General features: G+C 68.6%; 104 protein-coding genes and 2 tRNA genes (2 of these 106 only partly in view). 40 read left to right on the top strand and 66 right to left on the bottom strand.

Annotated features, from left to right (window positions below; translation table 11 throughout):
• On the bottom strand, positions 1-112 hold the 5' portion of the coding sequence (locus GV015_RS13770; RefSeq protein ID WP_064296985.1) for a DUF3043 domain-containing protein. Its footprint begins 488 nt before the window's first position; 112 of the gene's 600 nt are visible here — the first part of the coding sequence; it begins with the start codon at positions 110-112; its stop codon lies beyond the left edge, outside the window.
• Between the two features lie 43 nt (positions 113-155).
• Here GV015_RS13770 and GV015_RS13765 point away from each other — a divergent pair, with 43 nt between their 5' ends.
• From GV015_RS13765 to GV015_RS13740, 6 genes are all read left to right on the top strand, one after another.
• A complete protein-coding gene (locus GV015_RS13765) occupies positions 156-1601 on the top strand; it encodes a dipeptidase (protein WP_079706004.1) in 1446 nt (481 codons plus the stop codon).
• A 105-nt stretch (positions 1602-1706) separates the two neighbouring features.
• On the top strand, positions 1707-2072 hold the full coding sequence (gene erpA / locus GV015_RS13760; protein ID WP_064296983.1) for an iron-sulfur cluster insertion protein ErpA: 366 nt from the start codon (positions 1707-1709) through the stop codon (positions 2070-2072).
• A gap of 162 nt (positions 2073-2234) precedes the next feature.
• The gene (coxB, locus tag GV015_RS13755; RefSeq protein WP_079706003.1) at positions 2235-3137 is read left to right on the top strand and encodes a cytochrome c oxidase subunit II; all 903 of its coding nucleotides are present in this window, start codon (positions 2235-2237) and stop codon (positions 3135-3137) included.
• Positions 3134-4861 (top strand): cytochrome c oxidase subunit I, encoded by a 1728-nt coding sequence (ctaD, locus tag GV015_RS13750; protein ID WP_064296981.1) that lies wholly within the window; start codon positions 3134-3136, stop codon positions 4859-4861. Before coxB ends, ctaD begins: the two co-directional genes overlap by 4 nt.
• Positions 4862-4866: 5 nt before the next feature.
• Positions 4867-5289, top strand: a complete 423-nt coding sequence (locus GV015_RS13745; protein ID WP_064296980.1) for a cytochrome c oxidase subunit 4 — start codon at positions 4867-4869, stop codon at positions 5287-5289.
• Positions 5289-5741, top strand: coding sequence for a GNAT family N-acetyltransferase (locus GV015_RS13740; protein ID WP_137241631.1), 453 nt, complete (start codon positions 5289-5291; stop codon positions 5739-5741). The genes GV015_RS13745 and GV015_RS13740 overlap by 1 nt, the downstream gene beginning before the upstream one ends.
• A 723-nt stretch (positions 5742-6464) precedes the next feature.
• On the opposite strand, the gene GV015_RS13735 is transcribed toward GV015_RS13740, so the two are convergent.
• From GV015_RS13735 to GV015_RS13720, 4 genes are read right to left on the bottom strand one after another with little or no spacing between them, the layout of a single operon-like run.
• Complete coding sequence (locus GV015_RS13735) at positions 6465-8099, bottom strand: ubiquinol-cytochrome c reductase cytochrome b subunit (RefSeq protein WP_064296978.1); 1635 nt, start codon at positions 8097-8099, stop codon at positions 6465-6467.
• Positions 8096-9181, bottom strand: coding sequence for a ubiquinol-cytochrome c reductase iron-sulfur subunit (locus tag GV015_RS13730; protein WP_085510950.1), 1086 nt, complete (start codon positions 9179-9181; stop codon positions 8096-8098). Before GV015_RS13730 ends, GV015_RS13735 begins: the two co-directional genes overlap by 4 nt.
• 35 nt (positions 9182-9216) lie before the next feature.
• Positions 9217-10062, bottom strand: coding sequence for a cytochrome c (locus GV015_RS13725; protein ID WP_064296976.1), 846 nt, complete (start codon positions 10060-10062; stop codon positions 9217-9219).
• A gap of 18 nt (positions 10063-10080) precedes the next feature.
• Positions 10081-10749 carry a heme-copper oxidase subunit III gene (locus tag GV015_RS13720; protein ID WP_085510949.1) on the bottom strand — a complete coding sequence of 223 codons (669 nt, stop codon included), beginning with the start codon at positions 10747-10749 and terminating at the stop codon, positions 10081-10083.
• Positions 10750-10893: 144 nt separating this feature from the next.
• Here GV015_RS13720 and trpD point away from each other — a divergent pair, with 144 nt between their 5' ends.
• The 5 genes from trpD to GV015_RS13695 all read left to right on the top strand — a co-directional run bounded on the left by trpD (position 10894) and on the right by GV015_RS13695 (position 14741).
• Complete coding sequence (trpD, locus tag GV015_RS13715; RefSeq protein ID WP_124769392.1) at positions 10894-11955, top strand: anthranilate phosphoribosyltransferase; 1062 nt, start codon at positions 10894-10896, stop codon at positions 11953-11955.
• A 116-nt stretch (positions 11956-12071) separates the two neighbouring features.
• Positions 12072-13073, top strand: coding sequence for a dihydroxyacetone kinase subunit DhaK (dhaK, locus tag GV015_RS13710; RefSeq protein ID WP_159878863.1), 1002 nt, complete (start codon positions 12072-12074; stop codon positions 13071-13073).
• A 4-nt stretch (positions 13074-13077) separates the two neighbouring features.
• The gene (gene dhaL / locus GV015_RS13705; RefSeq protein WP_159878862.1) at positions 13078-13725 is read left to right on the top strand and encodes a dihydroxyacetone kinase subunit DhaL; all 648 of its coding nucleotides are present in this window, start codon (positions 13078-13080) and stop codon (positions 13723-13725) included.
• A complete protein-coding gene (gene dhaM, locus GV015_RS13700) occupies positions 13722-14432 on the top strand; it encodes a dihydroxyacetone kinase phosphoryl donor subunit DhaM (protein WP_159878861.1) in 711 nt (236 codons plus the stop codon). The genes dhaL and dhaM overlap by 4 nt, the downstream gene beginning before the upstream one ends.
• 84 nt (positions 14433-14516) lie before the next feature.
• Positions 14517-14741: a hypothetical protein gene (locus tag GV015_RS13695; protein WP_124769389.1), complete on the top strand. Its 225-nt coding sequence runs from the start codon at positions 14517-14519 to the stop codon at positions 14739-14741.
• A 21-nt stretch (positions 14742-14762) separates the two neighbouring features.
• Here GV015_RS13695 and GV015_RS13690 read toward each other — a convergent pair whose 3' ends face one another.
• Positions 14763-15341: a TetR/AcrR family transcriptional regulator gene (locus GV015_RS13690; protein WP_159878860.1), complete on the bottom strand. Its 579-nt coding sequence runs from the start codon at positions 15339-15341 to the stop codon at positions 14763-14765.
• Between the two features lie 263 nt (positions 15342-15604).
• Here GV015_RS13690 and GV015_RS13685 point away from each other — a divergent pair, with 263 nt between their 5' ends.
• The 4 genes from GV015_RS13685 to GV015_RS13670 all read left to right on the top strand — a co-directional run bounded on the left by GV015_RS13685 (position 15605) and on the right by GV015_RS13670 (position 19334).
• Positions 15605-16507 carry an ABC transporter ATP-binding protein gene (locus GV015_RS13685; protein ID WP_159878859.1) on the top strand — a complete coding sequence of 301 codons (903 nt, stop codon included), beginning with the start codon at positions 15605-15607 and terminating at the stop codon, positions 16505-16507.
• 29 nt (positions 16508-16536) lie between these two features.
• Complete coding sequence (locus GV015_RS13680) at positions 16537-17358, top strand: ABC transporter permease (RefSeq protein ID WP_159878858.1); 822 nt, start codon at positions 16537-16539, stop codon at positions 17356-17358.
• Between the two features lie 63 nt (positions 17359-17421).
• Positions 17422-18633, top strand: coding sequence for a sensor histidine kinase (locus GV015_RS13675; protein ID WP_159878857.1), 1212 nt, complete (start codon positions 17422-17424; stop codon positions 18631-18633).
• Entirely contained in the window at positions 18630-19334 is a 705-nt protein-coding gene (locus GV015_RS13670; protein WP_236555465.1) for a response regulator transcription factor, read from the top strand. The genes GV015_RS13675 and GV015_RS13670 overlap by 4 nt, the downstream gene beginning before the upstream one ends.
• Before the next feature lie 111 nt (positions 19335-19445).
• Here GV015_RS13670 and GV015_RS13665 read toward each other — a convergent pair whose 3' ends face one another.
• The gene (locus GV015_RS13665; RefSeq protein WP_201299393.1) at positions 19446-21818 is read right to left on the bottom strand and encodes an excinuclease ABC subunit UvrA; all 2373 of its coding nucleotides are present in this window, start codon (positions 21816-21818) and stop codon (positions 19446-19448) included.
• A 166-nt stretch (positions 21819-21984) separates the two neighbouring features.
• Between GV015_RS13665 and GV015_RS13660 the strand changes: the two genes are divergently transcribed.
• Entirely contained in the window at positions 21985-22578 is a 594-nt protein-coding gene (locus GV015_RS13660) for an HdeD family acid-resistance protein (protein ID WP_159878856.1), read from the top strand.
• A 73-nt stretch (positions 22579-22651) separates the two neighbouring features.
• Here GV015_RS13660 and GV015_RS13655 read toward each other — a convergent pair whose 3' ends face one another.
• Positions 22652-23416 (bottom strand): SDR family oxidoreductase, encoded by a 765-nt coding sequence (locus GV015_RS13655; RefSeq protein WP_079705991.1) that lies wholly within the window; start codon positions 23414-23416, stop codon positions 22652-22654.
• Between the two features lie 194 nt (positions 23417-23610).
• Here GV015_RS13655 and GV015_RS13650 point away from each other — a divergent pair, with 194 nt between their 5' ends.
• The 4 genes from GV015_RS13650 to GV015_RS13635 all read left to right on the top strand — a co-directional run bounded on the left by GV015_RS13650 (position 23611) and on the right by GV015_RS13635 (position 26401).
• Complete coding sequence (locus GV015_RS13650; RefSeq protein WP_064296968.1) at positions 23611-24102, top strand: NfeD family protein; 492 nt, start codon at positions 23611-23613, stop codon at positions 24100-24102.
• A gap of 2 nt (positions 24103-24104) precedes the next feature.
• Complete coding sequence (locus GV015_RS13645; RefSeq protein ID WP_086473235.1) at positions 24105-25124, top strand: SPFH domain-containing protein; 1020 nt, start codon at positions 24105-24107, stop codon at positions 25122-25124.
• A gap of 7 nt (positions 25125-25131) precedes the next feature.
• Positions 25132-25911, top strand: coding sequence for a glycerophosphodiester phosphodiesterase family protein (locus GV015_RS13640; protein ID WP_159878855.1), 780 nt, complete (start codon positions 25132-25134; stop codon positions 25909-25911).
• A gap of 127 nt (positions 25912-26038) precedes the next feature.
• Positions 26039-26401 (top strand): RNA polymerase-binding protein RbpA, encoded by a 363-nt coding sequence (locus GV015_RS13635; RefSeq protein WP_064296965.1) that lies wholly within the window; start codon positions 26039-26041, stop codon positions 26399-26401.
• Between the two features lie 60 nt (positions 26402-26461).
• On the opposite strand, the gene lnt is transcribed toward GV015_RS13635, so the two are convergent.
• From lnt to GV015_RS13590, 9 genes are all read right to left on the bottom strand, one after another.
• Complete coding sequence (gene lnt, locus GV015_RS13630) at positions 26462-28045, bottom strand: apolipoprotein N-acyltransferase (protein ID WP_236555463.1); 1584 nt, start codon at positions 28043-28045, stop codon at positions 26462-26464.
• Positions 28042-30462, bottom strand: coding sequence for an RNA helicase (locus GV015_RS13625; protein ID WP_159878853.1), 2421 nt, complete (start codon positions 30460-30462; stop codon positions 28042-28044). Before GV015_RS13625 ends, lnt begins: the two co-directional genes overlap by 4 nt.
• Entirely contained in the window at positions 30459-31220 is a 762-nt protein-coding gene (gene tatC, locus GV015_RS13620) for a twin-arginine translocase subunit TatC (RefSeq protein WP_071260381.1), read from the bottom strand. The genes GV015_RS13625 and tatC overlap by 4 nt, the downstream gene beginning before the upstream one ends.
• Positions 31221-31358: 138 nt before the next feature.
• Entirely contained in the window at positions 31359-31628 is a 270-nt protein-coding gene (gene tatA / locus GV015_RS13615) for a Sec-independent protein translocase subunit TatA (RefSeq protein WP_079705987.1), read from the bottom strand.
• A gap of 81 nt (positions 31629-31709) precedes the next feature.
• Positions 31710-32720, bottom strand: a complete 1011-nt coding sequence (locus GV015_RS13610) for a YafY family protein (RefSeq protein ID WP_159878851.1) — start codon at positions 32718-32720, stop codon at positions 31710-31712.
• Complete coding sequence (locus tag GV015_RS13605; protein ID WP_079705985.1) at positions 32713-33753, bottom strand: YafY family protein; 1041 nt, start codon at positions 33751-33753, stop codon at positions 32713-32715. Before GV015_RS13605 ends, GV015_RS13610 begins: the two co-directional genes overlap by 8 nt.
• 78 nt (positions 33754-33831) lie before the next feature.
• Positions 33832-34788: an FKBP-type peptidyl-prolyl cis-trans isomerase gene (locus tag GV015_RS13600; RefSeq protein ID WP_124769380.1), complete on the bottom strand. Its 957-nt coding sequence runs from the start codon at positions 34786-34788 to the stop codon at positions 33832-33834.
• A 71-nt stretch (positions 34789-34859) separates the two neighbouring features.
• Complete coding sequence (locus tag GV015_RS13595; RefSeq protein ID WP_079705983.1) at positions 34860-35924, bottom strand: tRNA (adenine-N1)-methyltransferase; 1065 nt, start codon at positions 35922-35924, stop codon at positions 34860-34862.
• Positions 35921-36625: an HAD family phosphatase gene (locus GV015_RS13590; protein WP_236555462.1), complete on the bottom strand. Its 705-nt coding sequence runs from the start codon at positions 36623-36625 to the stop codon at positions 35921-35923. Before GV015_RS13590 ends, GV015_RS13595 begins: the two co-directional genes overlap by 4 nt.
• Positions 36626-36706: 81 nt before the next feature.
• Here GV015_RS13590 and GV015_RS13585 point away from each other — a divergent pair, with 81 nt between their 5' ends.
• Positions 36707-37633 carry a proteasome assembly chaperone family protein gene (locus GV015_RS13585; protein ID WP_201299392.1) on the top strand — a complete coding sequence of 309 codons (927 nt, stop codon included), beginning with the start codon at positions 36707-36709 and terminating at the stop codon, positions 37631-37633.
• A 46-nt stretch (positions 37634-37679) separates the two neighbouring features.
• On the opposite strand, the gene mshC is transcribed toward GV015_RS13585, so the two are convergent.
• The 3 genes from mshC to GV015_RS13570 all read right to left on the bottom strand — a co-directional run bounded on the left by mshC (position 37680) and on the right by GV015_RS13570 (position 41173).
• On the bottom strand, positions 37680-38918 hold the full coding sequence (gene mshC / locus GV015_RS13580; RefSeq protein WP_159878849.1) for a cysteine--1-D-myo-inosityl 2-amino-2-deoxy-alpha-D-glucopyranoside ligase: 1239 nt from the start codon (positions 38916-38918) through the stop codon (positions 37680-37682).
• Positions 38915-39739: an undecaprenyl-diphosphate phosphatase gene (locus GV015_RS13575; protein WP_079705981.1), complete on the bottom strand. Its 825-nt coding sequence runs from the start codon at positions 39737-39739 to the stop codon at positions 38915-38917. Before GV015_RS13575 ends, mshC begins: the two co-directional genes overlap by 4 nt.
• 114 nt (positions 39740-39853) lie before the next feature.
• Positions 39854-41173, bottom strand: a complete 1320-nt coding sequence (locus GV015_RS13570) for a M20/M25/M40 family metallo-hydrolase (RefSeq protein WP_085510930.1) — start codon at positions 41171-41173, stop codon at positions 39854-39856.
• Positions 41174-41349: 176 nt separating this feature from the next.
• Between GV015_RS13570 and GV015_RS13565 the strand changes: the two genes are divergently transcribed.
• Positions 41350-41433: transfer RNA gene (locus GV015_RS13565), tRNA-Leu, on the top strand.
• A gap of 245 nt (positions 41434-41678) precedes the next feature.
• Here GV015_RS13565 and GV015_RS13560 read toward each other — a convergent pair.
• Positions 41679-43496 carry a DEAD/DEAH box helicase gene (locus tag GV015_RS13560; RefSeq protein ID WP_236555461.1) on the bottom strand — a complete coding sequence of 606 codons (1818 nt, stop codon included), beginning with the start codon at positions 43494-43496 and terminating at the stop codon, positions 41679-41681.
• A gap of 148 nt (positions 43497-43644) precedes the next feature.
• Here GV015_RS13560 and GV015_RS13555 point away from each other — a divergent pair, with 148 nt between their 5' ends.
• On the top strand, positions 43645-44454 hold the full coding sequence (locus GV015_RS13555; RefSeq protein ID WP_079705978.1) for an SGNH/GDSL hydrolase family protein: 810 nt from the start codon (positions 43645-43647) through the stop codon (positions 44452-44454).
• A gap of 39 nt (positions 44455-44493) precedes the next feature.
• Here GV015_RS13555 and GV015_RS13550 read toward each other — a convergent pair whose 3' ends face one another.
• Both GV015_RS13550 and GV015_RS13545 read right to left on the bottom strand, forming a co-directional pair.
• Positions 44494-45738 carry a D-alanyl-D-alanine carboxypeptidase family protein gene (locus GV015_RS13550; protein WP_137241648.1) on the bottom strand — a complete coding sequence of 415 codons (1245 nt, stop codon included), beginning with the start codon at positions 45736-45738 and terminating at the stop codon, positions 44494-44496.
• Between the two features lie 85 nt (positions 45739-45823).
• Positions 45824-46627, bottom strand: a complete 804-nt coding sequence (locus GV015_RS13545) for an RNA methyltransferase (RefSeq protein ID WP_138947103.1) — start codon at positions 46625-46627, stop codon at positions 45824-45826.
• Between the two features lie 138 nt (positions 46628-46765).
• On the opposite strand from GV015_RS13545, the gene GV015_RS13540 reads away from it, so the two are divergent.
• On the top strand, positions 46766-47668 hold the full coding sequence (locus GV015_RS13540; RefSeq protein ID WP_079705976.1) for a Sir2 family NAD-dependent protein deacetylase: 903 nt from the start codon (positions 46766-46768) through the stop codon (positions 47666-47668).
• Positions 47669-47672: 4 nt separating this feature from the next.
• Here the strand turns inward: GV015_RS13540 and GV015_RS13535 are convergent, their stop codons facing one another.
• Positions 47673-48575, bottom strand: a complete 903-nt coding sequence (locus GV015_RS13535) for an alpha/beta fold hydrolase (protein ID WP_137241650.1) — start codon at positions 48573-48575, stop codon at positions 47673-47675.
• 104 nt (positions 48576-48679) lie between these two features.
• Between GV015_RS13535 and GV015_RS13530 the strand changes: the two genes are divergently transcribed.
• A complete protein-coding gene (locus tag GV015_RS13530) occupies positions 48680-49453 on the top strand; it encodes a 3'-5' exonuclease (RefSeq protein ID WP_137241651.1) in 774 nt (257 codons plus the stop codon).
• Positions 49454-49525: 72 nt separating this feature from the next.
• Here the strand turns inward: GV015_RS13530 and GV015_RS13525 are convergent, their stop codons facing one another.
• From GV015_RS13525 to glgA, 3 genes are all read right to left on the bottom strand, one after another.
• The gene (locus GV015_RS13525; protein WP_056005588.1) at positions 49526-49774 is read right to left on the bottom strand and encodes a type B 50S ribosomal protein L31; all 249 of its coding nucleotides are present in this window, start codon (positions 49772-49774) and stop codon (positions 49526-49528) included.
• A gap of 156 nt (positions 49775-49930) precedes the next feature.
• The gene (locus GV015_RS13520; protein WP_159878845.1) at positions 49931-50743 is read right to left on the bottom strand and encodes an ABC transporter ATP-binding protein; all 813 of its coding nucleotides are present in this window, start codon (positions 50741-50743) and stop codon (positions 49931-49933) included.
• Between the two features lie 63 nt (positions 50744-50806).
• Positions 50807-51988 carry a glycogen synthase gene (gene glgA / locus GV015_RS13515; RefSeq protein WP_159878843.1) on the bottom strand — a complete coding sequence of 394 codons (1182 nt, stop codon included), beginning with the start codon at positions 51986-51988 and terminating at the stop codon, positions 50807-50809.
• A 45-nt stretch (positions 51989-52033) separates the two neighbouring features.
• Between glgA and GV015_RS13510 the strand changes: the two genes are divergently transcribed.
• Both GV015_RS13510 and serB read left to right on the top strand, forming a co-directional pair.
• Positions 52034-53278: a glucose-1-phosphate adenylyltransferase gene (locus GV015_RS13510; protein WP_064296946.1), complete on the top strand. Its 1245-nt coding sequence runs from the start codon at positions 52034-52036 to the stop codon at positions 53276-53278.
• Complete coding sequence (gene serB / locus GV015_RS13505) at positions 53275-53970, top strand: phosphoserine phosphatase SerB (RefSeq protein WP_159878841.1); 696 nt, start codon at positions 53275-53277, stop codon at positions 53968-53970. Before GV015_RS13510 ends, serB begins: the two co-directional genes overlap by 4 nt.
• Positions 53971-54028: 58 nt before the next feature.
• On the opposite strand, the gene fabG is transcribed toward serB, so the two are convergent.
• Entirely contained in the window at positions 54029-54739 is a 711-nt protein-coding gene (gene fabG, locus GV015_RS13500) for a 3-oxoacyl-ACP reductase FabG (protein WP_079705970.1), read from the bottom strand.
• A 161-nt stretch (positions 54740-54900) separates the two neighbouring features.
• On the opposite strand from fabG, the gene GV015_RS13495 reads away from it, so the two are divergent.
• The 3 genes from GV015_RS13495 to GV015_RS13485 are packed head-to-tail and all read left to right on the top strand — an operon-like array spanning position 54901 to position 56275.
• Positions 54901-55209 carry a DUF3099 domain-containing protein gene (locus GV015_RS13495; RefSeq protein WP_086473255.1) on the top strand — a complete coding sequence of 103 codons (309 nt, stop codon included), beginning with the start codon at positions 54901-54903 and terminating at the stop codon, positions 55207-55209.
• Positions 55206-55430, top strand: a complete 225-nt coding sequence (locus tag GV015_RS13490) for a hypothetical protein (RefSeq protein WP_159878839.1) — start codon at positions 55206-55208, stop codon at positions 55428-55430. Before GV015_RS13495 ends, GV015_RS13490 begins: the two co-directional genes overlap by 4 nt.
• Positions 55427-56275, top strand: a complete 849-nt coding sequence (locus GV015_RS13485; RefSeq protein ID WP_085510918.1) for an SURF1 family protein — start codon at positions 55427-55429, stop codon at positions 56273-56275. The genes GV015_RS13490 and GV015_RS13485 overlap by 4 nt, the downstream gene beginning before the upstream one ends.
• 79 nt (positions 56276-56354) lie before the next feature.
• Here GV015_RS13485 and abc-f read toward each other — a convergent pair whose 3' ends face one another.
• The 7 genes from abc-f to sufB form a co-directional block, all read right to left on the bottom strand.
• On the bottom strand, positions 56355-57953 hold the full coding sequence (gene abc-f / locus GV015_RS13480; protein ID WP_056005615.1) for a ribosomal protection-like ABC-F family protein: 1599 nt from the start codon (positions 57951-57953) through the stop codon (positions 56355-56357).
• Positions 57954-58073: 120 nt separating this feature from the next.
• Positions 58074-59240, bottom strand: a complete 1167-nt coding sequence (locus GV015_RS13475) for a MalY/PatB family protein (RefSeq protein WP_159878837.1) — start codon at positions 59238-59240, stop codon at positions 58074-58076.
• A gap of 93 nt (positions 59241-59333) precedes the next feature.
• On the bottom strand, positions 59334-59663 hold the full coding sequence (locus tag GV015_RS13470; RefSeq protein WP_056005622.1) for a metal-sulfur cluster assembly factor: 330 nt from the start codon (positions 59661-59663) through the stop codon (positions 59334-59336).
• Between the two features lie 28 nt (positions 59664-59691).
• Positions 59692-60468, bottom strand: coding sequence for a Fe-S cluster assembly ATPase SufC (sufC, locus tag GV015_RS13465; protein WP_064296938.1), 777 nt, complete (start codon positions 60466-60468; stop codon positions 59692-59694).
• Between the two features lie 4 nt (positions 60469-60472).
• The gene (locus GV015_RS13460; protein WP_064296937.1) at positions 60473-60796 is read right to left on the bottom strand and encodes a non-heme iron oxygenase ferredoxin subunit; all 324 of its coding nucleotides are present in this window, start codon (positions 60794-60796) and stop codon (positions 60473-60475) included.
• Positions 60796-62004 (bottom strand): Fe-S cluster assembly protein SufD, encoded by a 1209-nt coding sequence (sufD, locus tag GV015_RS13455; RefSeq protein WP_159878835.1) that lies wholly within the window; start codon positions 62002-62004, stop codon positions 60796-60798. Before sufD ends, GV015_RS13460 begins: the two co-directional genes overlap by 1 nt.
• On the bottom strand, positions 62004-63422 hold the full coding sequence (gene sufB, locus GV015_RS13450) for a Fe-S cluster assembly protein SufB (protein WP_079705963.1): 1419 nt from the start codon (positions 63420-63422) through the stop codon (positions 62004-62006). The genes sufD and sufB overlap by 1 nt, the downstream gene beginning before the upstream one ends.
• Before the next feature lie 308 nt (positions 63423-63730).
• Here sufB and GV015_RS13445 point away from each other — a divergent pair, with 308 nt between their 5' ends.
• Entirely contained in the window at positions 63731-64702 is a 972-nt protein-coding gene (locus GV015_RS13445; protein WP_371416584.1) for a COX15/CtaA family protein, read from the top strand.
• Positions 64703-64769: 67 nt separating this feature from the next.
• On the opposite strand, the gene GV015_RS13440 is transcribed toward GV015_RS13445, so the two are convergent.
• A complete protein-coding gene (locus GV015_RS13440; RefSeq protein WP_159878831.1) occupies positions 64770-67319 on the bottom strand; it encodes an RNA helicase in 2550 nt (849 codons plus the stop codon).
• Between the two features lie 4 nt (positions 67320-67323).
• Positions 67324-68244, bottom strand: a complete 921-nt coding sequence (locus tag GV015_RS13435; protein ID WP_064296933.1) for a heme o synthase — start codon at positions 68242-68244, stop codon at positions 67324-67326.
• Between the two features lie 377 nt (positions 68245-68621).
• Between GV015_RS13435 and tkt the strand changes: the two genes are divergently transcribed.
• Genes tkt through pgl form a run of 6 tightly spaced genes read left to right on the top strand, consistent with a single transcriptional unit; the run spans position 68622 to position 76771 of the window.
• Complete coding sequence (gene tkt, locus GV015_RS13430; protein WP_159878829.1) at positions 68622-70712, top strand: transketolase; 2091 nt, start codon at positions 68622-68624, stop codon at positions 70710-70712.
• A gap of 24 nt (positions 70713-70736) precedes the next feature.
• Positions 70737-71846 carry a transaldolase gene (gene tal / locus GV015_RS13425; protein ID WP_159878827.1) on the top strand — a complete coding sequence of 370 codons (1110 nt, stop codon included), beginning with the start codon at positions 70737-70739 and terminating at the stop codon, positions 71844-71846.
• Positions 71843-73456 (top strand): glucose-6-phosphate isomerase, encoded by a 1614-nt coding sequence (locus GV015_RS13420; RefSeq protein WP_159878825.1) that lies wholly within the window; start codon positions 71843-71845, stop codon positions 73454-73456. Before tal ends, GV015_RS13420 begins: the two co-directional genes overlap by 4 nt.
• A 23-nt stretch (positions 73457-73479) precedes the next feature.
• Positions 73480-75024, top strand: a complete 1545-nt coding sequence (gene zwf, locus GV015_RS13415) for a glucose-6-phosphate dehydrogenase (RefSeq protein WP_064296929.1) — start codon at positions 73480-73482, stop codon at positions 75022-75024.
• Entirely contained in the window at positions 75021-75983 is a 963-nt protein-coding gene (locus tag GV015_RS13410; RefSeq protein ID WP_079705959.1) for a glucose-6-phosphate dehydrogenase assembly protein OpcA, read from the top strand. Before zwf ends, GV015_RS13410 begins: the two co-directional genes overlap by 4 nt.
• The gene (pgl, locus tag GV015_RS13405) at positions 75983-76771 is read left to right on the top strand and encodes a 6-phosphogluconolactonase (RefSeq protein WP_079705958.1); all 789 of its coding nucleotides are present in this window, start codon (positions 75983-75985) and stop codon (positions 76769-76771) included. The genes GV015_RS13410 and pgl overlap by 1 nt, the downstream gene beginning before the upstream one ends.
• A gap of 90 nt (positions 76772-76861) precedes the next feature.
• On the opposite strand, the gene GV015_RS13400 is transcribed toward pgl, so the two are convergent.
• The 16 genes from GV015_RS13400 to polA form a co-directional block, all read right to left on the bottom strand.
• The gene (locus GV015_RS13400; protein ID WP_064296926.1) at positions 76862-77224 is read right to left on the bottom strand and encodes an RNA polymerase-binding protein RbpA; all 363 of its coding nucleotides are present in this window, start codon (positions 77222-77224) and stop codon (positions 76862-76864) included.
• Positions 77225-77310: 86 nt separating this feature from the next.
• On the bottom strand, positions 77311-77559 hold the full coding sequence (secG, locus tag GV015_RS13395; RefSeq protein ID WP_056005661.1) for a preprotein translocase subunit SecG: 249 nt from the start codon (positions 77557-77559) through the stop codon (positions 77311-77313).
• Between the two features lie 135 nt (positions 77560-77694).
• Positions 77695-78498, bottom strand: coding sequence for a triose-phosphate isomerase (gene tpiA / locus GV015_RS13390; protein ID WP_159878823.1), 804 nt, complete (start codon positions 78496-78498; stop codon positions 77695-77697).
• On the bottom strand, positions 78486-79703 hold the full coding sequence (gene pgk / locus GV015_RS13385; protein WP_079705956.1) for a phosphoglycerate kinase: 1218 nt from the start codon (positions 79701-79703) through the stop codon (positions 78486-78488). Before pgk ends, tpiA begins: the two co-directional genes overlap by 13 nt.
• A 136-nt stretch (positions 79704-79839) precedes the next feature.
• Positions 79840-80847, bottom strand: coding sequence for a type I glyceraldehyde-3-phosphate dehydrogenase (gene gap, locus GV015_RS13380; protein ID WP_064296923.1), 1008 nt, complete (start codon positions 80845-80847; stop codon positions 79840-79842).
• Positions 80848-80971: 124 nt separating this feature from the next.
• Positions 80972-81598: a superoxide dismutase gene (locus GV015_RS13375; RefSeq protein ID WP_064296922.1), complete on the bottom strand. Its 627-nt coding sequence runs from the start codon at positions 81596-81598 to the stop codon at positions 80972-80974.
• 155 nt (positions 81599-81753) lie between these two features.
• Positions 81754-82731 carry a DNA-binding protein WhiA gene (gene whiA / locus GV015_RS13370; protein WP_159878821.1) on the bottom strand — a complete coding sequence of 326 codons (978 nt, stop codon included), beginning with the start codon at positions 82729-82731 and terminating at the stop codon, positions 81754-81756.
• 124 nt (positions 82732-82855) lie between these two features.
• The gene (gene rapZ, locus GV015_RS13365; protein WP_064296920.1) at positions 82856-83737 is read right to left on the bottom strand and encodes an RNase adapter RapZ; all 882 of its coding nucleotides are present in this window, start codon (positions 83735-83737) and stop codon (positions 82856-82858) included.
• Positions 83738-83771: 34 nt separating this feature from the next.
• Positions 83772-85697 carry an excinuclease ABC subunit UvrC gene (gene uvrC, locus GV015_RS13360; RefSeq protein ID WP_256377214.1) on the bottom strand — a complete coding sequence of 642 codons (1926 nt, stop codon included), beginning with the start codon at positions 85695-85697 and terminating at the stop codon, positions 83772-83774.
• Between the two features lies 1 nt (position 85698).
• Positions 85699-88590 carry an excinuclease ABC subunit UvrA gene (gene uvrA / locus GV015_RS13355; RefSeq protein ID WP_159878819.1) on the bottom strand — a complete coding sequence of 964 codons (2892 nt, stop codon included), beginning with the start codon at positions 88588-88590 and terminating at the stop codon, positions 85699-85701.
• A gap of 79 nt (positions 88591-88669) precedes the next feature.
• A complete protein-coding gene (uvrB, locus tag GV015_RS13350; protein ID WP_056777426.1) occupies positions 88670-90736 on the bottom strand; it encodes an excinuclease ABC subunit UvrB in 2067 nt (688 codons plus the stop codon).
• Between the two features lie 68 nt (positions 90737-90804).
• A complete protein-coding gene (gene coaE, locus GV015_RS13345; RefSeq protein WP_159878817.1) occupies positions 90805-91434 on the bottom strand; it encodes a dephospho-CoA kinase in 630 nt (209 codons plus the stop codon).
• A gap of 121 nt (positions 91435-91555) precedes the next feature.
• Complete coding sequence (gene rpsA / locus GV015_RS13340; RefSeq protein ID WP_056005690.1) at positions 91556-93013, bottom strand: 30S ribosomal protein S1; 1458 nt, start codon at positions 93011-93013, stop codon at positions 91556-91558.
• A 174-nt stretch (positions 93014-93187) separates the two neighbouring features.
• Positions 93188-94174 carry an epimerase gene (locus GV015_RS13335; protein WP_159878815.1) on the bottom strand — a complete coding sequence of 329 codons (987 nt, stop codon included), beginning with the start codon at positions 94172-94174 and terminating at the stop codon, positions 93188-93190.
• Complete coding sequence (locus tag GV015_RS13330; protein ID WP_159878813.1) at positions 94171-95847, bottom strand: DUF885 domain-containing protein; 1677 nt, start codon at positions 95845-95847, stop codon at positions 94171-94173. The genes GV015_RS13335 and GV015_RS13330 overlap by 4 nt, the downstream gene beginning before the upstream one ends.
• Positions 95848-95902: 55 nt before the next feature.
• The gene (polA, locus tag GV015_RS13325) at positions 95903-98563 is read right to left on the bottom strand and encodes a DNA polymerase I (RefSeq protein ID WP_159878811.1); all 2661 of its coding nucleotides are present in this window, start codon (positions 98561-98563) and stop codon (positions 95903-95905) included.
• A 55-nt stretch (positions 98564-98618) separates the two neighbouring features.
• Between polA and GV015_RS13320 the strand changes: the two genes are divergently transcribed.
• Entirely contained in the window at positions 98619-99041 is a 423-nt protein-coding gene (locus GV015_RS13320; protein ID WP_137241667.1) for a hotdog fold thioesterase, read from the top strand.
• Positions 99042-99115: 74 nt separating this feature from the next.
• Here GV015_RS13320 and GV015_RS13315 read toward each other — a convergent pair whose 3' ends face one another.
• The gene (locus GV015_RS13315) at positions 99116-99721 is read right to left on the bottom strand and encodes an ANTAR domain-containing response regulator (protein ID WP_064296913.1); all 606 of its coding nucleotides are present in this window, start codon (positions 99719-99721) and stop codon (positions 99116-99118) included.
• A gap of 54 nt (positions 99722-99775) precedes the next feature.
• Between GV015_RS13315 and GV015_RS13310 the strand changes: the two genes are divergently transcribed.
• Both GV015_RS13310 and GV015_RS13305 read left to right on the top strand, forming a co-directional pair.
• A tRNA-Leu gene (locus tag GV015_RS13310) sits at positions 99776-99856 on the top strand.
• A 246-nt stretch (positions 99857-100102) separates the two neighbouring features.
• Entirely contained in the window at positions 100103-100375 is a 273-nt protein-coding gene (locus tag GV015_RS13305; RefSeq protein WP_124769355.1) for a hypothetical protein, read from the top strand.
• Here the strand turns inward: GV015_RS13305 and GV015_RS13300 are convergent, their stop codons facing one another.
• The 12 genes from GV015_RS13300 to hisI all read right to left on the bottom strand — a co-directional run.
• Positions 100376-101038 carry a histidine phosphatase family protein gene (locus tag GV015_RS13300; RefSeq protein ID WP_079705948.1) on the bottom strand — a complete coding sequence of 221 codons (663 nt, stop codon included), beginning with the start codon at positions 101036-101038 and terminating at the stop codon, positions 100376-100378.
• 60 nt (positions 101039-101098) lie between these two features.
• Complete coding sequence (locus GV015_RS13295; protein ID WP_159878809.1) at positions 101099-102439, bottom strand: CoA transferase; 1341 nt, start codon at positions 102437-102439, stop codon at positions 101099-101101.
• A 114-nt stretch (positions 102440-102553) separates the two neighbouring features.
• The gene (gene pyk / locus GV015_RS13290; protein WP_079705946.1) at positions 102554-103969 is read right to left on the bottom strand and encodes a pyruvate kinase; all 1416 of its coding nucleotides are present in this window, start codon (positions 103967-103969) and stop codon (positions 102554-102556) included.
• 92 nt (positions 103970-104061) lie between these two features.
• Positions 104062-105519, bottom strand: coding sequence for a glutamate synthase subunit beta (locus GV015_RS13285; protein WP_079705945.1), 1458 nt, complete (start codon positions 105517-105519; stop codon positions 104062-104064).
• Positions 105512-110074: a glutamate synthase large subunit gene (gene gltB, locus GV015_RS13280; RefSeq protein ID WP_159878807.1), complete on the bottom strand. Its 4563-nt coding sequence runs from the start codon at positions 110072-110074 to the stop codon at positions 105512-105514. Before gltB ends, GV015_RS13285 begins: the two co-directional genes overlap by 8 nt.
• A 118-nt stretch (positions 110075-110192) precedes the next feature.
• Positions 110193-111206 carry a prolipoprotein diacylglyceryl transferase gene (lgt, locus tag GV015_RS13275; RefSeq protein ID WP_079002517.1) on the bottom strand — a complete coding sequence of 338 codons (1014 nt, stop codon included), beginning with the start codon at positions 111204-111206 and terminating at the stop codon, positions 110193-110195.
• Between the two features lie 75 nt (positions 111207-111281).
• Entirely contained in the window at positions 111282-112094 is an 813-nt protein-coding gene (gene trpA, locus GV015_RS13270; protein WP_137241674.1) for a tryptophan synthase subunit alpha, read from the bottom strand.
• Positions 112091-113341: a tryptophan synthase subunit beta gene (gene trpB, locus GV015_RS13265; RefSeq protein ID WP_370281926.1), complete on the bottom strand. Its 1251-nt coding sequence runs from the start codon at positions 113339-113341 to the stop codon at positions 112091-112093. Before trpB ends, trpA begins: the two co-directional genes overlap by 4 nt.
• Positions 113338-114114, bottom strand: a complete 777-nt coding sequence (gene trpC / locus GV015_RS13260) for an indole-3-glycerol phosphate synthase TrpC (RefSeq protein WP_159878805.1) — start codon at positions 114112-114114, stop codon at positions 113338-113340. Before trpC ends, trpB begins: the two co-directional genes overlap by 4 nt.
• A 2-nt stretch (positions 114115-114116) precedes the next feature.
• Positions 114117-114347 (bottom strand): DUF6704 family protein, encoded by a 231-nt coding sequence (locus tag GV015_RS13255; protein WP_079705940.1) that lies wholly within the window; start codon positions 114345-114347, stop codon positions 114117-114119.
• Positions 114348-114462: 115 nt separating this feature from the next.
• The gene (locus GV015_RS13250) at positions 114463-115155 is read right to left on the bottom strand and encodes a Trp biosynthesis-associated membrane protein (RefSeq protein WP_159878803.1); all 693 of its coding nucleotides are present in this window, start codon (positions 115153-115155) and stop codon (positions 114463-114465) included.
• 13 nt (positions 115156-115168) lie between these two features.
• A protein-coding gene (gene hisI, locus GV015_RS13245) for a phosphoribosyl-AMP cyclohydrolase (RefSeq protein ID WP_079705938.1) crosses the window boundary here: on the bottom strand, positions 115169-115343 show its end. The gene runs 215 nt beyond the window's last position; the window shows 175 of its 390 coding nt (coding positions 216-390); the start codon falls outside the window, past its right edge; its stop codon occupies positions 115169-115171.

Raw genomic sequence — 115343 nt, 5'->3', positions numbered from 1 at the left:
ACGGGGTCGGTCGACCCTTCGCCTCCTTGGCGCCGCGGGCGAGGCGCTCAGCCGTCTGCGCTGCGGTCTCGACGATCGGCTCTGATGCCGGGGTGCTCTGCTGTTTGGCCACGATGGAACGTCCTTGATTCGGGGATTCCCTTAAGATTACTCGCATGACGACAGGTACCACGACGGAATCGACCCAAGACCCACGCAACGACCAGGAAGTCCTCGATCGGCTGCGCGAATCCGTCGCCGGTGCGTTGCCGTCGTCGATCGCCGATCTGTCGGCGCTCGTCCGCATTCCCTCGGTGTCGTGGTCGGCGTTCGACGCGGCCGAGGTGGCGCGGAGTGCCGAGGCGGTCGCGGAGCTCGCCCGCGGTCTCGGCGTCTTCGACGAGGTCTCGGTGCGTCGGTCCGCCATCGACGGCGGAGCGGAGCTCGGACAGCCCGCCGTGCTGGCCCGCCGCGAACCACGGAACGGCCGACCGACCGTGCTGCTCTACGCGCACCACGACGTCCAGCCCCCCGGAAGCGACGACAAGTGGGACTCGCCGCCGTTCGAACCGACCGTCCGAGACGGCCGCATCTACGGACGGGGCGCGGCTGACGACAAGGCCGGCGTCATGTCCCACATCGCCGCGATCCGGGCCGTCACCGAGGTCCTCGGCTCCGACCTCGACCTCGGGATCGTGCTGTTCATCGAGGGGGAGGAGGAGTTCGGCTCGCGGTCCTTCGGCTCCTTCCTGGAGGAGCACCGCGACACCCTCGCGGCGGACGTGATCGTCGTCGCCGACAGCGACAACTGGGACGAGCGGACGCCGGCGCTGACGATCGGTCTGCGCGGCAACGTCACCTTCCGGCTGCGTGTGAAGACCCTCGACCACGCCTCCCACTCCGGGATGCTCGGTGGAGCGGTGCCGGACGCGATGCTGGCCACGGTCACCCTGCTCGCGACCCTGTGGGACGCCGACGGTTCGGTGGCGGTCGACGGACTCACCTCGCACGACGCCGTCACCCCGGAGTTCGACGAGGCGCAGCTCCGCGCCGAGTCAGGTCTGTCCGAGGGGGTCTCGCCCATCGGACGCGGCTCCATCCTCAGCCGGATCTGGTCGCAGCCCGCGATCACCGTCACGGGCATCGACGCACCGTCGGTGGCCAACGCCTCGAACACGCTCATCCCGGAGGTGTCGGTGCGCATCAGTGCGCGGATCGCCCCCGGGCAGGATCCGGCCGAGGCCTACCGTGCACTCGAGGCCCACCTCCTTGCCAACAGCCCGTTCGGCGCACAGCTGACGATCGACGAGGTCGACCAGGGGAGCCCGTTCCTCGTTGACACGAGCGGTTGGGCCGTCGCCGAGGCGAAGCGCGCCATGGCCGACGCCTGGGAGGTCGAGCCGGTCGAGACGGGTGTTGGCGGATCGATCCCGTTCATCGCCGACCTCGTCCGGGTCTTCCCGGACGCCCAGATCCTCGTCACCGGTGTCGAAGATCCGCACTCGCGTGCCCACAGCCCGAACGAGTCGCTGCACCTCGGGGTCTTCCAGAAGGCGATCCTCACGGAGGCGGTGCTGCTCGCCCGCCTGGCGGCCGCACCCCGTCCGTCCTCCGACGCGTAGACACGACGGACGCACCGCCGGAACCACGGGGTGCGTCCGGCGCGTCAGGCGGTAGAATCTCACACAGGCGTCGACCCGGCGCCGCCAGACCTCGCGAGGAGCATCATGAGCGACACCATCCTGACCGAGACCAAGATCGACGCGGCTCACGGCGTCGGCCTGTCCGACACGGCGGCGCAGAAGGTCAAGAGCCTCCTCGAGCAGGAGGGTCGCGACGACCTCCGTCTCCGCGTGGCCGTCCAGCCGGGTGGATGCTCGGGCCTCATCTACCAGCTGTACTTCGACGAGCGCATGCTCGACGGCGACGCCACGGTCGACTTCGACGGCGTCGAGGTCATCGTCGACAAGATGAGCGTCCCCTACCTCGACGGCGCCAAGATCGACTTCGAGGACACCATTCAGAAGCAGGGGTTCACCATCGACAACCCCAACGCCGAGGGCAGCTGTGCCTGCGGCGACAGCTTCCACTGAGCCAGATTCTTCCTGAAGGGGAAATTACCCGGTCCCGGGTGGTTTCCCCTTCGTCATTCCGGTCACGATCCCGCACCGCGGACGCGAATGGTCCGGCGTTCACCGCCCATCCCCACTAGACTGGGGGGCGATCCACAGGTGTGTATTCGAAAGGTTTCAGAGGTGCGCTCGACTCGTCGTCTCAGATGGGCTGCCATTCCGGTCGCAGCCACACTCGCCATAGTCCTGGCGGGTTGTACGCAGGCGGAACTGCATGGTTACCTGCCGGGATTCGTCGAGGGCGAATCTCCCGTCACGAACCACACGGACCGCATCGCGGGCCTGTGGGTGACGGCATGGCTGGTGCTGCTCGCAGTCGGTGTCATCACGTGGGGGCTCATCATCTGGGCCGTCATCGTGTACCGACGCCGCAAGGGGCAGACCGGTCTCCCGGTCCAGCTGCGGTACAACATGCCGATCGAGATCTTCTACACGATCGTCCCGCTCATCCTGGTCCTCGGCTTCTTCGCCTTCACGGCACGCGACCAGAACGCGATCGAGACCCAGTACGAGGATCCCGACGTGGCCATCGAGGTCTTCGCGAAGCAGTGGGCGTGGGACTTCGTGTACGACGAGGCCGTCAACGGCCAGGACGTCTGGACCGCGGGCGTGCAGGCCGATGAGAAGCCCGGTGGCGTCATCGACCAGGACGCACTCCCCACGCTCTACCTGCCCGTCGGCAAGACGGTGAAGATCGCGCTGCAGTCGCGCGACGTCATCCACTCCTTCTGGGTCATCGACTTCCTCTACAAGAAGGACATGATCCCGGGCAAGACGAACTACATGTCCTTCACCCCTGAGCGCGAGGGCACGTACGCCGGCAAGTGCGCCGAGCTCTGTGGCGAGTACCACTCGCTCATGCTCTTCAACGTGAAGGTCGTCTCGCAGGCCGAGTACGACAAGCACCTCGAAGACCTGGCCGAGTCGGGCAACATCGGCGACTACGGCACGGAATACGATCGCAACAGCAACCTCCCCGGCACCAAGGCGCCGGCAGGTCTCGAAGAGCACGGAGACGGGGAATGACCTCCACCACGCTTCCCGCAGGCCAGGCGAGCGTCGTCGGACGCACCTCGGTCGAGCGCAAGGGCAACATCCTGGTCAAGTGGATCACCTCCACCGACCACAAGACCATCGGGTACATGTACCTGATCGCCTCGTTCATCTTCTTCTGCCTCGGCGGCGTGATGGCGCTCATCATCCGAGCCCAGCTCTTCGAGCCCGGCGGCACGATCGTGGAGACGAAGGAGCAGTACAACCAGCTCTTCACGATGCACGGCACGATCATGCTCCTCATGTTCGCGACGCCGCTCTTCGCCGGGTTCGCGAACGCGCTCATGCCGCTGCAGATCGGCGCACCGGACGTCGCCTTCCCGCGTCTGAACGCCTTCGCGTTCTGGCTCTACGCCTTCGGTAGCCTCATCGCCGTCGGTGGCTTCCTCACCCCGCAGGGCGCCGCCGCCTTCGGCTGGTTCGCCTATGCGCCACTGTCGAGCACGACGTTCTCGCCAGGGCTCGGAGGCAATCTCTGGGTCCTCGGCCTGGCGCTCAGTGGCTTCGGCACCATCCTCGGTGGCGTCAACTTCATCACCACGATCATCACGATGCGCGCCCCCGGCATGACGATGTTCCGCATGCCGATCTTCACGTGGAACGTCCTCGTGACGTCCATCCTCGTCCTGATGGCGTTCCCGGTGCTCGCGGCGGCCCTCTTCGGTCTCGCAGCTGACCGCGTGTTCGACGCCCACATCTACGACGCGGCCAACGGCGGTGTCATCCTCTGGCAGCACCTGTTCTGGTTCTTCGGGCACCCCGAGGTCTACATCATCGCGCTGCCGTTCTTCGGCATCGTGTCCGAGATCTTCCCGGTGTTCAGCCGCAAGCCGATCTTCGGGTACAAGACCCTGATCTACGCGACGATCGCGATCGCGGCCCTCTCCGTGACGGTGTGGGCACACCACATGTACGTCACCGGATCGGTGCTCCTGCCGTTCTTCGCCCTCATGACGATGCTCATCGCGGTTCCGACCGGCGTGAAGATCTTCAACTGGCTGGGCACGATGTGGCGCGGCTCGGTCACCTTCGAGACCCCGATGCTCTGGTCCATCGGCTTCCTGATCACCTTCGTCTTCGGTGGACTCACCGGTGTCATCCTCGCTTCGCCGCCGCTCGACTTCCACGTCTCCGACTCCTACTTCGTCGTGGCGCACTTCCACTACGTCGTGTTCGGCACGGTCGTGTTCGCCATGTTCGCCGGCTTCTACTTCTGGTGGCCGAAGTGGACGGGCAAGATGCTCAATGAGAAGCTCGGCTACTGGCACTTCTGGCTGCTTTTCATCGGCTTCCACACGACGTTCCTCATCCAGCACTGGTTGGGCGTCATCGGGTTCCCGCGCCGCTACGCGACCTACTCGCCCGAGGACGGCTTCACCTGGATGAACCAGCTGTCGACCGTGGGCTCGTTCATCCTCGCCATCTCGCTGCTGCCCTTCTTCCTGAACGTGTACATCACGATCCGGAAGGCTCCTCGCGTCACCGAGGACGACCCGTGGGGTTACGGGGGATCGCTCGAGTGGGCGACCAGCTCGCCCCCGCCGCGTCACAACTTCGTCTCCATCCCGCGCATCCGCTCGGAGCGACCGGCCTTCGACCTCCACCACCCCGAGGTCGGTATCCCGGTCGGCGTCGGTCCCGCGAAGGACGCACCTGACGCACCCACGCTCGACATCGACGCCGGAAAGGTGAAGTAGCCGCCATGCGCGCCAATATCATCCTCTTCACGATCCTGACGGTGTTCTGCGCCCTCCTCTGCGCGGTCTACACCGTGTGGTCGCTCGTCGACCCGCTGCACGGCCGGGTCGAATGGGTCGGCACGGTCACGCTGGCTCTTGCCGCGATCCTGAGCGCGTTCCTCGGCTTCTACCTCAGCCGGGTGCACAAGAGCCAGGGTGCAGAGCTCCCCGAGGACACGCTGACAGCCAACATCGACGACGGCGACCCGGAGATCGGGCACTTCAGCCCGTGGAGCTGGTGGCCCATCATCCTCGCCGGTGCGTGCGGTCTGCTCGTGCTCGGTCTGGCGGTCGGGTTCTGGATCGCGATCATCGGTATCCCGCTGGTCGTCATCGCGGTCGTCGGTTGGAACTACGAGTACTACCGCGGATACTTCGCACGCTGATGGTTGCCTCGTTCAGCATCCGTCGCGGTCAGCCCGACGACCGTTCAGCCGTCTTCGCGCTGGCCGGCCAGTTGATCACGGGGTCCATCCCGCCTGCTGCGGACGACTTCATGGCTGCGTACAACAACGTCATGCGCCCTCGTGAAGACGAGACCAACGTGCTGTACGTCGCGGTCGACGAATCGGATCGTGTCGTCGGATACACTCTGATGACGGTGTCGCGGCTGCTGCACGCGGCCGGCCTGACCGCCCACCTGCAGGAGCTCGTCGTCGACGAGACGGCCCGCGGCGCCGGCATCGGATCGGCCCTGGTCGAGGCGAACGAGCACTATGCCGTCGAACGCGGTGCGCGCCAGCTGACGATGTCCACCTCTCGAGCCGGCGACTTCTACCGTCGTCTCGGCTACAACGTGACGGCGGAGTTCTACAAGAAGATCCTCCCGCTGGGCTGATCCCCGAAGAGTCATCGAAGAGCCCCCGAGCCACGCTCGGGGGCTCTTTCGTGTTCTGGTGCTCGCCTGGACGTGGAGAACGAGCAGCCGGCATTGGTGCGCGCACCCGCCCTCGAAGGTCGTGATCGTCACCCTTCCGTCCGGCGAGGCTGCTCCCGGTGGGCAGCCGTACTGGTGACGCCTCCTCATGCCTGATAGACCGGGGGAGCGCCCGCCGGTCCTTGAGGCTGTCGAGGGGCACACGCCGCCCGCAGAGGATTCAGGGTGCGTATCACAGAGACCTGGCGCAGAGGGGGAACCTGGCCCCGAGCCTGTCCGGGGCACACGCCCCTGCAAAGGACTCAGGGCGCGTACGAGGAGACCTGGCGCAGGCATTCCGGTCCCTGAGCCCCGTCGAAGGGCAGCAGTAGTCCGGTGTCTCCTCAGTACGGCCCGATCACCCTGGGTCGTGAACGTCGCCCCCCGGGGCAGGTCGATCGGCTCACATCGTCTGCTGTCGCGCAGGAATGCCGGTAACCACGGTGAGCGGACGCGGGTCCCTGAGCCTGTCGAAGGGCTCACCTCATCCGCACCGGCCTTCGGCGCCCGGAGAACGGGGGAGAGGGGCTGCACGGACGTCCGCTATCGCACGCGTCTTGTCGCGGCGCAATTCGGCGATCCCCGCCCTCAACGTCGAAAGCCCCGCAGTCCGTGAGGACTGCGGGGCCTTCCAAGAGGATCCGCCTAGTGGTGGTCGCCGTGGGAACGTTCGATCTCCGTGTTCGTGACCGGAGCGATCCGATCCTCGAAGAACCAGCGGGACATCGCGGCGCGAGCCTTCTGGACACCGGTGATCTTGCCCTTGGCGTTCGGACGGATCATCAACGGCTTGTGGTCGTCGTAGCTCGCGAGGCGCCAGCGCTCGTACTCGTCGACGGGCTCGTGGACCTCGATGAACTCGCCACCGGGGAGGCGGACGATGCGCCCGGTCTCGTAGCCGTGGAGGAGGATCTCGCGGTCCTTCTTCTGCAGCGCCAGGCAGGTGCGCTTGGCGATGAAGTAGGCGATGAACGGTCCGAGGATGAGGATCGCCTGCAGCGTGTGGATCACGCCCTCCATCGTCACCTTGAAGTGGGTGGCGATGATGTCCGAGCTCGCAGCAGCCCAGAGGGCGGCGTAGAAGGTGACACCGGCAGCACCGATGGCGGTGCGGGTCGGCGCGTTGCGCGGACGGTCGAGGATGTGGTGCTCGCGCTTGTCACCCGTGATCCACGCCTCGACGAACGGGTAGATGAACACCGTGACGATGAACAGACCCAGGACGAGGACGGGAAGGATGATGTTGAACGAGAACGTGTGATCCCAGAGGACGAACTCGAGGTGCGGCGGAACCAGTCGGAGCGCGCCGTCGGCGAATCCGATGTACCAGTCAGGCTGCGTACCCGCCGAGACCGGGGAGGGGTCGTACGGTCCGTAGTTCCAGATCGGGTTGATCGTGAACAGCGAGGCGATGAGCATCACGACACCGAAGACGATGAAGAAGAAGCCACCGGCCTTCGCCGCGTAGACGGGGAGGACGGGGAATCCGACCACGTTCTGCTCGGTGCGACCGGCGCCCGGGAACTGCGTGTGCTTGTGCACGACGACGAACACCAGGTGCAGGGCGATGAAGAGCAGCACCAGCGCCGGCAGGAGCAGGATGTGGAGCGTGTAGAGGCGGCCGACGATGTCGGTGCCCGGGAACTCCCCGCCGAAGAGCAGGAAGGTCGTCCACGTGCCGATGATGGGCAGACCCTTGACCATGCCGTCGATGATCCGCAGACCGTTACCGGAGAGCAGGTCGTCGGGCAGCGAGTACCCGGTGAAGCCCTCGGCCATGGCCAGGATGAACAGGACGAAACCGATCACCCAGTTCAGCTCACGCGGCTTGCGGAACGCACCGGTGAAGAAGATGCGCAGCATGTGGAGGCCGATGGACGCCACGAACAGCAGGGCCGCCCAGTGGTGCACCTGACGCATCAGGAGGCCGCCGCGGATGTCGAAGGAGATGTCGAGCGTCGACGCCATGGCGACGGACATCTCGATGTTCTTCAGCGGGACGAAGGACCCGTCGTAGTGGACCTCCGCCATCGATGCCTGGAAGAAGAAGGTGAGGAAGGAGCCCGACAGCAGGATGATGACGAAGCTGTAGAGCGCCACCTCGCCGAGGAGGAACGACCAGTGGTCGGGGAAGATCTTGCGGCCGAACTCCTTGACGGCGACCGAGATGGACGTCCGCTCTTCGAGGTAGTTCGCTGCGGCGCCGGTGAATCCACCGGAGCTCTTCGCCGGAGCGGCCTTGGCCTGCTCAGGCGCGCGTGTTGCGGTCGAGGTGCTCAATGACGCTCCCAGAAGCTCGGGCCGACAGGTTCGTGGAAGTCGCTCCGCGCGACGAGGTAGCCCTCGTCGTCGACGGTGATCGGCAGCTGCGGAAGCGGCCGGGCGGCCGGTCCGAAGATGACCGCGCAGTGGTTCGTGACATCGAACTGCGACTGGTGGCAGGGGCAGAGGAGGTGGTGCGTCTGCTGCTCGTAGAGCGCGACCGGGCAACCGACGTGCGTGCACACCTTGGAGTAGGCGACGATGCCGTCGTAGGACCAGTCCTTCTTGGACTCCTCCTCGACGAGGTCTTCGGGCTTCAGTCGCATGAGCAGCACGATCGCCTTCGCCTTCTCGTTGAGGACGTGATCGGCCTCGTGGAGGTTCTCGGGGATCACGTGGAACGCACTGCCGAGGGTCACGTCGGACGCTTTGATGGGCGTACCGGAAGGGTCACGGGCGAGGCGCGTGCCTTCCTTCCACATCGTGTGCTGCATGAGCTCGACGGGGTCTTCGTCGTACGGCGCGAGACCGCGGAACAGCGCGATGCCCGGGAGCGGGAAGACGATGAGGGAGCCGATGAGGCTGTTGCGGATGAGCGCGCGTCGTCCGATGCCGGACTCGACGTTCGCCTGGTGCATGATCTCCACCGCGCGATCGCGGCTGGCCTGGTTGCCGCCGACCTTGTGACGGTAGTCGATGCCCTCTTCGTCGTGCATGAGGGCCTTGCCCCAGTGCACGGCGCCGATACCGATCGCGAGCAGGGCCAACGCCATGCCGAGACCGATGAACAGGTTGTTCAGGCGGACCGAGGCGATGTCCTCGGGCTCGATCGGGAACGCCATGTAGGCGGCGACCGCCCAGACGCTGCCCGCGATCGACAGGTAGAAGAGGGTGTAGACGGCGCGCTCGGCCCGCTTGTCCTTCTTGGGGTCGAGGTCCGTGACGCGCTTCCGGTGCGGAGGCAGGCCGGGGTCGACGACGGCGTCGCGGGAGATGACCCCGGTACCGGTCGCGACCTGCAGCTCCTGCCCGTGGGCGGACGGATCGGCAGACGAGTCGGCGGCTGGGTGACCCGAGCCGCTCGAGTTGTCGTGAGCCATGGTGCTCCTTCTTACGTGTTGTCGATCCGCGTCGGTCAGTTCGACTTCGCGGTGATCCAGACGGTGAGGGCCACGATCGAGCCGAGGCCGAAGATCCAGAGGAACAGGCCCTCGGAGACGGGGCCGAGCGAGCCGAGGTCGTTGCCGCCCGGTGACGGGTTCTTCTCCATGAACTTGAGCGCGGTGATGATGTCGCGCTTGTCCTCGGGGGAGAGGTTCATGTCGTTGAAGACGGGCATGTTCTGCGGGCCGGTGATCATGGCCTCGTAGATGTGGGCGGCGCTGACGCCGACGAGCGAGGGAGCGTACTTGCCCTCGGTCAAGGCGCCACCGGCGGCTGCGACGTTGTGGCACATCGCGCAGTTGATGCGGAAGAGCTGTGCGCCGTTGGAGGCGTCGCCCTCACCGTCGAGGTACTGCTCCTCGGGGATCTCCGGGCCGGGTGCGACCGAGGCGACGTAGGCCGCGAGGGAGGAGATCTGCTCCTCGGTGAACTGCACGGGCTTCTCCGGGGCCTGCGGGCCCTGGTTCTGCAGCGGCATCCGGCCGGTGCCGACCTGGAAGTCGACGGCGGCGGCACCGACGCCGAGGAGGCTCGGTCCGGCGGTCGTGCCCTGCATGTCGAGGCCGTGGCAGGTGGCGCAGTTCGCGGAGAAGAGCTTCTCGCCCTCGTCGACGGAGGCCTGCGACTTGGCGGCGGCTACGGGCTCTGCGCTGGCCGTGCTGACGCTGACGGCTGCGTAGGCGCCACCGGTCACGAGGAGGCCGATCGCGAGCAGCGCCGCCGAGGCGAACGGGCTGCGGCGGCCGCTCTTGCGCGTGGCGCGGGCGGCTTTCTTGGACGCCTTGGTGGTCGTCGTCTGGGTGGGGTCAGTCTTCATGGAGTCAGTCATTCCGGGTCAGCGCAGGATGTAGATGACGAAGTAGAGGCCGATCCACACGACGTCGACGAAGTGCCAGTAGTACGAGACGACGATGGCGCTCGTCGCCTCCTTGTGGCCGAATCGTTTGACGGCATAGGCACGGCCGATCACGAGGAGGAAGGCGATGAGGCCGCCGGTCACGTGCAGGCCGTGGAAGCCGGTCGTGAGGTAGAACGCCGAGCCGTACGCGTTCGAGCTGAGGGAGATACCCTCGCTGACGAGCGTCGCGTACTCGAGGATCTGGCCGGAGACGAACACGGCGCCCAGGGCGTAGGTGAGGAAGAACCACTCGACCATGCCCCACTTGCGCGGGCTCCAGCCCGTCATGCGGGGCTGCATGCGCTCCGCTGCGAAGACGCCGAACTGGCACGTGAACGACGAGGACACGAGGATGATCGTGTTGATCGTCGAGTACGGGACGTTCAGGCGACCGGCCTCGGCCGCCCACAGCTCGGGAGCCATCGATCGCAGCGTGAAGTAGATCGCGAAGAGGCCGGCGAAGAACATGACCTCGCTGCCCAGCCAGACGATCGTTCCAACCGCGACCGTGTTCGGTCGGTTGATCCGGGGCGCGCTCGGCGCAAGGTTGATTGAGGTGCTCGTCACCCCTCCATTATGGCCGAAAGCCGGAGCGGTTTTTCGCATTTCGGGGGCGGCGAGCACGCTCGGTTCAGTAAGGCTAGCCTTATTTCCTGACCGGAATCTTCGGTTCTGCTGCGGGATTCATGTGATCTTCGGCTCCACAGGCCGCTCGAGGCGTCGGCGAGTCGCGCTTGTAAGATCGTCGACATGCCTCTCACGACCTGGCCGACGCTCATCGGCGACCTGCTCGCCGGAACCGATCTCAGTGTGTCGGAGTCGACGTGGGCCATGGAGCGGATCATGACCGGCCAGGTGACGGACGCCCAGCTCGCCGGCTTCCTGATCGCGTTGCGCCGTAAGGGGGAGACGGTCGACGAGATCGTCGGGTTCCGCGACGCGATCCTCGACCACGCGAAGCCGCTCGTCGCACCGTCCCGGGCCCTCGACATCGTCGGCACCGGCGGCGACCGCTTCGGCACGGTCAACATCTCGACGACCGCCTCCATCGTCGCCGCGGCGACGGGCATCCCCGTCATCAAGCACGGCAACCGTGCGGCGAGTTCCGCCTCGGGATCGAGCGACGTGCTCTCGGCGCTGGGCGTCGACCTCGCCCTGCCGACGGACCTGGTGGGGGAGGTGCTGGCGTCGACGGGCATCACCTTCGCGTACGCGGCGGCGTTCCACCCCGGTTTCGGCCACGCTGGACCGGTCCGTGCGGAGCTCGGCGTGCCGACGGTCTTCAACTTCCTGGGCCCGCTCGTCAACCCGGCCCGGCCGGAGGCGTCGGCGGTCGGCGTCGCGCACGCCGACCGCATCCCGCTGTTCGTGGGCGTCTTCCAGACGCGCGGAGCGACCGCCCTCGTCTTCCGGGGCGACGACGGACTCGACGAACTGACGACGACAGGGCACAGCCACCTCTGGGAGGTCACCCGCGGAGCCGTCACCGAGCACGACCTGGATCCCCGGGAGCTCGGCATCCGCCGTGCGTCGATCGACGATCTCATCGGCGGTGACGCCCAGCACAACGCCGGTGTCGTGCGCGCCACGCTCGCCGGCGAGGAGGGTCCGGTCCGCGACATCGTCCTGCTGAACGCCGCGGCCGGGATCGTGGCGTTCGAACTGTCGGAGGATCCGACGCAGGCCCAGCGGCCGATCCTCGAGCGGTTCGCCGCCGCACTCGTGTCCGCCGCGGCCGTCATCGACTCGGGTGCGGCGACCGCGACCCTCGACGCCTGGGTGGACGCCACCCGCACGCTCGGCTCGCGCTGATCCGCGCCGTGGCCGGGTCTTCCGGCCCTACCGGCGGTGGGCCGCAGCGCGTAGGTTGAGACCCGATGCCGGCATACCCGGTCGGCGGACCCGAACCGATCTTGCAGGAGGATTCAATGAAGAAGCTCATCAATGATCCCAAAGACGTCGTCGTCGAGGCGGTGGCCGGATTCGGCGCCGCGCACTCCGACCTCGTCACCGTGTCGCTCGACCCGGTGTGCATCGCCCGAGCCGATGCCCCGGTCGCCGGGAAGGTGGGGATCGTGAGCGGCGGCGGCAGCGGGCACGAGCCCCTCCACGGCGGGTTCGTCGGATTCGGGATGCTCGACGCCGCCGTACCCGGCCCGGTGTTCACCTCGCCCACTCCGGACCCCATCCTCGCCGCCACGAAGGCGGTGGACGGTGGTGCCGGCGTCCTGCACATCGTCAAGAACTACACGGGCGACGTCCTCAACTTCGAGACCGCGGCCGACCTCGCGCTGGCCGAGGGCATCGAGGTGCGCTCGGTCATCGTCGACGACGACGTCGCGGTGAAGGACTCGCTCTACACGGCGGGGCGACGGGGTGTCGCCGGCACCGTCCTCGTGGAGAAGCTCGCCGGCGCACGTGCCGAGGCCGGGGGAGGACTCGACGAGGTCGCCGACCTCGCGACGAAGGTCAACGAGCGCACCCGCACGATGGGCGTGGCACTCACCCCGTGCGTCGTCCCGCACGCGGGCGAGCCGAGTTTCACCCTGGCCGACGACGAGATCGAGATCGGCATCGGGATCCACGGTGAGCCCGGCCGCGAACGCATCCCACTGGAGCCCGCCGACCGGATCGTCGACCGGCTGCTCGCCGCCATCCTCGAAGACCTTCCGTACGCCCCGGGCGAGCGGGCCCTCGTCCTGGTGAACGGGATGGGCGGGACGCCGCAGGTCGAGCTCTTCATCGTCTTCCGCCGCGTGGCCGAGGCGCTCGCGGAGCGCGGGATCGAGGTGGCACGGTCGCTCGTGGGGAACTACACGACCAGCCTCGAGATGCAGGGTGTGTCGATCACCCTCCTGAAACTCGACGACGAACTGATCGAATTGTGGGACGCCCCGGTGCAGACCGCGGCGCTCCGGTGGGGACGGTAGACGGATGGGATTGGACGGAGCCTGGGCGATCGCCTGGATGCGGGGGAGTGCGGCGGTCGTCGCAGAGCATCGGGTGGAGCTGATCACGCTCGACCGCGACATCGGGGACGGCGACCATGGCGAGAACCTCGACCGCGGGTTCTCCGCGATCCTGCCGAAGCTCGACGAGCAGCCTGCTGATGCGACGCCCGCCGACATCCTCAAGCTCGCCGCGACGACGCTCATCTCGACCGTCGGAGGCGCGAGCGGCCCGTTGTACGGCACCGCGCTGCTCAAGGCGTCGATCGCCGTGGCCGGCCAGGAGGACCTCGACGCCGATGCCGTCGTCGCCCTGTTGACGGCGGCACGCGACGGGATCGTGCTCCGTGGCAAGGCCGAGGTCGGCGACAAGACCATGGTCGACGCGTGGACACCCGCCGTGGACGCTGCATCCGCGGCGGCGGCGGCGGGGGAGTCGCCGGCACGGGTGCTGGCCGCAGCCGCGGACGCCGCGTGGGGTGGCGCCGCCGCGACCGAACCGCTCGTCGCCCGCAAGGGGCGCGCCAGCTACCTCGGAGAACGGGCCATCGGGCACCGCGACCCTGGGGCGCAGTCCACCTCCTATCTCCTGCAAGCGGCGGCCGCCGCCGCCGCTGGGGAGGGTGCTGCATGAGCGGGGGAGCCGTCGGCCTCGTCTTCGTCTCGCACAGCGCGCTGATCGCGGAGGGGCTCATCGCCCTGGCGCGGCAGATGGCGCCCGACGCGGCCCTCGCCGCAGCCGGCGGTACCGATGAGGGAGGGATCGGCACGAGCTTCGAGCTGGTCTCCGCCGGGATCGCCGCCGTGGACTCCGGGGCCGGGGTGGTGGTGCTGTGCGATCTGGGATCGGCGATCCTGACCGCTGAGACGGCACTCGACTTCCTCGACGACGACGTCCGAGGCCGGGTACGCATCGTCGACGCCCCGCTCGTCGAAGGCGGGGTCGCCGCAGCGGTGGCCGCGCAGACCGGCGCGTCGCTCGACGAGGTCGTGGACGCCGCGCGGTCCGCAGCCGGCGGTGACCCTGCCCAGCACGGCGCCGACGAGGCGACTCGGGCGGGTGGGTCCGACGACCCGACAGCGTCCCACGCCGCAGCCTCCGTGACCCTGCGGAACAAGGACGGGCTCCACGCTCGACCCGCTGCGGAGTTCGTGAAGCTGGCGAGCACGTTCGCGGCCAAGGTGGTCGTGAACGGGAAGGACGCCAAAAGCCTGCTCGGGATCATGTCACTTGGCCTCGTCAAGGGGGCGGTCGTGGAGCTGCAGGCGGACGGTCCGGACGCGGAGGATGCCATCGGGGCACTGGCGTCGCTCATCGAATCAGGCTTCGGAGAGGTCTGACGGGTCGCGCTCGGGGCGGAAGCAGGTCGGCGACCCGGGCGCAACGGGGTGGTCGACGTCGACGGTCGGCGTAGCATGACCCGCATGAACGAGCAGACGAAGACGTCGGACACCGAAGACCGCCAGTGCACGGTCTGTGGCCATCCGCTCGCCGAGCACACCTTCGACCGTTCCTCCGGGCACGATCACTTCATGACCTGCCCGACGGGGGAGCGGCTTCCGGACCCGGCGCAGTCCGCCATCCCGGTCAACGAGTTCGGGATGCCGCTCTGGGACCAGGACCCCGATCGACCTGCTCCGTCGGCCTGACGACCGCGGTGGTCTGCGCCGTCAACCGAGGAGGAGCAGCGACCGGACGGCGACGCTGATGCCCGACGTGCTCGACGCCGGCGTCTCGTGCAGTGCGCTGCCGTCGACGAGCCAGCGCACCCATCGGACGAGCTGCTCCGGCGTGGCGTCGGAGCGGGCTGCGCTGGTGCGAACCGCCTCGGTGATGTGGTCGAGGAGGAAGCGGTCGACCATGTCCCGCTCGACGTCGAGGACGGCCGCCACGTCGTGGAGATGCGCCATGCCTTGGACCGCGCGAGCGAAACCGACCGTCTGATCGGCAGCCCGTTGGCGGTCGAGTGCGCCGAGATAGGTGGTCAACGCCGGGCGCCCAGGCCCGGCGCGCGTGGCGAGGTGCAGTTGCTCCTCGGTCCAGGCGGCGCTCACGCGCAGCAGCGTGACCAGGATGTCGAGCTTGGTGGGGAAGTAGTGGAACAGGGTCCCAGAGGAGATGTCCGCCGCTCGGCAGATATCAGCCGTCGACGTGGTCTCATACCCCTCGGCGGCGAAGCAGCGGTAGGCCGCAGCGAGGATCGTGGTCTGGCGCGCGGTGAACCGCTGTGGGTCGACGATTCTCGGCATGACTGCTCCCGTATTCCTAGTGCACCTACTCTAGAGCATGCACTCTATGAATTCGGTCCCGGTCAGAGCTGACTTCCCCGCCGATGCGATCATGGCGCGCAGCTCGGAGCGCAAGTCGGTGCTCCCTCGCGGCCGGACGCTCGGCGAGCAGGTCGCCGCGGAGTGCGACGACGATGATCAACCCCTGGTTGGCAGTCGCCGACGCACACGCGTCCGTAGCGTCGATGGCACGAGGTGACCGCTACGAGCAGGAGGAAGACGCCATGACGATCGACGTGGAGGGGCTGACCAAGACCTACCGAGGCACGTACGCGGTGCGCGATGTGAGTTTCAGTGTCCAATCGGGCAAGGTCACCGGGTTCCTGGGGCCGAACGGCGCCGGCAAGTCCACGACGATGCGTTCGATCGTCGGGCTCGACCGTCCCACCGCTGGTCGTGCACGTATCGACGGCTCTGAGTACCGAGCGTTCGCCGCGCCGCTGCGCGAGGTCGGTGCTCTGCTGGACGCGAGGGCGGCGCACCGCTCGCGGTCGGCGCTGAACCACCTCACCTCGATCGCGGCGACGCACCGCATCCCGCGCTCGCGCGTCGACGAGGTCCTCGAGGCGACGGGTCTCAGCGCGGTCGCCAGGAAGAAGGTCGGCGGGTTCTCCCTCGGGATGGGTCAGCGCTTGGGGATCGCCGCGGCACTGCTGGGCGATCCGGGCACGCTCATCCTCGACGAGCCGGTCAACGGCCTGGACCCCGAGGGCGTGACCTGGGTCCGGGAGCTCCTGGCCCGGCTGGCGGCCGAGGGGCGGACGGTGTTCCTGTCCTCGCACCTCCTGAACGAGCTCGCGCTCATCGCGGACCACGTGATCATCATCGGTCGCGGCGAGATCATCGCGGACGCGCCCATCGGTTCGCTCACCGAGCAGGGAGACGGTCGTGTCCGCGTTCGCACCCTCGATGTGCCTGCATTCACTCGCCGGATCACCTCAGCGGGGGCGACCGTCGCGTCGAGCGAGCCGGGCGTACTGGACGTGGAGGGCCTCTCCGCGGAGCAGATCGCCCGTGCCGCAAACGAGGCGGGAGTGCTGATCACCGAGCTGACGCCCCTGCGCCAGACCCTCGAAGCGGCCTACAACCGACTCACCCGCGACGCGCAGGAATTCGTCTCCGCCTGACGTCGCGCCCCCTCGAAAGGACCATCCTCATGAGCACCACCACCGACATGGCCGCGGCACCCGTCGTGCGGCGCTTCCCAGCAGGCGAGGTCAGCCTCGGCGGCACGATCGTCTCCGAATGGATCAAGTTCCGTGGACTCGCCTCGAACCACGTCCTCGCAGGATTCGCGTTCCTGCTGCTGACCGCGAACGGGATCGCGATGCCCTGGGCGTACGTCTTCCGCGACCGCGGGTCACCGAAGGCGAACTACGACGCCTACCCCGAGATGATCGTCGACAAGACCGGTTACGTCGGGATCGTCCTCGCGGTGCTCGCCGTCCTGATGATCACGAACGAGTACCGGTCCGCGCAGATCGGCACGACACTGCTCGCGGTTCCGCGTCGGACGGCGGTGCTCGTCGCGAAGGCCTCGATCATCGCGGGTGTCTCGTTCCTCATCGGTGTCGTCAGCTCAGCCGTCGGGTTCGCCCTCGCGCCCATCATCCTGGCCGGGGGCGGATACGGCTATGTGCTGGAGACACCCGAGCTGGCGCGGTTGGTGCTCGGATCCGGGCTCTACCTGGCGGCCCTCAGCATCCTCGGAATCGCACTCGGCACCATCATCCGCAACGTCGTCGCCGCGGTGCTCGCGACGATCGTGCTCCTCCTCATCGTGCCGGTGATCCCGCAGATGTTCTCCGAATACGGCACGGAGATCACCCGCTTCTTCCCGATCCAGGCCGGCTCCCTGCTCCTCGCCCCGACTGGTACGGACCCGATGGGACCGTGGACCGGGTATGCCGTTCTGCTGATCTGGACGCTGGCGTCGTTCGTCGTCGCAGCGATCACGTTCTTGCGCCGCGACGCCTGAACGGTGCTCACGAGGGGCGCGAGGGAGAATGGGAGCCGAGCTCAGCGTGGAGGTGGCAAGGGTATGAGTGCGATCCAGCCGGTCGTGGACGCCGCGGAGGTCGACCGTGTCCTCGGCACACGCGTGCTGCGCTGGTTCAGCGCCCACCAGCGTGTGGTCGACGCACTGGTCGCTGTGACCTGTCTCCTGGTCCAGGCGCTCGGGCTGGTCCTGCCGGGTGCGCAACCGCTCTGGCCGGGGTTGCCGTTGGTGATCCTCTCGAGCGCGCTCCTGTTGTGGCGGCGTCGGTATCCGCGGGCGATCCTCGTCGCCGTCGCGCTCGCGAACACGGCGGGTGTGGTCCTGCCCGCCCCCGTCGCACCGGTGACGCTGCCCGCCGCCGTCGCACTGTATACGGTAGCCGCCATGCTGCCCACCAGAACCGTGCTGTCGGGCTATGCGGTCCTCGTCGGGCTCCCTGCGGCGGGACTGCTCGTCCGTCTGCTCATGACGGGTTCGTCCCAGGCCCCGTCGTTGCTGGAACCGCTGGCGCTGCTCGCTCTCGCCGCAGGTGTCGCCGCCCGCGGTGTGACGCAGCGACGAGCGGCCCTCACACAACTCGTGAACCAACGACTCACCACGGCGCGGGTGGTGGAGCGGCAGCGGATCGCCGCGGAGATGCACGATGTCGTCGCCCACTCGCTGTCGACGATGATCTCCCTCGCGGACGGGGCGTCCAGCGGCTGGGAACGGCACCCCGAGCGGTCGGCCCGAGCGCTCGCGCAGCTGGGTGGCGTCGGGCGCAGCGCGCTGGGCGAGATGAACCGCGTCCTGCAGATACTCCGAGAGGGGGATGCGGTGCTGGATCAGCGCCTGCACCGGTCGGGACACAACGTCTCCGACGTGGAGGAGGTCGTCGAGGTCTTCCGCAGCACCGGCATGCCCGTCACGCTCACCCGCTCCGGCGGGGCCATGCCGGAGCAGCCCGCTCTGGTGACGACGGTGTACCGGATCGTCCAGGAGTCGCTCACCAACGTGTTGCGGTACGCCGTCGACCCCACGCGGGTCGAGGTCGGCATCGACGTGGCGCCCGGCACCGTCGCGGTTCGGGTCACCGACGACGGCCGCATCGACACCCACCGAACTCGAGCTCCGAGCCAGGGGAGTGGGCAGGGCCTTCCGGGTATCGCCGCTCGAGCCGCGGCGTACGGCGGCACGAGCGAAGCAGGGCCCTGCGCGGGCGGGGGCTGGTCGACGAGCGCGACGCTGCACATCGACCGAGGAGCAGCGACGTGAGCACGACCAGTCCCTCGATCATCAGCGTGCTGGTGGTGGACGACCAGGAACTCGTCCGGGTGGGCAGCGCGCTGACCCTGGATTCCGCGCCCGACATCGAGGTCGTGGGGGAGGCGGCGACGGGTGAGGAGGCGATTCGGCGTGCACGGGAACTGCGACCGGACGTCGTCCTCATGGATGTGCGGATGCCCGGGATGGGCGGCGTCGAAGCGACCAGGATCATCACCACGGTCCACCCGGCCACACGCGTCCTCATCCTCACCACCTTCGACATCGACGAGTACGCGTTCGGAGGCCTCGACGCGGGCGCCAGCGCCTTCCTGCTGAAGAGCACCCCTCCAGACCGGTTGCAGGAGGCTGTTCGGACGATCCATGCCGGCGAAGCCGTCGTCGAACCCAGGATCACGAAGCGACTCATCGAGCACTATGCCTCCGGTGGACGGTCGCGCGAGCACGGGGGAGCAAGTGGGACAGCCCACCCGCTGGACCCGCTCAGCCCGCGCGAGCTCGACGTGTTCGGATGCATCGTCGCCGGGCTCTCGAATCGTGAGATCTCCGACGCACTCCACTTGTCGCCGTCCACGGTCAAGACGCACGTCAACCGCATCTTCGCCAAGTTGCACCTCCGCGACCGGGTCCACGCGGTGATCCTGGGACAGGAGCTTCGAACCCGCGCCGTGGGGCGGGTCAGATTCGACTGAGTTGACATAATGTGCATTATCAGCTCTTTCCAGCCCGCCGCGAGCGGGGTCCGATCGGGTCACGTCCGCCTGCATCACCGACCTGAGGATCGCGGCGACGACCGGGGCGCGTCAGGAGCCGATGTACCGAGCGAGATGTTCTCCGGTCAGCGTCGAGCGATCGGCGACGAGCGCTGCGGGCGTCCCGGTGAACACCAGACGTCCGCCGTCGTGACCTGCGCCGGGTCCGAGGTCGACGATCCAGTCCGCATGCGCCATGACCGCCTGATGATGCTCGATGACGATGACCGACTTGCCGGAGTCCACCAACCGGTCCAGCAGCCCGAGCAGGTTCTCCACGTCGGCGAGGTGCAGGCCCGTCGTCGGCTCGTCCAGGATGTAGACGTCGCCCGAATCGGCCATCTGTGTCGCCAGTTTGAGTCGCTGTCGTTCGCCTCCTGACAGGGTCGTCAACGGCTGTCCGAGGCTGACGTAGCCGAGCCCGACGTCGACGAGTCTCGCCAGGATGAGGTGCGCGGCGGGCGTCCGGGCCGGCCCGTCGGCGAAGAAGGCCTCGGCCTCCGTCACCGACATCGCGAGCACCTCGCTGATGTCCCGCTCCCCCAACTGATATTCCAGAACGGAAGCATCGAACCGGCGACCCTCGCACACCTCGCAGACGGTCGAGACGCTCGCCATGACGCCGAGATCGGTGAAGACGACGCCGGCACCGTTGCAGTTCGGGCAGGCTCCGGCCGAGTTCGAGCTGAACAGCGCCGGCTTGACACCGTTCGCCTTCGCGAACGCCTTGCGGATGGGCTCGAGCAGGCCCGTGTACGTCGCCGGGTTGCTGCGACGCGAGCCGCGGATCGGGCTCTGGTCGACCGTCACCACGCCAGGACGCCCGGCGACCGAGCCGTGGATGAGCGAGCTCTTGCCCGAGCCGGCGACACCCGTGACGACCACGAGGACGCCGAGCGGCACGTCGACGTCGACACCCTGCAGGTTGTGCCGGTCGGCGCCGCGGATCTCGATGACACCGGTCGGTCGACGCAGCGCCGGCTTGAGCGCTGCGCGGTCGTCGAAGTGACGTCCGGTGAGCGTGTCGCTCGCCCGGAGGCCGTCCACGCTCCCCTGGAACGTCACCTGTCCCCCGCCGGTCCCGGCACCGGGGCCGAGGTCGACGACATGGTCGGCGATCGTGATCGTCTCCGGCTTGTGTTCCACGACGAGGACGGTGTTCCCCTTGTCACGGAGCCGGAGGAGCAGTTCATTCATCCGCTGGATGTCATGCGGGTGCAGTCCGACGGTCGGCTCGTCGAACACGTAGGTCACGTCGGTGAGCGACGACCCCAGATGGCGGATCATCTTCGTCCGCTGCGCCTCCCCACCAGAGAGGGTGCCAGTCGTGCGGTCGAGCGACAGGTACCCCAGCCCGATGGCGACGAAGGAGTCCAGCGTCTCCTGGAGGACCGTCAGGAGTGGGCGCACCGACGGCTCGTCGAGCGCCCGGGTCCACGCCGCGAGGTCGCTGATCTGCATCGCGCACAGTTCGGCGATGTTCCGACCGGCGATGCGCGAACTCCGTGCGCCCTCGCTCAAGCGGGTCCCCTCACACGCCGGACACGTGGTGAAGGTGACGGCGCGGTCGACGAATGCGCGGATGTGCGGCTGCATCGCCTCGCGGTCCTTCGAGAGGAACGACTTCTGCACCTTCGGGATCAGGCCCTCGTAGGTCATGTTAATGTCACCGACCTTGACCTTCACCGGCTCCTTGTGGAGGAAGTCGTGGAGCTCCCGCTCCGTGTAGTCCTGGATGGGCTTGTCCGCGTCGAGGAATCCGGATCCGGTGAAGATCCGCACGCCCCAGCCGTCGGGTGTGTAGCCGGGGATCGTGAGTGCACCCTGGTTGAGCGACTTCGTGGCGTCGTAGAGCTGGGAACGGTCGATGTCGTTCACGGTCCCCATCCCCTCGCAACGAGGGCACATGCCGCCGGTGATCGAGAAGCTCCGCCGTTCCTTCGTGCTCTGTCCCCCGCGCTCGATGGTCACCGCTCCGGCGCCGCTGATCGAGGCGACGTTGAAGGAGAAAGCCTGCGGAGACCCGATGGACGGGTCTCCGATACGACTGAAGAGGATGCGCAGCATGGTGTTCGCGTCCGTCGCCGTGCCCACCGTCGAACGTGAGTTCGCGCCCATCCGCTCCTGGTCGACGATGATCGCCGTGGTGAGTCCCTCGAGCACGTCGACGTCGGGCCGCGCCTGCGACGGCATGAAGCCTTGGACGAACGCGCTGTAGGTCTCGTTGATCATCCGCTGCGACTCGGCGGCGATCGTCCCGAAGACGAGTGAGCTCTTCCCCGAGCCGGACACACCGGTGAACACGGTGAGGCGGCGCTTCGGGAGGTCGACGTCGACGTCGCGCAGATTGTGCTCGCGGGCACCCCTGACCCGGATGACGTCGTGGCTGTCGGCGGCCCTGGTGTGCATCGGCGTCTCGCTCATGGCGATCAGCGTATCCGTCGTCATCGTTGGCGTCTCGCCTCGATCGGCAGTGGACCCGCGCGACATGAAAGGTCATGCTGTGAAACACCTGTGTGAATGCGTCACACTGGTGGAACGCACCCGGTCTGCTCGGGAGCGCCGCACTGCCCACCGTCAGGAGCCCACCATGTCCGAATCATCCACCACCACCTACACGCTGAACTCCGCCAAGCTGACCGCGAGCCAGATCTCCGGTGTCCGATGGGCCTTCGCCGTCGGTGGGATCCTCACGATCCTCTTGGGTGTCTTCCTGCTGGTCGCGCCGAAGGCCTCGCTGGTCGCCGTCGCGTGGATCTTCGCCGTCTACTTCCTGGTCGCCGGGATCGCCCGCATCACGCGTGGCGTCGTCGCTCGGGAGCACGGCGGACTCTGGCGGGTCCTCACGATCGTGTTCGGTGTGCTGCTGCTGGCCGCCGGCTTCTACATCTTCATCGATCCGCTGCTGGGCATCGGCGCACTCGTCTTCGTGATCGGTGTCTCCTGGATCGTCGAGGGCGTGGCCTCGCTGTTCGACTCGGCACCGGACGTGTCGCGGTGGATCACCATCCTCTACGGCGTCATCAGCGTCGTCGCCGGCGTGTTCGTCCTCGCGAACCCGCTGCTCGCCGCCGTGACCCTCCTGCTTGTCACCGCGTTCTTCCTCATCGCGGCCGGCGTCGTCGAGATCATCCAGGCGATCACCTTCGGCAAGCAGGTGAAGCGGGCCGGTCTCGCCGGCTGACATCTGGTGGCAGGACGACGAACGCCCGGTCCCTCGAAGGACCGGGCGTTCGTCGTCGTGTCAGGATCGTCGATTACTCGGCGATGAAGTCGCTCGTGTCCCCCACGTAGCGGGTGTGGTCCTCGGGGATCGGGTCCACGGCGGCCGAGGCGACCTCGGCCGCGAACTCACCCACGTTGTAGAGACGACCGGCCGACTCCTTGCGCGAGCTGATCGCACCGGGGTTGGCGCGTTCGAGGAGGGTCGCGGTGATGGTCCCCTCGATCATGTCGCCTGAGACGACCACGAACTCGACACCGGCCGCGTCGAACTGGTCCTGCTTGGCGCGGAGCGCGTCCTCGCCCGCACGCTTGGACGTCGCGACCGGGACGTACTCGGGCATCGTCGGCGTGGTCCGGATGAAGTGCGCCTGGTGGCTCGTGACGAACACGATCCGCGAGCCGGGGCGGAGCAGCGGGAGGGCGTGTTCGACGACGCTCACCTGTGCGTCCCGGTTGAGCTGCATGGCGTAGTCCTCGGCCATGCCGCTCTCCATCCCTCCGGAGGCGTTCAGCACCAGGACGTCGAGGTCGCCGAGTTCGGCCTTCGTCGTCGCGAACATGGCGGCGACCGAGGTGGGGTCGGTGAGGTCGGCTCCGACCACCAGGGCTTGCACACCGAGGGCTCGCACTTCGTCGGCGAGCTTGACGGCGCGAGCCTCCTTGTTCCGGTAGTTGATCACGACGTTGGCGCCGGCACCGGCGAAGTACCGGATGGTGTCGGCACCGATGCCGCGGGACGAGCCCGTCACGAGGACGTTCTTCCCGGAGAGTGATCCGGCGGCCAGGGGGTTCGTCACGTGAGGGCTCCTTCAGATCTGGGGCCGCTCATCGGCGGCTGGTTCCAGCCAACGACCTTACCAACAACCGGCAGACGGATCCGGTTCGGCGGTCCACCCAGCTGATAGCGTTGAACCCGACCGGCGCACCGTCTCGCGCTCCCCCGGACTGCGAGGCGGCAGACGCGAGAGCCGATCCGGGAGGAATCCGCACCATGGACGTCATCACCGAGTACGCCTGGATCGCCTGGTTGGTCCTGATCCTCGTGTTCGTCATCATCGAGATCCTGTCGCTCGAGTTCACCTTCCTCATGCTCGCGCTCGGCGGCACCGTCGGGCTGCTCTCCGGCCTCCTCGGCGCTCCGTGGTGGCTCCAGCTGCTCATCGCAGCCGCTGCCGCCCTCCTGCTCCTGTTGGCCGTCAGGCCGCCGCTGCTCCGAGCGCTGCAACGCGGCGCGGACCCGGCGAAGAGCAACGTCGACGCGCTCCTCGGCATGCCGGGGCTCGTGCTCTCGACGGTGACCCCGCACGGTGGCCAGGTGAAGCTCGGCAACGGCGAGGTCTGGACCGCCAGGACCCCGCACGACTCCCCCGCGTCGTCCCTCGAGCCCGGCACGCGCATCGTCCTGTCCGTCGTCGACGGTGCCACCGCCGTCGTCGTCCCCGTCCCAACCCACCCGGCACCGCTGGGCGAGCAGAAGGAGTAGTCGTGAACGACATCTCATCAGGAGCGATCATCGGCTGGGTGATCGCGGCCATCGTCGTCATCTTCGTGCTGGTGGTGCTGTTCCGATCCATCCGCATCATCCCGCAGGCGAGTGCCGGCGTGGTCGAGCGGCTCGGCAAGTACCACAAGACCCTCTTGCCGGGTCTGAACCTGCTCATCCCGTTCATCGACCGGTTGCGGCCGCTCATCGATCTGCGCGAGACCGTCGTCTCCTTCCCGCCGCAGCCGGTGATCACCGAGGACAACCTCGTCGTCTCGATCGACACGGTCGTCTACTTCCAGGTGACCGACGCGCGAGCCGCGACGTACGAGATCGCGAACTACCTGGGAGCCGTCGAGCAGCTGACCACGACGACGCTCCGAAACGTCGTCGGCGGGCTGAACCTCGAGGAGGCGCTGACGAGCCGCGACGAGATCAACAGCAAGCTCCGCATCGTGCTCGACGAGGCGACCGGTAAATGGGGTATCCGCGTCGGACGCGTCGAGCTCAAGGCGATCGACCCGCCGCTCTCCATCCAGGACTCCATGGAGAAGCAGATGCGGGCCGAGCGCGACCGTCGAGCCCTCATCCTCACCGCTGAGGGAACCAAGCAGTCGGCGATCCTGACGGCCGAGGGTGCGCGGCAGGCTGAGATCCTCCGCGCCGAGGGTGATGCCCAGGCAGCCGTGCTCCGTGCTCAGGGTGAGGCGTCCGCCATCCAGACGGTGTTCAAGGCCATCCACGACGGCGACCCCGACGAGAAGCTCCTGGGCTACCAGTACCTGCAGATGCTCCCGAAGCTCGCGGAAGGCCAGGCGAACAAGCTCTGGGTCATCCCGAGCGAACTGACCGAGGCGCTCAAGGGCATCGGCTCCGCCTTCGGGCCGGGGAACACCCGCGACCCTGCGGCCACGGCACGGGCGGCGGCCGCAGCTGCGCAGGCGCCCTCCTTCACCGCAGCGCCGGCCTCGTCGCCCCAGACGCCACCGGCGCCGACGACCCCCGTCCAGCCCGAGGGCTGAGCACGCGGTGACGACAGCGGTCCTCCCCTACTTCCGTCCGGCCCGTCCTCGGGTCCTCGCCCATCGAGGGCTGGCCGGGCCGGGGGTCCCCGAGAACACGCTGTCGTCCTTCCGCCGAGCCCTGGCTGCCGGCGCCGAGTACGTCGAGACCGATGCGCACTGCACGCGCGACGGACACGCCGTCCTCTTCCACGACCCGTCCCTGCGCCGCATCACGGGCGATCCGAGACCGATCGCCGACCTCGAACTCGCGGAACTCCAGCGGATCGACCTCGGCGGCGATCGCATCCCGACGTTGTCCCAGGCGCTGGCCGAGTTCCCCGGGGCACGCTTCAACCTTGACATCAAGGCCGCGGCAGCGGCTGCACCGGCGGCCGCCGCGATCATCGGTGCCGGCGCGGCCGATCGGGTGCTCGTCACCTCCTTCGACGAGGGCAGACGTTCCGCGATCGTGCGGGCCGTGGGGCTGGAGGCCGGTGCCGGCTCCGTGGCCTCATCAGCGTCGGCCCGGATCCTGCTCCGCGTCCTCCCCGCGGCCACCCTCGGTCTCCGCGGAGCACTCCGTCGGTCGCTCGACGGTGTCCAGGCGCTCCAGGTGCCCGAACGGTTCCGCGGCGTGCCCGTCGTGACGAAGCGTCTCCTCACACAGATGCACGCTCTCGGCGTCGAGGTGCACGTGTGGACGGTCAACGAGCCCGCCGACATGCGACGCCTGCTGGATCTCGGCGTCGACGGCCTCGTCACCGACCGTTGTGATCTCGCGCTCGAGCTGGTCCGCTCGCGCTGACGGGTCGGCTCGCCTCCGCTGGCGCGTCTGCAGCTGGGCAGGAGCTGAGAGCCGGATGGGTGAACGGAACAGTTTACCCAGCTTGTGGGTTTATAACTGTGGATGCCGAGCGAGAGGAGACCACACAATGGCAGATCGCAGTTTGCGCGGAATGCGCCTGGGCGCCCAGAGTCTACAAACGGAAGAGGGCGTCATATTCTCGGCGCGGAGCAACCACATCTACCGGTGTCAGAGTTGCGAGCGCGAGACCACCATGACCTTCGCCGCCGATGCGGAAGTCCCCGAACTGTGGGAGTGCCGCCATTGCGGTGCGGAGGCCGTCCTCCTCGTCGACTCGAAGCCCGTCGTCGTCGACCGCGGTGACGTGAAGACGCCCCGCAGCCACTGGGACATGCTGCTCGAGCGCCGCTCGCGCGATGAGCTCGAGGAGCTGCTCGAAGAGCGGCTCTCGTATCTCCGCGCCCGTCGCGGCCAGCAGAAGAGCGCGTGACACCGAGCGCTTGACAGGCCTCCCCTCGATCGGCTGATCCGGTATCGGATCAGCCGATCGTCATGTCCGGGGACGGTTCGAGACGCGCCGGGGCCTGGCGGCGAACCCGGCGAGGACCAGCGAGGCGAGTCCCATGCCACCGATGAACATCTCGAGCTGGTGACCGAATGCCATCGACGGCGTGACCGTGTCCGTCAGCGGTACCTCGGAGACCATCGACCCGGGACGGAAAGCCGGGATGCTGTCGATCGTCGAGCCGTCGGGCCCGATGATCTGGCTGGTCCCCACCGTCGAGATGTTCACCACGGACCGAGCCGATTCGATCGCCCGGAGCCGTGCGATCGCCAGCTGTTGCTGGTTCTCGTCCGTCTGCCCGAAGTCCGCGTTGTTGGTCTGGGCGAACACGATCCGCGCGCCGCCCGACACAGCGTCGCGGGTGAGCTGGTCGTCTGCGATGTCGAAGCAGATGCTGATCCCTGCGAGCACGCCGTCGATGTCGAAGACGTTGTCCTTCGTACCCGGGGTGTACTCGCGCTGGATGAGGCCGATGAGGTCGGGTGCGAACGGCTCCCAGAACTTCCGGTCCGGGACGTATTCGCCGAACGGGACCGGGTGCTTCTTGTCGTAGACGTCGCGGACGCCGTCCGAGGCGTCCCAGAGGAGTGACGAGTTGTAGTAGCGGTCGCCGCGTTGGGAGATCGCACCGACGACGAACGGTGCGTCCATGCGACGGCTCAACGCGTCGAGGGCCGCAGCCGACTGGGGAACCCGCTGCGGGTCGAGGTCTGCGCTGCCCTCGGGCCAGACCACGACGTCGACGTCCGCGTCGAGCACCTGCAGCGTCTCGTCGATCTGCGTCTGCATGACGGTGCCGGGTGCTGCGGCATCGAAGTAGCCGGCGGGGCCGTTGCCCTGGATGGCAGCCACCCGCATGCTCCCGGTCGTCGCCGTCGGCCATGCCGGCACGACGAGCACCGCGATGACCGCGAGGACCGCGGTCCCGACCCTGCTGACCGTCGGGAGCTCCGCGGTCGCCGCGAGCTGCAGGGCGAGTGCCACGAGCAGCACCATGAGGAACGACAGCCCCGAGAACCCGACCCAGGCGACGAGCGGTGCGAACGGGCTCTCGGACTGGCTGAGCGCCATCCTCGCCCACGGGAATCCGCCGTAGGGCCAGGTGCTCACGAGCGTCTCGCGGGCGGTCCACAGGGCGGCGACGACCGCGGCGGTCAACCAGACGCGTCCCCCGATCCCGGGGAAGGCGCGCGGCACCCAGCGGTACGACAGGGTGATGAGCACGGCTCCGAGCGCGAAGAAGATGGCCTCGAGCGTCGACAGTGCCGCCCACGGGACGGGACCCAGGTAGGCGGTCGCCCACTCGATGTGGATCAGGTAGAACGACTCCCCCGCCAGGAAGCCGACGAGGAGCGCACCGCCGATGCTGCGCCCCATGAGGGTGAGGAGGACGAGGGCGATGCCGACGAACGTCAGGGGCCAGACCCCGCGGTCCGGGAAGCCGGCGTCGAGGACCGGGCCGGCGGCGATGGCCACGACGGCCGCGAGCCAGAGCGGGAGCGGCGGACGACGGTCGACCAGCGCGTCGATCGGTCGGAGCCGGTCGCTCCGACGATGCAGGGACCTCACAGCGAGCTGTACGCGACGATGCCGCGTCGGATCGAGTCCAGCGCCTCACGCGAATGACGACCCACCGGTCCGTCGACGACGCGGAGCTGATCGAGCAGGTCGATGGTCTGCTTGCACCACCGTACGAAGTCGCCGGCGGCGAGTTCCGCCTCGATGAGCACGGTGTCGAGGTTCGCACCCTTGGCCCACTGATGCATCGCGAGGGAGAGGCCGGTCGAGATCGGGTTGCTCCCCGGGAGGCGGTGCTCCCGTTCGCTGTCGTCGAGCCGGCTCCAGAGGTCCTGCGTCCGTTCGAGCGCGGAGCGGAACGGGCCGCGGGGCAGGAAACGCTCCGGGGTGTTCTGCTCCTCACGCCGTGGTTCGTACACGATCGCGGCGGCTATCGCCGCGAGGGATGCGGCATCGAGGTCGTTCCAGGCACCGGTTCGCAGGCATTCCGCCACGAGGAGGTCCCGTTCTCCGTAGATGCGCTTCAAGGTGCGTCCGGGAGCCGCGACGACGACCGCGCCGTGCTCGTCGCGTGCCAGGTACTCGTACTCGAGCAGGACGTCGACGACCCGGTCGAACACGCGCGCGACCGCGCCCGTCCGCGTCTGGATCTGCTGCCGCAGCTGGTCGGTCTGCTTCTTGAGCTTGAACCATCGTTCCGCCCAGCGAGCGTGGTCCTCGCGGTGCGGGCAGACGTGGCAGGCATGAGCCCGCATCCGCTTGCGGAGTTCGGCGAGCTTGCGTTGGCGACGGTCCTTCGACGCGCGCGAGCCGTTCGGTTCGCCCTTGCGTTCGAGGTCCGTGAGCTCACGGCGAATGCCCGCGTACTCGACGAAGTTCCCGAGGTGGCAGGCCATGGACTTCTCGTAGCCGGCGAGCGACGACTCCTGCTCGCGCACCTTCCGGGCGATCCCGACGACGGCTCGGTCCGCCTGGAACTGTGCGAAGGACGACTCGAGGATCTGACGGGTGCGTTGACGGCCGAACTGGTCGATCAGGTTGACCGCCATGTTGTAGGTCGGGCGGAAGCTGGAGTTGAGCGGGTAGGTGCGTCGGGAGGCCAGCGAGGCGACGGACTGCGGGTGCAGCCCCTCGGTCCACTGGATCACGGCGTGGCCCTCGACGTCGATGCCGCGGCGTCCGGCACGCCCGGTGATCTGGGTGTACTCCCCCGGGGTGATCGGGACGCGTGCCTCACCGTTGAACTTCTCGAGCTTCTCGAGGACGACCGTCCTGGCCGGCATGTTGATGCCGAGCGCGAGGGTCTCGGTCGCGAAGACGACCTTCACGAGCTTCCGCCGGAAGAGCTCCTCGACGACCTCCTTGAACGCCGGGAGGAGACCGGCGTGGTGGGCGGCGACGCCCCGCTCCAGACCGTCGAGCCACTCCCAGTAGCCGAGGACGGCGAGGTCCTCGTCGAGCAGGGTCCGGCAGTGCTCGTCGACGATCTGGCGGATCTCGTCGCGTTCGTGCGCCTCGGTCAGCCTGATGCCGGAACGGAGGACCTGCTTGACGGCCTGGTCGCACCCGACACGGCTGAAGACGAAGAAGATCGCAGGGAGCAGGTGGTGGTCGTCGAGCATCTGGACGAAATGCCCACGGTCGAGCTTCTCAGCCCGATGCGGGGCTCGGCGCTGGTTGTAGCGGCTGACGTCCTTGTATTGACGGCTGTTCGGCGCACGGCCACCGAACTGCGCCATGCGGACGAGCTCCGGGTTGACCTGATGGGTGTCGGCGAGGCTCGGCGCGGCGAACAGGTCGATGAGTTTGTTGCGCATCAGCACGTGCTGGGTGAGGGGCACCGGTCGCTCCTCGGACACGATCACGGCGGTGTCGCCGCGGACGGCCTGCAGCCAGTCACCGAACTCTTCGGCATTCGACACGGTCGCGCTCAGCGACACCATCCGGACGGCCTGCGGGAGGTGGATGATGACCTCCTCCCACACCGCTCCGCGGAACCGGTCCGCCAGGTAGTGCACCTCGTCCATGATCACGAAGGCGAGGTCGGTCAGCGCGTCGGAGTCCGCGTACAGCATGTTGCGGAGGACCTCGGTCGTCATGACGACGATGCGGGCGTTGCCGTTCACGTTCGTGTCGCCCGTGAGCAGGCCGACGTGCTCGGACCCGTACTCGGCGGTGAGCTCCTGGAACTTCTGGTTGCTGAGCGCCTTCATCGGCGCGGTGTAGAAGACCTTGCCGCGGTCGCCGTGCATGGCCAGCGCGATCGCGAACTCGGCGACGATGGTCTTGCCGGCACCCGTCGGTGCTGCGACGAGGACACTGCTGCCGTTCTCGATCCGCTCGCACGCCTCGAGTTGGAACGCGTCGAGGTCGAAACGCTGCCTCGCGCGGAACTCCTGGAGCCTCGGTGTCGCGTTCCGGACCGCTGCTGCCCGATACCGCTCGGCAGGGGAAGCGGTGTCGCTCATGCGAGCCCCGCGCTACCGAGTTCGGCGTCGATGCGTCGCTGCCGCTTGGCCGCACTGCGGTCGTGGAGGACGGCGACGCCGTAGGCCGCGAAGTACAACAGGACCATCGGGATCGCCAGGACGAACATCGACACGATGTCGGCGGCAGGCGTGGCGATGGCCGTGAAGAGCACGATGACGAGAATCGCGACCCGCCACGCCTTGATGATCGCCGCTGCCGAGAGCACGCCGACGAAGTTCAACAGGACGAGGAACACGGGCAGGACGAAGGCGACACCGACCGCGAGCACCAGCTTCAGGACGAAGTCGTAATAGGTGGTGGCGTCGAGGAAGTTGGCCGCCGCCGTCGGGGTGAAGCCGAGCATGAGCTCGACGATGTGCGGCAACACGAACCAGCCCGCGTAGCAGCCCGCGAGGAACAGCGGCACGGCGGTCGCGAAGAACCCGATCGCGTACTTCAGCTCCTTGCGCGTCAGGCCGGGCACGAGGAACGCCCAGATCTGGTAGAGCCACACCGGGCTGGACAGGACGACGCCGGCGGTGAGGGCGATCTTCATCCGCAGGTCGAACGCGCTCGTGACGTTGGTGAAGTTCAGGAACGCCTGCCCGCGATCGTCGGCGATGACGAGGATGGGGGCGCTCATCGCCTCGATGATCCACTCGGAGGCGATGAAACCCGCGACCATGCCGACGATGATGCCGATGGCGGAGTAGAACAGCCGCTTCCGCAACTCGACGAGGTGCTCGCCGAGCGACATCCGCCCTTCGCGGTTCTGTTTCTTGGGACGCTTCTCGGTCAGGGCCACGGCGACATCGTCCGTTCCTGAGCAGCGTGTTCGAGGCGCACTCGTCGGGGGCCAGGTGCTGGCGTCATCGGGCTCGGGTGGTCCTCAGGGTTACGGCTTGACCGGCGGGTCGGTCGGCTTCTGCGGGGCCGTCGCGGCCGGAGTCGGGTCGGCGGGCGTCGTACTCGCGGGCGGAACCGTGCCCGTCGCGTCGGGCGAGGCGGGCTCGTCGTCGCGCATGCTCTTGACCTCGCTCTTGAAGATCCGCATCGACTGGCCGACGCTGCGGGCGAGACCCGGGAGCTTCGGTGCTCCGAACAGCAGCAGGACGATGAGGAGGATGATGACGAGGTGCCACCCGGTGAATGCGTTGCCGAACATAGTCTTCGTTCCTGATCTTCGAGGTCGAGGTCCACTCACTCTACCCTGCATCTCCCGCTCTGCTGCCGGGAGTCTCGGGAGTCAGCTCGCGGGTGTCGTGCGGTACTGCGCGAGACCGGCGGCCGCCCAATCGGCGACCGCGTCGCGCGCGTCCGCCGGGCCGAGCACGGTGATGAGCCCGGGGTGTGCGGCGACCAGTCGTTTGAGGCCGTGATGGTGCGCGAGGCGTAGGGTCGCGGTCACCTCGGCGTCGCTGTCCTCGCGGGCTGCGGAGCCGCCTGGTGCGCTGTCGACGGCGACCACGTAGTCGTCGATGAGCGGCAGGACCGAGCGTCGGACGAGCACGGTGACGTTGCGGTCGGAGTCGCTCGGCTCGAACAACGCGGTCGGGACGACGACGTCCGCTTCGCGGAACACGACCTCGGCGTCGGTCTCCCGCAGCTCGGTCATCCGATCGAGACGGAAGCGACGCGTCGCCTCGCGCAGGTGGCACCACCCGTAGAGATACCAGTCCTGATCCTGGGACTCGAGACGCAGCGGGTCCACCAGTCTCGCCTCGGTCGCCCCACTCGCGTCGACGTAATCGAACGCGACGCTGTGGCCGGCGGCCAGAGCCGACCGGATGATGCCGACCGCGTTCGCTGAGTAGGACTCGGTGACCGCGAGCTGGCCCGGTGCGGACGACGCCCCGCGGGCGAGCTTCGCCATCACGCCGCCGATGACGTCGCTGTCGACGAACTCGGGAAGGCGCTGGAGCGACTGCAGGCCGGCGATGAGGGCGGAGGCCTCGCGGGCTGAGAAGCGAGGACTGTCGTCGAGGGCGACCCGGTGGGTGAGGACGATCTCGTCGTCCTCCTCGAAGCTGCCCCAGTCGATGTCGAAGAGGTCGCCGGCGAGGTACTGCCGGGTGTCGCCCGGCACGCCGGACACCGTCAAGAGCTCGACCGCTTCTCGGATCTGGCGCGGGGACAGACCGAAGTGCCGCGCGGCCTCGTCGACCGTGACCCGCTCGCGGTCGATGAGGTACGGCACGAGCGAGAGGAGGAAGATCAGCTTGTCCTGGGCGCGGGGCGCCGCCGGTCGCTTAGCCACGGGCGGTCTCCTCGGGGTGGGGTGCGTCGTCGGTCGCGCGGTGGCGGGCGACGACCAGCTCGAGTCTGGACGCCACGGCCTCGACGAGCGCCGGAGGATCGAGGACGACGACCTCCGGGCCGAACCCGGCGAGCTCGTCGGCGAGGATGTGGTGGTCGAGGTACGGGATGGTGAGTTCCGTGCGCTCCGTGTCGCTGACGCCGTAGCGGTTGCCGAGGCGGGCCGCGGCGTCGGTCCCGGGCCGGACACGGACGAGGGCGCGTTGCGACGAGGACACGCGGCGCAGGCCGTCGATCGCGTCGGCGGCGTGGTCGCGGTCGTCGGCGGGGAACGACTCCCCCGTCGGCTTGACCGGACCGACGATCCGCGACAGGAGGAACGTCCGGGGCTCGTCCACCGTCCGGTCGGTCGCGTAGAGGTGCCAGCGACCCTCGTGCTGGACGAGCGCCAACGGTGCGACGGTGCGGACGCGTGGCCGCGCCTCGCCGGGCTTCAGGTAGGGGAAGGCGACCACGGACCGACGTTCGAGCGCCGCGTCGAGCGGTTCGAACGAGGCCTCCCGGGTGCGGAGTCTCGGCGCGTATCCGATGATCGGTTCGTCGGGCTCGATGCCGAGCGACCGCAACTTCGTCATCGCGCGCTGCGACTGGCCGGAGAGCGACCCCTCACGCCACACGGTGGCTGCGAGCGACAGCAGTGACAGCTCCGCCGGGGTGAACCGGACGTCGGTGGGGAGCTCGTAGGCGCCCTTCGGGATCCGATAGCGCATCGACTGGTTGTTGCCGGGTTCACCCGGCTGCTCGATCGTCTCGAGCGGGACGCCGAGTTCGCGGATGTTGTCCTTGTCGCGCTCGAACTGTCGCTCGAGGCTGGCGTTGCCACCGCCACTCGAATACTGCTGGCGGTACCCCTGGACGGTCGACAGGATCTCGTTCTTCGTCAGGCCGGTCTGCGTGGCGAGGAGCGCGAGCACGAGGCTGAAGAGTCGCTCCTCCACCGGGACCGGCTTCGGGGACTCGCGGGCTGAGGACACCGGTCCAGTCTACCGACGGACGGCCCGTCCCCCACCCGCGACGCGGGCGTGGGACGGGCCGTATCCGAGGCGTGTCGGTTACTGCGCCGCGCGCTGCGTGCCGAGCACGTCGATGACGAACACGAGCGTGGCGCCGGCCGGGACGCTGCCCGAACCCTGCTCGCCGTAGCCGTCCTTGGGCGCCACCACGAGGATGATCTGCGAGCCGACCTGCTGGCCGACGACCGCGTCGTTGAAGGCCTTGATCATCTGACCGCCGTCGGCCTGGAAGACGAGGGGCTGGCCCTTCTCCCAGCTGCTGTCGAAGACGCTCTTCTGATCCCACAGCACGCCGGTGTAGTTGACGATGACCTGGTCGCCGGCCTTGACCGTGGCACCGTCGCCGACGCGGGACAGGGTGTGCTTCGTCTCGGTCGGTGCTGGGGCCGCCGGGATGGTGATGCCGGGCTGACCACTCGGAGCGGTCACGACGGAGGGGAACCCTGACGGGATCGGGCGCTCGGCACCGTCGGCCTTGGGCAGCGCCGCACCCTGGATGTCGGCGACGAGGATGATCGCGTCGTCCTTCTTGATGCCGTTCGCCTCGCTGCCACCGCTCGGGCCGAACGCGTCCTCGGGTGAGATCGCCGCGACGACACGGGATCCGACCGTCGTGCAGGCGAACGCCTTCGCGAAGCCGGGGAGGCTTCCGGACAGGGCGATGAGGGTACTCGCGGGCCCGTTGAAGTCCGTCTGCTGCAGGACGTCGCCCGTGCGTCCGTTGAGGAGCATCAGGTTGAGGTTGACGGTGCCGTCGGCCGAGACCTGCTGACCGTCGCCCTGGATCACGACCTGGCGCTCCGTCGTCTTCGTGTACAGCGGCTTCGGGAGCTCCACCTTCGGGGTGGCGCCGAAGTCACCCGACACGCTGATGAGCTTCGTCGCGTCGCCGGCGGACGCCGCGGTGTCGCACGAGGCCGAGCCCGGCGCGGTGCACCCGGTGAGGGAGACGAGCAGGAGGCCTGCTGCGGCGATGAGAGCTGGTGCAGTGCGCACGGATCCTCGTTTCGGTGGTACGGGTGGGACGGCAGGTCGCCGTCGCACAGTTTAGTCGACGTGAACCGGGGTCAACGATCGTCGCCGAGCGGCGGCTCAGCGGCGGACGGTTCGATCGACTCCTCGGGCCCCGCACTCTCGCCGTCGAGGCCCCGCGCACGGGAGAGCTCGGCGCTCGCCCCGGCGCTCCTGGCACGCTTCCGCAGGATCTTCGCGCTCGCGGAGCGTTCCCCGAGGGCGCCCGGTGTCCACAGCTCGACGTCCTCGGCGCTGAAGTCGCTCTTCGAGGCGCGTCGCTTCAGCTCGGGCAGGACCGTGCCGGGTGCGAGCTTCCGCGCGGTGATGAGGAAGCCCGTGTGTCCGATCATCCGGTGGTCCGGTCGCACGGCGAGTCCCTCGACGTGCCACCCGCGCATCATCGTCTCGTTCGACTGCGGGTTCGTGAAGCCGCCCGTCCCGCGGATCGCCTCGGCGACCCGGGACAGCTGGGTGACGGTGGCGACGTAGCAGAGGATCACTCCACCGGGCTTCAGCGCCTCCCACGCGACGTCGAGGCACTCCCACGGTGCGAGCATGTCGAGCACCACGCGATCGACGGATTCGGCGGGCATCGTGTCGGGCAGGGTCTCCTGAAGGTCGCCGACCGTGACCGACCAGTTCTGCGGGTCGTAGCCGAAGAAGGTCGCGACGTTGCCGCGGGCGACGTCGGCGAACTCGTCCCGACGCTCGAAGGAGGCCAACCTGCCCGACGGTCCGATGGCCCGGAGGAGCCAGAGGGAGAGCGCGCCGGAACCGACACCGGCCTCGACGACCGTCGCGCCGGGGAAGATGTCCGCCTGGCCGATGATCTCGGCCGCGTCCTTCGGGTAGATGATGGCGGCACCGCGAGGCATCGACATCACGAAGTCGACCAGCAGCGGCCGGAGTGCGAGGTGCTCGATGCCCTCGGTGTTGGCGACGACGCTGCCGTCCGGCAGGCCGATGATCGTGGTGTGCTCGATCATCCCGCGGTGCGTGTGGAAGACCTTGCCGGCCTCCAGCGTGATGGTGTTCTTCCGCCCCTTCGGTCCGGTCAGCTGGACGCGGTCGCCCTCGCGGAAGGGCCCGCTGTTCGCCGGCTGGTGGTTCGCGCTCATCGCTGTGCTGCCTCTGTCTCGGGGTGGTGGGTGGAGCCGCTCGCGGTCGAGCGCAGCTCGGCGAGGTCGGCGACGGAGCGCCCGGCGAGGGTGTCCCAGGTGGTGTGGTGCGGGCCCTCGGGGATCGGCACGATGTGCGGGACCGACACGGCGATGGTCCCAGCCGCGAGCGCGGACGCGAGACCGGTGGCGGAGTCCTCGATCGCGATGCACTCGCGCGGGTCGACACCGAGTGCCTCGGCGGCCCTCAGGTAGGGGTCCGGGTGGGGCTTGGGCTGTTCGACCTCGTCGCCGGCGACGATGAGGTCGAACGCGTCGAACGGGATGCCGCTCGCGATGTCCTCGGCCATGGACCGGATCGACATGGTGACGAGTGCGGTCGGCACGCCGGCCTCCCGGAGCTCGTGGAGCAGCTCCTGGGCCCCGGGACGGAACGGGACGCCGCGTTCCTGGATGAGGCGCCGCACGTGGTCCGTGAGGTGGGCGACGATCGTGTCCGCGTCCATCGCGACCCCGCGGCCTTGGAGCACGGCGGCGGAGTCCCAGAGGCCGTTCCCGACGAGCAGGAGGCCGTCCTCATGGGTCCAGGTGCCACCGTGGGCCGCGACCAGCTCGGTCTCGGCCTCCATCCAGTAGGGCTCGGTGTCGACGACGGTGCCGTCCATGTCCCAGAGGACTGCGGCAGGGAGGAGAGTGGTCACGGGGTGCCATGCTACCGGGTGGTGAAGCGCCTATCCTGGATGGATGGTCGCGGAAGGTCCCCGTGCACCGAGGAGTGAGACGTGACGGAAGACACCAAGGAGCCGCTGGGCGGTCGCCTGCTCGTCGTGGCGTTCGAGGGTTGGAACGATGCCGGCGAGGCGGCGAGCGGCGCGGTGCGCGTGCTTCGCGACTCGCTCGCCCTCCGCCCGCTGCTCGAGATCGACCCGGAACCCTACTACGACTACCAGTTCAACCGGCCGACGGTCGGCGTCGACGAGGACGGCAAACGGTCCCTGACCTGGCCCGGTACCACGATCTCGGGGCCCGACCCCGAAGCGGCGAAGCCTGCGACCCCCCTGGCGGAGGACGCCGCGCTCCGGGTCAGCGAGGGAGGCGGCGACAACGTCTACGTGTTGCTCGGTGCCGAGCCCTCACGCGGCTGGAAGGCGTTCGTCGACGAGATCATCGCCGTGATCACCGAGCAGCGCATCACCGGCATGGTGATGCTCGGTGCGATGCTCGCCGACGTCCCGCACACGCGACCCATCTCGGTCTTCGCGTCGAGCGAGAACGCGGAGTTGCGGCAGGCCCTGCAGCTTGAGCGCAGCACCTACGAGGGGCCGGTCGGCATCCTCAGTGTGCTGGCCGACGCCGCCGAGCGACAGGGCGTCCAGAGTCTGTCGGTCTGGGCCTCGGTCCCCCACTACGTGCACAGCGCGCCCTCCCCGAAAGCCGTCCTGGCGCTGATCGACAAGCTCGAGGAGCTCATCGACGTCGTCATCCCCCGCGGAGCCCTCGTCGAGGAGTCCGGCGAGTGGCAGAGCGGGATCGACACGCTCGCCGCCGAAGACGAGGACATGGCCGCCTACATCCAGCAGCTGGAGCAGGCGCGCGACACCGTCGAGTCGCCCGAGGCGAGCGGCGAGGCCATCGCCAAGGAGTTCGAGCGGTACCTCCGTCGGGACGAGGGCAAGGGCGACGAGCCCTGGCGGAAGGACCGCGAGTAGCCCGGTCCCATCGCGGTGGCGCGACTCCGGTGAGCCGCCGTCCTGCTCAGCGCACGCCGAGGAGCGCGTCGACGGCCGACCGCGCGAGGTCGGCGTCGTCGACGCCGGTCGTCGCTGCGGCGTCGACGAGTGCGATGGCACCCGGGGTGTCGAGGTCGTCCGCCAGTCGGACCCGCATCGCCCGCAGCAGCTCGACGGCGGACGCTCCACTCGCGGCGTCCGTCGCGAAGGCCGAACGCCAGGTCCCGAGCCGACGATCGGCCAGGACGAGGTGCTCGTCGTGCCACTCCCAGTCGCTGCGGTAGTGGTTCGCGAGGATCGCGAGTCGGATGGCCGAGGGGTCTGCTCCGTCGGCGGCCAAGCGTGAGACGAGGACGAGGTTGCCGAGGGACTTCGACATCTTCGTGCCCTCGTAGGCGACCATGCCGGCGTGGCTGAACACCTTGGCGAGCGGGCGACCGGACAGCGCTGCGGCGTGCCCGGCGCTCAGGTCGTGGTGCGGGAAGACGAGGTCGGAGCCGCCACCCTGGACCGTGAAGTCGGATCCGAGGTGCTGGAGGGCGATGACCGAGCACTCGATGTGCCAACCGGGGCGTCCTTGGCCGACGGGTGACTCCCAGCTCGGCTCGCCGTCGCGCGCCGCCCGCCAGAGCAGTGGATCGAAGGCATCGCGTTTCCCGGCGCGGTCGGGGTCTCCCCCGCGCTCGGCGAAGAACGCGGCCATCGTCGCCTCGTCGAGCCCGCTCTCCGCGCCGAGGTGCCAGACGTCGTCGGCCGCGGCGCGCACGTCGAAGTAGACGTCGTCTCCGGCGGCACTGTCCGGGGTGTCGACCGTGTAGGCGACACCGCGCTCGATGAGCAGCGCGACGGCGTCGGCGATCGGTCCGATGACCTCGGTGACCGCGACGTAGTCCTCGGGTGGCAGGATGCTGAGGCGTTCCATGTCGCTTCGGAAGAGTTCGACCTGGCTCGCTGCGAGTTCGATCCAGTCGACGCCGGTCGCGTTGGCCCGCTCGAGCAGCGGGTCGTCCACGTCGGTGACGTTCTGGGCGTAGTGCACCTCATAGCCGGCGTCCAGCCAGACGCGCTGCAGGGTGTCGTAGGCGAGGTAGCTCGACGCGTGGCCGAGGTGGGTCGCGTCGTACGGGGTGATGCCGCAGACGTACAGCCGCGCCGTACGTTCGGCGGAGGCCTCGATGAGCCCGGCGCTCGGGGTGTCCCAGAGACACGGGGCCGTGCCGGAGCCGGGCAGCTGCGGGACGACCGGGGCGGACCAGGCCCTCACGCGTTGATCACGCCCGTGCCGAGCAGCACCAGCAGGACGACGCCGAGCACGATGCGGTAGACGACGAAGGGCAGGAAGCTGCGCTTCGAGATGTAGCTCATGAAGAAGGCGATGACCGCGAGGCCGACGACGAACGCGATGACCGTGGCCACGAGCGTTTCGACCGGTCCGTACGGGCTCGGCTCGCCGATGCTCTTGAAGACCTGGTAGAAGCCGCTGCCGAACACCGCGGGGATCGCGAGCAGGAAGGCGTACCGCGCCGCAGCACGGCGCTCGTAGCCCATGAACAGCCCCGCCGTGATCGTGCCACCGGAGCGGGAGACACCGGGGATGAGGGCGAGGGCCTGGGCGCCTCCGAAGATCGCGCCGTCGCGGTAGGTCAGGCTCTTCAGTCGTCGCTTCTTCGCTCCGACGGCGTCGGCGACACCGAGCAGGATGCCGAACACGATGAGCATGATCGCGACGATCCACAGTGAGCGGAAGGTCGTCTCGATCTCGTCCTGGAACAACAGGCCGAGCACGACGATGGGGACGCTGCCGATGATGATCAGCCACCCCATGCGGGCGTCGGCGTCATCCCTCGGGATCTTGCCGACGAGGGCCTTGCACCAGGAGGAGATGATGCGGACGATGTCGCGCCAGAAGAACACCACGACGGCGGCCTCGGTACCGATCTGGGTGATCGCGGTGAACGCCGCGCCAGGGTCCTTCGCCCCCGGGAGGAACTCGCCGAGGATGCGCAGGTGTGCGCTCGACGAGATCGGCAGGAACTCGGTGAGTCCCTGGACGAGTCCGAGGATGATGGCGTTGATGAGGTCCACAGGGCACCTTTCTGCAGCCGGATGGCTGGTGTTCGGCCGGATCCGGCAGTCGTCGGCGGGGCGGCTCCTGGAGCGTCTCGCGGCTCGGAGGGCGCGGAGACGGACCGTGGGAAGTCAGTAGTCGAGGAGGAGGTCCGTGAGGACCTGCTTGCCAAACCCTAGCGCGTCGAGCGGCACGCGCTCGTCGACTCCGTGGAACATCGCGGGGAAGTCCAGGTGTTCCGGCAGGCGCAGCGGCGCGAAGCCGTACCCGGTGATGCCGAGGAGCGAGAGCGCCTTGTTGTCGGTACCGCCGGAGAGCATGTACGGGAGCACCGGGGCGCCGGGGTCATGGCGCCCGAGGGTCTCGACGACCGCGTCGACGAGCGGACCCGAGAACGGTGTCTCAAGACCGATGTCGCGGTGCATGACGACGATCTCGATGTCCTCACCGACGATCTCCGCGACGCGCGCGAGCACGGCGTCCTCCTCGCCGGGCAGGGTGCGGATGTCGACGAGCGCCTCGGCGCGATCGGGGATCACGTTGTGCTTGTATCCGGCCTGTAGCAGGGTCGGGTTGCTCGTCGTGCGGAGCGAGGCCTGGATGAAGCCGGAGGCGGTACCCGTCGCGAGGGCGAGCTCGTCCGGGCCGAGCCGTTCGGGCGTGGTCCCGAGGATGGTGGCGATCTCCCGGAGCAGCTGCTCGGTGGTGTCGGTGAGTCGGACGGGCCACTCGGTGCGTCCGATGGCCGCGACCGCTTCCGCGAGGCGGGTGACGGCGTTGTCCTGCACGTAGCGGGATCCGTGGGCCGCTCGTCCGGTCGCGACCAGTTTGATCCAGACGAGGGCCTTCTCCGAGGTCTGGAGGAGGTAGGAGCGGCGTCCGCCGAACGTGATCGAGTACCCGCCGACCTCGCTGATCGCCTCGGTCGCGCCGGCGAAGAGCTCCGGCCGTTCCGTCACGAGGTGGTGCGAGCCGAACACGCCGCCGTTCTCCTCGTCCGAGAACATCGCGATCACGAGGTCGCGTTCCGGCCGACGGCCGCTGCCGAGGATCTCGCGGAGCGACGCGAGGATCATCGCGTCCATGTTCTTCATGTCGACGGCCCCGCGTCCCCACAGCAGGCCGTCCTTGATCTCGCCCCCGAAGGGGTCCACCGACCAGTTCGCAGGATCGGCGGGCACCACGTCGAGGTGCCCGTGCACGACGAGCGCCGGCTTCTCGGGGTTCGCACCGGCGACCCGTGCGACTACGCTGGTCCGGCCCGGAGCGGCGTCGATCAGCTCCGGCTCCAGTCCGAGGTCGCGGAGGTACGCCTCGACGTACTCGGCCGCCTCCGTCTCGCCGTTGGAGCGGCCCTCGCCGTAATTCGTCGTGTCCATGCGGATGAGGTCCCGCGCGATCCGCGTGGTCTCGTCGAGCGTGAGGTCGGATGCGTCTGAGCCGGAGGTCATGGTTCCACGCTACCCGTCGGCCCTGACCGCTGCACCTCTCCCCCGTTCTGCTCGGTCGGCGCACGGCCGGAGGGCGTCGGGAACTTCGTCTGGCGGTACGAGGTGGTGAACGGCTGTCGAAATCCGTGCTAGAGTTTCTTCTCGTGCCCAGCGAAAGCCGGACACGATCACAACACGCGCGGGTGGCGGAAATGGCAGACGCGCTAGCTTGAGGTGCTAGTGCCCTTACGGGCGTGGGGGTTCAAGTCCCCCTTCGCGCACACCGTGTTGAGACGGCGAACGGCCGGAGCGAAAGCTCCGGCCGTTCTTGTTTTCCCGCCGGACTCCACGAGACGCGGACACCCGAGATCGTCTTCGGCCAGAGCGAGAACCGGCGCACCTCCCCCGGTCCCTGAGCCTGCACCGCCGCTCCCTGAGCCTGCACCGCCGGTCCCTGAGCCTGTCGAAGGGCAGCTCCGGCGGGCCGACCGCGAAGCAGGAGCACGCGTGCGGAGAAGCGCGGTCCTCAGTGCCCGTGACCCAGGCGACGCCGGAGCAGGTCGATGCGTGACTGCAGCTGCGTCACGCTCGCCTGTGCCACGGCGGGCCCGCCGCAGACGCGTCGCAGTTCCGCGTGCACGAGTCCGTGCGGCTCCTTCGTGTGCTTGGCGTAAAGGCCCACCAGGGTGTTGAGCACCTGGCGCTGCTCCTTGAGGGTGCGGTAGAGCGGAGCGGGGATGTCCGCCTGCGGACTCGGCGAGGCGGCGTTCTTGTCGACGAACGCCCCGCGCTTGGCCTGGCGGCTCTGGCGCTGCACGAGCAGTTCGTGCACCTGTTCAGGCTCGAGGAGCCCGGGGAACCCGATGAAGTCGAACTCCTCCTCGGTGCCCGGCTGGGCGAGCTCGCCGAACTCGTCGCCGTCGAACACCACCCGGTCGAAGTGCGCGTCCGAGGAGACGGCCTGCCAGGTGAACTCCTCGAGGAGTGAGTCGGAAGCATTGTCCTCGCGCTCCGCGGCCGCCATCATCGCGTCCTCCGGGTTGAAGAGGTCGCCCTCCGCATCCGGGTCGCTCGGGCGGTCGAGTGCGTGGTCGCGTTCGAGCTCGAGTTTCTCAGCGAGGGCCATCAGGTTCGGCACGTTCGGGAGGAAGATGCTGGCGATCTCGCCGCGTCGACGTGCCCGGACGAATCGCCCGATCGCCTGCGCGAAGAACAGCGGCGTAGCGGACGACGTCGCGTAGACGCCGACGGCGAGTCGTGGGACGTCCACGCCTTCCGACACCATGCGGACCGCGACCATCCAGCGCTTGGTGTTCCCCGAGAAGTCGGCGATCCGGTCGCTGGCCTCCTTCTCGTCGGAGAGGACGATCGTGGGCTGCTCCCCCGTCAGCTCGTGCAGGATGGCGGCGTAGGCTCGCGCGGTCGTCTGGTCGGTGGCGATCACGAGTCCGCCGGCGTCGGGGACCGCCTGACGGACCTCGGACAGTCGGAGGTCGGCGGACTTCAGGACCGCCGGGATCCAGTCACCCTGGGGGTCGAGGGCGGTGCGCCAGGCCGCGGAGGTGATGTCCTTCGTGTTGCCCTCGCCGAGGCGGGCCTCCATCTCGTCGCCGGCCTTGGTCCGCCAGCGCATGTGGCCGGCGTAGACCATGAAGAGCACCGGACGGACGACCCCGTCCTGGAGTGCTCGACCGTACCCGTAGTTGTAGTCGGTGACGGAGGTCCGGATGCCCTGGTGATCCGGCTGGTAGACCACGAACGGGATCGGTGCCGTGTCTGACCGGAACGGGGTCCCGGTCAGGGACAGGCGACGGGTCGCCCGCGAGAAGGCCTCGTGGATGCCGTCGCCCCAGCTCAGGGCGTCGCCGCCGTGGTGGACCTCGTCGAGGATGACGAGGGTGCGACCCGAATCGGTCGTGCGCTGATGCACGGGCGGGTTCGCCGCGACCTGGGCGTAGGTGACCGCGACACCGTGGTAGTGGCGGCCGAAGACCTGATCGCGGTTCGCGAAGTTCGGGTCGAGGCGGATGCCGACCCGGCTCGCGGCCTCGGCCCACTGGCGCTTCAGATGATCGGTCGGGGCGACGACCGTGATGCGGTCGATCGTTCCGCGATGGAGGAGTTCGGAGGCGAGCCGAAGCGCGAACGTCGTCTTGCCTGCGCCCGGTGTCGCCGCCGCGAGGAAGTCACGGGGTTCGGTCGTGAAGTACTGCTCGAGCGCCTCGGCCTGCCAGGCTCGAAGTTTGCTCGCCGTGCCCCACGCTGCGCGTTCCGGGAAGGCCGGTGAGAGGTGTTCGGCTGCGGACCCGCCCAGGTGCTGGGTCGAAGAGATTTCCGCGTTCACTGGAGACCACTGTACCCGGCCGCACCGACACCGCCGACCATCGTGTGCGTCCCCGACACCCATCCGGATGTCCGACTCGCGACTGATCCGCCAGCCGAGGGGCGGGCGTACGCTGGAGGTTCCGGATGCACAGCAGGAGGAACCACCCATGACCGAACAGCACCATCCCTGGTCGCGGTACGTCGCCATCGGCGACTCGTTCACGGAGGGGATCGGCGATCCCGAGCCGGGGGCGCCGGGCGGGCACCGCGGATGGGCCGATCGCGTCGCCGAGGTGCTGGCCGCGCAGAACTCGGACTTCGCCTACGCCAACCTCGCGGTGCGCGGCAAGCTCGCTCAGCAGATCCTCGACGACCAGGTGGAGCCGGCCCTGGAGCTGCACCCGGACCTCATCACGATCTCGGCGGGCGGCAACGACGTGATCCGGCCCGGCACAGACCCCGACGACATCGCCAGACGACTCGAGCAGGCGATCATCCGACTCCGGAGCGACGGAGCGACGGTCGTGCTGTTCACCGGCGTGGACGTCGGCTTCTCCCCCGTCTTCCGGAGCATCCGCGGCAAGGTCGCGATCTACAACGAGAACCTGCGGGCCATCGCCGCCCGACACGACTGCATCATCGCCGACCAGTGGGCCCTCCAGGCGATCCAGGATCCGCGGATGTGGGCACCGGACCGCCTGCACCTGAACGCGCTCGGCCACCACGAGGTCGCCCGCCTCGTCCTGCACGCGCTGAACGTCGAGAACGACCTCAAGCCGCTGCAGCCGGAGCCGCTCCCCGTCAGGCGTTGGCGTCAGGCCCGGACCGAGGACTTCGCCTGGGCGCGTGAGTACCTCGTGCCGTGGGTGCTCCGTCGGGTGCGGCACCAGTCGTCCGGCGACCACATCACCGCCAAGCGACCGCTCGCCGGCCCGTTCCTCACGGTCGCAGCGCAGGACCAGGAACTCGACGTCTGACCGTCCGGCCGATCACCCGGGCTCCGGCGTCTGCTGCGGTCACGGGTTGGTCAGGCGCCACCAGGGCGTGACCGGCGTGACGTCCGCGTCGAGGGCCAGCGGGACGTCGATCGTCGCCGCGCCGCCCTCCGCGCCCGCCCCCACGGTGTAGCTGAGCTTCCCGACCGTCGAACCGGCGGCACCCGCGTCGATGGCTCTGGCGCGGCTCTCGACCGTGATCGGGGTGTCCTGCCAGACGAGCACGGAGGCGTCGGAGGCCACGACGACCTTCGCGGCCTGGTCCCACGCGGTCGAGTAGGAGCCGACCGACTGCCCGGCGGTGGCGAGCTGGACCTGGTGGAATCCGGCCGGCACGCTCTGCAACAGGGAGACCACGGCCTCGTTGAGCACGGTGTGGTCGTCGGCACCGAGGATGACGCCGACGACGGTCACCGTCCGCCCCGCCACCTGGAGGTCGGCGGAGAACAGCAGGCAGGCGCCCGAGGCGTCGTCGGTCCCCGTCTTCATGCCGGTCACCCCGTACTGGCCGAGGAGGGCGTTCGTGTTCTCGACCTCGCCGATGGCGGGCAGCACCGCCGTGGGCTCCTTGACGATCGACGAGAGCACCGGGTCGGCGAGCACGAGCTTGCCGATGGTCACGAGGTCGCTCGGGGTGCTGACGTTCGTCTCGCCCAGGCCGCTCGTGTTCGTGACGGTCGTGCCCGTCAGCCCACGTGCATCGAGCCAGGCGCGCGCCGCGTCGAGGTACGCGTCGACCGAACCGAAGGCCCAGACGGCGAGGGAGATGCTGTAGTTGTTCGCCGACGGGAGGAGCAGTGCTTCGAGCATCTGCCGCTGGGTGAACACCGACCCGGCGACGACGGGTGCCGCTGAACCGTTCTCCGCGATGGTGTCGTAGTAGAACCCGACGTCGGCGTCGGTCAGCGTGATGGACGGGCCCTGATCCCCCGCGGCGAGCGGCTTGGCCTCCAGCACGACGAGGGAGGTGATCGTCTTCGTGATGCTCGCGATGGGGAACGGCGTCTGCTCGCCACTCGAACTCAGGACGCCGTCGAACCCGACGGCACCGATGGCCCCTCGCCCGAATCCGGGCCAGGCGACCGGTGTCGTCTGCTGGACGAGCGAGGTCGTGAGGGCGTCGCTGGAATCGAGCGTCGCAGCCGCGGCCGGCACCGGTCGGAGCAGCGCTCCTGCGCTGTACCCGAACACCCCGATGAGGAGGGCGAGGACACCGAAGACGGCGAGACGGCGGCGGCGGTAGATCTGTCGTCTCGTGAGTGGCACCCGGTCATGCTACCCGGCGCTCCTGCGCGTACCCTGTCGCGACGTGCCGCCGACCGGGTGGTCCTCGGGCAGCGTGGGACCGTTGTCAGCGGACCCGGAGCTCCCAGAGGGCGACGGCACTGGCCGACGCGACGTTCAGCGAGTCGACGCCGTGGAGCATCGGGATGGTCACGATCGTGTCGGCGGCGGCGAGGGCCGAGGCGCTCAGACCGTCACCCTCGGCGCCGAGCACGATGGCGAGTCGTTCCGGCGCGGTCCGAGCATAGGTGTCGAGGTCCACGGCATCGTCGGCCAAGGCCAAGGCGGCCGTCTCGAAGCCGGCATCCCGCAGGACGCCGGAAGCGACGTCCCATTCCGGCAGGCGGGTCCACGGCACCTGCAGGACCGTGCCCATGCTGACGCGGACGCTTCGACGGTACAGCGGGTCGGCGCAACGCGGGGTGATCAGGACCGCGTCGGCACCGAGGCCGGCGACGGAACGGAAGATGGCGCCGACGTTGGTGTGGTCGACGATGTCCTCGAGGATGACCACCCGGCGGGCGTCGGCGAGGAGTTCGGCGGGGTCGGCGAGCGGAGGGCGGTGCATCGCCGCGAGCGCTCCCCGGTGCAGGTGGAAGCCCGTCAGCTGCTCGAGGAGCGCGGGCTCGCCGACGAAGACCGGGACGTCGTGGTCCTCGAGGAGCGGCGAGACGTCCTCGAGCCACTTCTCCTGCAGCAGGACCGATCGTGGTCGGTGCCCGGCGCGGAGCGCACGTTCCATGACCTTCGTCGACTCGGCGATGTACAGGCCACCCGCGGGTTCGGACACCCGACGGAGGGCGACGTCCGTCAGTCGCGCGTAGTCGTCGAGTCGTCCGTCGTCGAGATCGGTGATCCGGATGACCTGCATGGGAGACGTCCTCTCGACGCGATGTTCGACCTCCACCTTGCCAGAGTGGGAACACGATCGAAAACGAGGCCGTTTAGACTCAGGGGAAGCGATGGCCCGGAGCACTCCGATCATCGCGGACGGATGGACGGAGCAGGCATGAGCACGCTGATCGCAGCAGGGGATCCCGCTGACGAGACGGCCGAGGCCGGGCTCGAACGGGCGATCGAGCTGCTCGCGGACCGACGTGTCGCGTTCCTCACCGGGGCCGGCGTGAGCACGGACTCCGGGATCCCCGACTACCGGGGCCAGGGCGCTCCGGTCCGGACCCCCATGACGGTCGACCAGTTCCTGTCCAACGACGACGCCGCGCGCAAGCGCTATTGGGCCGGCAGCCACCTCGGGTGGAAGCGGTTCGACGGCGCTCGCCCGAACGCCGGCCACCGGGCGATCGCGCTCCTCGAGGAGGCAGGCATCGCCGACGGCGTCATCACGCAGAACGTCGACGGCCTCCACGTCAGGGCCGGCTCGCGCCGCGTCGTCGACCTGCACGGGTCGATGGACCGCGTCAGCTGTCTCTCCTGCGGGCAGAGTTACGCCAGGTCGAGCATCGCGGAGCGCATGACGGACCTGAACCCGTGGCTCGACACCGAGACGGACGTGACGATCAACCCGGACGGCGATGCCGAGGTCGGGCGCGTGGACGAGATCGTCGTCCCCGTGTGCACGGTCTGCGGTGGCATGTTGAAGCCGGACGTGGTCTTCTTCGGCGAGTTCATCCCGACGGAGAAGTACGCCGAGGCGGCAGCACTCGTGCGCGGCGCCGACGCACTCGTGATCGCCGGCTCCTCCCTCGTGGTCAACTCGGGGATCCGGCTCCTCGAACTCGCCCGCCGGAAGCGGTTGCCGATCGTCGTCATCAACCGCGGCGTCACGAAGGCGGACGGCCGCGCGGACGTGAAGCTCGACGCTGGTGCCAGTGAGACGCTCACCGGGATCGCCGCTCGCCTGGTCCCGTCCGCCTTCACGAGCGTCGTCTCGCAGGAGGCGACCGACGCCTGACGCCTCAGGCGTCGGTGCGGTCGTCCGCGAGGAACGCGGTGAGGCGCTGCGCCGCGTCGTGCGGCTCCTCGTAGTGGATGAGGTGTCCGACGCCCGGGATGACGTGCAGCTGCGCGTCGGCGAACCGCTTCGCGAGCGCGTACTGCGCGGCCACGGGCGTGATGTCGTCACGCTCGGCGGCGATGAGCAGCGTGCGGCTCGGGATGCGGTCGGCGTACTCGCTGACGTCGTGGCTGACCGAGGCGGTGAACGACTCGAGGACGACCTCCCGGTCGGCGAAGGCGCTGAAGTACTGGTCGTGCTGGGCGTGGATCCACCGACGGAGCGTCGGGTCCTTCGTCTTCGACATCGCGACGCTCATGATGCGCACGACACCCTTGTTCCGGAGGAAGGCGAATCCCAGGCGTTTCGGGAGCTTCGCGGACGACCAGTAGTAGAAGACCGCGAGCCTCGTCAGGACACCTCGAGGGCCCTGGAGCGCCGGGGCGGCGATCGGGTTCACGAGGATGAGGTCATCCGGTCGGAGTCCCCCGGCGACGGCGGCGCTCGACACGATCGAGCCGAACGAGTGCCCGAGCAGGACGACACGGCCGGTCAGGTGCAGTTCCTCGATGAACCGTCCCAGCCAGGCGGCGTACCCCTCGACGGAGTGGGTGGCCTCGGGGAAGGGAGCCGAGCTGCCGAAGCCGGGGAGGTCCGGAGCGATGATCCGGAACCCGGAGAGCTGCGCGACGACCGGTTCGAGGCCGTGGTGGTCGCCCCGGAACCCGTGCACCATGACGATCGTCGTCGACGCCTCGTGGTCGCCGTAGTCCCAGAACCGGGTCTCGGCTCCGTCCACGATGAGCGAGCGCTCCCGGACGGGGATGCGGTCGAGCTGGTCGGCGTACGGTGATTCGACGGGCATCCACTCAGTCTAGGCAGTCCGGCTCCGTGTTCACCCGACGACGCGGACCGTGCCGCCCCGGCGTGGCACAGGACCCTGTCGGAGGTGCGTCATAGGGTGAAGGCGTGAACACGGTCGATGCGAATCCCCACTGGACGGACCGCCTGGCGGTCTTCGATCTCGAGACGACGGGCATCGAGGTGGAGACGAGTCGCATCGTGACCGCCTTCGTCGGTGTCATCACCGCGGACGGTTCGGTCGAACGTTCGTGGTCGTGGATGGCCGATCCCGGGGTCGAGATCCCCGCTCGCGCCGCCGAGATCCACGGCGTCACGACGGAGCGGGCCCGGGCGGAGGGGCGTCCGGCGCCGGCCGTCGTCGGAGAGATCGTCGCCGTCCTCACCGAGCTGTTCGCCGCGCGGACCCCGGTGGTCGCCTACAACGCTCCGTACGATTTCTCCCTCCTGCACTTCGAGGCGGAGCGACACGGGGTGACGTCGATCACCGACCCGTCCCCCGTCGTCGACCCGCTGATCCTCGACCGGCGGCTCGACACCTTCCGGCGCGGCAAGCGGACGCTCGAGGTCGTCGCCGCCCTACACGGCGTTCCGCTCGAGGGTGCGCATGACGCGGGGGTGGACGCCGTCGCCGCCGGACGCGTCGCTCAAGCCATCGGTCGGCTTCATGCCGACGCCCTGCCGACGAGCGTCGACGAGTTGCACGAGGCCCAGCGGACCTGGTCGCTCGAGCAGGCGGAGAGCTTCCAGTCCTACATGCGCCGCGTGCGCGATCCCGAGTTCGTCGCCGACGGTGCTTGGCCCATCCGCACCGGACGCCCTGCCGCCCGACCCGAGGCGCCGATCATCGTCCCAGCGGACCAGCTGCCCATCGGCATCTGAGCTGTACGGCTCGGCACGACGACGAACGCCCCGATCCGAGGATCGGGGCGTTCGTGTATTCCAGCTGAAGGACTACTTGCCGAAGCCCTTGAAGCGCTGGTTGAACTTCTCGACGCGACCGGCGGAGTCCATGATGCGCTGCTTGCCCGTGTAGAACGGGTGCGACTCGGACGAGATCTCCACGTCGATCACCGGGTAGGTGACGCCGTCGAGGTCGATCGTCTTGCCCGACGAGACCGTCGAGCGCGTGAGGAACGTCGCGCCGGAGGCGAGGTCGCGGAAGACGACGGCTTCGTACGTGGGGTGGATGTCAGATTTCATCAGCAGTCCTTGTTGAGTGGATGGTGTGGGTAGTACCCGCGCTCGGAACTCCAGGCACGAGGCAGAAAGCTCTTGGCTCCGCGAGCCAAAGGTCGACTTTACCAGACTCGGCGCGCGTCTGCTCGCCAGCCGAGGACGACTCGCCGAGCATGGCGGTCAGGAGGGAGCGACGGCCGAGCGTCCGGCGCGGGCCGAGCGGGCGTGGAACCGGCCGTCCTCCTCGGTCAGTTCGATCGGGAGGTCGAAGGTCTCGCTGAGGTGCTCGGCCGTGAGTGTCTCGGCGATCGGGCCGGCGGCGACGATGCCACCGTCGCGAACGAGCAGGACGTGGGTGAAGCCGACGGGGATCTCCTCGACGTGGTGGGTCACCATGATGATCGCCGGTGAGTCGTCGGCGCTCGCGTAGCCGCCCAGCAGCTCGACGAGCTCCTCGCGCGTGCCGAGGTCGAGGCTCGCGGCCGGCTCGTCGAGCAGGAGGAGTTCGGGGTCGGTCATGATGGCCCGCGCGATCTGCACGCGCTTCTGCTCGCCGTCGCTCAGTGTGCCGAAGCGGCGGTCGGCGAGGTGGTCGAGCTTCCATTCCGCGAGGACCCGCGACGCGCGCTTCACGTCGATGTCCTCGTACTGCTCGACCCAGCGCCCGGTGACCGAGTAGGCCGCCGTGAGCACGACGTCCAGGACGGTCTCCTCCGGCGGCACCCGCTTCGCGAGGGCGGAGGACGCGAAGCCGATGCGCGGGCGCAGTTCGAAGACGTCGACCCGGCCGAGCGTCTCGTCGAGTACGGAGACCGTGCCCTTCGAAGGGTGGATGAGCGTGGCCGCGAGCTGCAGGAGCGTCGTCTTGCCGGCGCCGTTCGGGCCGAGGACGATCCATCGCTGGTCGCCCGTCACCGTCCAGTCGACGCCATCGAGGATGGGGTTGAGATTGCGGACGACGGACACATCGGAGAACTGCAACACGCTCGGCATGGTCCTAGCCTATCCGCCAAGACTCGTCGCGCGTCGCCGTCCTCCGAGGTGTCCGCAGGTGGTTCAGACCAGGCTGCGGTAGAGCTCCGCCGTCTGGGTGGCGATGCGCGACCAGCTGAAGTCGGACTCCGCGCGTCGGCGACCAGCGGCCCCGTAGGCCCTCGCCTGGGCGGGATCCTGGACGACCTCGGTGAGGGTCGCGGCGAGGTCGGCGACGAAACGCTCCGGGTCGAGCGGGGTGCCGGTGCCGTCGGACGCCTGCGCGAGCGGGACGATCCTGCCGGTCACACCGTCCTGCACGACTTCCGGGATACCACCGGTCCCCGTCCCGACCACGGCGGCACCGCAGGCCATCGCCTCGAGGTTGACGATGCCGAGCGGCTCGTAGATCGACGGGCACACGAAGGTCGTGGCGGCGGTGAGGACGGTGCACAGCTCGTGACGCGGGAGCAGTCGTTCGATCCACACGACCCCGGTGCGCTCGCGCTGCAGCTCCTCGACGAGCCCCTTGACCTCGGCGAGGATCTCGGGGGTGTCGGGAGCGCCGGCGCACAGGATGAGCTGCACGTCGGGTGGCAGCAATCGGGCCGCGCGGAGCAGGTACGGCAGCCCCTTCTGACGGGTGATCCGACCGACGAAGACGACGGAGGGACGGGACGGGTCGATGCTGAGGGACCGCAGCAGCTCGTCGTCCACGCGTGGCTGCCAGTCGGTCAGGTCGATGCCGTTGTAGATGACCTGCACCTTGGCCGGGTCGAGGCTCGGGTACGACCGCAGTATGTCGCGACGCATGCCGTCGCTGACCGCCACGACGGCCGCGGCGCCTTCGTAGGCGGACTGCTCGATCCAGCTGGACACGCGGTACCCACCGCCGAGCTGCTCGGCCTTCCACGGGCGGAGCGGCTCCAGACTGTGCGCGGTCACGACGTGCGGGATGCCGTGCAGCAGCGACGCGAGGTGACCGGCGCCGTTCGCGTACCAGGTGTGCGAGTGCACGAGGTCGGCCCCGGCGACGTCCTGGGCGATCAGGAGGTCCGTCCCGAGTGTCGTGAGGGCGCCGTTCGCCCCCTCGAGCTCGGCCGGGACGCCGTACGCGACGGTGTCGGCTTCGTCGCGTGGCGCGCCGAAGCAGCGCACGGTCACGTCGATGTCGCTGCGGAGGGATTTCACCAGCTCCGACACGTGGACGCCTGCGCCGCCGTAGATCTCCGGCGGGTACTCCTTTGTCACAAGATCAACTCGCATGTCTAGACGCTAGTACAGGTCTCGTCCGGCATCTATTGTGAAGCCATGGCCGCCTCAAAGAAGATCTTCGGAATCGTCCTCGCTGGTGGGGAAGGGAAGCGGTTGATGCCGCTGACCGCAGACCGCGCGAAACCGGCCGTACCGTTCGGCGGGCAGTACCGCCTGATCGATTTCGCGCTGTCGAACCTCATCAACTCCGGACTCACCCAGATCGTCGTCCTCACCCAGTACAAGTCCCACAGCCTCGACCGCCACGTCTCGCAGACCTGGCGGTTGTCCGGCCTGCTCGACTCCTATGTCGCGTCCGTGCCGGCGCAGCAGCGTCTCGGGAAGCGCTGGTTCAGCGGATCCGCCGACGCGATCCTGCAGAGCCTCAACCTGATCCGCGACGAGAAGCCCGACATCGTCGTGGTCGTCGGCGCCGACCACGTCTACCGCATGGACTTCGCGCAGATGATCGAGGCGCACATCGCCTCGGGCAAGAAGGCGACGGTCGCCGCGATCCGTCAGCCCATCTCCCTCGCCGACCAGTTCGGCGTCATCGACGTCGACGCGGACGACCCGACGACCATCGCCCGCTTCCTCGAGAAGCCGCTCGACGCGCCGGGCCTGCCCGACTCCCCCGGTGAAGTGCTCGCCTCGATGGGCAACTACGTCTTCGACGCCGACGCACTCATGCAGGCGGTCATCGACGACGGCGAGGTGACGAGCTCGAACCACGACATGGGTGGCGACATCGTCCCGTACTTCGTCGACCGCGGTGAGGCCGGCGTCTACGACCTCCAACGGAACGACGTGCCCGGCTCGACGGATCGCGATCGCTACTACTGGCGCGACGTGGGGACGATCGAGTCGTTCTACGAGGCCCACCAGGACCTCATCTCGACGCTCCCGATCTTCAACCTGTACAACCGCGACTGGCCGATCTTCAGTTCGCAGCTGAACTCGCCGCCGGCGAAGTTCGTGCGGGACGCGAAGGGCAACCTCGGCCAGACCATCGACTCGATCGTCTCCCTCGGTTCGCTGCTGTCCGGTGCCCACATCGAGCGCAGTGTCCTCGGGCCATGGGCGCTCGTGGAATCCGGCGCCCACGTCTCCGACTCGGTCGTGTTCGACAAGGTCCACATCGAACCGGACGCCGTCGTCAAGCGGGCTATCCTGGACAAGGATGTGGTGGTCACCTCCGGCGCGAGCGTCGGTGTCGACCACGACCGTGACCGCGCTCGCGGTTTCACCGTCACCGAATCCGGTCTCACCGTGGTTGGCAAGGGAGTACGCGTCGTTCCATGAGTACCGAGCGTTCGGCAGTGGCGGATCCCGAGGCAGCACTCCCCCCACAGGCCGGACGAGGCGTCCGGTTCCTCGCGGTCCTCGACGCCGACTCGACGCTCATCCAGAACGAGGTGATCGAGCTGCTCGCCGAGGAGGTCGGCAGCCTTCCTGAGGTCGCCGCCATCACCGAGCGCGCCATGCGCGGTGACCTCGACTTCGCCGACAGCCTCCGGGCCCGGGTCGCGACGCTCGCGGGCCTGCCCGTCGACCGGATCCCGGTGATCGCCGAACGGATCCGGACGACGGTCGGCCTGGAGACGCTGATCGGTCGGCTGCATGCGCACGGGTCGCGAATCGGTGTCGTGTCGGGCGGGTTCCATGAACTGCTCGACCCGCTCGCCGAGGTACTCGGCCTCGACCATGTGCGGGCGAACCGCCTCGAGACCGCCGACGGTCGGTTGACGGGAGGCCTCAGCGGTCCCATCATCGACGCGGCGGCGAAGGCGGCCGCACTGCAGGAGTGGGCCGATGAGGACGGCGTGCCGTTGGGACGGACGATCGCGATCGGCGACGGAGCCAACGACCTCGAGATGATGGCCGTCGCCGGGCTCTCGGTCGCGTTCAACGCGAAGCCGATCGTCCGCCGCCATGCCGACCTCGTCGCCGGGCGGGTCGACCTCGCCGGCGTCCTCCCGCTCCTCGGGCTCTGATCCGCGCGTCGGGGTCAGCGCCCGAGGTCGGGTTCTGCTCGGTGCGGTGCTGCCCGGGTCAGTGACCCATGCCGAGGCCGCCGTCGACCGGGATGACGGCGCCGGAGATGTAGCCCGCGTCGTCACCGGCGATCCACGTGACGACCTTCGCGACCTCGTTCGCACTCGCGAAACGCGCTGCCGGGATGCTCTTCTTGTACTCGGCCTGGGTCTCGGCGGGCAGTTCGGCGGTCATGTCGGTCTCGATGAACCCCGGGGCGATCACGTTCGCCGTGATCCCACGTGCACCGAGCTCGCGAGTGATGGACCGCGCCATGCCGATGAGGCCGCTCTTCGAGGCCGCGTAGTTGACCTGTCCGGCGGACCCGTAGAGGCCCACGACGCTGGAGATGAGCACGATGCGCCCGAAGCGTGCCTTGAGCATGCCTTTGGACGCACGCTTGACGACGCGGAAGGACCCGCCGAGGTTCGTGTCGACCACCTGGTCGAAGTCGTCTTCGCTCATCCGCATGAGCAGGGTGTCCTTCGTGATGCCCGCGTTCGCGACGAGCACCTCGACCGGCCCGAGCTCCGACTCGATCTCGGTGAACGCCGCGTCGACGGAGGCTGCGTCGGTGACGTCCGCGCGGACCGTCAACGTGCCCGCGGGGCCCTCGCCGGATCGTGCGGTGACGGCGACGCGGTGACCCTGCGCGACGAACTCCTCGGCGATGGCGAAGCCGATCCCCCGGTTGCCTCCGGTGACGAGTACGGTGCGTGGTGCGGTCATGGTCGATTCCTCTCCTGCGGCGATACCGGCCGACTCGTGCGGCGGCCGTCGGGGCGCGCGGCGTTCCGGCCGCGGACCCGTACCAGCATATGGGGGTCCTCCAGTTCTCCCGGTGATTTGGGGGCTTCGCCCACCCGCCGAGCGCGTAGGCTGGTCACGGCATGAAGCAGCAGAGCATCACCTCCCTCCCACCGGCTCCCGAACAAGAGCGCCGGCAGCGGCTCATCAAGTACTCGATCACCATGGGTGTCCGGTTGCTTTGCCTCGCTGCGCTCCCGTTCGTCCAGGGCGGTTGGATGTTCGCGGTCGCAGCCGGTGCCATCTTCCTGCCGTACGTCGCCGTCATCATCGCGAACGCCGGGTCGCTGCCGTCGCAGGGGGCCATCGAGCGCCCCACCGGTGTCGTCGTGTCCCAGCGGCCGATCATCGTCGACGACTCGGTTCCGCCTCGTCCGGCCGACCAGGCATGATCGGGTTCGGTGCCGAGCCCGACGGCGTGATCTGCTCCCGGGCCGGCTGCCGCGCGGCGGCGAGCTGGCGGATCGAGTGGCGCAATCCGAAGATCCACGCGGTGGACCGCGTGAAGGTCTGGACCGCCTGCGACGAACACGTCGACTTCTTGGAAGCCTTCCTCGAAGCCCGCTCCTTCCCGCTCGAGCGGCGTCCGCTGGCGTCGGCGGTCGGCTCATGAGCGCGGGTTGGCGGTTCGCCTTCAGCCGCCGTTGGCTCGGCTACCTCGGCGTCGCGATCGTGTTCGCGATCGTGTGCGTCCTCCTCTCCAACTGGCAGCTCGCCCGCGCGAGCGAGAAGGAGGAGGAGGTCCAGCGCATCGAGACCAATTGGGACGCGACCCCGATCCCGCTCGACGAAGCGCTGCCGTCGCTGGACTCCTTCAGCGTGGCCGACGAATGGCACCCGGTGTCGATGAGTGGCACCTACCTGCCTGACGAACAGCTGCTGGTCCGGAACCGTCCCCGGAACAACCAGGCGGGCTTCAACGTCCTCACGCCGCTCCGACTTGCCAACGGAGACGTGTTCATCGTCGACCGTGGCTGGGTCGCTGCGAACGATTCACTCGAAGCACCCGAGTCGGTCCCGGCCCCTCCGAGCGGTGAGGTCTCGGTCGTCGTCCGCATCCGACCCGGCGAACCGACGCTCCCGGGCCGCGGGGCCGCCGACGGCCAGGTGGCCACGATCAACCTCCCGCAGATCGCCGAACTCCGCGGCGAGACGCTCTACTCCGGTGCGTACGGCATGCTCCTCTCGGAGAGCCCGGCGCCTGCCGAGGCGGCACCGCTCGGTCCGATCAAGCCCGAGCCGAACGAGGGGATGCACCTCTCGTACGCGCTGCAATGGGTGGTCTTCGCGCTGATGGGCTTCATCTTCCTCGCCTATGCCATCCGTCAGGAGTACCGCATCCTGAACTCCGACGACCCGAAGGAGCAGCGGCGTGCGGCTGCGCGCGCCGAACGGCTCGCCGCGAAGGCACGGTCCGACGCCGACATCGAGGATGAGATCCTCGAAGCGAGTCGCTGACCCGACCGCCCGAGCCGTCGACGGACGGGGCGCGCCCGGCCCGTGATGCTCACGGGCCGGGCGCGCTGGCCCGCTGGCGCTAGGCCAGGCTGACGAGGTCCTGGTAGTCCTTGTTCCAGTGGTCCTCGACGCCGTCGGGCAGGATGAGCACCCGCTCGGGGTTGAGCGCCTCGACGGCGCCCTCATCGTGACTCACGAGCACGACGGCACCCTCGTAGTGGGCGAGCGCGTCGAGGATCTCCAGACGGCTGGCCGGGTCGAGGTTGTTGGTCGGTTCGTCGAGGAGGAGCATGTTCGCGCCCGAGACGACGATCATCGCGAGAGCGAGTCTCGTCTTCTCGCCACCGGACAGCACGCCCGCGAGCTTGTTGGAGTCGTCGCCGGTGAACAGGAACGAGCCGAGGACCTTGCGCGCTTCCATCTCGGTGATGTTCGGCGACGAGGAGACCATGTTCTCGAGCACGCTGCGCTTCACGTCGATCGTCTCGTGCTCCTGCGCGTAGTAGCCGATCCGCAGGCCGTGCCCGGGCTCGAGCTGCCCGGTGTCGGGCTGGTCCACTCCGGCGAGGATCCGCAGCAGGGTCGTCTTGCCCGCGCCGTTGAATCCGAGGATGACGACCTTCGAGCCACGGTCGATCGCGAGGTCGACGGCCGTGAAGATCTCGAGCGAGCCGTAGCTCTTCGACAGGTTGCTCGCCATGAGCGGCGTCCGGCCACAGGGCGCCGGGGTCGGGAACCGCAGCTTGGCCACGCGGTCTTGCGCGCGGACCTCTTCGAGCCCGGAGAGCATCCGTTCGGCGCGAGCCACCATCTGGTGGGCTGCGGCCGCCTTGCTGGCCTTCGCACCGAACTTGGCCGCCTGGAGCTGGAGCGCCGTCGCCTTCTTCTCGACGTTGGTGCGCTCCTTCTTCCGGCGCTCCTCGTCGGCCTCGCGCTGACGCTGGTAGTTCTTCCAGTTCATGTTGTAGATGTCGATGACGGTGCGGTTCGCATCGAGGTAGAAGACCCGGTTGACGGTCTCGCCGACGAGCTCGATGTCGTGCGAGATCACGATGAACCCGCCCTTGTACTGCTTGAGGAACTCACGCAGCCAGACGACGGAGTCGGCGTCGAGGTGGTTGGTCGGCTCGTCGAGGATGAGCGTCTCGGCGTCGGAGAACAGGATGCGCGCGAGTTCGATGCGGCGGCGCTGTCCACCCGAGAGCGTCTTCAGCTGCTGATCGAGGATGCGGTCGGGCAGGTTCAGATTCGACGCGATCGAGGCCGCCTCGGCCTCTGCGGCGTACCCGCCGAGCGCGTTGAACCGGTCGGTGAGGTTGCCGTACTTCTTCATGGCGGCTTCCGCCACCTTCGGGTCGTCGCTCGCCATGGCCATGCTCGACTCGTGCATGCCGAGCGCGAGCTGGCCGAGACCGCGCGCATCGAGGATGCGGGTGCGGGCGAGGTCCTCCGGGTTGCCGGAGCGCGGGTCCTGCGGCAGGTAACCGATCTCGCCACCGCGATCGATCTTGCCGTTCGTCGGGAGGGTCTCCCCCGCGAGCGTCTTGGTCAGGGTCGTCTTCCCGGCACCGTTGCGGCCGACGAGGCCGATCTTGTCGCCGGCGGACACGCGGAAGTTCACGTGCTCCATGAGCACGCGTGCCCCCACGCGGATCTCGAGGTCGTGCACACTCAGCACAGGCATAGTCCATTTCTTCGGGTGCGTTTCGACAACGCGGAGGGTGGGGGTCAGCCTCCCAGTATAAATCGTGAATCCGATGCTCAGCACCGCGGCCGTTCCGGTGCGGCCGGACAGCAGTCAACGCAGGGCGGAGATCCGTCCGACCGCCTCGGTGAGGAGCTCGGGTGAGCAGGCCAGGTTGAGTCGTGCATGGCCGACGCCGCCGGGCCCGAACGGGGCTCCCTCCTGCAGGGCCACGCGCGCCTCGCGCAGGATGCGCCGCGCCGGGGGTTCGGTCCAACCGAGCGCGGTGCAGTCCAGCCAGGCGAGGTACCCGGCGGCAGGCGGTCGGTAGCCGACCTCGGGCAGCTCGGCGCCCAGCAGCTCACCGAGCAGCCGCCGGTTGCCGTCGAGCAACCCGAGGAGCCCGTCCAACCAGGGCTCTCCGGCCTCGAAGGCGGCGACCGAAGCCAGCACACCGAACTGGCCCGTCCGCCAGAACACCTCGACCGGCATCCCAGCGACCACGCTCCGCGGCCCGGGGCCGGCGGTGACCATCACCGCGCACTTCAGGCCGGCGAGGTTCCAGGCCTTGCTCGCCGACAGGACGGCGTACCCGTGTTCGGCGGCCTCGTCGGACACGCTGAGATAGGGGACGAACCGCTCGCCCGGCTGGGTGAGTGGAGCGTGGATCTCATCGCTCACGACGGCGACTCCGTACCGCGCGGCCAGTGCGGCGACCGAGCGGAGTTCGTCGACAGTGTGCGGCCGACCGATCGGGTTGTGCGGGTTGCAGAGCAGGAACGCCTTCGCGCCGTTGCGGAAGGCGGCTTCGAGACCGTCCAGGTCGAGCCGCCAGCCTCCGGCGGGATCGTCGGCGCGGCTGGACCCGAGCAAGGGGACGTCCACCACGACTCCCCCGGCCTCGCTGACGAGGTCGAAGAACGGCGGGTAGACCGGCGAGGTGATCACGACGCCCTCGCCGGGCGAGATGACGCGCCGCAGGATCTCGACGATGCCCATGCTGACGTCGGCGGTGGTGAACACGGAGCCGGGATCCACGTCCCATCCCCATCGTCGCGCTGCGAAGCCGGCGAACGCCTGTGGGAGCCGTGTGCGGCTCGCGACATACCCGGCGTCACCGCGGTCGATCGCCGCGTGCAGGGCATCGCGGATCACGGGTGCCAGCGGGACGTCCATCTCGGCCACGAACATGGGCAGGACGTCGTCGGGGTACTCGGCCCACTTCTCGCTCGTCCGGCTGCGGAGGACGTCGAGGGGGTCAGCGGACACGATCTCGGTCATCTCTCGACCTTATCCGGGATCAGCCGGGCGACGCTGCCGGGAACAGGACGACGGACGGCTGCAACGCAGCCGTCCGTCGTCGTGGAGGTTCGATCAGATCGAGAAGCCGAGGGCACGCATCATGTCGCGCCCGTCGTCCGTGATGCGCTCCGGGCCCCACGGCGGCATCCACACCCAGTTGATGCGGAAGGCGTCGACGATGCCGTCGAGTGCTTGACCCGTCTGCTCCTCGAGGACGTCCGTGAGCGGACATCCGGCGGAGGTCAGGGTCATGTGGATGATGAGCGCGTCGTTCTCGTCATCCCAACCCAGGTCGTAGATGAGACCGAGGTCGACCACGTTCACCCCGAGCTCGGGGTCCATGACGTCCTTGAGCGCCTCTTCGACCTCGTCGAATCGTTGCGGACTGAGCGTTGTTACCATGTCGTTATCTTAGACCGCTCACGCGGCTTCAGGCACCTTCCGGGGCGACGACGGCATCGACGAGGAAACGGTCGTAGCCTTCGTTCTCGAGTCGGTCGGCGAGCTCTGGACCGCCCTGCTCAGCGATCTTGCCGGCGACGAAGACGTGCACGAAGTCCGGCTTGATGTAGCGCAGGATGCGCGTGTAGTGCGTGATCAGCAGGACGCCGAGGCCCGTGTTCTCCTTGGCGCGGTTGACGCCCTCGGACACGATCTTGAGGGCGTCGACGTCGAGGCCGGAGTCGGTCTCGTCGAGGACTGCGAACTGCGGCTTCAGCAGCTCGAGCTGGAGGATCTCGTGACGCTTCTTCTCGCCACCGGAGAAGCCCTCGTTGACGTTGCGCTCGGCGAAGGCAGGCTCCATGCGCAGGTTCTTCATCGACTCGCGGACGTCCTTGATCCAGCCGCGGATCGCGGGCGCCTCGCCGTCGACGGCGGTCTTCGCCGTGCGGAGGAAGTTCGTGACCGTGACGCCGGGGATCTCGACCGGGTACTGCATCGCGAGGAAGAGTCCGGCACGGGCGCGCTCGTCGACGCTCATCGCGAGGACGTCCTCGCCGTCCAGCGTGATGGATCCGCTGTCGACGGTGTACTTCGGGTGGCCGGCGATCGTGTACGCGAGCGTGGACTTGCCCGAACCGTTCGGACCCATGATCGCGTGCGTTTCGCCCGTGCGGATGGTGAGGTCGACGCCACGCAGGATCGGCTTGGTGCCCTGCTCGGTTTCGACGCTGACGTGCAGGTCGCGGATTTCGAGGACTGACATGGTGCTAGATCTCTTTCGTTGCGGTCGGGTCGATGTAGATGTCACCGTCGATGAGCTCGACGGTGTAGACGGGGACCGGCTCGTAGGCCGGAAGGGTGAGCGGCTTGCCCGTCGTGAGCGAGAACTGCGAGCCGTGTGCCCAGCATTCGAGGTTGCCGTCCTCGACGAAGCCTTCGGACAGCGAGATGTCGCCGTGGGTGCAGACGTCGCCGATCGCGAACAGTTCGTCCGACGCGTCGCGCACGAGGGCGATCGGCACGCCGTCCACCACGACCCGCTTGGCCTGGTTGACGGCGAGCTCGTCGAACGAGCACACCTTCGTCGCCATCAGTGCTGCGCTCCGCCGGTGCCCTGTCCGTCGGCGCCGAGCAGTTCGGCCTCGATGGCCGCCGAGAGGCGCTCCTGCAGCTCGGTGTCACCGATCTGCTGGATGATCTCCACGAGGAAGCCGCGGACGACGAGTCGTCGTGCCTCGTCCTCAGGGATGCCTCGAGCCTGCAGGTAGAAGAGCTGCTCGTCGTCGAAGCGTCCGGTCGCGCTCGCGTGACCGGCACCGGCGATGTCGCCGGTCTCGATCTCGAGGTTCGGCACCGAGTCGGCACGGGTGCCGTCGGAGAGGACCAGGTTGCGGTTCTGCTCGTAGCTGTCGGTGCCGACGGCACGGTTGCTGATGAGGACGTCGCCGATCCACACGGACCGCGCACCCTCGCCCTGCAGTGCGCCCTTGTAGGTCACGCGCCCGCGGGTGTTCGGTGCGTCGTGGTGCATGTAGACCTGCTGCTCGAGGTGCTGACCCGCGTCGGAGAAGTACACGCCGAGCGAGTCGAGGTCCGAGCCCTGACCGGCGAGGTGCAGGGTCGGGTTCACCCGGACGAGCTTGCCGCCGAGCGACACCACGACGTGCTTGAGGTGGGCGTCGCGACCGATGGACGCGAAGTGGCTGGCGAGGTGCACGGCGGCGTCGTCCCACCACTGCACGGTCACGACGGTCACGTCGGCCTGTTCGCCGACGACGATCTCGACGTTCTCGGTGAGGCGGGCGTCGCCCGCGTTCTCGATGATGATGAGGCCACGGCTGAACGGCGCGGCGGTGATGACGGTGTGCGCAGCGCGGGCGCCGTCGCCGAGCCCGCTCCGCTCGAGGCGCAGGGTCTTAGGCTCCTCGCCCGTGACCGAGATCGCCAGTGCCTGGTCGAAGCTCGACCAGGCGTTCGCGGAGGCGCGCTCCTCCGGCACGCCGGCGGAGCCGACGCGGGCGTCGTCGCGACTGATCCACTCGACGCTGAAACCGTCGACGTCGTCGTGCGTGATCGGGGTGGGTGAGCCGTCGAGCTCCCCCGCGGTGAGGTCGGTGAACTGCGCGACCGGGCTGAGCTTCCAGACCGCCTCGCGTCCCGTCACCGCTGGGAAGTCGGCGACATCATAGGAGCTGAAGCGCTCCGATCGGGTCTGCACCGGGATGACGCGTCCTGCGCCGTCGCTGTGTGCCGTGATGCCGTGCTGTCCTTCGGTCTGAGTCGGTGCTGCAGTCGTCATTAACCGACGGATCCTTCCATGCCCATCTCGATGAGCTTGTTGAGTTCGAGTGCGTACTCCATGGGCAGTTCGCGGGCGATCGGCTCGATGAAGCCGCGGACGATCATCGCCATGGCCTCGTCTTCCGGCATGCCGCGGCTCATGAGGTAGAAGAGCTGCTCCTCGCTGACCTTGGACACCGTCGCCTCGTGTCCGAGCTGGACGTCGTCCACACGGATGTCGATCGCCGGGTACGTGTCACTGCGGGAGATGGTGTCGACCAGGAGCGCGTCGCAGCGCACGGTGTTGGCCGAGTGATGGGCGTTGGCGTCCACCCGGACCTCGCCGCGGTATCCCGCGCGTCCGCCGCCTCGGGCGATCGACTTGGAGACGATGGACGACTGCGTGTACGGAGCCATGTGGATCATCTTCGCGCCGGCGTCCTGGTGCTGGCCGGGACCGGCGAACGCGACGGACAGGGTCTCGCCCTTGGCGTGCTCGCCCATGAGGTAGATGGACGGGTACTTCATCGTGACCTTGGATCCGATGTTGCCGTCGATCCACTCCATGGTCGCGCCTTCGGCGGCCGTAGCGCGCTTCGTGACCAGGTTGTAGACGTTGTTCGACCAGTTCTGGATCGTCGTGTAGCGGACGCGGGCGTTCTTCTTGACGATGATCTCGACGACCGCGGAGTGCAGCGAGTCCGACTTGTAGATCGGCGCGGTGCAACCCTCGATGTAGTGCACGTAGCTGCCCTCGTCGGCGATGATCAGCGTGCGCTCGAACTGGCCCATGTTCTCGGTGTTGATCCGGAAGTAGGCCTGCAGCGGGATCTCGACGTGCACGCCGGGCGGCACGTAGACGAAGGAGCCACCCGACCACACGGCGGTGTTCAGCGCGGCGAACTTGTTGTCGCCGGACGGGATGACCGTGCCGAAGTACTCCTCGAAGAACTCGGGGTGCTCGCGCAACGCCGTGTCGGTGTCCATGAAGATGACACCCTGCGCCTCGAGCTCCTCGTTGATCTGGTGGTAGACCACCTCGGACTCGTACTGCGCGGCGACGCCGGAGACGAGGCGCTGGCGCTCCGCCTCGGGGATGCCGAGCTTCTCGTAGGTGTTCTTGATGTCGTCCGGCAGGTCCTCCCAGGTCTGAGCCTGCTTCTCGGTGGACCGGACGAAGTACTTGATGTTCTCGAAGTCGATCTCGGAGAGGTCGGCACCCCATGTTGGCATGGGCTTGCGCTCGAACAGCTGCAGGGCCTTGAGGCGGCGCTGCAGCATCCAGTCCGGTTCGTTCTTCAGTGCGGAGATGTCGGCCACGACCTCGGTGGAGATGCCGCGGCGCGCTGAAGCGCCGGCGACGTCGCCGTCGTGCCATCCGAACTCGTATTGGCCGAGTCCGGCGAGCTCCGGGCGATCGATCAGGATGTCTGACATGTGTCCCTCTTTCCTCCCTGGAGACAACCACCGGCTGGAGGTCGTCATTCCCTCCCATGGCACGCGCCTGATCGGAGCGGATTGGGGAGGGGATGTGCGGGCGGCTTCTTCGCGAACCTACAATGTTCATGAACCATGGCGCTTCTCGCGCGCACCGTGAACCTCATAATCCTACAGCTTCCTGTGGGTTGTGGGTGAGGACGGTGGATACGGCAGCCGTGGCCACCGCGAACCGAAGGATCGACCCCGTGTCACACCACTCCAAGACCGCCGGTCGACCGACGCCGGCACCGTCCCTTCCCGACCGGGTGCGGGCCACCCGGTTCTGGCAGTGGTTGCCGACGACGATCGACAAGCGCGTGCGGGTCGTCGCCTGGCTCTCGTTCGCCTTCCAGCTCGTCCTCATCGGGACCGGGGGCGCCGTGCGTCTGACGGCCTCCGGGCTCGGGTGCCCGACATGGCCGCGCTGCACGGACGACTCCTTCGTCAACACGCCGGAGATGGGCATCCACGGGTTCATCGAGTTCGGCAACCGACTCCTGACCTTCGTCCTCGCGGCCATCGTCATCGCCGCGTTCCTCGCGGTGATCCGCATGCGTCGGCAGCGCCCCGACCTCTTCCGACTGACCCTGCTCCAGGGCCTGTCGATCCCCGCGCAGGCGGTCCTCGGCGGCATCACCGTCCTCACCGGGCTGAACCCGTACGTGGTCGGGCTGCACTTCGTCATCTCGATCGTCCTCGTCGCCCTCGCGACGATGCTCGTCCATCGGGTCTACCGCGGCCCCCGCGGTGCGGTGAAAGTCATGCCCGGCTGGTACCTCGGCGTCGTCCACCTGACGAGCCTCTTCGTCGCCGTCACCGTCGTGTTCGGCATCCTGACGACGGGCTCGGGCCCGCACGCCGGCGACAACTCGAAGGAGGTGCCGGCGCCGCGCAACGGGTTCGACCCCGAGTTCCTCCAGCACCTCCACAGCTGGCCCGCCTACGCGACGCTCGCCGGCACCATCGTGCTGCTCATCGGTGCGATCGCGCTCGGCGCCCGCCGCGGGTCGCGCGGGGTGCGCACCGCGGTCTCCACACTGCTCGCGGTCGAAGTGGTGCAGATCATCGTGGGGCTCACCCAGGCCCGCCTCGGACTCCCCGAGGTGCTCGTCGGGCTGCACATGGTGCTCGCCGGACTGCTCGTCGCCGCGATGACCTGGGTCGTGCTGCAGCAGCGGATCCCGGTCCGGACCGCGTCACGCGACGACGAGTCGGCATTCCTCAGCGTCTCCCGCTGACGACTCAGACGCTCTCCCGCTGACGGTTCAGCGGGCCTGCTGACGGCTCACTGCGCCTGCTGAGGGCTCAGAGCATCCCGACCGCGGTCACGCGGACGACCGCGGTCCCGGTCTCGTCGGAGGCGTCGAGATCGATGACCGCGCTGATCCCCCAGTCATGGTCGCCGGCTGGATCGGCGAACACCTGACGCACCCGCCAGACACCGCCCGTCTCGCCGACGGGGCGCTCGTCCTCGTCGTCGACGACCAGCAGCGCCGGGCTCCGTGCTGCAGCACCCGTCGGGAGTTCACCGTGCTCCTCGAAGTACGGATCCATGGCGTCCGCCCAGGTGTCTGCGTCGAATCCAGCCGACGCGTCGAGCTCGCCGAGCGCGTCGTAGTGCTCCAGCGACGCGAGCTGGACCCGGCGGAAGAGTTCGTTCCGGACGAGGACGGTGAACGCCCGGCGGTTGGCGAGGACGCTCCGTGGCGTGGGTGGGAGTGACCGACTCGTCTCCGCATGGCGTTCGGGGTCCGGGTGGGACAGTTCTTCCCACTCGTCGAGCAGACTCGAGTCGACCTGTCGGACGAGTTCTCCGAGCCACTCGATGAGGTCCTGGAGCTCCTCGTCCTTGAACTCGTCCGGCACGCTCTGCCGGATCGCCCGGAAGGCGTCGGAGAGGTACCTCAGAACGAGTCCCTCGGACCTCGAGAGACTGTAGAACGAGACGAACTCGCTGAAGTTCAGTGCGCGCTCGATGAAGTCGCGGACGACCGCCTTCGGGCGCAGCTCGAGGTCGAGTGCCCACGGCTGCGCGGCGGTGTAGCTCGTGAACGCCGCCTCGAGGAGTTCCGCCAGCGGTCTCGGATGGGTGACCGCCTCGAGGAGCTCCATGCGCTGGTCGTATTCGATCCCCTCGGCCTTCATCGCCTGCACGGCCTCACCCCTGGCGAGGTGCTGCTGGGCCATGACGATCTGGCGCGGATCGTCGAGCGTCGACTCGACGACCGAGATGACGTCGAGGGCGAAGCCGGGCTCCGCGGGGTCCAAGAGCTCGAACGTGGCGAGGGCGAAGGGCGACAGCGGAGCGTTGAGTGCGAAGTTCGGCTGCAGCTCGACCGTGAGGCCGACGACGACCTCACCCGTCTCGGGGTCGATCGTCTGGGTGATGACGCCTGCCGTGCGAAGGGTGCGGTAGATCTCGAGCGCGCGCCTGGCCAGGGCGAAGCGTCTCGCCCGAGGCTCGTGGTTGTCGAAGACGAGGGAGCGGATGGTGCCGAAGCTGTCGCCGCCGCGTGCGATGACGCTGAGCATCATCGCGTGGGTGAGCTGCATGTGGCTGGTCAGCGTCTCAGGCTCGGCCGCGACGAGTCGCTGGAAGCTCGGCTCCCCCCAGGACACGAACCCCTCCGGCGCCTTCTTCCGGATGATCTTCCGGCGCTTCTTCGGGTCGTCGCCGGCCTTCTCGATGAGCTTGAGGTTCTCGGTCTCGTGCTCGGGGGCCTGGACGACGACGGTGCCCGCGGTGTCGTAGCCGGCCCGACCCGCACGACCGGCGATCTGGTGGAACTCCCGGGCGTTCACCTGGCGCATCTTCGTGCCGTCGTACTTCGTGAGCGCCGTGAACAGGACCGTGCGGATCGGGACGTTGATCCCGACGCCGAGGGTGTCCGTCCCGCAGATGACGCGGAGGAGACCACGTTGGGCCAGCTGCTCCACGAGGCGTCGGTACTTCGGCAGCATGCCGGCGTGGTGCACGCCTATTCCGCTGCGGACGAGCCTGGACAGCGTCGTGCCGAACGCGGTGCTGAACCGGAAGTCGCCGATGGCGTCGGCGATCTCGTCGCGTTGCTCGCGGGTGACGACCTTGAGGCTGGTCAACGCCTGGGCCCGCTCGAGCGCCGCCGCCTGCGCGAAGTGGACGATGTAGATCGGAGCCTGTCCCGTGTGGAGGAGGTCTTCCACGGTCTCGTGGATCGGTGTGGTCGCGTAGGAGAAGTGGAGCGGCACCGGTCGTTCGACGCCGGTCACGATGGCGGTCTCACGGCCGGTCCGGCGCTCGAGGTCCCGTGCGAGGTCGCCGACGTCGCCGAGGGTCGCGGACATGAGGATGAACTGTGTGTCCGGGAGGGTGAGCAGCGGGACCTGCCACGCCCACCCGCGGTCGGGGTCGGCGTAGAAGTGGAACTCGTCCATCACGACCTGGTCGATGCCGGCGTCCTCGCCGTGCCGGAGCGCCAGGTTGGCGACGATCTCCGCGGTGCAGCAGACGATCGGCGCGTCGGCGTTCACCGAGGAGTCCCCGGTCACCATCCCGACGTTCTCCGCGCCGAACATCTCGACGAGTGCGAAGAACTTCTCGCTGACGAGCGCCTTGATCGGGGCCGTGTAGTAGCTGCGGCGACCGGAACTCAGCGCCGCGAAGTGTGCGCCGGCGGCGACGAGGCTCTTGCCGGTGCCGGTCGGGGTGGAGAGGATGACGTTGGCGCCGTCGACGATGCCGATGAGCGCCTCCTCCTGCGCCGGGTACAGGCTGAGTCCGCCGGCCTCGGCCCAGGAGACGAACCGATCGAAGACGATGTCGGGGCTCTCCCCCGTCGCAGCGATCAGCCGGCCGCGTTCCGCTGCGTCAGCCACCGGGTCAGAACGGGAGCAGCGGGTCGATGCCGACGGCGAGGAACAGGAGGGTCAGGTAGGTGATCGACCCGTGGAAGACGCGCATCGGCGAGACGTGCTCGTGGCGGATCGCGAGGTTGTAGAGGCGGTGGGTCTCGTAGACGAACCAGCCGCCGGACAGGAGGGCGACGGCACTGTACAGCAGCCCCATGTCGGCCACCGGGATGAGCAGGAGCGAGCAGACGACCGTCGCCCACGCGTACAGGATGACCTGGAGGCCGACCTGAGCGCGACCGCGGACGACGGCGAGCATCGGCACGCCGACGGCCTGGTAATCACTGCGGTACTTCATGGACAGCGGCCAGTAGTGGGGCGGCGTCCAGAGGAACACGACCGCAAAGAGGATGATCGGTGCCCACGAGAGCGAACCGGTGACGGCGGCCCAGCCGATGACGACGGGGAAGCAGCCCGCGATGCCACCCCAGATGATGTTCTGCTGGGTGCGTCGCTTCAGCCACAGCGTGTAGACGAAGACGTAGAAGAGGATCGCGCCGACGGACAGTGCGGCCGCGAGCCAGTTGGTGGTGGCGAGGAGCCAGACCGTCGAGACGACGCCGAGCGTCCATGCGAACACGAGTGCCTCACGCGGTGTGAGCTCGCCGGTGACGAGAGGGCGTTTCTTCGTGCGGTCCATGACCGCGTCGATGTCGCGGTCGATGTAGCAGTTGAACGCCGCCGCGGAGCCGGCGCTCAACGACCCGCCGATGACGGTCGCGATCACGAGCCACCAGTCGGGCAGACCGCCCTTCGCGAGGATCATGACGGGGATCGTCGTCACGAGCAGCAGTTCCATGACCCGCGGCTTGGTGAGGGCGATGTACGCCTTCGCCTTGCGTCGGAAACCGAGCTTGGGGCTCGACACACGTTCTGCTACAGCGACGTCCATTGCTCCTCTAACGTTCGGTTCACCACGCACTGCTCGCCCGGTGCGCGGTCCGCAGACGATTCTACGACACGCGCGGACGGCTCCCTACTCACGGTGCGCAGACGCGCGGTCCCTCACCGGGTCACGCCTGTCCTGCAAGCTCTGCGACGATCCGTGACGTCGCGTGTTCGCGCTCGTCGAACATCGACCCTCGACTGCAGGGGTTCGCTATGCTGGGAAGTGCTCGCCAGCCACTGTGCACGCGTGCGCCCCCCTTCACCCAGTTCGAAGAGCGGTGTCGTGTGCTCGGACGCCGAAGACGACGTGGGCCGCGAACGCACAGAAGAAGGCTCGACCGCTCGTCGGCCTCCTGTTCCGATGAGAAGGGTCAGTATTCAGTGGCAGATCTGCAGTGGGAAAGCATTGACAGCAAAGCAGTCGACACGGCGCGCATCCTCGCCGCCGACGCGGTGGAGAAGGTCGGCAACGGCCACCCGGGAACGGCGATGAGTCTCGCCCCCGCCGCCTACCTGCTGTTCCAGAAGGTCATGCGACGCGATCCGAAGGACCAGGACTGGCTCGGACGCGACCGCTTCGTCCTGTCGGTCGGGCACAGCTCGCTGACCCAGTACGTCCAGCTCTACCTGGGCGGCTACGGTCTGGAACTCTCCGACCTCGAGGCGCTCCGCACCTGGGGCTCGCTCACGCCGGGTCACCCGGAGTACGGCCACACCGACGGCGTCGAGATCACCACCGGTCCCCTCGGCCAGGGGCTCGCCTCCGCCGTGGGCTTCGCGTACGCGTCCCGCTTCGAGCGTGGCTTGTTCGACCCCGAGGCCGAGGCCGGCACGAGCCCGTTCGACCACTTCGTCTACGTCATCGCCGGTGATGGCGACCTGCAGGAAGGCGTCACGAGCGAGGCCTCCTCGCTCGCCGGTCACCAGCAGCTCGGCAACCTCATCGCGATCTACGACTCTAACCAGATCTCGATCGAGGACGACACCAACATCGCCTTCACCGAGGACGTCAAGGCCCGCTACGAGGCGTACCACTGGCACGTCCAGGTCGTCGACTGGAAGAAGACGGGCGAGTACGTCGAGGACGTCCACGCGCTCAACGACGCGATCGAGGCCGCGAAGGCAGAGACCGACAAGCCGTCGCTCATCATCCTCAAGACCATCATCGGTTGGCCGGCTCCCAAGAAGCAGAACTCCGGCAAGATCCACGGTTCGGCGCTGGGCGCCGAGGAGCTCGCGGCCGTCAAGGAGGTGCTCGGCTTCGACCCCGAGCAGAACTTCTTCGTCGCCGACGAGGTCATCGAGCACACCCGCAAGGCGATCGACCGCGGTGCCGAGGCACGCGCCGAGTGGCAGCAGACGTTCGACGCCTGGGCCGCGGCCAACCCGGAGCGCGCTGCGCTGCTCGAGCGTCTCGAGGCCGGCGAACTCCCCGAGGGTGTCGAGTCGGCGCTGCCCGTGTTCGAGGCCGGCAAGGACGTCTCGACCCGCGCCGCATCCGGCAAGGTGCTCAACGCCCTCGGCCCGGTCATCCCGGAGCTCTGGGGCGGTTCGGCCGACCTCGCCGAGTCGAACAACACGACGATCGAGGGTGGTGCGTCGTTCATCCCGAGCGAGCACTCCACCCACGAGTGGACCGGTAACCCCTACGGTCGCGTCCTGCACTTCGGCATCCGCGAGCACGCCATGGCCGCGATCCTCAACGGCATCGTCCTGCACGGCCCGACCCGCGCGTTCGGTGGCACCTTCCTCATCTTCAGCGACTACATGCGTCCGGCCGTCCGTCTCGCCGCGCTCATGAACGTGCCGTCCATCTTCGTGTGGACCCACGACTCCGTCGCCCTCGGTGAGGACGGCCCCACGCACCAGCCGATCGAGCAGCTCGCCTCGCTCCGTGCCATCCCGAACCTCGCCGTCGTGCGACCGGGTGACGCGAACGAGGTGGCCTACGCCTGGCTCGAGATCCTCAAGCGTCGCGGCGGCCCGACCGGCATCGCGCTGACCCGTCAGAACATCCCGGTGTTCGAGCGCGGCACGGGCGACGCCACCGGCGAGACCTTCGCTGCAGCGTCGAACGTCGCCAAGGGTGCGTACATCCTCGCCGAGGCGCCCGGCGGCACGCCGGACGTCATCCTCATCGCGACGGGCTCCGAGCTCCAGCTCGCCATCGAGGCCCGCGAGGTCCTGCGCGGCGAGGGCGTCAACGCCCGCGTCGTCTCGGTGCCCGCACTCGAGTGGTTCGAGGAGCAGTCCGCCGAGTACCGCGAGTCCGTCCTCCCGAAGGCCGTCACCGCACGCGTCTCCGTCGAGGCGGGTCTCGGCCTGACCTGGAAGAGCATCGTCGGCGACGCCGGCCGGACCGTGTCGATCGAGCACTTCGGTGCGTCCGCCGACTACAAGACGCTGTTCCGTGAGTTCGGCATCACCACGGAGGCAGTCGTCTCCGCAGCACACGAGACGCTCGGCAAGTAGCCCGGGCGAAGGAGACAGAAGAACATGACTGAAACCCCAACCGCCCAGCTGTCCGCCGCCGGCGTCAGCATCTGGCTCGACGACCTCTCCCGCGGACGCATCCAGTCCGGTGGGCTGGAGCAGCTCATCGCCGACCGCAACGTCGTCGGTGTCACGACGAACCCGACGATCTTCGCGTCCGCGCTCAGCAACGGCGACGTCTACGCCGAGCAGGTCGCCCAGCTCGCCGCCGAAGGCAAGGACGTCACCGAGGCGGTCTTCGAGATCACCACCGACGACGTGGCCGCGGCATCGAAGATCTTCCGTGGGGTCTACGACTCCTCCAACGGGTACGACGGCCGCGTGTCGATCGAGGTCGAGCCGGGCTTCGCGCACGACGCCGCCTCGACGATCGACCAGGCCAAGCAGCTCTGGGCCAAGGTCAACCAGCCCAACGCGATGATCAAGATCCCCGCGACGGTCGAAGGCCTTGAGGCCATCACCGCGGTCATCGGCGCCGGCATCAGCGTCAACGTCACGTTGATCTTCAGCCTCACCCGCTACCGCGAGGTCATCAACGCGTTCCTCACCGGTCTCGAGCAGGCCAAGGCCGCGGGCCACGACCTCTCGACGATCCACTCGGTCGCCTCGTTCTTCGTGTCGCGGGTCGACACCGAGATCGACAAGCGTCTCGACGCGATCGGCAGCCCCGAGGCGACCGCGCTGAAGAGCAAGGCCGGCGTCGCGAACGCCCAGCTCGCCTACCAGGTCTTCGAGCAGGAGTTCGCGAGCGAGCGTGCCACCGCGCTCCTCGAGGCCGGCGCCAACAAGCAGCGTCCGCTCTGGGCCTCGACGGGCGTCAAGTCCGCCGACCTCCCCGACACGCTCTACGTGACCGAGCTCGTCGCCGACGGCGTGGTCAACACCATGCCGGAGAAGACCCTCGAGGCGACCTTCGACCACGGCGTCATCACCGGCGACACCGTCACCGGCTCCTACGCGGCTGCGAACGAGGTCCTCGACGCCATCGCCGCACTCGGCGTGTCCTACGACGAGGTGACGGCGCTGCTCGAGCGTGAGGGCGTCGAGAAGTTCATCGTGTCCTGGGACGAGCTGCTCGAGACCGTGAAGACGGCTCTGGAGGCCTCCAAGTGAGCTTCAAGATCCGCGTGAGCGGCGCGGCGGAAGCCGCTGTCGCATCGGTGGTCCCCACGCTCGTGAGCGACCTCGTCGCGTCGCGCATCACGGACCAGGACCCCACGCTGTGGGGTCCTGCGGCCGAGGCCGAGGCGTCCAAGCGCCTCGGCTGGGTCCAGGCGGTCTCCATCTCCCGCCCGCTGGTCGAGCCGATCCTCGCGCTCCGTGAGCAGTTCAACGACGAGGGCATCGACCACATCGTGCTCGCGGGCATGGGCGGTTCCTCGCTCGCACCCGAGGTCATCACGAACACGCTGGGCGGCAACCTCACCGTCCTCGACTCGACCGCTCCCGGCCAGGTCCTCGCGGCCCTGGCGGACCGCCTCGAGACCTCGGTGCTCGTCGTCTCCTCGAAGTCCGGCTCCACGGTCGAGACCGACAGCCAGCGCCGCGCCTACGAGGCTGCGTTCACGGCTGCGGGGATCGACCCCGCCGGTCGCATCGTCATCGTCACCGACCCGGGCTCCCCGCTCGAGGCGGCGGCGAACGAGGCCGGCTACCGGGTCTTCAACGCCGACCCCAACGTCGGCGGTCGCTACAGTGCGCTCACCGCCTTCGGTCTCGTGCCGTCCGGTCTCGCCGGTGTCGACATCGGCGCGTTGCTCGACGAGGCCGACGCGGTGCTCGGGGAACTCGCGATCGACGACGCGTCGAACCCGGGACTCATCCTGGGTGCGGCGATCGGCGGCACCGTTCCGCTGCGCGACAAGGTCGGTCTCATCACCGACGGGACGCACATCGTCGGATTCCCGGACTGGGCCGAACAGCTCATCGCCGAATCGACCGGTAAGTCCGGTCGCGGCCTGCTGCCCGTCGTGCTCAACCCGCTCGCTCCCGAGCTCGAGTCGAAGCCGGCCGACCTCCAGATCGTCCGCATCGTCGACGACGCCCACGAGTTCCACCTGCTGCGCCACGACCGCCACGAGGGCGAGATCCTCGTCAGCGGCAGCCTCGGCGCGATGATGCTGGTGTGGGAGTACGCGACCGTCGTCGCCGGGCGCCTCATCGGCATCGACCCGTTCGACCAGCCGGACGTCGAGTCCGCGAAGGTCGCCACCCGTGGTCTGCTCGACAACCGTCCGGAGCCTGAGGCACCCGCCTTCGTCGCCGACGGTGTCGAGGTCCGCGGCTCGGCCGATCTGCTCGACGGCGTGACCACCCTGTCCGGTGCCGTCGAGGCACTGCTCGCGCAGCTCCCCTCCGACGGCTACGTCGCGATCCAGGGCTACGTCGACCGCCTTGCCTCCCCGCAGCTCGAGAGCATCCGCGACCTCGTCGCGGCGAAGGCGGCACGACCCACGACCTTCGGGTGGGGTCCGCGCTTCCTGCACTCGACGGGTCAGTACCACAAGGGCGGCCCCGCGAACGGCGTGTTCCTGCAGATCACCGAGACGGCCCCCGTCGACCTGGAGATCCCCGAGCGCCCGTTCACCTTCGGCCAGCTCATCGAGGCCCAGGCAGGCGGCGACGCCCGCGTCCTCGCCGAGCACGGTCGTCCGGTCCTCACGCTGACCCTCACGTCGCCGGACCAGAACATCGTCACCCTCTTCGACGCCGTCAACGACTAGCGCGTCACTGCACAAGGAGCTTCATGTCCCCGGTGGAAATCACCCCGGAGTCCAACCCGCTGCGGGTGGACACCGACCGACGCCTCAATCGGATCGCCGGTCCGAGCGGCCTCATCATCTTCGGCGTGACAGGTGACCTGTCCCGCAAGAAGCTGATGCCGGCCGTGTACGACCTGGCGAACCGGGGCCTCCTGCCCCCTGGCTTCTCACTCGTCGGGTTCGCCCGACGGGACTGGGAGGACCAGGACTTCATGGAGGTCGTCCACGAATCCGTCAAGCAGTACGCCCGGACCGAGTTCCGCGAGGACGTCTGGAACCAGCTCGCCCAGGGCATCCGGTTCGTCCCCGGTGAATTCGGTGACGACGCGGCGTTCGAGAAGCTGAAAGAGACCATCGAGGAGCTCGATGCGGATCGCGGGACGATGGGCAACCACGCGTTCTACCTCTCGATCCCACCGAAGGCGTTCCCGCAGGTCACCGAGCAGCTCCGTCGCTCGGGACTCGCGGAACCCGCTGACGGTCAGTGGCGCCGGGTGGTCATCGAGAAGCCGTTCGGCAGCGACCTCAAGACGGCTCGTGAGCTGAACGACATCGTGCAGTCGGTCTTCCCGTCGGACTCGATCTTCCGGATCGACCACTACCTCGGCAAGGAGACCGTCCAGAACATCCTGGCGCTCCGGTTCGCGAACCAGCTGTACGAGCCCATCTGGAACGCCAATTACGTCGACCACGTGCAGATCACCATGGCCGAGGACATCGGCGTCGGCGGTCGCGCCGGGTACTACGACGGCATCGGAGCAGCGCGCGACGTCATCCAGAACCACTTGCTGCAGCTCCTCGCCCTCACGGCGATGGAGGAGCCGATCTCCTTCAACGCCGCAGACCTGCGCGCGGAGAAGGAGAAGGTCCTCGCGGCCGTCCGCCTCCCCGACGACCTCGGGGCCGCGACGGCCCGTGGGCAGTACGCCGGTGGTTGGCAGGGCGGCGAGCACGTGCTGGGCTTCCTCGACGAGGACGGGATGAACCCGGAGTCGACGACCGAGACCTACGCGGCCATGCGGCTCGACATCAACACGCGTCGGTGGGCCGGCGTGCCGTTCTACCTGCGTGCCGGGAAGCGCCTCGGACGCCGCGTCACCGAGATCGCGGTCGTCTTCAAGCGTGCTCCGCAGTACCTGTTCGCGGAGAGCCAGACCTCGGCGCTCGGCCAGAACGCCTTGGTCATCCGGGTCCAGCCCGACGAGGGTGTCACCATCCGCTTCGGTTCGAAGGTCCCGGGTGCCGGCACCCAGGTCCGCGACGTCACGATGGACTTCGGCTACGGCCACGCCTTCACCGAGGCGAGCCCCGAGGCGTACGAACGTCTCATCCTCGACGTCCTGCTGGGCGACCCGCCCCTCTTCCCCCGTCACGAGGAGGTCGAGCTCTCCTGGAAGATCCTCGACCCGATCGAGGAGTACTGGGCCGCTCAGGACACGCCGCTCGAGCAGTACGCTCCCGGCACCTGGGGCCCGTCCTCGGCCGACGACCTCATGAACCGCGACGGACGCACCTGGAGACGACCATGATCGTAGACCTGCCAGACACGACCACGAGCAAGCTCTCGAAGGCGCTCGTGACCATCCGCGAGGACGGCGGCGCCGTCGCCCTGGGGCGCGTGCTCACCCTGGTGATCTCGACGCGGCTCGGAGCCGAGGAGGAGGCCATCGAGGCCGCCAACGAGGCCTCTCGCGAGCACCCCATGCGGGTCATCGTCCTCTCCACGGAGCACGACGACCAGCACTCCTCCATCGGAGACCGGCTCGATGCCCAGATCCGCGTCGGCGGCGACGCCGGAGCGAGCGAGGTGGTCATCCTGCGCGCCTACGGTGCGGTCGCCGAGAACGAGGAGAGCCTCGTGACCGGTCTGCTCCTGCCCGACGCGCCCGTGGTCGCCTGGTGGCCGGGAGAGGCACCGGAACGCGTCTCGACGTCACCGATCGGCCGCATCGCCCAGCGTCGCATCACCGACGCGTCCGCGGCGGCGGACACCCACGCCGCCCTCCGCGGTCGCGCGGCGAACTACGCCCCCGGAGACACGGACTTCGCGTGGACCAGGCTCACGCTCTGGCGGGCACAGCTCGCGGCGGTGCTCGACCAGCCGCCGTACGAGCCCGTCACGGCGATCGAGGTGTCCGGAGCATCGGACTCCCCGTCGACCGAGCTGCTCGCCGCCTGGCTCCAGCTGCAGTTGCAGGTCGACGTGACCCACGAGCTCAGCATGGCGCACGGGTCGAGCGGCATCCACGGTGTCCGCCTCACGCGGGCGTCCGGCAACGTCGTCCTCGAACGTCCCGTTCCCGACATCGCGACGCTGATCCAGCCCGGACAGCCGACGCACGACCTCTCGCTCCCCCGTCGCAGTCTGCGCGACTGCCTCGCCGAGGAGCTGCGCACGCTCGACCCGGACGTCCTGTACGGACAGGTCATCACCGTGGGCCTCCCCGGCCTCGGCGAGCCGGTCACGCTCCGCGCTCGGACCAGCTGATGCCGACCGAGCGACGCGTCCTCGTCTACCAGGACCGCGACCAACTGACGACCTCGGTCGCCAAGCGGTTCCTCTCCCGAACCCGCGAACTGCTCGAGTCGCAGGAGACGGTCCACGTCGTCCTGACCGGCGGTACGGTCGGCACGGGGACGCTCGCCGCCGTGGCCGCGTCGAAGGACCGCGACCGGGTGGACTGGTCCCGGGTGCACCTCTGGTGGGGGGACGAGCGCTGGGTCGCTCGGGACGACGCCGATCGGAACGAGTTGCAGGCACGCGAGGCCTTGCTGGAGACCCTGCTGGCGCTTCCGGAGCGTGGCCTCGTCGCCGAACACGTGCACGGATACCCGGCGCCGGAGGACGGCATCGACCTCGACGCCGCTGCGGTGCGCTACGCGGACGAGCTCCGTCGGTTCGCGCGGCCCGGCGAGGACCACCCGCGGTTCGACATCACGTTCCTTGGTGTCGGTCCCGACGGTCACGTCGCATCGCTCTTCCCCGAGCGGGCCGAGGTCTCGGTCACCGACACCTCGGTGGTCCCGGTGCGGAACTCCCCCAAGCCGCCGTCGGAACGACTCAGCCTGACGCGGCCGGCCATCAACTCCTCCGTGCGGGTCTGGCTCGTCCTCGCCGGCACCGACAAGGCGTCGGCACTCGGCCTCGCCCTCGCGGGTGCCAGCTACAACGAGGTCCCCGCCGCCGGGGCCAAGGGACGCAAACGGACGGTGTTCTTCGTCGACCAGGATGCGGCCGCAGAGGTCCCGGATTCATTGATCCTCCCGGAGTACTAGCGGAAGGCCGGTCGGCGAGCCGGTGCCGCTATGCAGAAAGGCCGTTCCCCGAGGGGAACGGCCTTTCCGCGTATGTAGTGCTGTGTCCGGCTACTTCGCTGCCGTACCGCGGCGTGCACGGAGCTGCTGGAGTGCCTCTTCGAGCAGCTGCTCCGCCTCTTCCTCCGTGCGTCGTTCCTTCACGTAGGCGAGGTGGGTCTTGTACGGCTCGAGCTTCGCGACCTCCGGCGGGTTCGCCTTGTCGCGACCGGCCGGCAGACCGGAAGTCGGGCAGTCGATCGTCTCCGGGATCTCCTCGTCGGGGACGTTCGCCGCGAAGTGGCGGACCGTCTCGTTGCCGAGGGCGTCCCAGTAGGAGATGGCGATGCGGTCCGCGTGGTAGCCGTGGTCCTGCTCGCCCATGGGGCCGGCGCCGACGCGTGATCCCCTGATAGCGCTTCCGCCTGATGCCATGGTGTTTCCTCTTTCTCGTACTGTCGAGAGTGGTTCGGGTGTGGTGCGTCGAGTTGCGTCCCCGGGATCGGGGCTTCGCGGCCGGTCTAGGCGGCGGCGAACTTCGTCAGGAGCCCGATCACGACGATGCAGGCACCCCAGGTCAGGCCGAGGATGACGGTGAAGCGGTTGAGGTTGCGCTCGGCGACCCCTGACGAACCGAGGTTGCTGGAGGAGCCGCCGCCGAACATGTCGGACAGACCGCCGCCGCGGCCCTTGTGCAGCAGGATCAGGAAGGTGAGCAGGAGGCTGGTGATGCCGAGCAGCACCTGCAGGATGACCTGGAGAATCTCCACGTGAGACCTTTCGCATTCGCGTTCAGAGGGGCTGAACCGCCGTCCAGTATACCTCGACGGTTCAGCGGACACGGCTCGGCCCGCGGCTGGTGCCGCGGGCCGAGCCGTGTCCGTGCTGCTGGTGCAGCAGGTCGGTCAGAGTCCGACGTGCTGCGAGAAGCGCGCGATCCCGGCGAACTCGTCGGCGAGCAGGCTCGCACCGCCGACGAGGGCACCGTCGACGTCTGGTTCGCGCATGAAGCCGGCGATGTTCGAGGCCTTCACCGAACCGCCGTAGAGGATCCGCGTGCGCTGCGCCGCCTCGTCGCCGAGGACCTCGGCGAGCGTGCTGCGGAGAGCGGCCGCGACCTGCTGCGCCTGATCGGGCGTCGCCGCCTGACCGGAACCGATGGCCCACACCGGCTCGTAGGCCACGACGATGTCCGCGTCCGGTGCGAGTCCGTCGATGGCCGCCTTGAGCTGCGCCACGGGGACGGCCGACGGGCCGTGTTCCTCGAGGTCTTCGGCGGTCTCACCGATGCAGATGACGGGGACGAGGCCGTGCCGCACGGCTGCGGCCGTCTTCGCCTGGACGACCTCGTCGGTCTCCTTGTGCAGGGTGCGGCGCTCGGAGTGTCCGACGAGCACGTAGCGGCAGTCGAGCTTCGCGAGGAACGCCCCGGAGATCTCACCGGTGTAGGCGCCCGAGTCGTGCTGCGACAGGTCCTGCGCGCCGTAGGCCAGCTTGAGCTTGTCGGCGGCGACGATCGTCTGGACCGAGCGGAGGTCCGTGAACGGCGGGAAGATGGCCACCTCGGCGTCCGCATAGTCGTGCTTGCCGTCCTTGAGCGTCCAATCGAGCTTCTGGACGAGGGCGATCGCCTGGAGGTGGTCCAGGTTGAGCTTCCAGTTGCCGGCGATCAGGGGCACACGCGTGCGCCCGGGGGTTACTGCTGCCATCCGAGGACCTCCAGTCCAGGCAGACGCTTGCCCTCGAGGAACTCGAGGCTGGCGCCGCCACCAGTTGAGATGTGACCGAACTGGTCATCATCGAAGCCGAGCGCACGAACCGCTGCGGCCGAGTCACCGCCACCGACGACGCTCAGGCCGTCCGTGCGGGTGAGTGCTTCAGCGACCGCGCGCGTACCGGCGGCGAAGGGCGCGAGTTCGAACACACCCATCGGGCCGTTCCAGAACACCGTCTTGGACGCGGCGACGATCTCGGCGAACGCTGCAGCCGTGTCCGGTCCGATGTCGAGTCCGAGTCCGGAGGCACCGAACGGGGTGTCCTCGATGGCGTCGGCCGGGCGCACGACGTGCTCGGCGTCGGCACCGAACGCCGAGGCGACGACGACGTCGGTCGGCAGGACGATCGTCACGCCGAGCTCGTCGGCCTTCGCGAGGTAGCCGCGGACGGTCTCGATCTGGTCCGCTTCGAGCAGGCTCGAACCGACGGCGTGCCCCTGGGCGGCGAGGAAGGTGAACAGCATGCCACCGCCGATGAGCAGCGAGTCGACGCGCGGCAGCAGGTGGCCGATGACGCCCAGCTTGTCGGAGACCTTCGAGCCGCCGAGGACGACCGTGTAGGGGCGCTCCGGGGTCTCGGTGAGACGGTCGAGGACCTCGAGCTCGGCGGCGATGAGCAGCCCGGCAGCGCTCGGGAGCAGCTTGGCGAGCTCGTACACGCTCGCCTGCTTCCGGTGGACGACACCGAAGCCGTCCGAGACGACGACGTCGCCGAAGGCGGCGAGCTTGGCGGCGAACGCCTCACGTTCGCCGGCGTCCTTGCTGGTCTCGGCGGAGTTGAAGCGCAGGTTCTCGAGCAGCACGACGTCGCCGTCGGTCTGCGCGGCGACGGCGTCGGTCGCGGCACTGCCGACGGTGTCGGCGGCGAAGGTCACGGGCTTGCCGAGGAGTTCGGACAGTCGCTGCGCGACGGGCGCAAGGCTGTACTTCGCGTCGGGTGTGCCGTCGGGGCGGCCGAGGTGCGAGACGATGACGACACGCGCACCCTGGTTGATGAGCGCGTTGAGGGTGGGGAGTGCCGCGCGGATGCGGCCGTCGTCGGTGATGACGCCGTCCTTGAGCGGAACGTTGAGGTCGAGGCGGACGACGGCTCTGCGACCGCTGAGGTCGCCCAGCGAGTCGAGGGTGCGGAGGGTCATGAGGAGGGTCTTTCTCTGCGCTGAGCCACGACCACCGACGAAACCGAACGGGCGCCCTGAAGATGATTCAGGACGCCCGTTCGGACCATGCGGTGTCTGGCTGCTCGGGTGAGGAGTGCGGCAGACAGCCGGTTGGTTAGAGGCGGTCCGCGACGTACTCGGTGAGGTCGACGAGGCGGTTCGAGTAGCCCCACTCGTTGTCGTACCACGAGGCGACCTTGACCTGCGAGCCGATGACCTTGGTGAGGCCGGCGTCGAAGATCGAGGAGTGCGGGTCGGTCACGATGTCGCTCGAGACGATCGGGTCCTCGGTGTACTTCAGGATGCCCTTGAGGGGGCCCTCGGCGGCAGCCTTGTACGCGGCGTTGATCTCCTCGACCGTGGCCGGGTTGGTCAGCTCGACCGTGAGGTCGGTGATCGAACCGGTCGGGACCGGGACGCGCAGGGCGTAGCCGTCGAGCTTGCCGACGAGCTCCGGGATGACCAGGCCGAGTGCCTTGGCTGCACCGGTGGAGGTCGGGATGATGTTGACGGCGGCGGCGCGTGCACGACGGAGGTCGCTGTGCGGGCCGTCCTGCAGGTTCTGGTCGGCGGTGTAGGCGTGGACCGTGGTCATGAGGCCACGCTCGATGCCGAAGTTGTCGAGCAGGACCTTGGCGAGCGGCGCGAGGCAGTTCGTCGTGCAGGACGCGTTCGAGATGATGTCGTGCGTCGCTGCGTCGTAGGTGCCCTCGTTGACGCCGAGGACGATCGTGGCGACGTCGCTGCCCGTGGCGGGAGCCGAGACGAGGACCTTCTTGGCGCCGGCGGTGATGTGCTTGCGGGCGTCGTCGGACTTCGTGAAGCGACCGGTCGACTCGATGACGATGTCGACGCCGAGCTCGCCCCAGGGGAGGTCGGCGGGGTCGCGCTCCGCGAGCACGATGATGGGCTTGCCGTTGACGATGATCTTGTCGCCGTCGAGCTCGACCGTCGCGTCCAGACGACCCGTGATGGAGTCGTACTTCAGGAGGTGGGCGAGCGCCTTGTTGTCGGTGAGGTCGTTGACAGCGACGATCTCGAGGTCGCTGCCCTTGGCGAGGGCGGCGCGGAAGAAGTTGCGGCCGATGCGGCCGAAGCCGTTGATGCCGATCTTGACGGACACAGATGACTCCTGATACTGAGGCGCCAGACGGCGCGATTGTACGGTCTGCTCGGAGTGAGCGCCCTCCCCGAGTGAGGAGGAAGGTGGTCCGTCCCGGCCCGTGGGACCGGGACGGACCGGTCAACTACGACAGTACCAGCAGGCCGTTGGTCTGCTTGCGCGCGACCTCGAAGCGTGCCTGGACGTCGGCCCAGTTGACGATGTTCCAGAACGCCTTGACGTAGTCGGCGCGGACGTTCTTGTAGTCGAGGTAGTAGGCGTGCTCCCAGACGTCGAGCAGCAGCAGCGGGACGGTGCCGGCCGGGAAGTTGCCCTGCTGGTCGAAGAACTGCTGGATGTTGATGCGCTGACCGAGGGTGTCCCAGGTGAGCGCGGCCCATCCGGAACCCTGCACGCCGAGCGCCGCGGCGGTGAAGTGCGCCTGGAACTTGTCGAAGCTGCCGAAGTACTCGTCGACGGCCGACTCGAGCTCGCCGGTCGGCTTGTCGCCGCCGTCCGGGGACAGGTTGTTCCACCAGATGGTGTGGTTGACGTGACCGCCGAGGTTGAACGCGAGGTCCTTCTCGAGCTTGTTGACGTTCGTGAAGTCGTTGGCGTCGCGGGCCTCAGCGAGCTTCTCGAGGGCCGTGTTCGCACCGGCCACGTAGGTGGCGTGGTGCTTGTCGTGGTGGAGCTCGGTGATGGTCGCACTGATGTGCGGCTCGAGCGCACTGTAGTCGTACGGCAATTCGGGCAGTGAGTAAACAGCCATTCTTCGTGATCTCCTCGTGTTGTCCCGTGCGCTGTCTGCACACGGCTCTGAGCGTCATCACCCAGTCTAGTGAGCGGCAACCGTCGGGAGTCGGGGCTTGTTCCCAGCATGACGAACCGCGACGATGGCGGGTCGGCGAGGATTCACGAGCTGTTTCAGTCCTCGTAATCCGCCGGGAGGTTGGCGTCCGTGCCCGGGATGCCGAGATCACTCGCGTGCTTGTCCGCCATGGCGAGCAGGCGCCGGATGCGGCCGGCGATGGCGTCCTTTGTCATCGGAGGGTCGGCGAAGTGGCCCAGTTCGTCGAGGCTGGCCTCACGGTGGTCGAGGCGCAGGGAACCGGCGTACTGCAGGTGGTCGGGGACCTCGTCGCCCAAGATCTCGAGGGCGCGCTCGACGCGCGCGCAGGCCGCCACGGCCGCCTGGGCGGAGCGGCGCAGGTTGGCGTCGTCGAAGTTGACGAGGCGGTTCGCGGTCGCCCGGACCTCCTTGCGCTGCCGCATCTCCTCCCAGGAGGTGACGGTGCCGGTGGCACCCATGAGCGACAGCATGCCGCTGATCGCGTCACCCTCGCGGATGACGACCCGATGGATGCCGCGGACCTCACGCGCCTTCGCGGAGACACCGATGCGGCCGGCGGCACCGACGAGCGCCATCGCGGACTCATTGCCGGGGCACACGACGTCGAGCGACGCCGATCGGCCGGGGTCGGTGAGGGACCCGGTGGCGAGGAACGCCCCCCGCCAGACGGCGGCGAGTTCGTCGCGCGACCCGGTGGTCAGCCGGTTCGGCAGCCCGCGGACCGCACGCCGTCGGGCGTCCAGGAGTCCGGTCTGCCGGGCGAGGGTCTCGCCGCCCTCGATGACGCGCACCACGAACAGGCTCGGTTTGCCCGAGCTCCCGGGGTTCTGCACGAGGATCTCGCTGCGGATCCCGTAGAGCTCGCCGATGTCGCGCCGCACCCGCTGGGCAAGGGTCGGACTGTCGAGTTCGGCTTCGATCGCCACGCGTCCGGAGATCGTGTGGAGTCCGCCGGAGAAGCGGAGCAGGGACGCGAGTTCGGCCGCTCGGACCGAGTTGCGGGTCTCGCGGACGAGCGCCAGTTCGTTCTTGACGTCGGCGGTGAGGGCCACGGTGGTTCCTATCTGTCGTGATCGCGCCGTCGGAGTGCGGCGTCGATCCTGCATGTTCGCGATCCGGAGGCGTGGTGCCTCGGACCGTTCGGGCTCCGCCGCGGCTGCGTCGGGCCCGTGGGCGTCATTCGCGCCCGAGGTCTCGGTGCCGGACGTGCACGGCGACGCCGGACTGGTTCCGCAGCCGGTCGGCGAGTTCGAGGGCGACCGCGACCGAGCGGTGCTTGCCCCCCGTGCAGCCGACGGCGATGGTGACGTGACGCTTGTTCTCGCGCTGGTACCCGGCGAGGACGGGTTCGAGGGCGTGGGCGTAGCTCTCGAGGAACTCGGCCGCTCCGGTCTGCGAGAGCACGTACTCACTGACCTCGGGGTCCTGACCGCTCAGCGCACGCAGCTCCGGAACCCAGAACGGGTTCGGGAGGAACCGCATGTCGGCGACGAGGTCCGCATCAGGCGGCAGGCCGTACTTGAACCCGAAGCTCAGCACGGTGACCTGGACACCCGGTGTCTCCGCGCCGGCGAAGAGCTCACGCGTGGTCGTGGCGAGCTGGTGGATGTTGAGGTCGCTCGTGTCGATGATGACGTCGCTCGACTCGCGGATCTCGCTCAGCCGGTGACGCTCCGCCACGATGCCGTCGAGGATCGTGCCTTCGCCCTGGAGCGGGTGCGGCCTGCGGACGGCTTCGAACCGGCGGACGAGCGCCGCGTCGGTCGCCTCCAGGAAGATCATGCGGAGGTGCGTCCCGCCCCGGAGGGCCGGCACGATCTCCTGCAGCTCGCTGAAGAAGTCGCGGCCTCGGACGTCGACCACCGCGGCGATCCGCGGCAGACGTGATCCGGCGCGCTCGGCGAGATCGACGAGGGGACGGAGCATCTGCGGGGGCAGGTTGTCGACGACGTACCAGCCGAGATCCTCGAGCGCGTTCGCGACGGTGGATCGTCCGGCGCCGGACATCCCCGTGACGATGAGGACTTCCTGCTGGTGCTGCGGCTGGCCCGGGGTCATCGACACGCTTTCCTCGAAGGTCTGAAGTCCCAGCCTACCCATTCCGCGAGATCTGCGAGGGCTGTGCGGAGCCGGAGGTCAACGCCTCGTGCACCGTGGCCGCCAGTTTGTCGCCGATGCCCTTGACCTCGGTGATCTCGGCCGGCGTCGCGGTCTTCAATCGGGCGACGGATCCGAAGTGCTTGAGCAGCTCGCGGACCTTCGCCGGACCGAGCCCGGGGATCTCACCGAGGACGGTCGAGATGTCGCGCTTCCGCTTCTGTCGCTGGAAACTGATGGCGAACCGGTGCGCCTCGTCGCGGACACGCTGGAGGAGGAACAGCGCTTCGCTCCCCCGCGGCAGGATCACCGGATACGGGTCCTCGGGCAACCAGATCTCCTCCAGTCGCTTCGCCAGTCCGCACAGGGTGATCCCGGTCAGGCCGGATTCCTCCAGCGCACGCGCGGCAGCGGCGACCTGCGGTTGCCCGCCGTCGACGATGAGGAGCTGCGGCGGATAGGTGAACTTCCGGCGCTTGCGCTCCCCCGTGGTCTCGTCGACCGTCTCGACGGGCTCGGACGACGTGAGGTGCGCGAGTCGCCGGGAGACGACCTGGTAGATCGAGTCGGTGTCGTCGGTGGACTCGGCGACGCCGAAGCGGCGGTACTCGTCCTTGCGGGACAGCCCGTCCTCGAAGACCACCATCGACGCCACGATGTTGGTACCGCTCAGGTGCGACACGTCGAAGCACTCGATCCGCAGGGGCGCCTCGGGCATCCCGAGCGCATCGCGGATGTCCTCGAGTGCCTGCGTCCGGGCGACGAAGTCGGAGCTGCGCCGGGTCTTGTAGAGCATGAGGGCCTGCTTGGCGTTGACGACAGCGGTCTCCATGAGCGTCGCCTTCTCGCCGCGCTGGGCGACGCGGAGGGCGACCTTCGAGCCGCGGCGTTCGGCCAGCCAGTCCTCGAGGCTCTCGGCGTCGTCCGGCAGCTCCGGGACGAGCACCTCTCGCGGGACCTCGGTCCCGCTCGCGGCGGCGTACACCCGTTGGACGACGCTGTCGACGAGCTCGGCGGTCGACATGTCGAGCTCCTTGTCGACGGTCCACGACCGTACACCGCGGATGCGGCCGCCACGGACGATGAACTGCTGCACCGACGCGGCGAGCTCGTCGTGGTCGATGCCGAACAGGTCGGCGTCCACGGCGTCGCGCAGGACGACCGCGCTCTTCGCGAGCACCTGGTCGAGCGCCTGGAGCTGATCCCGGTAGACGGCCGCGGACTCGTAGTCCTGGCGGGCCGCGGCGGCCTTCATGTCGGCGGTGATGCGCGTCGTGAACCGGCGGTCGTTGCCGACCATGAACGAGACGAAGTCGTCGACGATCGCGCGGTGTTCCTCGATGGTGACCTTGCCGGAGCACGGGCCGCCGCACCGCCCGATCTGTCCGGGGAAACAGGGCTTCCCCGAGGCCATGGCCCGCTTGTACGCCGAGTCGGAGCAGGTGCGGATCGGGAAGACCTTGATCATGAGGTCGACCGTGTCGTGGACGGCCCAGATCTTCGGGTACGGGCCGAAGTACTTGGCCCCCGGGATCCGGGTGTTCCGGGTGACCATGACGCGCGGCGCCTCGTCACCGAGGGTGACCGCGAGGTACGGGTACGACTTGTCGTCGCGGAACTTGACGTTGAACGGCGGGTCGTACTCCTTGATCCACGTGTACTCGAGCTGCAGCGCCTCGACGTCGCTGCCGACCGTCGTCCAGGTGACCCCGGTCGCGGTCGTCACCATGCGGCGCGTTCGCTCGTGCAGCGTATGCAGGGGCGCGAAATAGTTGCTGAGCCTCGCCCGGAGGTTCATCGCCTTGCCGACGTAGAGCACCCGGCCCGAGTCGTCGCTGAAGCGGTACACGCCGGGCATGGTGGGGATCTCCCCCGCCTTCGGCCGGTACGCCAGACCACTTCCGCCGCGGACGGCCGCCACGTCAGCCCGCCTTGCGGCTGCCGCCGGCCTCTGCCTCGAACAGTTCGTTCAGGAAGAAGCCCGTGTGGCTGCCGGGGACCGTCGCGAGGTGCTCGGGTGTTCCCGTGGCGAGGACCGTCCCGCCACCGGCTCCACCCTCGGGGCCCATGTCGATGAGCCAGTCGGCGGACTTGATGACGTCGAGGTTGTGCTCGATCACGATGACCGTGTTGCCCTTGTCGACGAGCCCGCCGAGGACGAGCAGCAGCTTCCGGACGTCTTCGAAGTGCAGACCCGTGGTCGGCTCGTCGAGGACGTAGACACTGCGCCCGTTGCTCCGCCGCTGCAACTCCGTCGCGAGCTTGACGCGCTGGGCCTCGCCGCCGGACAGCGTCGTGGCGCTCTGGCCGAGACGGACGTAGCCCAGGCCGACCTCGACGAGCGTCTTCAGGAACCGGTGGATCGAGGAGATCGGCTCGAAGAAGTCGGCAGCCTCGGCGATCGGCATGTCGAGGACCTCGGCGATGTTCTTGCCCTTGTAGTGGATGGTCAGGGTGTCGCGGTTGTACCGCGCTCCCCCGCACACCTCGCAGGCGACGTAGACGTCGGGCAGGAAGTTCATCTCGATCTTGATCGTGCCGTCACCCGAGCAGGCCTCACAGCGGCCGCCCTTGACGTTGAAGCTGAACCGTCCGGCGAGGTAGCCGCGGACCTTGGCCTCCTGCGTCTCCGCGAAGAGGTTGCGGATCTTGTCGAAGACGCCGGTGTAAGTGGCGGGGTTCGAGCGAGGGGTGCGGCCGATGGGCGCCTGGTCGACGTGGACCACCTTGTCGAGGTGCTCCAGACCCGTGACCCTGGTGTGCTTGCCGGGCAGCTTGCGCGCGCCGTTCAGCTTGTTCGCCAGGACCCGGTACAGGACGTCGTTGACGAGCGAGGACTTCCCGGAGCCGCTCACGCCGGTGACGGCGGTGAGGACTCCGAGCGGGAAGTCCGCGCTGACCTTCTTCAGGTTGTTGGCCTGCGCTCCGATCACCTGGATCTGACGCTTCGTGTCGATCGGACGACGCTTCGCCGGGATCTCGATGGCCTTGCGGCCGGAGAGGTAGTCACCGGTGAGGGACTCGGTGTTGGCCTCGAGCGCCTCGTACGACCCGGAGTGCACGACACGGCCGCCGTTGACGCCCGCGCCGGGACCGATGTCGACGATCCAGTCGGCGGTGCGGATGGTGTCCTCGTCGTGTTCGACCACGATCAGCGTGTTGCCGAGGTCGCGCAGGGCCACGAGGGTCTCGATGAGACGGCGGTTGTCGCGCTGGTGCAGGCCGATGCTCGGTTCGTCGAGGACGTAGAGCACGCCGGTGAGTCCCGAGCCGATCTGCGTCGCGAGGCGGATGCGCTGCGCCTCACCGCCCGAGAGGGAGCCGGCGGTCCGGGCCAGGTCGAGGTAGTTGAGTCCGACCTGGATCAGGAAGTCGAGTCGGACCTTGATCTCGCGCAGCACCTGCGCGGCGATGTGGGCCTCGCGGTCGCTCAGCTCGAGGCGGTCCATGAACGCGCGGGCGTCGGAGAGGCTCAGTTCGGCGACCTCGGCGATGTTGTGCTCGTGGATCAGGACGGAGAGGACCTCGGGCTTGAGGCGACGACCGCCGCAGACCTGGCACGGGACTTCGCGCAGGTACTCGGACCAGCGCACGCGCTGGCTGTCGGTGTCGGCCTGGAGGTACTGACGCTCGATGTACGGGATGACGCCCTCGAAGCCCGACGAGTAGCTCATCTCGCGGCCGAAGCGGTTCTTCCACTTGACCTTGACCTTGAAGTTGTCGCCGCGGAGCACCGCCTCCTGGACTGAGGCCGGCAGGTCGCGCCAGGGGGTGTCGAGCGAGAAGTCGAGGTCGCGGGCCAGCCCGTCGAGCAGCTTCTCGTAGTACTGGTAGAGCCCCTTGCCCTGGGTGGTCCACGGGACGATGACGCCCTCGTTGATGCTGAGCTCCTCGTCGCCGAGGAGCAGCTCCGCGTCGACCGACATGCGCGTGCCGAGGCCCGAGCACTCCGGGCAGGCGCCGAATGGGGCGTTGAACGAGAACGTCCGCGGCTCGATCTCGGTCAGCTGCAACGGGTGGTTGTTCGGGCAGGAGAGCTTCTCGGAGAAGGTGCGCCAGGCGTCGTCGCCCTCCTCGTCGACGAAGTTGATCGTCACGAGGCCGTCGGTGAGCTGCAGTGCCGTCTCGAGGGAGTCGGTCAGGCGACCGAGGATCTCGGGCCCGGCGACGAGGCGGTCGACGACGACCGCGATGTCGTGCTTGACCTGCTTCTTGAGGGTCGGCGGTTCCGCGAGCTGGATCGCCTCGCCGTCGACGATGGCGCGCGCGAAGCCCTTGGCCGAGAGCTCCTTGAAGAGGTCGACGAACTCGCCCTTCTTCTGGCTCACGACGGGGGCGACGATCTGGTAGCGGCGTCGCTCCTCGAGCTCCATCAGCTGGTCGGCGATCTGCTGCACCGTCTGACGCTGGATGACCTCGCCGCAGACCGGGCAGTGCGGGACGCCGATGCGCGCCCAGAGCAGCCGCATGTAGTCGTAGACCTCGGTGATCGTCCCGACGGTCGACCGGGGGTTGCGGTTCGTGGACTTCTGGTCGATCGAGACCGCGGGGCTCAGGCCCTCGATGAAGTCGACGTCCGGGCGGTCCACCTGACCGAGGAACTGGCGGGCGTACGCCGAGAGCGACTCGACGTAGCGTCGCTGGCCCTCGGCGAAGATCGTGTCGAAGGCGAGTGAGGACTTCCCCGAGCCCGAGAGACCCGTGAAGACGACGAGCGAGTCGCGAGGGATCTCGAGGTCGACGTTCTGAAGATTGTGGACGCGGGCACCGCGGACGCTGAGCGTGGAGTGGTGATCTACCTTGGCAATTGACACCCTTCGAGTCTACGCAGCACCACCGACACCGGACTCCCGAGCGGTGTCTGTGGTACTGCGCTCTCAGCGAAGCGGCGAACTAGATGTGCCCGGCCTTGGCCATCTGTCGAAGTTCCTGCTTGAGTTCGGAGACCTCGTCGCGGAGACGGCCGGCGAGTTCGAACTTGAGCTCCGCCGCGGCGGCCAGCATCTGCGCGTTGAGGTCCGCGATGATCGACTCGAGGTCGTTCGCGCCCTCGGCGGCGATGCCCTCCCGCCGCAGGTTCGGCGTCGGGCTCTTCTTCTTGCCGTTGTCGCGTCCGGCGAGCAGTGCCGCGGTGTCCGCGCCTTCCCGGGCGAGCGCCTCGGTGATGTCTGCGATCCGCTTGCGCAGCGGCTGCGGATCGATCCCGCGCTCCTCGTTGTAGGCGACCTGCTTCTCGCGGCGACGGTCCGTCTCCTCGATCGCGCGCTTCATCGAGTCGGTCAGGACGTCGGCGTACATGTGGACCTCGCCGGACACGTTGCGGGCGGCGCGACCGATCGTCTGGATGAGCGACGTGGACGAGCGCAGGAAGCCCTCCTTGTCGGCGTCGAGGATCGCGACGAGCGAGACCTCCGGGAGGTCGAGGCCCTCTCGCAGCAGGTTGATGCCGATGAGGACGTCGTAGACGCCCTGCCGGAGTTCGCTCAACAGCTCGACCCGCCGCAGGGTGTCGACGTCGGAGTGCAGGTAGCGGACGCGCACGCCGGCCTCGGTCAGGAAGTCGGTGAGCTCCTCCGCCATCTTCTTGGTGAGGGTGGTGACGAGGACGCGTTCGTCGCGCTCGGCGCGGACCCGGATCTCCTCGAGGAGGTCGTCGATCTGGCCGTTGGAGGGCTTTACGATGATCGCCGGGTCGACGAGGCCGGTCGGGCGGATGATCTGCTCGACGATGCCGTCCGCGATGCCCATCTCGTACTTGCCCGGCGTCGCCGAGAGGTACACCGTCTGGCCGACGCGGTTCTTGAACTCGTCCCACCGGAGCGGGCGGTTGTCCATCGCGCTCGGGAGTCGGAACCCGTGCTCGACGAGGGTGCGCTTGCGGGAGGCGTCGCCCTCGAACATCGCGCCGATCTGCGGGACGGTGACATGCGACTCGTCGATGACGGTGAGGAAGTCGTCGGGGAAGTAGTCGAGGAGGCAGTTCGGTGCCTCACCGGCCGAGCGACCGTCGATGTGGCGCGAGTAGTTCTCGATGCCGGAGCAGAAGCCGATCTGCTGCATCATCTCGAGGTCGAAAGTGGTCCGCATGCGGAGCCGCTGCGCCTCGAGGAGCTTGCCCTCGCGTTCGAGCGACTGGAGCCGCTCCGCCAGCTCCTCCTGGATGGTGCCGATGGCGCGCTGGATCGTCTGCGGGCTGGCGGCGTAGTGGGAGGCCGGGAACACCGACACCGCGTCGAGCTTCTTCACGACGTCGCCGGTGAGCGGGTGCAGGGCGTAGAGGGCCTCGATCTCGTCGCCGAAGAATTCGATGCGGATCGCGAGCTCCTCGTAGACCGGGATGATCTCGATGGTGTCGCCGCGCACACGGAAGTTGCCGCGCGAGAAGTCGACGTCGTTGCGGTTGTACTGCATGCCGACGAACTTGCGGATGAGGCGGTCGCGCCCGATGTTCTGCCCGACCTGCAGCGCCGCCATCGCCTCCAGGTACTCCTCCGCCGCACCGAGACCGTAGATGCACGACACGGTCGACACGACGATGACGTCGCGACGGCTCAGCAGCGAGTTGGTGGTCGAGTGCCGCAGTCGCTCGACCTCGGCGTTGATCGACGAGTCCTTCTCGATGAAGGTGTCGGTCTGTGGGACGTACGCCTCGGGCTGGTAATAGTCGTAGTAGGAGACGAAGTACTCGACCGCGTTGTTCGGCATGAGCTCGCGGAACTCGTTCGCCAGCTGGGCCGCGAGCGTCTTGTTGTGCGCCAGGACGAGCGTCGGGCGCTGGACGGCTTCGATGAGCCAGGCGGTCGTCGCGGACTTACCGGTACCCGTGGCGCCCAACAGGACGACGTCGGTCTCGCCGGCGTTGATGCGCCCGGACAGCTGCTCGATGGCGGCGGGCTGATCGCCGCTCGGCTCGTACTCGCTGATCACCTCGAAGGGGCGGACGGCGCGTGTTGGTTCCATGCTCCGAGTCTACGGAGGACCACCGACACCACTGCCCCGCTTCGCCCACAGCGGAGCGGGCGAAGCGCTCAGACGCCGTCCTGACGGTCGGGCGCCGGTACAGCGGCCGCGGCGGCGCGGTGCCAGACCGCGTCGACCTGGCTGAGGGTGTACTCGAGCGAGCCGGCGGTGTCGATCACCACGTCGGCGACGGCGGCGCGCTGCTCCTCGGTCGCCTGGGCCGCGATCCGTCGTTCCGCCTCGCCCCGGTCAAGACCGCGGAGGTCGACGAGCCGACGGGCGCGCTCCCCTTCCGGAGCTGCGGCGACGACCACGAGGTCGAACTCGTCGGCGCGGCCGGTCTCGACGAGCAGCGGGACGTCGTAGACGACGACGGCACCGGGGTCGCTCGAGGCTTCGGCGATCCGGGCCTGTGAACGCCGCTTGACCTCCGGGTGCACGATGGCGTTGAGGTCGGCTCGCGCCTGGTCGTCGGCGAAGACGATGGAGCCGAGCGCAGCGCGGTCGAGTGCTCCGTCGGGCCCGATCACGTCGGCACCGAAGCGCTCCGCGATGGCGGCCAGTCCCGGGGTCCCCGGCTCGACGGCCTCTCGTGAGAGGACGTCCGCGTCGATGACGACGGCGCCGTGTTCAGCGAGCCGGGCCGCGATGGTCGATTTGCCGGAGGCGATCCCGCCGGTGAGGCCGATGAGGTACATGTCAGCCAGCGTACCCGCGGAGCGTGCAGCGCCTTCGACCAGCGCCCCTCGCACAACGCAGCAGGGGGCCGCCCGAAGGCGACCCCCTGCTGGACACCGACGCTGGTCGGTGCTGGTGGGACTAGTTGCTCGAGAGCTTCTCGCGCAGAGCCGCGAGGGACTCGTCGTCAGCGAGCGTGCCGCCGCCGGCGGAGTCGCTCGAGAACGAGGAACCGGCCGACGAGGACGCGGTCGACGAGGAAGCCTGGTTGGCCTCTTCGACGGCTGCGGCAGCGACCTGCTTCTTGTGCGCTTCCCAACGAGCCTGGGCGGCAGCGTAGTCCTGCTCCCACTTCTCGCGCTCGGCGTCGAAGCCTTCCTTCCACTCCTGCGTCTCGGCGTCGAAGCCCTCGGGGTACTTGTAGTTCCCGAGTTCGTCGTACTCCGTGAGCATGCCGTAGAGGGCCGGGTCGAACTCGGTGCCCTCGGGGTCGACACCCTCGTTGGCCTGCTTGAGGCTCAGCGAGATGCGGCGACGCTCGAGGTCGATGTCGATGACCTTGACGAAGACCTCTTCGCCGACCGACACGACCTGCTCGGCGAGCTCGACGTGCTTGCCGGAGAGCTCAGAGATGTGCACGAGGCCCTCGATGCCGTCTGCGACGCGGACGAACGCACCGAACGGGACGAGCTTGGTGACCTTACCCGGTGCAACCTGGCCGATGGCGTGGGTGCGGGCGAAGACCTGCCACGGGTCCTCCTGGGTCGCCTTGAGCGACAGCGAGACGCGCTCGCGGTCCAGGTCGACCTCGAGGATCTCGACGGTGACTTCCTGACCGACCTCGACGACCTCGCTGGCGTGCTCGATGTGCTTCCAGCTGAGCTCGGAGACGTGGACGAGACCGTCGACGCCGCCGAGGTCGACGAACGCGCCGAAGTTGACGATCGAGGAGACGACGCCCTTGCGGACCTGTCCCTTCTGGAGGTTGTTGAGGAAGGTGGTGCGGCTCTCGGACTGCGTCTGCTCGAGGAGCGCACGGCGCGACAGGACCACGTTGTTGCGGTTCTTGTCGAGCTCGAGGATCTTCGCCTCGATCTCCTGGCCGAGGTACGGCGTGAGGTCGCGGACGCGGCGCAGCTCGATGAGCGAGGCCGGGAGGAAGCCACGGAGGCCGATGTCGACGATGAGGCCGCCCTTGACGACCTCGATGACCGAACCGGTGACGACGCCGTCGGATTCCTTGATCTTCTCCACGTCGCCCCAAGCACGCTCGTACTGCGCGCGCTTCTTCGACAGGATCAGACGGCCTTCCTTGTCCTCCTTCTGGAGAACGAGAGCCTCGATCGTGTCGCCGACGTTGACGACCTCGGAGGGGTCGACGTCGTGCTTGATGGAGAGTTCACGCGAGGGGATGACACCCTCGGTCTTGTAGCCGACGTCGAGGAGGACCTCGTCGCGGTCGATCTTCACGACGGTGCCCTCGATGAGGTCGCCGTCGTTGAAGAACTTCAGAGTCTTTTCGACCGCTGCGAGGAAGTCCTCAGCAGATCCGATGTCGTTGATTGCGACCTGCTTGGGGGCGGTCGTTGCGCTTGTCATGTAGTAATTGCTCCAGGTGGACAATGATTCAGGCCGGCCTCGCGCACGGCTCCGGACCCGTGGATGACCACGGACGTTGATCGAAGCGATGCTGTTGTGTGAACCGATCCGGGGATCGGTGTCGCTCTGCGAGACGGGCAGGCGGATAGGACGTCACAATTGTGACAGTCCAGTCTAGCGATTTTCCGGGTGTGCAGGCAAGCCACGGTCGGAGAGGATGTCCCGCAGCGCTGGATCGAGCGTCGGGTGCTTGAATTGGTAGCCCGCCTGCAGCAACCGCTCCGGCACCGCCCAGCGACTCTTCAGGACCAGCTCGCTCTCGGTACGCAGGATGGACATCCCGATCTCCAGCAACCAGCGGGGTGCGGGGAGGCCGACCGGCATCCCGAGCACATACCGCACGGTCCGCATGAATCCGCGGTTGTCGGTGGGGTTCGGGGACGTCACGTTGACGACGCCGTCGAGTTCGGGATGGCCACGGAGGAACCGGACGATGCCGACGACGTCGTCCAGATGGATCCAGCTGAACCGCTGCCGCCCGCCCGGCGTCCCGAAGCGGTGATCCGTCCCAGCGGCACGACGCGATCGGGAACGGGGCCAGTGACCGTCCAGTTGGGGTCCGCCGAGGCCGAGGCGCGCCAACCAACGGAGCGGGGTGAGTGCTCCGCCGTCGCCCAGGACGATCGCGATGCGGAGGGCGACCCGTCGTGTCCCGGGCAGCTCGTCCGCGAAGAACGCCTGCTCCCAGGCGGTCGCGACGTCGACGGAGAACCCGGAACCGATCTCACCGTCGGCCTCCGTCATCGGGCGGTCGTCGGCATGGCGGTAGATCGTGGCGGTCGACGAATTGATCCAGAGCGGCGGAGGCGCAGCGGCTGCACGCACCGCCCGCGCCAGCTCCGTCGTCGTGTCCACGCGGGACCGGAGGATCTCGGCACGATTCGACGGGGTGTAGCGACAGTTCACGCTCTTCCCGGCGAGGTTGACCAAGAGGTCCGCGCCGTCGACCAGCCGGGCGATGCCCGCGTGGTCACCCCACCGCGCGTCGGCGGCACCGCGCCCGATGACGGAGACGGTGGCGCCGTCGGCCCGGAACGACTCGACCAGACGACGCCCGATGAACCCGGACGCGCCGGCGACGACGATCCGTTCGGCCGTCATCCGAGCATCGCCGACCGCAGCGTGTCGAGCCCGACGCCACCGAGGTCCAGTGCCCGACGGTGGAAGTCCTTGATGTCGAAGGCGTCCCCGGCGCGGCGGGCCGCGTCGTCGCGGAGCTGTTCCCAGATGCGCTGGCCGATCTTGTACGACGGCGCCTGGCCGGGCCAACCGAGGTACCGGTTGACCTCGAACCGGACGAACTCCGGCGACATGTTGACGTTGCGACCCATGAAGTCGAAGGCGTACTCGGCGGTCCAGGTCCCGCTGCCGTCCGGGAGCGGCTTGCCGAGGTGCACGCCGATGTCGAGGACGACGCGGGCAGCGCGCATCCGCTGACCGTCGAGCATGCCCAGGCGGTCCGCCGGGTCGTCGAGGTATCCGAGCTGTTCCATCAGGCGCTCGGCGTAGAGCGCCCAGCCCTCGGCGTGGCCGGAGGTGCCGGCGAGCTGTCGACGCCAGAGGTTGAGCGTCTTCCGGTTGACGACGGCCTGCCCGATCTGCAGGTGATGTCCTGGCACACCCTCGTGGTAGACGGTCGTGAGCTCGCGCCACGTGTCGAACTCGGTGACGCCGGCGGGGACGGACCACCACATGCGGCCAGGGCGAGAGAAGTCGTCCGTCGGGCCGGTGTAGTAGATCCCACCCTCCTGCGTCGGCGCGATCATGCACTCGAGCGCGCGGATCTCCTGCGGGATGTCGAAGTGCGTCCGCCCCAGCTCCTCGACCGCACGGTCACTCGTCTCCTGCATCCACCGCTGGAGCGCGTCGGTGCCGTGCAGCTTGCGCGCCGGATCCTGTTCGAGGAAGGCGACCGCCTCCTCGACGGACGCGCCGGGGAGGATCTCGTTCGCGATCGCCTCCTGCTCCGACACCATGCGCGCCAGTTCCTCGATGCCCCACTCGTAGCTCTCGTCGAGGTCGACCGTCGCGCCGAGGAAACGGCGGGACTGCAGCGCGTAGAGCTCGCGGCCGATGGCGTCCTCCTGGGTTGCAGCAGGCAGCAGTTCGTGCGCGAGGAAGTCCGCCAGACGGTTGTAGGCGACGGCTGCGGCACCGGCACCCGTCGAGAGTTCGCCGGCGAGGGACGCCGGGAGCTGGCCGTCCGCCGGTTCGGCGTTGGAGGCGAAGCCGATGAAGAACCCGTCGTCGGCGCCGGTGCGGAGGACCTGCTCGTACACCTCGGCCACCTGACGGCGTGCCGGGGTGATCCCCCGGGCGATGCCCGCGCGCAGGGTCTCGATGTACCCGTCGACCGCGTCCGGCAACGCGCCGAGGCGGGTCCGGATGGTGCTCCAGTCCTCGACCGTGGCCGTCGGCATCAGGTCGAAGACATCGCGCAGCTCCTGCGACGGCGACGCGATCACGTTGAGGTCGCGGTACTGGAGACCGGCCTCCGACGAGGCGAGGTCGAGCTCCAGCTCCGCCGAGAGGTCGGTCTGGGTGACGCGGTCGACGGCGTCGACCGGTGCGGCCGACCGCAGCTCGCGAAGCGTGCGCGACGCGGCTTCGATGTACGCCTCGTGCCCGGCCGGCGAGTAATCGCCATACCGTCCGCCGACGTCCGTGCGGCCGATGTAGGTGCCGACCTCCGGCTTCAGCTGGACGAGGGTCTCCACCCAGCTCTCGGCGATGGCGTCGATCGGTGTGCTCTGACGAGGTTCTTCGTGGGACATGACGTCGAGCCTAGTCCGCACCCGCACGACACCCGGGTGCGGACCCGCAGGGCGCTCAGTGGGCTGCGGCGCCCCAATCGTGGCCGCGGCCGATCTGGACCTCCAGCGGTACCGACAGCTCGGCGGCGCCGGCCATCTGCGCTCGGACGATGCGCTCCAGGGCGTCCCACTCCCCCTCGGCGACCTCGAAGATCAGTTCGTCGTGCACCTGCAGCATCATCTGCGAGCCGAGTGATTCGGAGCGCAGCTCTGACTCGATGCCGATCATGGCGCGCTTCATGATGTCGGCGGCCGAACCCTGGATCGGGGCGTTCAGCGCCTGACGTTCGGCGTTCTCCCTGACCAGTCGGTTGGGGCTCGAGAGCTCGGGGAAGAGCCTCCGACGACCGAAGATCGTCTCGGTGTAGCCGTCGAGCTTCGCCTGCTCGACGACGTTGCGCAGGTAGTCGCGGACCGCACCGAAGCGCTCGAAGTAGTCGACCATGAGCTGCTTCGCCTCAGCGCTCGTGATCCGCAGCTGCTTCGAGAGCCCGAACGCGCTCAGACCGTAGGCGAGTCCGTACGACATCGCCTTCACCTTGTTGCGCATCGCGGGCGTGACGTCCTCGGCGGCGACGCCGAAGATGCGCGCGCCGACGAAGCGGTGGAGGTCCTCGCCGGATTTGAACGCCTCGATGAGGCCGGCGTCGCCGGAGAGGTGCGCCATGATCCGCATCTCGATCTGCGAGTAGTCGGCGGTCAGCAGGGTCTCGTACCCGGAGCCGGCTTGGAAGGCGGCACGGATGCGGCGTCCCTCCTCGGTGCGCACGGGGATGTTCTGCAGGTTCGGGTCGGTCGAGGAGATCCGACCGGTGCTGGTCCCGATCTGCACGTACGTCGTGTGGATGCGGCCGTCGGGCGTGATCGCCTTGTCGAGCGTCTCCACGATCTGGCGGAGCTTCGTCGCATCGCGGTGTTCGAGGAGAAGCCCGAGGAACGGATGCGGGCTCTTCTCCTGGAGATCGGCCAGGGCGCCGGCGTCCGTCGAGAAGCCCGTCTTGTTGGCGCGTGTCTTCGGCATGGCGAGCTGGTCGAAGAGGACCTCCTGCAGCTGCTTCGGTGATCCGAGGTTGACCTCGCGGCCGATCTCCGTATACGCGTTGCTCGCGAGCTCCGCGGCCCGGTTGCCGAGCTGCTCGGACAGGCCGCTCAGGATGTCGTGGTCGACCGTCACGCCGGTCAGCTCCATGTGGGCCAGCACCTGGAGGACCGGCAGTTCCATGTCGAGCAGTACGCCGAGCGACCCGGCGTCGAGCGCCGTGCGGGTCGCCTCGGCGACCCGGAGGGCGTACCAGGCGGTGCCGCCGGCACCCACGGGGTCGGTCTCGGGGACGAGCTGGTTCGGGTCGGCGACGGGCATCGTCTCGTCGAGATAGCGCGTGATGAGGTCGGCGATGGTCTTGTCGCCGCCGCTCGGACGCAGGAGCCAGCCGGCGACCGCGGTGTCGTAGCCGAGTCCGCCGACCGTCAGGCCGGCGCGCGTGACCGCCTGGAGCTGTGGCTTGGCGTCGTGCATGATCTTCGGGGCGTCGCTCGCCAACCACGCTTCGAGCGGGGCGTAGTCGGCTTCGCCGGGACGCCAGGCGAGCGAGACGATCTCCGTGGGCGTCGCGAGGCCGGCTGCGACCGGCAGGCCTCCGTCGAGGTCGAGGTGGAGACCGATCCCGGCGGGATGTGCGGCGACGGCACGGGTGATCCACGCCTCGAGCTCTTCGTCGAGCAGCTCCTTCTGCGGCGGCATGACCACGCCGCCCGCCTGCGGTGCGGACACATCCGTGTTGGCCTCGAGTCCGTCGAGTTTGAGGACCCGATCGAGCAGCGTGCGGAACTCGAGCCGCCCGAAGACGGCCGCCACCGCGTCCGCGTCGATCGGTCGGCGTTCGAGGTCCTTCGGTCCGACAGGCAGTTCGACGTCGGTGAGGAGCCGGTTGAGGCGGCGGTTGCGGACCGCGTTCTCCTTGTGCTCGCGGAGGCTCTCCCCCACCTTGCCGGTGATCTCGTCGGCGCGCTCGAGGATCTGCTCGAGGGAGCCGAACTGGTTGAGCCACTTCACGGCGGTCTTCTCGCCGACCTTCGGGATGCCCGGGAGGTTGTCGCTCGTCTCACCGACGAGCGCCGCGATCTCCGGGTACTGCTCCGGCCGGATGCCGTAGCGCTCGAAGACCTTGGCTCCGTCGTACCGGGTGAGCGCGGAGACGCCCTGGCTCGACGGGTACAGCAGGGTGACGTCGTCGGTGACGAGCTGGATGGTGTCGCGGTCGCCGGAGACGACGAGCACGCGGAAGCCGTCCTCAGCGCCCTGCTTAGCGAGGGTGGCGAGGATGTCGTCGGCCTCGTAGTCCTCTTTGCTGATCGTCGTGATGTTCATCGCCTTGAGCGCTTCTTCGAGCAGCGGCACCTGCCCCTTGAACTCCGGCGGGGTCTCGCCGCGCGTGCCCTTGTACTCGGGGTACTCGCGGGTGCGGAAGGAACGGCGCGAGATGTCGAACGCCACGGCGATGTGGCTCGGGTTCTCGTTCTTGAGCAGGCTGATCAGCATGGAGATGAAGCCGTGGATGGCGTTCGTGTGCTGACCGTCGCGGGTTTGGAAGCTGTCGACCGGCAGGGCGTAGAACGCCCGGAATGCGAGCGAGTGGCCGTCGACGACGAGGAGGGTAGGCTTTTCTGATTCCGACACGCGCCCAGCCTACAAGCCGGTGCCGACACGGCTCAGGCCCGATCCGAAGGTGGACATGACGAACGAGACCGACGACGCACTCGAGTTCCTGCGGACGAGGGGCAGCGGCGCACTCGCCGCCAAGATGGGCATCGAGTTCACGGAGTTCACGGTGCAGCGATCCGTCGCCACCATGCCCGTCGAGGGCAACACCCAACCCGCGATGCTGCTGCACGGTGGGGCGTACGTCGTGCTCGGCGAGTCCCTCGGCTCGATGGCCGCCAACCTCTTCGCGGGCCCGGGCAAACTCGCGGTCGGCATCGACATCAACGCGACGCACACCAGGTCCGCCACCGAGGGCCTCGTGACGGGTGTCTGCACCCCGATCCACCTCGGTCGCTCGCTCACCGTGCACGAGATCGCCGTCAGCGACGAGCAGGGACGACGGTGCTCCACGATCCGCATCACGAACCTCATCAAGGACGCACCGACCGGCTGACGAGCCCGGCACCGGACACAGCAGAGCGGCCCGCCCCCGAGGGGACGGGCCGCTCTTGCGACGAGGGAGGAGCGCTACTTCTTGGCGCTGAGCTGCTCGATGATGGCCTGCGCGACATCGTGCATGGTGAGGCGACGGTCCATGGAGGCCTTCTGGATCCAGCGGAACGCCTCGGGCTCGGTGAGGCCCATCTTCTCGTTGAGGAGGCCCTTCGCCCGGTCGACGAGCTTGCGGGTCTCGAAGCGCTCGACCATGTCGGCGACCTCGGCCTCGAGGGTGATGATCTGCTGGTAGCGCGAGAGGGCGATCTCGATCGCGGGAAGGAGGTCGTTCGGCGTGAACGGCTTCACGACGTAGGCGAGGGCGCCTGCCTCGCTCGCCCGCTCGACGAGCTCCTTCTGGCTGAAGGCCGTGAGGAGGACCACCGGGGCGATGTGCGCCTTACCGATGCGCTCGGCCGCGGAGATGCCGTCGAGCTGAGGCATCTTGACGTCCATGATCACGAGATCCGGACGGAGTTCCGTCGCGAGGGCGACAGCGGTCTCGCCGTCGCCGGCCTCGCCGACGACCTCGAAACCGTTGTCGCGGAGGATCTCGACGATGTCGAGGCGGATGAGGGATTCGTCCTCAGCGACGACGACGCGCCGTGGGGCTGCGGGAGGGGTCTCTTGCTCGGTCACCCTCAAATCCTACGGTACTCTGATGCAGGTTGCTGTTCGCCGTGCGGCGGACGCGCCGGTGTGGCGGAATGGCAGACGCGGAGCACTCAAAATGCTTTGTCGAAAGACGTGTGGGTTCGAGTCCCACCACCGGTACCGCGAACGAGTGGGAAAGCCCTCCGGGCGCACTCAACATGCTTTGTCGAAAGACGTGTGGGTTCGAGTCCCACCACCGGTACTCTCCACAGCCAGTTCAGGCTCCGGACTCAGCCCGTCCAGGCTCCGACGACCCGTGAACCGCCCTCGATCGTCAAGCCCCTGCGGGAGGTGTCGGCGACGCCGTAGCGTACCGTCGAGAGCACGGCGTACCTCACGTCGTCCGACACGATGGGACCCCACACCATGACCGCAGAGCACACCGACCCGCGCCAGGACGTCCACGACGCCAGCACCGACGACCGGCTCCAGGGCATCCTCGTGCAGGTCGCAGCCGACCGGTCCCTCACTCCCGACCTCGACGTCCGGGCAGCGCTGGCGGACCGTCTCAGTGACCAGGGCATCGACGTCGACGCCGCCGAGCTCGACCGTCTCGTCGGCTCACTCCCGGGTCAGCCCGGCGAAGAGCCCGGACCGTTCCTCACGGACGGCGCGACCTCGGCCGACGACGCGAACTGATCAGAAGCCGCGCTCGACGGCGGCGGCCGGACCGTCGGCCTCCGTCGTCAGCTCCGGTCCGCCGACGGCGTCGCCCGTCCACGTGTCGACCCGCCAACCGGTGGTCGTGTCCCCGTCGACAATGATGACGCCCGTGTTCGTGATGGGGTGCGTGCCGATGAAGTGTCCGTCGACGTTCGCCCCGCGCAGCCCGAGCCAGGACCGGAGCATCGCTCCGTGGCTCACGACCACCACGCTCTCCAGTCCGGAACCCTCGAGCTCCTCGATCACGGCGTCGAAGCGCGCGAACACCTCGTGGCCGTTCTCGCCGCCCGGCATCCGGGTGTCGAGGTCGCCCATCGCCCACGCCACGATGGTGTCGATGTAGACCTGGACGGCCTCGGGCGACCCGAGCATCTCGTTGTCGCCGGCGCTGATCTCCCGGAGTCCGTCACGGACGATCACGGGAAGCCCGCTGACTTCGGCGACAGGTGCGGCGGTCTGCTGCGCCCGCACCGCGGTGGAGGCGTAGACCGCGTCGATCCGCTCCCCCACGAGCGCTTTGGGGAGGGCGGCCGCCTGCGTCTCGCCGAGGTCGGTGAGGACGGCGCCGGGGATCGCGGTGTCGAGCAGGCCGGCGACGTTGGACGAGGTCTGACCGTGTCTGATGAGGATGAGGCGCATACCTCCAGGGTAGGCGAGCGACCGGACGGCGGTCATCTCCCGGTGCGGAGTGTGCCGGGATCAGCTGCGCGGGGTCCACTGCGGTTCGGCGCTCCCCAGGACCGCCGCCGGGGACGCGTGGTCGTCGAAGGCGCTGAGCCCGGGGCGGGCCGTCGTCACCGCACCGTGGGTCACCAGGCACCGCGCTCCCGGGAGGTCCGACGGCGGGCGTTCCTCGGATCGTGGCAGTCGCTGGAGCGCCGCACCGACGCGGAGGAGCGACACCGACGACCGGCCGGCATCACCGCCGCCGACGACCGCCGCCACGTCGTCGACGATGGCCGCCGCCAGCAGGTATCCCGCGCTGTGGTCGAGCGCCTGAGCCGGCAGGGCACCCGGGGCGCCGTCCTTCCCTTCGACCAGCGCGATGCCCGTGGCGGCCTGGACCAGGCTGTCGAAACCGCGTCGATCACCCCAGGGCCCCGTCGTACCCCAGGCGTCGACGGAGCCGGTGACCAGACCGTCGCGACCTCGCAGACCGAGGCGCTCGAGGGCGTGTGGTCGGTACCCCGTCACCAGGATGTCGGCCTCGTCGCTCAGCGTCTGCAGTGTCGCGAGGCCGCGCGGTGTCGACGCGTCGAGCGCCGCTGTCCGCTTCCCCTGGCCGCTGTCGGTGTGCTGCCACGGGATCTCGGGGACCTGCGGTGGATCCACGCGCAGGACGTCCGCGCCGAGGAGCGCGAGGGTCCTCGTGGACACCGGACCGGCGATCACCCGCGTCAGGTCGAGGACGCGGAGGCCGCGCAAGGGTTGCCGCCTCGTCGGCCGCACCCGCGAGGCGATCGTCGAGCCGACGGAGCCGCCATGACGCCTGACGAGCGGTCCATCACCGACGGCGGCCTGTGGTGTGGACGACCACTCGGCAGCGCTCCGGACGGCGACGAGGAGTGCGCCGACTCCCGCGGCCTCCGATTCCAGGTCGAGAGCCGAGCGGGAGGCGATCGCCGAGGCGAGCTCTGCGCGGGTGGCCTCGTCGCCGATCCCGAGCATGGCGCTCAGGCGGCGACGATGGTGGGGGTAGTTCGCGTGCGTGCGCACCCAGCCGTCGGCCGCGGCGAAGAAGCCGGACAGTGGCGCGAACGCGTCCACGGCTGCTCCGTCGATCCGCAACAGGCGGTCGCTCTGGTAGGCCGCGGCGATCCGCCCGAGGTCGAGAGCCGTGTGCATCGGCTCGTATCCGAGGGCGATGCGGAGTCGGTCGGCGGCATCCTCCACGGCGCCGACGGCGACCGCGGCGAGCTCCAGGACGGCGAATCGGGAGGCCAGGAGTCCCGCCGACCCGGTCGCTTCACGGTCGACGCCTCCCGGCTCCAGGCCTACCGCGCTGCGGAGGGTGTCGTCGACGAGGACGGAACGGTTCATGGGCATCAGGCTAGACCCACGGCGTCCGGAATCGCGGTGCCACCGCACACCCGGCGGACGACGAAGGCCGTGGTCCCCGTACGGGAGGACCACGGCCTTCGCTGCTGTCGACGACTAGAGGACGTCGCCCACCTTGTGGACGCGGATGTCGTTCGTCGTCCCGGGGATGCCGGGAGGGGAACCGGAGATGATGATGACCGGCTCACCGACGGCGGCCTTGCCCGTGGCGACGAGGACCTCGTCCACCTGGGCGACCATCTGGTCGGTGTGCGTGACGCGCTCGACGACGAAGGACTCGACGCCCCAGTTCAGCGCCATCCGACGACGGATGGCCGGGTCGGGCGTGAACGCCAGGATCGGGATCCGGTTGCGGAGACGGGCCATGCGGCGGACCGACTCGCCCGACTCCGTGAAGACGCAGAGGAACTTCGCCTCGACGAAGTCCGCCACCTCGACGGCCGCCAACGTGATCGCTCCGGCCTGGGTGCGCGGCTTCGTGCCGAGCGGCGGAACGCGGTCGAGACCGTGGATCTCGGTCGACTCGACGATCCGGGCCATGGTCTGGACCGTGATCACCGGGTAGGCGCCGACACTCGTCTCGCCACTGAGCATGACCGCGTCAGCACCGTCGAGCACCGCGTTCGCGACGTCGGAGGTCTCCGCGCGGGTCGGGATGGGGCTGGAGATCATCGACTCGAGCATCTGCGTCGCGACGATGACCGGCTTCGCCATACGACGGGCGAGCTCCACCGCGCGCTTCTGCACGATCGGGACGGCCTCGAGCGGGAGCTCGACACCGAGGTCGCCACGGGCGACCATGATCGCGTCGAACGCCTCGACGATGCTCTCGAGGTTCTCGACGGCCTGCGGCTTCTCGATCTTGGCGATCACGGGGACCTTGCGGCCCTCCTCCGCCATGATCTCGTGGACGCGGTCGATGTCGGCCGCGTCGCGCACGAAGGACAGGGCGATGAGGTCGGCGCCGAGACGCAGTCCCCATCGGAGGTCCGCTTCGTCCTTCTCGCTGAGCGCGGGGACGTTGACGGCGACACCGGGGAGGTTGATGCCCTTGTTGTTCGACACGGGGCCGGCGACGATGACGCGAGTGGTCACGACGGTGTCGTCCGCTTCAACGACCTCGACCTTGACCTTGCCGTCGTCGATCAGGAGGAAGTCGCCCGGCTTGACGTCCTGGGGCAGGCCCTTGAACGTCGTCGAGGAGATCTCCTTGGTACCGAGGATGTCCTCGATGGTGATCTTGAAGATGTCGCCGACGGCGAGGTCGTACGGGCCGCCCTCGAACTTGCCGAGGCGGATCTTCGGGCCCTGCAGGTCGACCAGGACGGCGACGGCACGGCCGGAGTCCTCGGTGGCCTTGCGCACGTTGGCGTAGATGGCCTCGTGCACGTCGTAGCTGCCGTGGCTCAGGTTCATCCGGGTGACATCGACCCCCGCATCGATGATGGCCCGGATGTTCTCATAGCTGGAGACTGCAGGCCCCAGCGTTGCGACGATCTTGGCTCGTCTCATGTGTGTGTGTTCTCCATGGTTTCTGCGCACGAGGCGCTTCGGTACTCACTGCTCGGCATGATGCGTCCGACGCTTGTCGTCCGCCTGAAAGCCTAGAGGGAGATGGGCTGATCCGTGGGACGGACCGGGAAGGGAAGCTGGGTCTCACCCTCGAGGTACTGGTCGACGGCCGACGCCGCAGCGCGGCCCTCGGCGATCGCCCAGACGATGAGGGACTGGCCACGACCGGCGTCACCCGCGACGAACACGCCGGGCTGGTTGGTCTGGTAGTCGTGCTCCCGTGCCACGTTGCCGCGCCCGGTGAAGGGGAGCTTGAACTGCGACTCGAGGGTCTCGCCCTCCGGGCCCGTGAACCCGAGTGCGAGCAGGACGAGGTCGGCGGGGATCTCCCGCTCGGTGCCGCTCTTCGGCACGCGACGGCCGTCGACGAACTCCGTCTCGGCGACGCGGATCGCCCGCACCTCGCCGGCCTCGTTGGCGAGGAACTCGACGGTCGACACCAGGTACTCGCGGTTGCCGCCCTCTTCGTGCGCACTCGCGACCTCGAAGAGCGTCGGCATCATCGGCCACGGCTGGTGCTCGGGCCGCTCCCCCGCCGGCTGCGTGCCGATGGCGAGGTTCGTGACGGAGGCGGCACCCTGACGGTGCGCCGTGCCGATGCAGTCGGCACCGGTGTCGCCGCCGCCGAGGACCACCACGTGCTTGTCCTCCGCCGTGATCTGGTCGGAGACCGTGTCTCCGGCGCCGACGCGGTTCGCCTGCACGAGGTACTCCATCGCGAAGTGGACCCCGGAGAAGTCACGACCGGGGATCGGGAGGTCGCGCGGCACCATGGCACCGGTGGCGATGACGACGGCGTCGTAGCGGGCGCGGAGCTCGTCCCAGCTGATGTCGACCCCGATGTTCACGCCGGCGCGGAACCGGGTGCCCTCGTCCTGCATCTGCTTCAGCCGGATGTCGAGGTGCTTCTTCTCCATCTTGAAGTCGGGGATGCCGTAGCGCAGCAGACCGCCGATGCGGTCGTCGCGCTCGTAGACCGCGACCGTGTGGCCGGCACGCGTCAGCTGCTGGGCTGCGGCGAGGCCGGCCGGCCCGGAGCCGACGACGGCGACCGTCTTGCCGGTCAGCCGCTCCGGCGGGTGGGACTCGACCCACCCGTTGGCGAACGCCTGATCGATGATCGAGACCTCGACCTGCTTGATGGTCACGGCGGGCTGGTTGATGCCCAGCACGCACGAACTCTCGCACGGCGCCGGGCAGAGACGACCCGTGAACTCCGGGAAGTTGTTCGTGGCGTGCAAGCGCTCGATGGCCGAGCGGCCCTCGCCTCGCCACATCAGGTCGTTCCACTCCGGGATGAGGTTGCCCAGCGGGCAGCCCTGGTGGCAGAACGGGATGCCGCAGTCCATGCAGCGACCAGCCTGCTTGCGGACGGTCGCGGGGTCGCTCTGCTCGTAGACCTCTTTCCAGTCCATGATGCGGACCGGCACGGGCCGGCGCTTCGGGAGCTCGCGCTCCGGTACCTTCAGGAATCCCTTGGGATCAGCCACCGGTCACCTCCAGGATTCGGTTCCATACGATGTCGCCGTCGGGGTCGAGCCCCTCGTCGAGAGCGGTCTGTCGGGTCGCCAGGACTGCCGCGTAATCACGCGGGAGGACCTTGACGAACCGGGCGAGTGAGTCTTCGATGTCGGCGAGCAGCCGGCCGGCCAGCGGAGAACCGGTCTCCACGACGTGCCGTTCGAGGAGGTCGCGGACGATCTCGGCGTCGGCACTGTCGAGTTCGGACAGGGTGAGCTCCCCCGAGGCGAGGGAGTCGCGGTTGACCTGGTCGCGTTCGAGGTCGAACACGTAGGCCGTGCCGCCGGACATGCCCGCGCCGAGGTTCCGGCCGGTCTGACCCAGGATGACGGCGAGACCACCCGTCATGTACTCGAGCGCGTGGTCACCGACGCCTTCGACGACCGCCGTGGCGCCGGAGTTGCGCACCAGGAACCGCTCGCCGACGATCCCGCTCAGGAACATGGTGCCCTGGGTCGCGCCGTACCCGATGACGTTGCCGGCGATGACGTTCTCCTCGGGCGCGAAGGCTGCGCGCTCGGATGGCCGGACGACGATCTGCCCACCGGACAGGCCCTTGCCGACGTAGTCGTTCGAGTCGCCGATGAGCCGCAGGGCGATGCCGCCGGGGAGGAACGCACCGAAGGACTGCCCGGCCGAGCCGCGCAGGGTGATGTCGATACTCCCTGCCGGGAGCCCGTTCTCGCCGTGCCGCCGGGTGACCTCGTGGCCGAGCATGGTGCCGACCGCCCGCTCCGTGTTGCGGATGGGCAGGTCGACCGAGAAGTGGCCGCCGTGTTCGAGCACATCCGAGGCGGCCGTGATGAGCTGCTGGTCGAAGTGCTTCTCGAGCTCGTGCTCCTGCGGCCGGCGGTTGATCCGCGGCTCGTCGTCGGCGAAGACGGGACCCACGAGGACCGGGGCCAGGTCGAGCCCGGACGCCTTCCAATGGTCGATCGCTCGGTCGGCGTCGATCAGTTCGTTGTGGCCGATCGCCTCCTCGAGCGTCCGGAACCCGAGCTCGGCGAGGTACTCGCGCACCTCCTGGGCGATGAACTCGAAGAAGTTCACGACGAACTCCGGCTTGCCGGTGAACCGCTCGCGCAGCACCGGGTTCTGCGTCGCGACGCCGACCGGGCAGGTGTCGAGGTGGCACACGCGCATCATGACGCACCCGGAGACGACGAGCGGTGCCGTCGCGAAGCCGAACTCCTCCGCGCCGAGCAGTGCGCCGATGACGACGTCGCGTCCGGTCTTCATCTGACCGTCGACCTGCACCACGACGCGGTCGCGCATGTTGTTGAGCATGAGCGTCTGCTGCGTCTCAGCGAGACCCAGCTCCCACGGCGTCCCGGCGTGCTTCAGGGAGTTCAACGGGCTCGCACCGGTTCCGCCGTCGTGACCCGAGACCAGGATCACGTCCGAGAGCGCCTTCGCGACGCCCGCGGCCACCGCACCGATGCCGGACTGGCTCACCAGCTTGGTGTGGATCCGGGCCTTCGGGTTCGCACGCTTCAGGTCGAAGATGAGCTGCTTGAGGTCTTCGATGGAGTAGATGTCGTGGTGCGGCGGCGGCGAGATGAGGCCGACGCCCGCCGTGGCGTGCCGCGTCCGTGCCACCCACGGGTACACCTTCGTCGGCGGCAACTGCCCGCCCTCGCCGGGCTTCGCACCCTGGGCGAGCTTGATCTGGATGTCGTCGGCGTGCGTCAGGTACATGCTCGTCACGCCGAACCGGCCGGAGGCGACCTGCTTGATCGCGCTGCGGCGCGTCGGGTCGAGGAGCCGGTCGACGTCCTCGCCGCCCTCACCCGTGTTCGACTTGGCACCGATGCTGTTCATCGCGATCGCCAGCGTCTCGTGCGCCTCGCGCGAGATGGAACCGTAGCTCATCGCCCCGGTCGAGAACCGCTTCACGATCGACGCGACCGACTCGACCTCGTCGAGCGGGACGGGCGGGCGGGCACCGGCGCGGAGCGTGAACATCCCGCGGAGCGTCATGAGCTGCGCCGCCTGGGAGTCGACCATGTGGGTGTACTCGCGGAAGATGTCGTACCGGCGCGTCTTGGTCGCGTGCTGCAGCTTGAAGACCGTCTCCGGGTTGAAGAGGTGCGGCGAACCGTCGCGACGCCACTGGTACTCCCCGCCCGACTGCAGGCGCTCGTGGGCCGTCGATGCGGCGTCCTCGGGGTAGGCGTACCGGTGACGCTTCGCGTTCTCCTCGGCGATCACCTCGATGCCGACACCGCCGAGCTTCGTCTCCGTACCGGTGAAGTAGCTGTCGACGAGCTGCTGGCTCAGGCCGACGGCCTCGAAGGCCTGTGCTCCGGCGTAGGAGGACACCGTGGAGATGCCCATCTTCGACATGATCTTGAGTACGCCCTTGCCGAGCGCCTTGATGACGTTCTTGACGGCCTGCTCGCGGGTGACGCCCTGGATGAGGCCGCTGCGGACGAGGTCCTCGCAGCTCTCCATGGCCAGGTACGGGTTGATCGCGGAGGCGCCGTAGCCGATGAGCAGCGCGACGTGGTGGACCTCGCGCACGTCGCCGGCCTCGACGACGAGCCCGACCTTCATCCGGTTCTCGGCGCGGATGAGGTGGTGGTGCACTGCGGCGAGCGAGAGCAGCGACGGGATCGGCGCGAGGTCGGAGTTCGAGTCACGATCGCTTAGGACGATGAACTCCGAGCCGGCGAGGATCGCCTGGTCGACCTCGTCGCACATCTCGCGCAGGCGCGTCTCGAGTCCGGCCGAGCCGTCCTCGACGCGGTACAGCGCCTTGACGGTCGTCGTCAGCGGGCTCGCCGGGTTCGGGTCGATGTGCTGGATCTTGGCGAGCTCGTCGTTGTCGATGACCGGGAAGTCGAGGACGACCTGCTTGGCGTGCTCGGGGCCCCACGAGAGGAGGTTGCGCTCCGGGCCGAGCCCGAGCTTCAGCGAGGTGACGACCTCCTCGCGGATCGAGTCGAGCGGCGGGTTGGTGACCTGGGCGAACTGCTGCACGAAGTAGTCGAACAGGAGCCGAGGGCGGTCGGAGAGCACCGCGATCGGGGTGTCCGACCCCATCGCGCCGAGCGGCTCCGCACCGTTCTGGCCCATGGGCTGCAGGAGGATGCGCACCTCCTCCTCGGTGTACCCGAAGGTCCGCTGACGGCGGGTGACGGATGCCGGCGTGTGCACGATGTGCTCGCGCTCCGGCAGGTCGCTCAGGTTGATGCGTCCGGCGTCGAGCCAGTCGCCCCAGGGCGCCGAAGCCGAGAGCTCGTCCTTGATCTCGTCGTCCTCGATGATCCGCCCGGCCTCGGTGTCGACGAGGAACATCTTTCCGGGGCGCAGGCGGCCCTTGCGCTTGACCCGGCTCGGGTCGACGTCGAGGACGCCGATCTCGCTACCCAGGACGACGAGGCCGTCGGTCGTCTCCAGCCAGCGACCGGGACGCAGGCCGTTCCGGTCCAGGGTCGCGCCGACGAGTGAGCCGTCCGTGAAGGTGAGGGCGGCCGGACCGTCCCATGGCTCCATCTGCATGGAGTTGAACTCGTAGAAGTCGCGTCGCTCCTGCGACAGCCCGGTCTGCTTCTCCCAGGCCTCGGGCACCATCATCATCATGGCGTGCGGGAGGGACCGTCCGGTCAGCGTCAGCAGCTCCAGGACCTCGTCGAACGAGGCGGAGTCACTCGCTCCGGGCGTGATGATGGGGAGCAACGGGCGGATGTCGCCGATGAGCTCGGACTCGAGCTGCGACTGCCGCGCGCGCATCCAGTTGCGGTTGCCCTCGACCGTGTTGATCTCGCCGTTGTGCGCCATCATGCGCAGCGGCTGGGCGAGCGGCCAGGACGGGAACGTGTTGGTGGAGTACCGCGAGTGGACGATGGCGAGCTTGGTCGCGAACCGCTCGTCGGACAGGTCGGGGTAGAACGGTTCGAGCTGGAGCGTCGTGACCATGCCCTTGTAGACGAGCGTGCGGCTCGACAGGGAGATGAAGTACGCCCCGAGCTCGCGCTCCGCCCGCTTCCGGAGCCGGAAGGCGAGTCGGTCGAGGGCGATCCCGGTCGGCGTCGAGGCGCCGGACCCGGTGACGAACAGTTGCTCGAACGCCGGCATGGCCGCACGGGCGAGCTTCCCCAGCTCGTCGGGGTCGACCGGCACCTCGCGCCAGCCGAGGACGGTGAGTTCCTCCTCCGCGGCGATCGCGGCGATGCGCGTCTGGAGCTGTGCGCGCTCTGAGGCGTCGGTGGGCAGGAAGGCGATGCCCACGGCGTACGCACCGAGCGGCGGCAGGTCGAATCCGGCGACGCCGCGCAGGAAGGCGTCGGGCATCTGGGTGAGGATGCCCGCGCCGTCGCCGGTCCCGGCGTCGGAACCGATCGCGCCGCGGTGCTCCAGGTTGCGGAGCGAACCGAGCGCCGCGTCGATGATGCTGTGCGAGGCCTCGCCCGTCAGGGTCGCGACCATCGCCAGGCCACAGGCGTCCTTCTCGTTCGCCGGGTCGTACATGCCCTGCTTGGGCGGAACCGAGCTGAACGAAGCGTACGGTGCATGCGCCATGGAATTACCGTCCTCACGAAAGGGGATCAGAAGGGGGACGTCGCTGGCCCTGGGACGAAACGGGTGATGGATCCCCTGCTGAGCCGGGATCCACCGGGCCGACGAGGGTGCGTTCAGCCTAGGAGCGAGAGCCGGTCTTGCTTGTGGCGACCGTGGCTTCGGACGACGGAGTGGATGACGCAGTGCGGTCTGATCCGTCGGCATCGTCGTCGGCGGAGGCACTGCGCAGCCCCAGGTTCTCCGCGTCGGTGTCGTAGTAGTCTACCGCAGCCTTCGGATCGGCCCAGGAACGGCCGGGGACGTACGGCGACGGCTCGGCACCCGTGTGGCGACGCGACTGGATGACGATGATCGCGAGTCCGACGACGATCGCGAGGATCGCGGCCCAGACGTTGGCGCGGATGCCGAAGAGGTACTCGCTCGGGTCGATCCGGATGGTCTCCCAGACCGTGCGACCGGCGCCGTACCAGATGAGGTAGACACCGAACAGGCGGCCCCACTGCGGGTTGAAGCGGTGTCCGATCCAGAGGATGACGGCCACCCCCAGCAGGTTCCAGATGATCTCGTACAGGAACGTGGGGTGGAACAGCGTGCCGGCGGGCAGACCGATCGGGAACGCGGGGTTGCTGGCCTCGATCTCGAGGCCCCAGGGCAGGTCCGTGGGGAGCCCGTAGAGCTCGTGGTTGAAGTAGTTGCCGAGGCGACCGAACGCCTGGGCGAGCAGCAGGCCGGGCGCGAGGGCGTCGGCGAAGGTCCAGAACCGGATCCCCGTCATGCGGCAGCCGATGTAGGCACCGACCGCTCCGCCGATGAGCGAACCGAAGATCGCGATGCCGCCCTCCCAGATGTAGAGCGTCCGCAGGAGGTCGGCACCCGGGTAGAAGTAGTCGCCGGGGTGGGTCAGGACGTGGAAGATCCGCGCACCGATGATCCCGAGCGGGATGGCCCACAGGATGATGTCGAGCACGATGCCCGGCTCGGCACCGCGCTTCGTCAGCCGCCGGGAGGTGAGGATGGTGGCGGCGATGATCCCGGCGATGATGCAGAGCGCGTACATGTGCACCGTGAACGGGCCCACGCTGAAGGTCGCGATGTCCGGGTTCGGGCTCGGGATGCTGAGGGGTGCAATCACTGCAGTGGTCGCCTTTCGTTACGAACTCTGATCGAGTGTACGGCTTTCAGCATCGCGGACGTGGTGAGGATACCCTCAGCGGGCGGTGCCGGCCGCGAGTGAACGGGCGACCTCGGTGATCGCCGGGACGCCGCCGTCGGCGAGAGCCTTGACGAACACAGAGCCGACGATGGCTCCGTCGGCGTACTCGAGGACCGAGCGGACCTGCTCCGCGGTCGAGATGCCGATGCCGACGCACGCGTGCTGTGCCCCCGCCGTGCGGAGACGACCGACGAGGGTCTTCGCGGCCGCGTCGAGGTCCTGCCGGGCACCGGTGATGCCCATCGTGGAGACGGTGTACACGAAGCCGCGGGACCGTTCGGTCACGAGCGACAGGCGGTCGTCGCTCGAGGTCGGTGCTGCCAGGAAGACCCGGTCGAGGCCGTGTCGTTCACTGGCGTCCAGCCAGTCCGCCGCGGCGTCGGGGGTGATGTCGGGGGTGATGAGCCCGGCTCCGCCGGCCGCGGCGAGGTCGGAGGCGAACCGCTCCACGCCGTACTGCAGCACCGGGTTCCAGTACGTCATGACGAGGACCGGGACGTCCACGGCGGCGCGGATGGCGCTGATCGCCGTGAAGACGTCGCGCAACCGGAACCCCTCCGCGAGGGCGGTCATGGTCGCGGCCTGGATGACCGCTCCGTCCATGACGGGGTCGGAGTAGGGCACGCCGAGCTCGAGGACGTCGACGCCGTTCTGCGCGAGCGCGATGGCGGCGTCGATACTCGTCTGGAGGTCGGGGAATCCGACGGGGAGGTACCCGATGAGGGCGCCGCGACGGTCGACGGCGGCGGCGTCGATCGCCGATGCGACCGGTGAGACCGTCGTGTGGTCGGTGGCCGGGGCGGTCATGCGTTCCGCCCGGCTTCGTCGAGGAGCCCGAAGTAGGTGGCAGCCGTCTCGACGTCCTTGTCTCCGCGCCCGGAGAGGTTGATCAGGATGGTCGCCTCGGGGCCCAGCTCCTTGCCGAGGACGATGGCCCCGGCCAGTGCGTGGGCGGACTCGATCGCGGGAATGATCCCCTCGGTGCGGCTCAGGAGTCGGAAGGCCTCCATCGCCTCGGCGTCCGTCGCGGGGACGTACGTCGCCCGGCCGGTGTCGGCGAGCCAGGCGTGCTCCGGTCCGACGCCCGGGTAGTCGAGGCCTGCGGAGATGGAATGGGACTCGACGGTCTGGCCGTCGTCGTCCTGGAGGACGAAGGTGCGGGCACCGTGCAGGACACCCGGACGACCGCGGCCGATGGACGCGGCGTGCCGTGGGGTGTCGACGCCGTCGCCGGCAGCCTCGACTCCGTAGAGCGCGACGTCCGCGTCGTCGAGGAAGGCGTGGAAGATGCCGATGGCGTTGGAGCCGCCACCGACGCAGGCGACGACCGCGTCGGGAAGTGAACCGTTCAGCTCGAGGAGCTGTGCGCGGGCCTCTTCTCCGATGATCTTCTGGAAGTCGCGGACCATGACCGGGAACGGGTGTGGGCCCGCCGCGGTGCCGAAGATGTAGTTCGTGGTCTCGACCGACGCGACCCAGTCGCGGTACGCCTCGTTGATGGCGTCCTTCAGGGTCCGCGACCCCGTCGTGACAGGGATCACGGTCGCGCCGAGGAGCCGCATGCGGGCGACGTTGAGCGCCTGGCGCTCGGTGTCGACCTCGCCCATGTAGATGGTGCAGTCGAGGCCGAAGAGTGCGGCCGCCGTGGCCGTGGCCACACCGTGCTGACCGGCCCCCGTCTCGGCGATGACGCGGGTCTTGCCGATGCGCTTCGTGAGGAGCGCCTGGCCCAGGACGTTGTTGATCTTGTGCGAGCCGGTGTGGTTGAGGTCCTCGCGCTTGAGGAAGATGCGCGCACCACCGGCCGATGCGGCGAAGCGTGGCACCTCGGTGATGATCGACGGGCGGCCGGCGTAGTCGCGGAGCAGCGTGGTCAGCTCGGCCTGGAAGCTCTCGTCGGCCTTGGCGGCCTCGTAGGCCGTCGCGAGTTCGTCGACCGCGGCGATGAGCGCCTCCGGCATGTAGCGTCCGCCGAAGTCGCCGAAGAACGGACCGGCTTCGTCTCGGAGGTGCGTCGGTTCCGCGTGGGCGGGGGTGGCTGGTGACATGGTCATGCGGTGGCTCCCAGGAACTGTTCGAGGGTGGCGACGGGGTCGCCGGTGACGAGCGCCTCGCCGACCAGGACGACGTCGGCGCCGTCACGTCGGTAGGCGGCGACGTCGGCGGCGCGGAGCACAGCGGACTCGGCCACCTTGACGGCGTCGGCGGGGAAACGGTCGGTCAACGATCCGAAGAGGTGTTGGTCGAGTTCGAAGGTGCTGAGGTTCCGCGCGTTGACACCGATGAGCCGCGCGCCGATGTCGCTCGCCCTGGCCAGCTCGTCGGCGGAATGGGTCTCGACCAGTGGGGTCATGCCGAGCTGCAGGACCAGTTCGTGCAGCGACGACAGCGTGGCCTGGTCGAGTCCGGCGACGATCAGGAGGACCAGGTCGGCGCCGGATGCGCGGGCTTCGAGCACCTGGTACGGCAGGGAGATGAAGTCCTTGCGGAGGACCGGGATGCGGATCGCGGCCCGGACGGCCTCGAGGTCTTGCAGCGAACCGCCGAACTTGCGGCCCTCGGTCAGCACGCTGACCGCGCTGGCACCGCCCTGCTCGTAGAGCGAGGCGAGGAGCGCCGGGTCGGGGATGTCGGCCAACGCGCCGCGGGACGGGCTGGACCGCTTGACCTCGGCGATGATCTTGACCTGGGAGGCCGGGGCGAGCGCAGCAAGGGCGTCGATGGCCGGAGGGGCCTCGACAGCAGCGGCTTCGACGACTGCAGCCGGACGGCCCGCGAGGCGCCCGAGAGCGTCCTCCTTCGCGCCGGCCATGAGGTCGGCGAGCATGTTCAGTGCTCTTTCGCCACGGTCTTGGACCCGCCGACGCCGTATCCCGCCTTGGCGAGGACACCACCCGTGATCCACCCGAGGAGGAGGACGCCGGCGGAGGCCCAGACGAGGACGGGCATGTCGAGCCAGAAGAAGACCGTACCGGCGGCGAACGCGACCAACATGATGATCACGGCCGTCCAGGCGGCGGGCGAGTGTCCGTGGCCGGGGTCCGAGGGGTCGGTGCTCATGGTTCTCCTTCTGTGCGAGTGCGGGTTCCAGTGTACCGGCAAGCGGTGGGCGGTTCCGTGCGTGGGCCACGAGTTCCCAGGTGGCCCGGGGTGCCGTCGTGGGTCGGCGGAGCGGTCAGCGCGTCGGGTCGTCGCCGCGGCTGAGGTCGTCCCAGGCGCCCACCGGATCGGCGCTCGGGGCCGTCTCGACCTGCGTGAACCGGACCGCCTGGTACTTCTTCGACGGACCGGGCCACCGGCGGTGAGTGAGTACGGTCGCGAGCCCGGCGAGGCCGAGCACGACGCCGAGCACCAGGGAGATCGCCGGCCACGCGGTGAGCGTGGTCGCCGCGACGAGGTCGATGGTCGACTGGCTTCCGGCGACGCCCGTGGCCTCGGTGACGGCCGCCGCGCCCGCGGTCGCCGGCGAGGCGAGCACCGCGATCGACGAGATCATGACGCAGGCGCCGATCACGGCCTCCAGCAGGCCGAGGATGATGCGGAACACCGGCCCGGCGATGGCCAGCGCCGCGACGAGGGCGAGACCGGCGAGGGCGAGTGCCGACAGGGCGGGAGCAGCGACGGAGCCGACCACGTCGAGCGCGCCGGAGTGTGGGCCGACGCCCACGAGGCTGATCGAGAGCCAGGTCTGGGTCCACGCCGCGAGGATGAGCGCGTCGGCGAGGACGGCGGTGACGAGGAGCAGGGTCTTCAGGCGGCGCTGACGACTGCGCAGAGCTCGTGACTCGAGCTCGTCAGCCTCGGACCGTTCGTCGGGCCTCGGCGGCTCCACCGGCCCGGACTGGGGTGCTGCAGTGCTCTCGGTCATGCTCCAACTCGATTCATGGTGTCGGCGATGGCGCTGCGACGACGTCGAGGCTCCGGCCGTCGAAACAGCTGCGCGTGCCCGTGTGGCAGGCGGCACCGTGCTGATCGACCTCCACCAACAGGGTATCCCCGTCGCAGTCGTAGGCGAGCGCCCGGACGAACTGCACGTGGCCGGAGGTGTCCCCCTTG

The organism is Plantibacter sp. T3 (assembly GCF_902506515.1).
In the GTDB taxonomy this organism is placed as follows: Bacteria; Actinomycetota; Actinomycetes; order Actinomycetales; family Microbacteriaceae; genus Plantibacter; species Plantibacter auratus.
The sequence above is the reverse complement of the archived record's forward strand: the minus strand, read 5'-3'. Positions and strand labels throughout refer to the sequence as shown.

Coding starts and splice junctions, on each gene's coding strand:
- GV015_RS13765 (WP_079706004.1), top strand. CDS start 156: ATGACGACAGGTACCACGACGGAATCGACCCAAGACCCACGCAACGAC.
- erpA (WP_064296983.1), top strand. CDS start 1,707: ATGAGCGACACCATCCTGACCGAGACCAAGATCGACGCGGCTCACGGC.
- ctaD (WP_064296981.1), top strand. CDS start 3,134: ATGACCTCCACCACGCTTCCCGCAGGCCAGGCGAGCGTCGTCGGACGC.
- GV015_RS13745 (WP_064296980.1), top strand. CDS start 4,867: ATGCGCGCCAATATCATCCTCTTCACGATCCTGACGGTGTTCTGCGCC.
- GV015_RS13740 (WP_137241631.1), top strand. CDS start 5,289: ATGGTTGCCTCGTTCAGCATCCGTCGCGGTCAGCCCGACGACCGTTCA.
- GV015_RS13730 (WP_085510950.1), bottom strand. CDS start 9,181: ATGGCTCACGACAACTCGAGCGGCTCGGGTCACCCAGCCGCCGACTCG.
- GV015_RS13725 (WP_064296976.1), bottom strand. CDS start 10,062: ATGAAGACTGACCCCACCCAGACGACGACCACCAAGGCGTCCAAGAAA.
- GV015_RS13720 (WP_085510949.1), bottom strand. CDS start 10,749: ATGCGAAAAACCGCTCCGGCTTTCGGCCATAATGGAGGGGTGACGAGC.
- trpD (WP_124769392.1), top strand. CDS start 10,894: ATGCCTCTCACGACCTGGCCGACGCTCATCGGCGACCTGCTCGCCGGA.
- dhaK (WP_159878863.1), top strand. CDS start 12,072: ATGAAGAAGCTCATCAATGATCCCAAAGACGTCGTCGTCGAGGCGGTG.
- dhaL (WP_159878862.1), top strand. CDS start 13,078: ATGGGATTGGACGGAGCCTGGGCGATCGCCTGGATGCGGGGGAGTGCG.
- dhaM (WP_159878861.1), top strand. CDS start 13,722: ATGAGCGGGGGAGCCGTCGGCCTCGTCTTCGTCTCGCACAGCGCGCTG.
- GV015_RS13695 (WP_124769389.1), top strand. CDS start 14,517: ATGAACGAGCAGACGAAGACGTCGGACACCGAAGACCGCCAGTGCACG.
- GV015_RS13690 (WP_159878860.1), bottom strand. CDS start 15,341: ATGCCGAGAATCGTCGACCCACAGCGGTTCACCGCGCGCCAGACCACG.
- GV015_RS13685 (WP_159878859.1), top strand. CDS start 15,605: ATGACGATCGACGTGGAGGGGCTGACCAAGACCTACCGAGGCACGTAC.
- GV015_RS13680 (WP_159878858.1), top strand. CDS start 16,537: ATGAGCACCACCACCGACATGGCCGCGGCACCCGTCGTGCGGCGCTTC.
- GV015_RS13675 (WP_159878857.1), top strand. CDS start 17,422: ATGAGTGCGATCCAGCCGGTCGTGGACGCCGCGGAGGTCGACCGTGTC.
- GV015_RS13665 (WP_201299393.1), bottom strand. CDS start 21,818: ATGAGCGAGACGCCGATGCACACCAGGGCCGCCGACAGCCACGACGTC.
- GV015_RS13660 (WP_159878856.1), top strand. CDS start 21,985: ATGTCCGAATCATCCACCACCACCTACACGCTGAACTCCGCCAAGCTG.
- GV015_RS13650 (WP_064296968.1), top strand. CDS start 23,611: ATGGACGTCATCACCGAGTACGCCTGGATCGCCTGGTTGGTCCTGATC.
- GV015_RS13635 (WP_064296965.1), top strand. CDS start 26,039: ATGGCAGATCGCAGTTTGCGCGGAATGCGCCTGGGCGCCCAGAGTCTA.
- GV015_RS13625 (WP_159878853.1), bottom strand. CDS start 30,462: ATGAGCGACACCGCTTCCCCTGCCGAGCGGTATCGGGCAGCAGCGGTC.
- tatC (WP_071260381.1), bottom strand. CDS start 31,220: ATGTCGCTCGGCGAGCACCTCGTCGAGTTGCGGAAGCGGCTGTTCTAC.
- tatA (WP_079705987.1), bottom strand. CDS start 31,628: ATGTTCGGCAACGCATTCACCGGGTGGCACCTCGTCATCATCCTCCTC.
- GV015_RS13595 (WP_079705983.1), bottom strand. CDS start 35,924: ATGAGCGCGAACCACCAGCCGGCGAACAGCGGGCCCTTCCGCGAGGGC.
- GV015_RS13570 (WP_085510930.1), bottom strand. CDS start 41,173: ATGACCTCCGGCTCAGACGCATCCGACCTCACGCTCGACGAGACCACG.
- GV015_RS13555 (WP_079705978.1), top strand. CDS start 43,645: ATGACCGAACAGCACCATCCCTGGTCGCGGTACGTCGCCATCGGCGAC.
- GV015_RS13545 (WP_138947103.1), bottom strand. CDS start 46,627: ATGCAGGTCATCCGGATCACCGATCTCGACGACGGACGACTCGACGAC.
- GV015_RS13540 (WP_079705976.1), top strand. CDS start 46,766: ATGAGCACGCTGATCGCAGCAGGGGATCCCGCTGACGAGACGGCCGAG.
- GV015_RS13535 (WP_137241650.1), bottom strand. CDS start 48,575: ATGCCCGTCGAATCACCGTACGCCGACCAGCTCGACCGCATCCCCGTC.
- GV015_RS13525 (WP_056005588.1), bottom strand. CDS start 49,774: ATGAAATCTGACATCCACCCCACGTACGAAGCCGTCGTCTTCCGCGAC.
- GV015_RS13520 (WP_159878845.1), bottom strand. CDS start 50,743: ATGCCGAGCGTGTTGCAGTTCTCCGATGTGTCCGTCGTCCGCAATCTC.
- glgA (WP_159878843.1), bottom strand. CDS start 51,988: ATGCGAGTTGATCTTGTGACAAAGGAGTACCCGCCGGAGATCTACGGC.
- GV015_RS13510 (WP_064296946.1), top strand. CDS start 52,034: ATGGCCGCCTCAAAGAAGATCTTCGGAATCGTCCTCGCTGGTGGGGAA.
- serB (WP_159878841.1), top strand. CDS start 53,275: ATGAGTACCGAGCGTTCGGCAGTGGCGGATCCCGAGGCAGCACTCCCC.
- fabG (WP_079705970.1), bottom strand. CDS start 54,739: ATGACCGCACCACGCACCGTACTCGTCACCGGAGGCAACCGGGGGATC.
- GV015_RS13495 (WP_086473255.1), top strand. CDS start 54,901: ATGAAGCAGCAGAGCATCACCTCCCTCCCACCGGCTCCCGAACAAGAG.
- GV015_RS13490 (WP_159878839.1), top strand. CDS start 55,206: ATGATCGGGTTCGGTGCCGAGCCCGACGGCGTGATCTGCTCCCGGGCC.
- GV015_RS13485 (WP_085510918.1), top strand. CDS start 55,427: ATGAGCGCGGGTTGGCGGTTCGCCTTCAGCCGCCGTTGGCTCGGCTAC.
- GV015_RS13475 (WP_159878837.1), bottom strand. CDS start 59,240: ATGACCGAGATCGTGTCCGCTGACCCCCTCGACGTCCTCCGCAGCCGG.
- GV015_RS13470 (WP_056005622.1), bottom strand. CDS start 59,663: ATGGTAACAACGCTCAGTCCGCAACGATTCGACGAGGTCGAAGAGGCG.
- sufC (WP_064296938.1), bottom strand. CDS start 60,468: ATGTCAGTCCTCGAAATCCGCGACCTGCACGTCAGCGTCGAAACCGAG.
- GV015_RS13460 (WP_064296937.1), bottom strand. CDS start 60,796: ATGGCGACGAAGGTGTGCTCGTTCGACGAGCTCGCCGTCAACCAGGCC.
- sufD (WP_159878835.1), bottom strand. CDS start 62,004: ATGACGACTGCAGCACCGACTCAGACCGAAGGACAGCACGGCATCACG.
- sufB (WP_079705963.1), bottom strand. CDS start 63,422: ATGTCAGACATCCTGATCGATCGCCCGGAGCTCGCCGGACTCGGCCAA.
- GV015_RS13435 (WP_064296933.1), bottom strand. CDS start 68,244: ATGGACGTCGCTGTAGCAGAACGTGTGTCGAGCCCCAAGCTCGGTTTC.
- tal (WP_159878827.1), top strand. CDS start 70,737: ATGACTGAAACCCCAACCGCCCAGCTGTCCGCCGCCGGCGTCAGCATC.
- zwf (WP_064296929.1), top strand. CDS start 73,480: ATGTCCCCGGTGGAAATCACCCCGGAGTCCAACCCGCTGCGGGTGGAC.
- GV015_RS13410 (WP_079705959.1), top strand. CDS start 75,021: ATGATCGTAGACCTGCCAGACACGACCACGAGCAAGCTCTCGAAGGCG.
- pgl (WP_079705958.1), top strand. CDS start 75,983: ATGCCGACCGAGCGACGCGTCCTCGTCTACCAGGACCGCGACCAACTG.
- GV015_RS13400 (WP_064296926.1), bottom strand. CDS start 77,224: ATGGCATCAGGCGGAAGCGCTATCAGGGGATCACGCGTCGGCGCCGGC.
- tpiA (WP_159878823.1), bottom strand. CDS start 78,498: ATGGCAGCAGTAACCCCCGGGCGCACGCGTGTGCCCCTGATCGCCGGC.
- pgk (WP_079705956.1), bottom strand. CDS start 79,703: ATGACCCTCCGCACCCTCGACTCGCTGGGCGACCTCAGCGGTCGCAGA.
- GV015_RS13375 (WP_064296922.1), bottom strand. CDS start 81,598: ATGGCTGTTTACTCACTGCCCGAATTGCCGTACGACTACAGTGCGCTC.
- rapZ (WP_064296920.1), bottom strand. CDS start 83,737: ATGACCCCGGGCCAGCCGCAGCACCAGCAGGAAGTCCTCATCGTCACG.
- uvrB (WP_056777426.1), bottom strand. CDS start 90,736: ATGGAACCAACACGCGCCGTCCGCCCCTTCGAGGTGATCAGCGAGTAC.
- coaE (WP_159878817.1), bottom strand. CDS start 91,434: ATGTACCTCATCGGCCTCACCGGCGGGATCGCCTCCGGCAAATCGACC.
- rpsA (WP_056005690.1), bottom strand. CDS start 93,013: ATGACAAGCGCAACGACCGCCCCCAAGCAGGTCGCAATCAACGACATC.
- GV015_RS13335 (WP_159878815.1), bottom strand. CDS start 94,174: ATGACGGCCGAACGGATCGTCGTCGCCGGCGCGTCCGGGTTCATCGGG.
- GV015_RS13330 (WP_159878813.1), bottom strand. CDS start 95,847: ATGTCCCACGAAGAACCTCGTCAGAGCACACCGATCGACGCCATCGCC.
- GV015_RS13320 (WP_137241667.1), top strand. CDS start 98,619: ATGACGAACGAGACCGACGACGCACTCGAGTTCCTGCGGACGAGGGGC.
- GV015_RS13305 (WP_124769355.1), top strand. CDS start 100,103: ATGACCGCAGAGCACACCGACCCGCGCCAGGACGTCCACGACGCCAGC.
- GV015_RS13300 (WP_079705948.1), bottom strand. CDS start 101,038: ATGCGCCTCATCCTCATCAGACACGGTCAGACCTCGTCCAACGTCGCC.
- GV015_RS13295 (WP_159878809.1), bottom strand. CDS start 102,439: ATGAACCGTTCCGTCCTCGTCGACGACACCCTCCGCAGCGCGGTAGGC.
- pyk (WP_079705946.1), bottom strand. CDS start 103,969: ATGAGACGAGCCAAGATCGTCGCAACGCTGGGGCCTGCAGTCTCCAGC.
- gltB (WP_159878807.1), bottom strand. CDS start 110,074: ATGGCGCATGCACCGTACGCTTCGTTCAGCTCGGTTCCGCCCAAGCAG.
- trpA (WP_137241674.1), bottom strand. CDS start 112,094: ATGACCGCCCCGGCCACCGACCACACGACGGTCTCACCGGTCGCATCG.
- trpB (WP_370281926.1), bottom strand. CDS start 113,341: ATGACCATGTCACCAGCCACCCCCGCCCACGCGGAACCGACGCACCTC.
- trpC (WP_159878805.1), bottom strand. CDS start 114,114: ATGCTCGCCGACCTCATGGCCGGCGCGAAGGAGGACGCTCTCGGGCGC.
- GV015_RS13255 (WP_079705940.1), bottom strand. CDS start 114,347: ATGAGCACCGACCCCTCGGACCCCGGCCACGGACACTCGCCCGCCGCC.
- GV015_RS13250 (WP_159878803.1), bottom strand. CDS start 115,155: ATGACCGAGAGCACTGCAGCACCCCAGTCCGGGCCGGTGGAGCCGCCG.